Source organism: Brevundimonas sp. PAMC22021 (genome assembly GCF_019443405.1).
GTDB lineage: Bacteria > Pseudomonadota > Alphaproteobacteria > Caulobacterales > Caulobacteraceae > Brevundimonas.
This window is the reverse complement of sequence record NZ_CP080376.1, coordinates 786619-901961: the sequence shown is the minus strand read 5'-3', so window position 1 is coordinate 901961 and position 115343 is coordinate 786619. Positions and strand designations below refer to the sequence as shown.

At 68.0% G+C, this 115343-nt stretch carries 103 protein-coding genes and 3 pseudogenes (2 of these 106 only partly in view); 50 read left to right on the top strand and 56 right to left on the bottom strand.

The window, feature by feature from the left end; all coding sequences use genetic code 11:
• Positions 1–41 carry the beginning of a hypothetical protein gene (locus KY493_RS04355; protein WP_219897765.1) on the bottom strand. It extends 97 nt beyond the left edge of the window, so only the first 41 of its 138 coding nucleotides appear in the window; the start codon lies at positions 39–41; its stop codon lies beyond the left edge, outside the window.
• 145 nt (positions 42–186) lie between these two features.
• Between KY493_RS04355 and KY493_RS04350 the strand changes: the two genes are divergently transcribed.
• The 3 genes from KY493_RS04350 to KY493_RS04340 are packed head-to-tail and all read left to right on the top strand — an operon-like array spanning position 187 to position 2997.
• Positions 187–1122, top strand: a complete 936-nt coding sequence (locus tag KY493_RS04350; RefSeq protein ID WP_219897764.1) for a RimK family alpha-L-glutamate ligase — start codon at positions 187–189, stop codon at positions 1120–1122.
• Entirely contained in the window at positions 1119–2174 is a 1056-nt protein-coding gene (locus tag KY493_RS04345; RefSeq protein WP_219897763.1) for an LLM class flavin-dependent oxidoreductase, read from the top strand. The genes KY493_RS04350 and KY493_RS04345 overlap by 4 nt, the downstream gene beginning before the upstream one ends.
• A gap of 13 nt (positions 2175–2187) precedes the next feature.
• Entirely contained in the window at positions 2188–2997 is an 810-nt protein-coding gene (locus KY493_RS04340) for a LamG domain-containing protein (RefSeq protein WP_255568028.1), read from the top strand.
• Between the two features lie 45 nt (positions 2998–3042).
• Here KY493_RS04340 and KY493_RS04335 read toward each other — a convergent pair whose 3' ends face one another.
• Complete coding sequence (locus KY493_RS04335; RefSeq protein WP_219897762.1) at positions 3043–5928, bottom strand: TonB-dependent receptor; 2886 nt, start codon at positions 5926–5928, stop codon at positions 3043–3045.
• Between the two features lie 216 nt (positions 5929–6144).
• On the opposite strand from KY493_RS04335, the gene KY493_RS04330 reads away from it, so the two are divergent.
• Positions 6145–7710, top strand: a complete 1566-nt coding sequence (locus tag KY493_RS04330) for a carboxylesterase/lipase family protein (RefSeq protein ID WP_219897761.1) — start codon at positions 6145–6147, stop codon at positions 7708–7710.
• Between the two features lie 55 nt (positions 7711–7765).
• Here the strand turns inward: KY493_RS04330 and KY493_RS04325 are convergent, their stop codons facing one another.
• The 3 genes from KY493_RS04325 to KY493_RS04315 all read right to left on the bottom strand — a co-directional run bounded on the left by KY493_RS04325 (position 7766) and on the right by KY493_RS04315 (position 11003).
• Positions 7766–8743, bottom strand: coding sequence for an alpha/beta hydrolase (locus KY493_RS04325; RefSeq protein ID WP_219897760.1), 978 nt, complete (start codon positions 8741–8743; stop codon positions 7766–7768).
• Between the two features lie 63 nt (positions 8744–8806).
• A complete protein-coding gene (locus KY493_RS04320; RefSeq protein ID WP_219897759.1) occupies positions 8807–10093 on the bottom strand; it encodes an MFS transporter in 1287 nt (428 codons plus the stop codon).
• 91 nt (positions 10094–10184) lie between these two features.
• Positions 10185–11003 (bottom strand): 2-keto-4-pentenoate hydratase, encoded by an 819-nt coding sequence (locus tag KY493_RS04315; RefSeq protein ID WP_219897758.1) that lies wholly within the window; start codon positions 11001–11003, stop codon positions 10185–10187.
• A gap of 167 nt (positions 11004–11170) precedes the next feature.
• Here KY493_RS04315 and KY493_RS04310 point away from each other — a divergent pair, with 167 nt between their 5' ends.
• From KY493_RS04310 to KY493_RS04290, 5 genes are all read left to right on the top strand, one after another.
• Positions 11171–12220 (top strand): LacI family DNA-binding transcriptional regulator, encoded by a 1050-nt coding sequence (locus KY493_RS04310; protein ID WP_255568024.1) that lies wholly within the window; start codon positions 11171–11173, stop codon positions 12218–12220.
• A gap of 124 nt (positions 12221–12344) precedes the next feature.
• A complete protein-coding gene (gene kduI, locus KY493_RS04305) occupies positions 12345–13190 on the top strand; it encodes a 5-dehydro-4-deoxy-D-glucuronate isomerase (RefSeq protein ID WP_219898321.1) in 846 nt (281 codons plus the stop codon).
• Between the two features lie 22 nt (positions 13191–13212).
• A complete protein-coding gene (gene kduD / locus KY493_RS04300) occupies positions 13213–13971 on the top strand; it encodes a 2-dehydro-3-deoxy-D-gluconate 5-dehydrogenase KduD (RefSeq protein ID WP_219897756.1) in 759 nt (252 codons plus the stop codon).
• A 7-nt stretch (positions 13972–13978) separates the two neighbouring features.
• Complete coding sequence (locus KY493_RS04295; protein WP_219897755.1) at positions 13979–15037, top strand: sugar kinase; 1059 nt, start codon at positions 13979–13981, stop codon at positions 15035–15037.
• A gap of 92 nt (positions 15038–15129) precedes the next feature.
• Positions 15130–16773, top strand: coding sequence for a pectate lyase (locus KY493_RS04290; RefSeq protein WP_219897754.1), 1644 nt, complete (start codon positions 15130–15132; stop codon positions 16771–16773).
• Between the two features lie 13 nt (positions 16774–16786).
• On the opposite strand, the gene KY493_RS04285 is transcribed toward KY493_RS04290, so the two are convergent.
• The 5 genes from KY493_RS04285 to KY493_RS04265 all read right to left on the bottom strand — a co-directional run bounded on the left by KY493_RS04285 (position 16787) and on the right by KY493_RS04265 (position 22956).
• A complete protein-coding gene (locus KY493_RS04285; RefSeq protein ID WP_219897753.1) occupies positions 16787–18286 on the bottom strand; it encodes a UxaA family hydrolase in 1500 nt (499 codons plus the stop codon).
• Between the two features lies 1 nt (position 18287).
• Positions 18288–19763 carry a mannitol dehydrogenase family protein gene (locus KY493_RS04280; RefSeq protein WP_219897752.1) on the bottom strand — a complete coding sequence of 492 codons (1476 nt, stop codon included), beginning with the start codon at positions 19761–19763 and terminating at the stop codon, positions 18288–18290.
• Positions 19760–21175 (bottom strand): glucuronate isomerase, encoded by a 1416-nt coding sequence (gene uxaC, locus KY493_RS04275; RefSeq protein ID WP_219897751.1) that lies wholly within the window; start codon positions 21173–21175, stop codon positions 19760–19762. The genes KY493_RS04280 and uxaC overlap by 4 nt, the downstream gene beginning before the upstream one ends.
• A 118-nt stretch (positions 21176–21293) precedes the next feature.
• A complete protein-coding gene (locus KY493_RS04270) occupies positions 21294–22265 on the bottom strand; it encodes a rhodanese-related sulfurtransferase (RefSeq protein WP_219897750.1) in 972 nt (323 codons plus the stop codon).
• A 130-nt stretch (positions 22266–22395) separates the two neighbouring features.
• Positions 22396–22956, bottom strand: a complete 561-nt coding sequence (locus KY493_RS04265; protein ID WP_219897749.1) for a hypothetical protein — start codon at positions 22954–22956, stop codon at positions 22396–22398.
• 314 nt (positions 22957–23270) lie between these two features.
• Between KY493_RS04265 and KY493_RS04260 the strand changes: the two genes are divergently transcribed.
• On the top strand, positions 23271–23870 hold the full coding sequence (locus KY493_RS04260; protein ID WP_219897748.1) for a TIGR00730 family Rossman fold protein: 600 nt from the start codon (positions 23271–23273) through the stop codon (positions 23868–23870).
• 4 nt (positions 23871–23874) lie between these two features.
• Here the strand turns inward: KY493_RS04260 and gltX are convergent, their stop codons facing one another.
• The gene (gene gltX, locus KY493_RS04255; protein ID WP_219897747.1) at positions 23875–25224 is read right to left on the bottom strand and encodes a glutamate--tRNA ligase; all 1350 of its coding nucleotides are present in this window, start codon (positions 25222–25224) and stop codon (positions 23875–23877) included.
• A gap of 103 nt (positions 25225–25327) precedes the next feature.
• On the opposite strand from gltX, the gene KY493_RS04250 reads away from it, so the two are divergent.
• Together KY493_RS04250 and KY493_RS04245 are read left to right on the top strand one after the other, a co-directional pair.
• Positions 25328–25591 carry a type II toxin-antitoxin system VapB family antitoxin gene (locus KY493_RS04250; RefSeq protein WP_219897746.1) on the top strand — a complete coding sequence of 88 codons (264 nt, stop codon included), beginning with the start codon at positions 25328–25330 and terminating at the stop codon, positions 25589–25591.
• The gene (locus KY493_RS04245) at positions 25588–25980 is read left to right on the top strand and encodes a type II toxin-antitoxin system VapC family toxin (RefSeq protein WP_219897745.1); all 393 of its coding nucleotides are present in this window, start codon (positions 25588–25590) and stop codon (positions 25978–25980) included. Before KY493_RS04250 ends, KY493_RS04245 begins: the two co-directional genes overlap by 4 nt.
• Here KY493_RS04245 and dksA read toward each other — a convergent pair whose 3' ends face one another.
• Positions 25981–26415: an RNA polymerase-binding protein DksA gene (gene dksA / locus KY493_RS04240; RefSeq protein WP_219897744.1), complete on the bottom strand. Its 435-nt coding sequence runs from the start codon at positions 26413–26415 to the stop codon at positions 25981–25983.
• A 180-nt stretch (positions 26416–26595) separates the two neighbouring features.
• The gene (locus KY493_RS04235; RefSeq protein ID WP_219897743.1) at positions 26596–27036 is read right to left on the bottom strand and encodes a flagellar assembly protein FliX; all 441 of its coding nucleotides are present in this window, start codon (positions 27034–27036) and stop codon (positions 26596–26598) included.
• Between the two features lie 182 nt (positions 27037–27218).
• Between KY493_RS04235 and KY493_RS04230 the strand changes: the two genes are divergently transcribed.
• From KY493_RS04230 to uvrA, 6 genes are all read left to right on the top strand, one after another.
• Positions 27219–28334 (top strand): flagellar basal body P-ring protein FlgI, encoded by a 1116-nt coding sequence (locus KY493_RS04230; RefSeq protein ID WP_219897742.1) that lies wholly within the window; start codon positions 27219–27221, stop codon positions 28332–28334.
• Positions 28335–28336: 2 nt separating this feature from the next.
• A complete protein-coding gene (locus tag KY493_RS04225) occupies positions 28337–28636 on the top strand; it encodes a rod-binding protein (protein WP_219897741.1) in 300 nt (99 codons plus the stop codon).
• Positions 28633–29073: a flagellar basal-body protein FlbY gene (locus KY493_RS04220; RefSeq protein WP_219897740.1), complete on the top strand. Its 441-nt coding sequence runs from the start codon at positions 28633–28635 to the stop codon at positions 29071–29073. The genes KY493_RS04225 and KY493_RS04220 overlap by 4 nt, the downstream gene beginning before the upstream one ends.
• A gap of 79 nt (positions 29074–29152) precedes the next feature.
• Entirely contained in the window at positions 29153–30745 is a 1593-nt protein-coding gene (locus tag KY493_RS04215; protein ID WP_219897739.1) for an EAL domain-containing protein, read from the top strand.
• A gap of 264 nt (positions 30746–31009) precedes the next feature.
• A complete protein-coding gene (locus tag KY493_RS04210; protein WP_219897738.1) occupies positions 31010–31429 on the top strand; it encodes a hypothetical protein in 420 nt (139 codons plus the stop codon).
• Between the two features lie 105 nt (positions 31430–31534).
• Entirely contained in the window at positions 31535–34483 is a 2949-nt protein-coding gene (gene uvrA, locus KY493_RS04205) for an excinuclease ABC subunit UvrA (protein WP_219897737.1), read from the top strand.
• Between the two features lie 93 nt (positions 34484–34576).
• Here the strand turns inward: uvrA and KY493_RS04200 are convergent, their stop codons facing one another.
• On the bottom strand, positions 34577–35455 hold the full coding sequence (locus KY493_RS04200) for a hypothetical protein (RefSeq protein ID WP_219897736.1): 879 nt from the start codon (positions 35453–35455) through the stop codon (positions 34577–34579).
• Positions 35456–35571: 116 nt separating this feature from the next.
• Between KY493_RS04200 and trmFO the strand changes: the two genes are divergently transcribed.
• Positions 35572–36966: a methylenetetrahydrofolate--tRNA-(uracil(54)-C(5))-methyltransferase (FADH(2)-oxidizing) TrmFO gene (gene trmFO / locus KY493_RS04195; RefSeq protein WP_219897735.1), complete on the top strand. Its 1395-nt coding sequence runs from the start codon at positions 35572–35574 to the stop codon at positions 36964–36966.
• A 35-nt stretch (positions 36967–37001) separates the two neighbouring features.
• Complete coding sequence (locus tag KY493_RS04190) at positions 37002–37925, top strand: oxygenase MpaB family protein (protein WP_219897734.1); 924 nt, start codon at positions 37002–37004, stop codon at positions 37923–37925.
• Here the strand turns inward: KY493_RS04190 and KY493_RS04185 are convergent.
• Positions 37879–38502, bottom strand: a complete 624-nt coding sequence (locus KY493_RS04185; protein WP_219897733.1) for a squalene/phytoene synthase family protein — start codon at positions 38500–38502, stop codon at positions 37879–37881. The two genes, KY493_RS04190 and KY493_RS04185, sit on opposite strands and share 47 nt — an antisense overlap.
• A 6-nt stretch (positions 38503–38508) precedes the next feature.
• Entirely contained in the window at positions 38509–39525 is a 1017-nt protein-coding gene (locus tag KY493_RS04180) for a polyprenyl synthetase family protein (RefSeq protein ID WP_255568021.1), read from the bottom strand.
• Between the two features lie 153 nt (positions 39526–39678).
• Here KY493_RS04180 and KY493_RS04175 point away from each other — a divergent pair, with 153 nt between their 5' ends.
• From KY493_RS04175 to metH, 10 genes are all read left to right on the top strand, one after another.
• Complete coding sequence (locus KY493_RS04175; protein ID WP_219897731.1) at positions 39679–40419, top strand: tRNA1(Val) (adenine(37)-N6)-methyltransferase; 741 nt, start codon at positions 39679–39681, stop codon at positions 40417–40419.
• Positions 40420–41378: 959 nt separating this feature from the next.
• A complete protein-coding gene (locus tag KY493_RS04170; protein ID WP_219897730.1) occupies positions 41379–41990 on the top strand; it encodes a TIGR02466 family protein in 612 nt (203 codons plus the stop codon).
• Complete coding sequence (locus KY493_RS04165; RefSeq protein ID WP_219897729.1) at positions 41983–42774, top strand: SDR family NAD(P)-dependent oxidoreductase; 792 nt, start codon at positions 41983–41985, stop codon at positions 42772–42774. The genes KY493_RS04170 and KY493_RS04165 overlap by 8 nt, the downstream gene beginning before the upstream one ends.
• A 117-nt stretch (positions 42775–42891) precedes the next feature.
• Positions 42892–44559: an energy-dependent translational throttle protein EttA gene (ettA, locus tag KY493_RS04160; protein ID WP_219897728.1), complete on the top strand. Its 1668-nt coding sequence runs from the start codon at positions 42892–42894 to the stop codon at positions 44557–44559.
• Entirely contained in the window at positions 44556–45647 is a 1092-nt protein-coding gene (locus tag KY493_RS04155) for a DUF429 domain-containing protein (RefSeq protein WP_219897727.1), read from the top strand. Before ettA ends, KY493_RS04155 begins: the two co-directional genes overlap by 4 nt.
• Positions 45648–45982: 335 nt before the next feature.
• Positions 45983–46945: a metalloregulator ArsR/SmtB family transcription factor gene (locus KY493_RS04150; protein WP_219898319.1), complete on the top strand. Its 963-nt coding sequence runs from the start codon at positions 45983–45985 to the stop codon at positions 46943–46945.
• On the top strand, positions 46945–47910 hold the full coding sequence (metF, locus tag KY493_RS04145; protein WP_219897726.1) for a methylenetetrahydrofolate reductase [NAD(P)H]: 966 nt from the start codon (positions 46945–46947) through the stop codon (positions 47908–47910). Before KY493_RS04150 ends, metF begins: the two co-directional genes overlap by 1 nt.
• A gap of 175 nt (positions 47911–48085) precedes the next feature.
• Complete coding sequence (locus tag KY493_RS04140) at positions 48086–49168, top strand: homocysteine S-methyltransferase family protein (protein WP_219897725.1); 1083 nt, start codon at positions 48086–48088, stop codon at positions 49166–49168.
• Positions 49165–49857, top strand: a complete 693-nt coding sequence (locus KY493_RS04135; RefSeq protein WP_219897724.1) for a bifunctional 2-polyprenyl-6-hydroxyphenol methylase/3-demethylubiquinol 3-O-methyltransferase UbiG — start codon at positions 49165–49167, stop codon at positions 49855–49857. The genes KY493_RS04140 and KY493_RS04135 overlap by 4 nt, the downstream gene beginning before the upstream one ends.
• Positions 49857–52523, top strand: coding sequence for a methionine synthase (gene metH, locus KY493_RS04130; protein WP_219897723.1), 2667 nt, complete (start codon positions 49857–49859; stop codon positions 52521–52523). The genes KY493_RS04135 and metH overlap by 1 nt, the downstream gene beginning before the upstream one ends.
• 9 nt (positions 52524–52532) lie before the next feature.
• On the opposite strand, the gene KY493_RS04125 is transcribed toward metH, so the two are convergent.
• Positions 52533–53111 carry a hypothetical protein gene (locus tag KY493_RS04125; RefSeq protein WP_219897722.1) on the bottom strand — a complete coding sequence of 193 codons (579 nt, stop codon included), beginning with the start codon at positions 53109–53111 and terminating at the stop codon, positions 52533–52535.
• Between the two features lie 137 nt (positions 53112–53248).
• The gene (locus tag KY493_RS04120) at positions 53249–56353 is read right to left on the bottom strand and encodes a TonB-dependent receptor domain-containing protein (protein ID WP_219897721.1); all 3105 of its coding nucleotides are present in this window, start codon (positions 56351–56353) and stop codon (positions 53249–53251) included.
• Between the two features lie 346 nt (positions 56354–56699).
• Here KY493_RS04120 and KY493_RS04115 point away from each other — a divergent pair, with 346 nt between their 5' ends.
• A complete protein-coding gene (locus tag KY493_RS04115) occupies positions 56700–57602 on the top strand; it encodes an MBL fold metallo-hydrolase (RefSeq protein ID WP_219897720.1) in 903 nt (300 codons plus the stop codon).
• Between the two features lie 3 nt (positions 57603–57605).
• Here KY493_RS04115 and KY493_RS04110 read toward each other — a convergent pair whose 3' ends face one another.
• Together KY493_RS04110 and KY493_RS04105 are read right to left on the bottom strand one after the other, a co-directional pair.
• Complete coding sequence (locus tag KY493_RS04110; protein ID WP_219897719.1) at positions 57606–58307, bottom strand: hypothetical protein; 702 nt, start codon at positions 58305–58307, stop codon at positions 57606–57608.
• Between the two features lie 26 nt (positions 58308–58333).
• Positions 58334–59962, bottom strand: coding sequence for a long-chain-fatty-acid--CoA ligase (locus KY493_RS04105; protein ID WP_219897718.1), 1629 nt, complete (start codon positions 59960–59962; stop codon positions 58334–58336).
• A gap of 151 nt (positions 59963–60113) precedes the next feature.
• Between KY493_RS04105 and udk the strand changes: the two genes are divergently transcribed.
• Positions 60114–60758, top strand: coding sequence for a uridine kinase (gene udk / locus KY493_RS04100; RefSeq protein ID WP_219897717.1), 645 nt, complete (start codon positions 60114–60116; stop codon positions 60756–60758).
• 216 nt (positions 60759–60974) lie between these two features.
• On the opposite strand, the gene pdxH is transcribed toward udk, so the two are convergent.
• The 7 genes and pseudogenes from pdxH to KY493_RS04075 all read right to left on the bottom strand — a co-directional run bounded on the left by pdxH (position 60975) and on the right by KY493_RS04075 (position 67406).
• Positions 60975–61649, bottom strand: coding sequence for a pyridoxamine 5'-phosphate oxidase (pdxH, locus tag KY493_RS04095; protein ID WP_219897716.1), 675 nt, complete (start codon positions 61647–61649; stop codon positions 60975–60977).
• Between the two features lie 22 nt (positions 61650–61671).
• Positions 61672–61791, bottom strand: a pseudogene (locus KY493_RS14435) (IS5/IS1182 family transposase); the annotation flags it as partial.
• Between the two features lie 107 nt (positions 61792–61898).
• Positions 61899–62051, bottom strand: a pseudogene (locus KY493_RS14430) (IS5/IS1182 family transposase); the annotation flags it as partial.
• 73 nt (positions 62052–62124) lie between these two features.
• Positions 62125–63942, bottom strand: coding sequence for an autotransporter domain-containing protein (locus KY493_RS04085; protein ID WP_219897715.1), 1818 nt, complete (start codon positions 63940–63942; stop codon positions 62125–62127).
• 97 nt (positions 63943–64039) lie between these two features.
• On the bottom strand, positions 64040–65269 hold the full coding sequence (gene serA, locus KY493_RS14620) for a phosphoglycerate dehydrogenase (protein ID WP_370627366.1): 1230 nt from the start codon (positions 65267–65269) through the stop codon (positions 64040–64042).
• 135 nt (positions 65270–65404) lie between these two features.
• Positions 65405–65932 (bottom strand): annotated as a pseudogene (locus KY493_RS14615) (HAD family hydrolase); the annotation flags it as partial.
• Between the two features lie 76 nt (positions 65933–66008).
• Positions 66009–67406 carry an SDR family oxidoreductase gene (locus KY493_RS04075; protein ID WP_219897713.1) on the bottom strand — a complete coding sequence of 466 codons (1398 nt, stop codon included), beginning with the start codon at positions 67404–67406 and terminating at the stop codon, positions 66009–66011.
• Positions 67407–67556: 150 nt separating this feature from the next.
• On the opposite strand from KY493_RS04075, the gene KY493_RS04070 reads away from it, so the two are divergent.
• The gene (locus KY493_RS04070; protein ID WP_219897712.1) at positions 67557–68489 is read left to right on the top strand and encodes an Hsp33 family molecular chaperone; all 933 of its coding nucleotides are present in this window, start codon (positions 67557–67559) and stop codon (positions 68487–68489) included.
• A 10-nt stretch (positions 68490–68499) separates the two neighbouring features.
• Here the strand turns inward: KY493_RS04070 and phoB are convergent, their stop codons facing one another.
• The 6 genes from phoB to KY493_RS04040 form a co-directional block, all read right to left on the bottom strand.
• Entirely contained in the window at positions 68500–69189 is a 690-nt protein-coding gene (gene phoB / locus KY493_RS04065; RefSeq protein ID WP_219897711.1) for a phosphate regulon transcriptional regulator PhoB, read from the bottom strand.
• A 27-nt stretch (positions 69190–69216) separates the two neighbouring features.
• Positions 69217–69942 (bottom strand): phosphate signaling complex protein PhoU, encoded by a 726-nt coding sequence (gene phoU / locus KY493_RS04060; RefSeq protein WP_219897710.1) that lies wholly within the window; start codon positions 69940–69942, stop codon positions 69217–69219.
• A gap of 10 nt (positions 69943–69952) precedes the next feature.
• Positions 69953–70900 carry a phosphate ABC transporter ATP-binding protein PstB gene (gene pstB / locus KY493_RS04055; protein WP_255568018.1) on the bottom strand — a complete coding sequence of 316 codons (948 nt, stop codon included), beginning with the start codon at positions 70898–70900 and terminating at the stop codon, positions 69953–69955.
• Between the two features lie 4 nt (positions 70901–70904).
• Complete coding sequence (pstA, locus tag KY493_RS04050) at positions 70905–72203, bottom strand: phosphate ABC transporter permease PstA (protein ID WP_219897709.1); 1299 nt, start codon at positions 72201–72203, stop codon at positions 70905–70907.
• Complete coding sequence (pstC, locus tag KY493_RS04045) at positions 72196–73626, bottom strand: phosphate ABC transporter permease subunit PstC (RefSeq protein ID WP_219897708.1); 1431 nt, start codon at positions 73624–73626, stop codon at positions 72196–72198. The genes pstA and pstC overlap by 8 nt, the downstream gene beginning before the upstream one ends.
• Before the next feature lie 142 nt (positions 73627–73768).
• The gene (locus KY493_RS04040; RefSeq protein ID WP_219897707.1) at positions 73769–75148 is read right to left on the bottom strand and encodes an ATP-binding protein; all 1380 of its coding nucleotides are present in this window, start codon (positions 75146–75148) and stop codon (positions 73769–73771) included.
• A gap of 169 nt (positions 75149–75317) precedes the next feature.
• On the opposite strand from KY493_RS04040, the gene KY493_RS04035 reads away from it, so the two are divergent.
• From KY493_RS04035 to ychF, 8 genes are all read left to right on the top strand, one after another.
• Complete coding sequence (locus KY493_RS04035; protein WP_255568017.1) at positions 75318–77603, top strand: ATP-binding protein; 2286 nt, start codon at positions 75318–75320, stop codon at positions 77601–77603.
• A gap of 132 nt (positions 77604–77735) precedes the next feature.
• Positions 77736–78353, top strand: a complete 618-nt coding sequence (locus tag KY493_RS04030) for a 50S ribosomal protein L25/general stress protein Ctc (RefSeq protein ID WP_219897706.1) — start codon at positions 77736–77738, stop codon at positions 78351–78353.
• 86 nt (positions 78354–78439) lie between these two features.
• A complete protein-coding gene (gene pth / locus KY493_RS04025) occupies positions 78440–79060 on the top strand; it encodes an aminoacyl-tRNA hydrolase (RefSeq protein ID WP_219897705.1) in 621 nt (206 codons plus the stop codon).
• A 46-nt stretch (positions 79061–79106) separates the two neighbouring features.
• On the top strand, positions 79107–79493 hold the full coding sequence (locus tag KY493_RS04020) for a hypothetical protein (RefSeq protein ID WP_219897704.1): 387 nt from the start codon (positions 79107–79109) through the stop codon (positions 79491–79493).
• A 63-nt stretch (positions 79494–79556) separates the two neighbouring features.
• Positions 79557–81617 (top strand): TonB-dependent receptor, encoded by a 2061-nt coding sequence (locus KY493_RS04015; RefSeq protein ID WP_219897703.1) that lies wholly within the window; start codon positions 79557–79559, stop codon positions 81615–81617.
• Positions 81617–82969 carry a PepSY domain-containing protein gene (locus tag KY493_RS04010; protein WP_219897702.1) on the top strand — a complete coding sequence of 451 codons (1353 nt, stop codon included), beginning with the start codon at positions 81617–81619 and terminating at the stop codon, positions 82967–82969. Before KY493_RS04015 ends, KY493_RS04010 begins: the two co-directional genes overlap by 1 nt.
• Positions 82970–82983: 14 nt before the next feature.
• Positions 82984–83430, top strand: a complete 447-nt coding sequence (locus tag KY493_RS04005) for a copper chaperone PCu(A)C (protein ID WP_219897701.1) — start codon at positions 82984–82986, stop codon at positions 83428–83430.
• Between the two features lie 93 nt (positions 83431–83523).
• A complete protein-coding gene (gene ychF / locus KY493_RS04000; RefSeq protein WP_219897700.1) occupies positions 83524–84621 on the top strand; it encodes a redox-regulated ATPase YchF in 1098 nt (365 codons plus the stop codon).
• A 3-nt stretch (positions 84622–84624) separates the two neighbouring features.
• Here the strand turns inward: ychF and KY493_RS03995 are convergent, their stop codons facing one another.
• The 6 genes from KY493_RS03995 to petA form a co-directional block, all read right to left on the bottom strand.
• Positions 84625–85125 (bottom strand): hypothetical protein, encoded by a 501-nt coding sequence (locus tag KY493_RS03995; protein ID WP_219897699.1) that lies wholly within the window; start codon positions 85123–85125, stop codon positions 84625–84627.
• A gap of 50 nt (positions 85126–85175) precedes the next feature.
• The gene (locus KY493_RS03990) at positions 85176–86795 is read right to left on the bottom strand and encodes a M28 family peptidase (RefSeq protein WP_219897698.1); all 1620 of its coding nucleotides are present in this window, start codon (positions 86793–86795) and stop codon (positions 85176–85178) included.
• 79 nt (positions 86796–86874) lie between these two features.
• A complete protein-coding gene (locus KY493_RS03985; protein ID WP_219897697.1) occupies positions 86875–88533 on the bottom strand; it encodes a M28 family metallopeptidase in 1659 nt (552 codons plus the stop codon).
• A gap of 138 nt (positions 88534–88671) precedes the next feature.
• Positions 88672–89517: a cytochrome c1 gene (locus tag KY493_RS03980; protein WP_219897696.1), complete on the bottom strand. Its 846-nt coding sequence runs from the start codon at positions 89515–89517 to the stop codon at positions 88672–88674.
• A gap of 17 nt (positions 89518–89534) precedes the next feature.
• Positions 89535–90869 carry a cytochrome b N-terminal domain-containing protein gene (locus KY493_RS03975; RefSeq protein ID WP_219897695.1) on the bottom strand — a complete coding sequence of 445 codons (1335 nt, stop codon included), beginning with the start codon at positions 90867–90869 and terminating at the stop codon, positions 89535–89537.
• Positions 90870–90886: 17 nt separating this feature from the next.
• A complete protein-coding gene (gene petA, locus KY493_RS03970) occupies positions 90887–91429 on the bottom strand; it encodes a ubiquinol-cytochrome c reductase iron-sulfur subunit (protein WP_219897694.1) in 543 nt (180 codons plus the stop codon).
• 191 nt (positions 91430–91620) lie between these two features.
• On the opposite strand from petA, the gene KY493_RS03965 reads away from it, so the two are divergent.
• On the top strand, positions 91621–92070 hold the full coding sequence (locus tag KY493_RS03965) for a tRNA (cytidine(34)-2'-O)-methyltransferase (RefSeq protein ID WP_219897693.1): 450 nt from the start codon (positions 91621–91623) through the stop codon (positions 92068–92070).
• 3 nt (positions 92071–92073) lie between these two features.
• Here KY493_RS03965 and KY493_RS03960 read toward each other — a convergent pair whose 3' ends face one another.
• Complete coding sequence (locus KY493_RS03960) at positions 92074–93339, bottom strand: dipeptidase (protein ID WP_219897692.1); 1266 nt, start codon at positions 93337–93339, stop codon at positions 92074–92076.
• 92 nt (positions 93340–93431) lie between these two features.
• Here KY493_RS03960 and hemF point away from each other — a divergent pair, with 92 nt between their 5' ends.
• The gene (gene hemF / locus KY493_RS03955) at positions 93432–94298 is read left to right on the top strand and encodes an oxygen-dependent coproporphyrinogen oxidase (protein WP_219897691.1); all 867 of its coding nucleotides are present in this window, start codon (positions 93432–93434) and stop codon (positions 94296–94298) included.
• 4 nt (positions 94299–94302) lie between these two features.
• On the opposite strand, the gene KY493_RS03950 is transcribed toward hemF, so the two are convergent.
• Both KY493_RS03950 and rlmJ read right to left on the bottom strand, forming a co-directional pair.
• Positions 94303–95028: a type 1 glutamine amidotransferase gene (locus tag KY493_RS03950; protein ID WP_219897690.1), complete on the bottom strand. Its 726-nt coding sequence runs from the start codon at positions 95026–95028 to the stop codon at positions 94303–94305.
• A 23-nt stretch (positions 95029–95051) separates the two neighbouring features.
• Positions 95052–95843: a 23S rRNA (adenine(2030)-N(6))-methyltransferase RlmJ gene (rlmJ, locus tag KY493_RS03945; protein ID WP_219897689.1), complete on the bottom strand. Its 792-nt coding sequence runs from the start codon at positions 95841–95843 to the stop codon at positions 95052–95054.
• 90 nt (positions 95844–95933) lie between these two features.
• Between rlmJ and KY493_RS03940 the strand changes: the two genes are divergently transcribed.
• Both KY493_RS03940 and KY493_RS03935 read left to right on the top strand, forming a co-directional pair.
• Complete coding sequence (locus KY493_RS03940; protein ID WP_219897688.1) at positions 95934–96284, top strand: hypothetical protein; 351 nt, start codon at positions 95934–95936, stop codon at positions 96282–96284.
• Positions 96284–97306, top strand: a complete 1023-nt coding sequence (locus tag KY493_RS03935; protein ID WP_219897687.1) for a DNA topoisomerase IB — start codon at positions 96284–96286, stop codon at positions 97304–97306. The genes KY493_RS03940 and KY493_RS03935 overlap by 1 nt, the downstream gene beginning before the upstream one ends.
• A gap of 171 nt (positions 97307–97477) precedes the next feature.
• On the opposite strand, the gene tdh is transcribed toward KY493_RS03935, so the two are convergent.
• From tdh to KY493_RS03885, 10 genes are all read right to left on the bottom strand, one after another.
• On the bottom strand, positions 97478–98512 hold the full coding sequence (tdh, locus tag KY493_RS03930; protein ID WP_370627365.1) for an L-threonine 3-dehydrogenase: 1035 nt from the start codon (positions 98510–98512) through the stop codon (positions 97478–97480).
• A gap of 8 nt (positions 98513–98520) precedes the next feature.
• Positions 98521–99714 carry a glycine C-acetyltransferase gene (locus tag KY493_RS03925; RefSeq protein ID WP_219897685.1) on the bottom strand — a complete coding sequence of 398 codons (1194 nt, stop codon included), beginning with the start codon at positions 99712–99714 and terminating at the stop codon, positions 98521–98523.
• 48 nt (positions 99715–99762) lie between these two features.
• The gene (locus tag KY493_RS03920; protein WP_219897684.1) at positions 99763–100671 is read right to left on the bottom strand and encodes a DUF4232 domain-containing protein; all 909 of its coding nucleotides are present in this window, start codon (positions 100669–100671) and stop codon (positions 99763–99765) included.
• A 40-nt stretch (positions 100672–100711) separates the two neighbouring features.
• Entirely contained in the window at positions 100712–101878 is a 1167-nt protein-coding gene (locus KY493_RS03915; RefSeq protein ID WP_219897683.1) for a glycosyltransferase family 4 protein, read from the bottom strand.
• On the bottom strand, positions 101875–102999 hold the full coding sequence (locus tag KY493_RS03910; protein WP_219897682.1) for a glycosyltransferase family 4 protein: 1125 nt from the start codon (positions 102997–102999) through the stop codon (positions 101875–101877). The genes KY493_RS03915 and KY493_RS03910 overlap by 4 nt, the downstream gene beginning before the upstream one ends.
• The gene (locus KY493_RS03905) at positions 102996–104396 is read right to left on the bottom strand and encodes a hypothetical protein (RefSeq protein WP_219897681.1); all 1401 of its coding nucleotides are present in this window, start codon (positions 104394–104396) and stop codon (positions 102996–102998) included. Before KY493_RS03905 ends, KY493_RS03910 begins: the two co-directional genes overlap by 4 nt.
• On the bottom strand, positions 104366–105310 hold the full coding sequence (locus KY493_RS03900) for a glycosyltransferase family 2 protein (RefSeq protein WP_219897680.1): 945 nt from the start codon (positions 105308–105310) through the stop codon (positions 104366–104368). The genes KY493_RS03905 and KY493_RS03900 overlap by 31 nt, the downstream gene beginning before the upstream one ends.
• Positions 105307–106569: an oligosaccharide flippase family protein gene (locus tag KY493_RS03895; protein WP_219897679.1), complete on the bottom strand. Its 1263-nt coding sequence runs from the start codon at positions 106567–106569 to the stop codon at positions 105307–105309. Before KY493_RS03895 ends, KY493_RS03900 begins: the two co-directional genes overlap by 4 nt.
• Positions 106566–107753 (bottom strand): glycosyltransferase, encoded by a 1188-nt coding sequence (locus tag KY493_RS03890; protein WP_219897678.1) that lies wholly within the window; start codon positions 107751–107753, stop codon positions 106566–106568. Before KY493_RS03890 ends, KY493_RS03895 begins: the two co-directional genes overlap by 4 nt.
• Positions 107754–107886: 133 nt before the next feature.
• Positions 107887–108072: a hypothetical protein gene (locus tag KY493_RS03885; RefSeq protein WP_219897677.1), complete on the bottom strand. Its 186-nt coding sequence runs from the start codon at positions 108070–108072 to the stop codon at positions 107887–107889.
• 260 nt (positions 108073–108332) lie between these two features.
• Between KY493_RS03885 and pelA the strand changes: the two genes are divergently transcribed.
• Entirely contained in the window at positions 108333–109382 is a 1050-nt protein-coding gene (gene pelA, locus KY493_RS03880) for a pectate lyase (protein ID WP_255568013.1), read from the top strand.
• Positions 109383–109398: 16 nt separating this feature from the next.
• Here pelA and KY493_RS03875 read toward each other — a convergent pair whose 3' ends face one another.
• Both KY493_RS03875 and KY493_RS03870 read right to left on the bottom strand, forming a co-directional pair.
• A complete protein-coding gene (locus tag KY493_RS03875; protein ID WP_219897676.1) occupies positions 109399–109656 on the bottom strand; it encodes a hypothetical protein in 258 nt (85 codons plus the stop codon).
• Positions 109653–109871 (bottom strand): hypothetical protein, encoded by a 219-nt coding sequence (locus KY493_RS03870; protein WP_219897675.1) that lies wholly within the window; start codon positions 109869–109871, stop codon positions 109653–109655. The genes KY493_RS03875 and KY493_RS03870 overlap by 4 nt, the downstream gene beginning before the upstream one ends.
• 134 nt (positions 109872–110005) lie before the next feature.
• Between KY493_RS03870 and KY493_RS03865 the strand changes: the two genes are divergently transcribed.
• Positions 110006–110863, top strand: a complete 858-nt coding sequence (locus KY493_RS03865; protein ID WP_255568012.1) for an SDR family oxidoreductase — start codon at positions 110006–110008, stop codon at positions 110861–110863.
• A 24-nt stretch (positions 110864–110887) separates the two neighbouring features.
• Here KY493_RS03865 and uvsE read toward each other — a convergent pair whose 3' ends face one another.
• Together uvsE and KY493_RS03855 are read right to left on the bottom strand one after the other, a co-directional pair.
• On the bottom strand, positions 110888–112051 hold the full coding sequence (gene uvsE, locus KY493_RS03860; protein ID WP_219897674.1) for a UV DNA damage repair endonuclease UvsE: 1164 nt from the start codon (positions 112049–112051) through the stop codon (positions 110888–110890).
• Complete coding sequence (locus KY493_RS03855; RefSeq protein WP_219897673.1) at positions 112048–113118, bottom strand: hypothetical protein; 1071 nt, start codon at positions 113116–113118, stop codon at positions 112048–112050. Before KY493_RS03855 ends, uvsE begins: the two co-directional genes overlap by 4 nt.
• Before the next feature lie 143 nt (positions 113119–113261).
• Between KY493_RS03855 and KY493_RS03850 the strand changes: the two genes are divergently transcribed.
• From KY493_RS03850 to KY493_RS03840, 3 genes are all read left to right on the top strand, one after another.
• Positions 113262–113984, top strand: coding sequence for a DnaJ C-terminal domain-containing protein (locus KY493_RS03850; protein ID WP_219897672.1), 723 nt, complete (start codon positions 113262–113264; stop codon positions 113982–113984).
• Positions 113985–113993: 9 nt separating this feature from the next.
• Positions 113994–115082: a chorismate synthase gene (gene aroC / locus KY493_RS03845; protein ID WP_219897671.1), complete on the top strand. Its 1089-nt coding sequence runs from the start codon at positions 113994–113996 to the stop codon at positions 115080–115082.
• 219 nt (positions 115083–115301) lie between these two features.
• A protein-coding gene (locus KY493_RS03840) for a VOC family protein (protein ID WP_219897670.1) crosses the window boundary here: on the top strand, positions 115302–115343 show its 5' end (the start). The gene runs 300 nt beyond the window's last position; only the first 42 of its 342 coding nucleotides appear in the window; its start codon is at positions 115302–115304; the stop codon falls past the right edge of the window.

Genomic DNA, 115343 nt, shown 5'->3' with positions numbered 1-115343 from the left:
CTGTCCTTGGGGTCGCCTGAGTTGGGATCTGTCGGAGCCATGTCGGTGTAATGCCGCCCAGGCGGGATCGTTGCGCAGTCTGAATGATCCGCCGTCCGCGTCGCGCCCGCCGACGATGTGGAAAAGCCTGAAAGATTCACCGGCATGGATGTTGCGTTTCATCATAATGGAACGCATCTAGCGGCCATGATCGCCGCTGCCCCCGACCTCGCCATTGTTTATGAACATCCGCAATGGTTCGAGCCGCTGTTCGCCGCCCTGGAGCGACGCGGCGTGGACTTCCTGCCGATGCCGCTGGCGGGCCACAGCTTCGATCCGGCAGGCTCGCCGCCTCCCGCGCCGGTGACGCTCAGCCGCGTGGCGATGTCATCCTTCCTGCGAGAGCCGGAACATCCGATCTTCTATGCTCAAAGCCTGTTCGCGCATTGGGAGGCGCGGGGCGGACGCGTGGTCAACGCCTCCGCCCTGCCGGTGGACACGTCCAAGGCGAGGCAGTTGTCGCTGATCTCCGGTCTCGGCCTCGACATCCCCGCCACCCGGGTCGTGCATCGCCGCGCCGACCTAGCGAAGGCGGCGGAGGGCCTGCGCTATCCCCTGCTGGTCAAGGCCGACATAGGCGGCTCGGGCGCGGGCATCGTCCGCTACAATACGCCTGAGGACCTGGCCAAGGCTGCCCGCGACGGCTCGGCGCCGGTTGGCATCAACGGCGTTTCCCTGATCCAGGAATATACGCCCCGGCGCGGCGACAGGATCACCCGGGTCGAGGTCATGAATGGTCGCATCCTGTACGCCATGGAGGTGGAGAGCCCCGGCGACACCTTCGATCTGTGTCCGGCCGACGCGTGCCTGATCCGGCCCGGCGCCGCAGCCCTGACCATGACGCGGATCGAGCCCGACGCCGCCCTGGCGCAGGCCGCCCTGGACATCGCGCGCGAGGCGAAGATGGAGATCGGCTCGGTCGAGTGCCTGATCGACGATCGCGACGGCACACGCCGCTTCTTCGACATCAACGCCCTATCCAACTTCGTGGCCAAGCCGCTGGAGGTGCTGGGCTTCGACCCGCACGACGATCTGGTCGAGTGGCTGCTGCAACTGGTTTCCGAGCGAAAGGCCGCGGCATGAGATTCGGCTATTGGGCCCCCGTCTTCGGCGGCTGGCTACGCAACGTCGCCGATGAGCGCGAGGCGAGCTGGGAGAACCTGTCGCGGCTGGTCCGTCGCTCCGAGGAGACCGGCTGGGACCTGACGCTGGTTGCCGAGCTGAACCTGAACGACATCAAGGGGATCGAGGCGCCGGCGCTGGACGCCTGGTCGTCGGCGGCGGCGCTGGCGGCGGTCACCTCGCGCATCGAACTGATGACGGCGGTTCGGCCGAACTTCCACCAGCCGGCCCTGTTCGCCAAACAGGCGGCCAACATCGATCGCATCAGCGGGGGGCGTCTGGCCCTGAACGTCGTCTCCTCCTGGTGGAGCAAGGAGGCCGAAAGCTATGGCCTGCAGTTCGACCAGCACGACGACCGCTATGCACGCACCACCGAGTGGCTGCAGGTGCTGGACAGCCTGTGGACCCGATCACGCACTGATTTTGAGGGCCGCTACTACACCCTGGCCGACGCCATCGTCGAACCCAAGCCCGCGTCCACGCCCTCCCGCCCCCGCCCGGTGATCTATGCCGGCGGTGAATCGGAGGCGGCCAAGACCCTGATCGCTCACCACTGCGACGCCTATGTCATGCACGGCGATGATCCGGAGCACATCGCGCCCAAGATCGCCGACATGAGGGCGCGCCGCGAGGCGTTCGGCCTGCCGCCGATGAAGTTCGGCATGGCGGGCTTCGCCATCGTGCGCGACAGCCAGGCGGAAGCCGAGCGCGAGCTGGAGCGGATCACCACCATCCCCGGCCTGGCCGAGGGCAAGCCGCCGTCGGGCTTCGCCAACTTCGACCAGTGGCTGGCCGGCACCGAGCTCGAGCGCGAACTGAAGATCCGGGAGTATTCGGTCTCCAACCGCGGCCTGCGCCCCGGCTTCATCGGCACCCCGGAGACGGTGCGCGAGCGCATCGAGGCCTTCGAGGCGGTCGGCCTCGATCTCGTCCTGCTGCAGATGTCGCCACAGGAAGAAGAGATGGACCGCTTCGCCGCCCAGGTGATCCAGCCGGCGCGCACCGCCGCCTGAGGGCACAGCGGGCTTGCGCCGTCTCTTGATCGCCGGGCAGGATGAGGTCCGCACGGCGCTAAGCCGCCTGCGGCTGGCGGAGACGACGATGACGACCTTTGAGCGACGAGCGGTGCTGACGGGGCTGGCCGCTTTCGGAGTGACGAGCGCTGCCGGCTGTGCGAGCGCGCCGGGCGGTCGCATGAGTTCGGATGCCAGATCCACGGTGTGGACGTTCGATAATCTCGCAAGCGTCGGCGGCAATCCGGTCCGGGTCGAAGGCGCGCCCACCCTGATCGACAGCCCGTATGGCAAGGCCGTGCGCTTTGACGGTGTGGACGACGCCCTGTTCATCGACAACCACCCTTTGGCCGGCGCGCAGACCTTTACCTTCGAGGCCCTGTTCCGGCCCGACGGAGGCGCGTTCGAACAGCGCTGGCTTCACCTTCAGGCGGACGACGCAGCCGGTTCGGAAGGCCAACCGACCGGCACGCCAGGCACCCGCTTTTTGTTCGAAATCCGGGTGGTGGAGCAGCAATGGTACCTGGACGCCTTTGTCAAAGGCCCCGGTTACAGCCAGACGCTGATCGCCGAGGACAAGCGGTTCCCGGTCGGGCGTTGGCATCACGTCGCCCAGACCTACGACGGGCGCATGTACCGCAGCTACGTCGATGGCGTGCTGCAGGCGGAAGCCGCCATCGCCTTTCAGCCTCAAGGTCCGGGTCGCGCATCGGTCGGCTGTCGCCTGAACCGCGTCAACTATTTCAACGGCGCCGTGCGCGAGGCGCGCTTCACACCGCGTGCGCTGGGGCCTGCTGAGTTCACGCGGCTTCTCACCCGCTGATGAAACAAGGGCCGGCGGAAGCCGCCGGCCCTTGTCTGACTTCGCCTAGAAGCGGTAACGCGCCCCGAGGTAAACCTGCCGTCCAGTGTGATGGTAGACGTAGGTGCTATCGCGCGGCCCACCCAGATCGCCGTGGTTCTGGCGGTTCTCCTCATCCGTCAGATTCAACCCTTCAATCGTCAGGCTGAGGTTGTCGGTGACGTTGTACGAGGCGGAGGCGTCGATCGTCGTGGTTTCACTCTTGCCCTGGTACGGGATGCCGCGCGTGCCACCGTTGGAGCCTGGAACACTCTGGAAGTAGCTGTCGCGATAGGCGGCCGACACGCGCGCGTTGAAGCGGCCGTCATCGTAGTACAACGTCGCGTTCCAGGCGTCCGGCGACAGGTTCACAAGGTCGGCGGTGACGAAGACGTTGCAAGCCGATGTCGTACAATAGTCGATCTCCGACTCGACATGCGTGTAGTTCAGCTGCGTCCCGATGTTGCCGAACAGGCCCGGCAGGAAGGTGAAGGTCTGCTGATAGCTGATCTCGAAACCGTCCAGCGGCCCGCCTGGAGTGTTGCTGGGCGTGCTGAAGACATACTCCTCGGTCGTCGGCCGCTGCGGATCAGCCGGGAAGGCCACCGGATTGAGAGCCGTCAGCTGTGCGTAGGTCAGGTTCTGCTGTGTTGTCTGAACGTAGGTCGAGATGTCCTTGTAGAAGTAGGCAAAGGACAGCAGCGCCTCGGGTGCGAAATACCACTCCAGAGACAGGTCATAGGTCTTGGCGCGATAGGGCTCCAGTTCCACGTTTCCAAGCGACGCCGTGCGGTTCGCCGCGCCGATGGCGCTGACGCTGAAGACGGGCACCAGACTGGTCAGCGGCGGCCGTGACATGACCTTGGCGGCGCCGAACCGGACAATGAAATTCTCGAAAGGCTCGAGCGACACGTTCAGCGAAGGCAGGGTGTCGTCGTACTCGTTCTCGCCCAACACCGGAGTAGCGATCCCCCCAACGTTGGAATAGCCAAGCGCCTCGATCTCTGTCTTGGCCTGACGCACGCCGACGTTGCCTCGGAACGGCATGCTCCAGAGTTCAGTATTCCAGTCGGCCTGGACGTAGAAGCCGGTGTCGGTTTCCTGCACGTCGCGCCAGTTGCCGTAGGTCGAGGTGTTGCCGTCGAGGCCGGTCAGGCGGAAGTCGCCGCCGGCGACACCGGTGTCGCATCGGCAGCTGTAGCGGAACACCTCATCCAGCGCGGCGAGATCCGGACGAACCCAGCTCGTCGCCGAGCCTGCAGGCAGGTCCAGGTTGCGGCCGAAACCTTCCAGCAGGTTGGTCACCTGAGCAAGGGTCACGCCGGCAGGCAGGGCCGGGGCGGTGTTGTTGTTGGCGGGGCGCGCGAACTGACGGCTGTCGGACTGAAAGGTCTTGCGATTGACGCCAGCTTTCAGGGTGATGGCGTCGTTCAGATCAAAGACCAGATTGCCTTCGACAGTTGTATAGACGTTGTCTTGGAAGTTCTGGCTCGATCGCAGTTCGGAGCGAGGTTGGGCGCCCGCCGGGCCAGTGATGCTCCACGAGGCCGGATTGGCGACGTCGAAGCCGTAGTTGATCAGCGGCAGGTCGCGGCTGTCGCGGAAATCCCAGCTGTAGCCGTCGGTATTCTGCCGATCGATGATGGCGCTGACCTGCACCGGATTGCCGAACTGCGACTCGGCTCGGCCGATCAGGCCGTTGAAGCGGAGCCGTTCGGAGAACTCGTGCTCGATGTTCAGCGTCATCTGCTTGAACTCGGTTTCAAGCACGTCGAAGCGGTTCTCCGAACGGATATCCATGTCGTCCAGAACGGCATAGACCATCTCACCGGTCTCTGGATCGACCACCACATCGCGGATGTCGACCTCGGGCTTGCCGCCCTGAGTGGCGTTTCGGCTCAGCGACCAAGCCTGGAGAAAGTTCTCGCTGCGGGTCGAGTCGAGCTTGGAATAGAGCGCGTCAAAGGTGAACAGCGTCGGGCCGTTGCCCGGTCGGGCCTGGAACGACAGGGTGGCGCCCAATCGCTCCTGGCTGTGTTCAAGCCGACCATAACGGGGAATGCGCGGATGAAAAATGCCGCCTGCCGCAGCGGCGCCGCCAGGCAACGCGGTCGGATTCTGGAACCCGCTGTCGGCGTTCGCCGGCCCCCAACGCACCGAACTGAAGCCCTCTTCCAGGCTGTCGCGCTCGCTATACGCCAGAGAGAACAGAGCCCCGAGCTGACCGTCGGCCCAGGTGTTGGAGACGAGACCGGCGATCCGCGGGCTCCAGTCTTCCGACAGGTCGTTGTAGCCGTACTGGCCAGACAATGCGGCGTTGAAGCCGGGACGATCGAACGGGCGGCTGGTGCGCAGATCGACGGTGGCGCCCAGCGACCCCTCTTCGGTCTCGGCCGACTGGGTCTTGCGGACGGTGATGTTGTTGAAGAGTTCGGAAGCGAAGACGTTGAAGTCGAAGCCACGCCCGCGGTTTACGCCGCCGGAGGAGTCGGTGGCGCCGGTCGTGGCCTGCGCCTCGATTCCGTTGATGCGGGTGCGGGTGAACTCCGAGCTCAAGCCGCGCACGGTAATCGATCGCCCCTCGCCTGCGTCCCTGTCGATGGAAACGCCCGGGATGCGCTGGATCGACTCGGCCAGGTTGGTGTCCGGAAAGTCGGCGATGTCCTCGGCCGAGATGGCGTCCACGACGCCTGCCTCATTGCGCTTGATGTTCAGCGCGTTGGCGAGGCTGGCGCGAAAGCCCGTGACGACGATCTCGTCGACTTCGGCGGCCTGGTCCTGCGGCGTCGTGTCGGATTGCGGCTGGGTTGTGGTCTGAGCCGCCGCATCATGGGCGGCGAGCAGAAGGGCAAGCGCGCCAACGGACGCGGTCGCGGTCAGAAAACGGCGCGTACGCGCAACTCGACGAGTCATTGATAAAAACCTCCCATGGACCGTTCGGAGGTCCAGCCTCCGTTTAGGTGTCCGACAATCGCGGCGACGCCGATGCTGGAAAGGGTTTGCCCAGCCGATGCCACCGGTGTCATACGAAGGGTGCGCATAGTTCGCTGGGGCTGGCAAGCCGATCGAACGGGCTTCGATAATCAGCCATCAAGCCATGGCGGGCGCGCAACACCGGGGAGCCGTCAGATGATCACGCGTCGAGACACATTGATGAGCGGCCTCGCCGCGGCGACCTTCTACAGCCCCGCATCGGCCGTGACGGCCGCCCGCGCCCCGGCCGTGCGGACCAAATCTGGTCCCGTCATCGGTCTTCGCGAAGACAGCGTCAGCGTGTTCAGGGGGGTGCGCTATGGCGCTTCGACCGAGGGCCGGCGGTTCCAGCCCCCTTCCCCGCCGGCGCCGTGGCGGGATCCCGTTCGGGCGGTCGATTACGGGGCCGCCAGCCCTCAGCGCGGCTCGGAGGCGAATCAGTCCGAGGACTGTCTGTTCCTGAACGTCTGGACGCCCGGCGCGGACGCCGCGCGCCGGCCGGTGATGGTCTATGTTCACGGCGGCGCCTATTCGAGCGGGTCGGGGTCGGACCCGCTCTACGATGGAACGCGGCTGGCGCGGCGTGGCGATGTGGTGGTGGTGACGCTGAACCACCGGCTGAACGTCTTCGGTTACGCCTATCTCGCGCGGCTGGCGGAAGGGTTCGAAGACTCCGGCAACGCCGGCCAGCTGGACCTGATTCTGGCGCTGCGTTGGGTGCGCGACAATATCGCGGCGTTCGGCGGCGATCCGAACCGGGTCATGCTGTTCGGACAGTCGGGCGGCGGGGCCAAGATCGCGACCCTGATGGCTATGCCCGAGGCGGCCGGTCTGTTCCACAGTGCGGCGACCATGAGCGGGCAGCAGGTCACGGCGTCGGGGCCGATCAACGCCACGACCCGCGCGCAGGTGTGGCTGAAGGCCCTGGGCCTCACGCCTGAGCGCGCGCACGAGGCCGCGGAGATGCCGGCCGCGCGGCTGCTCGAAGCGGCGGGCGAGGCGGATCCGATCCTGGCGGCCAGCGGCCTTTATTTCGGACCCGTGCTGGATTTCCGCAGCCTGCCTCGGCATCCCTTCTATCCGGACGCGGCGCCGCAATCGCGCGGCGTTCCGATGATCATCGGCAACACGCGCGAGGAGACGCTGGGCTTCCTCGGCAACGACCCGAAGAACGCCGGCCTGACATGGGACACCCTGCCCGCCCGTCTGACGCCGTCGCAGCTGCGGATCGACATCACGCCGGAGGCGGTGATCGCCGGCTATCGTCGCATGCACCCGGACTGGAGCCCGGACCAGGTGCTGATCGCCGCGACCACGGCGGGGCGCTCATGGCGCGGCGCGGTGATCGAGGCGGAGGCGCGCGCGGCATCGGGCGCGCCGGCCTGGGTCTATCAGCTGAACTATCCGGGCACGATCGAGTCCGGCCGGCGCGGCGCCTTTCACACGGCGGACATCCCGCTGGTGTTCGACAATGTGGCGGCGCAGGGCTCGCGCACCAACGGGCCGGACGCGCAAGGCGTGGCGGACCAGATGGCGGACGCCTTCATCGCCCTCGCGCGCAACGGCAACCCGAACCACCCGGGATTGCCGACGTGGGAGCGCTATGACCTCGAACGCCGCCAGACCATGCTGTTCGACGCCCGCTCGACCATGGCGGACGACCCGCGTGGCGACGAGCGGCGCTTCTTCTCTGCCATTCCCTACGTCCAGCCGGGCACGTGACCGGCCGGCGCCGGGCCCAGCGCATTCAACCGGACGTTTGAGCGACTCAGGCCCGCTAGAGCGCGAAATCGAGCCGCTTCGCCCAGGTTCGCACCAGGTCGGGCCAGGCCTCCGCGGGCCTGCCCTGGATCAGGCGTACCCCGAAGCCGTGGCCGCCTTCCTGGAACAGGTGGGCCTCGGCGCGGACCTGATGCGCCTTCAGCGTGGACAGCAGCTGCAGGCTGTTCTCGACCGGCACGGACGCATCGTCGATGGCGTGCACCAGGAAGACGGGCGCGGCGCCCCGCCAAGCCATCCGCTCCAGCGAATAGGCGGCGATGCGTTCCGGGCTGGGGCTCGACCCCAGAAGGTAGTCGCGCGAGCCGGCATGCACGAACGGGTCAGCCATGGTGGCGACCGGATACATCAGGATGCTGAGGTCCGGCCGGAACGAGGCGTGGTCGGCGGCGTCGATATCGGCGTAGACCGCGTCCGTGCGTGCGCTGGCCAGGCCCGCCAGATGCCCGCCGGCGGATGCGCCGAGGATGGCGATGCGCTTGGGATCAAGGTCGAACTCGGCGGAGCGGCTGCGGATCAGGCGGATGGCGCGCTGAGGATCCTGCAGCGGCGCATCGGCCCCGGCGGCCCAACCGTCGCCCGGCAGGCGATAGCGGAGCACGAAACAGGTCGTGCCCGAGGCGGCGAAGACGCGGGCGACGTCAAAGCCTTCCTTGTCCACGACCGACCAGCGGTAGCCGCCGCCGGGGATCAGCAGCAGGGCCGAACCGTTCGGCCGCTCCGGTCGGAATACCGTCATCAGCGGATCGGTGGTGTACTGGGCGAAGCGGTCGTGAAACGCGGGGTCGGTCGATCGCTCGGTGACGACGCCCGTCACGCTGACGCCCTCCCCGCCCGGCGCCCGGCCCGGCCACAGCCGGAGGGTTTCGGTCGGGTCGGCAGGCGCGACGGCGGACTGGGCCGAGGTCCGCGTGCTCATGGCCGCCCCACCAGCGAAGGCGGCCATGGCCAGCAGAGAGCGGCGCGCGATGTCCATGTGATCCTCCGCATCGAAGAAACGGCCGGACGATCGCTCGTCCGGCCGTTTTGTCTCGGGTCGTCAGACCTTGGCCGGCTCGTAGCGCGGCGAGATCAGGTGGATGACCAGCAGGGCGATCAGATAGGCCGAGGCCGCCACGATGAAGATCGGCGTATAGGTGCCGATCTGGTCCAGCACGTAGCCTGCGTATTTGGCCATCGCCATGCCGCCGATGCCGCCCAGCATGCCGCCGATTCCAACCACCGAGCCCACGGCCGAGCGCGGGAAGACGTCGCCGGGGAAGGCGTAGAGGTTGGCCGAGAAGCCCTGGTGCGCAGCCGTCGCCAGGCCGATGATGCCGACCGCGACCCACAGGTTGCTGGCGCTGGCGGCGAAGGCCACCGGCACGGCGCACAGGGCGCAGATCAGCATGGTGATCTTGCGCGCTCGGTTCAGGCTGACGCCCCGGTGCATCATGCGCGACGACAGCCAGCCGCCGCCCACCGAGCCGACGTCGGACAGCAGATAGATGGCGACGATGGGCGGACCAAAGGTCTTCAGGTCCAGACCATAGGTCTTGCCCAGGAAATCCGGCAGCCAGAACAGGAACATCCACCAGATCGGGTCGATCAGGAACTTGCCGGCCGCATAGGCCCAGGTTTCCTTGACCGTCAGCAGCTTCTTCCAGCCGATCTTCTCGACCGGATCGGCCGGGTCCTGCTCGATATAGGCCAGTTCGGTCGCCGACAGCCGCTTCTGCTCGCGCGGGCGGCGGTAGATGATCAGCCAGATCGGCAACCAGACGAGGCCCAGCACGCCGGTGATGACAAAGGCCATCTGCCAACCGAAGCTGAGCACCAGCGCCGGAACGATCAGCGGCGTGACGATGGCGCCGATGTTGGTGCCTGCGTTGAACAGGCCTGTCGCCAGTGCGCGCTCCTTCTTGGGGAACCACTCGGCCACGGCCTTGATGCCGCCTGGAAAGCCGCCGGCCTCGCCGACGCCCAGCACCACGCGCGCCATCATGAAGTGGGACAGGTCGCGCGCCGCCCCGTGCAGAATGTGGCCGACCTGCCAGATGGCGAAGGCGACGCCGAGGCCCCAGCGGGCGCCGATGCGATCCATCAACCGGCCCCAGATCAGATACGCCACCGCATAGGACGCCTGGAACCAGAAGACGATGTCGGCATAGTCGGTCTCGGACCAGCCGAACTCGGCCGAGAGCGTCGGCTTCAGGAAGCCGATCATCTGGCGGTCGACGTAGTTGATGACCATGGCCGCGAACAGCAGCCACATCACCAGCCATCGGTATTTGCCGACGGACGGTTCCTTGATCCGGATCGGCTGAGGGCTTGTCGCCTCTGTCATTTTGGAAGTCCCCGTTCCTGTCTTTCCTCGATGCGTCCCGTCTTCTTGTGCTCCGCCTGACCGGCGGACGGGTTCGCGTCCGATGATGATGCTACTCCGCTTCGGCCCTCACGACCGAGCAGTGGATTTCGCCGACGCCCCGGAAGATGCAGGACGCCTTGTCCCCCGCAACCACGCGGTGGACGCCGGTGACGGCGCCGGTCGACACCAGCGTTCCCGCCGTCAGGGGTCGACCCCAGCGGGCGCAGTGCTCCAGCAGGAAACGCACCGATTCCAGCGCTCCGCCCGCAAGCGACGGCGAGCCGCCCACGCCGACGCTCTGACCATTGATGACGGTCTCGACCTGCAGGTCGTCCAGGCGCGCACGCCAGTTCTCGACCTCTGGGCCGACCACCAGGCCGGCGTTGTTGCCGAAGTCGGAGGCGACCACGGCCGAGCCCAGGTCGTTTATCGGCGACAATGCGCTGCCGGCCAGTTCCACCCCGATAAACATCTTGTCGATCTGGGCGGCCGCCTGTTCGATCGTCCAGACCGTCTTAGCGGGATCGGCGTCGGCGCCGATGCGAGCGATGAACTCGGATTCTACCGCCGCGAAGCCGCCCTCGATCGCCGGCAGATCGACGGTGTCGCCCGAGGCTGCGGTCCAGACGTTGCGGTCGAAGATGGCGCCGGCCAGGCGATGAACGCCCAGCGTCGGCTGCTGCGCCGGCGGCACGCCGCCAACCTTCCAGCCGACGACCGTGCCCGGATACATCGGAATCGCTTCGGCCTGGATGGCGTAGGCGTCCTCCATGCTGCGTGGGGCCTGGCCCGGATAATCGGACAGTCCCTGCGCCTTCAGGCGGCAGGCGACGAATCGGTCGGCGATCGCCCGACGATCGTCGGCGACGGAAACGTCGGCGAGGCTCATGCCGTCGCGCTCGCCAGGTGCAGGTGGATCATCGAAGCAAACCCTACAGAACAGGCCGCGATAATGGGCGGCGGCGGAAACCGGTGTCAATGCGGTTTGATCCGACACCGGTGGCGCGATCCGTCAGGTCAAGCTATGCCTTGTTCCACAATAGGGAGACGCCGGCCTTGGCTGAGCAAGATCCGCAGCCCGCCAGGACGGGAAAGCGGGCGACGATCAACGATGTGGCGCGCGATGCGAAGGTCTCCAAGAAGACCGTCTCGCGGGTCATCAACCAGTCGCCCTTCGTCAAGGAAGACACGCGCGAACGGGTGCAGGCGGTGATCCGCGACCTGGGCTTTTCGCCCGATCCGCAGGCGCGAGGCCTCGCCTTTCGCCGCTCGTTCCTGGTCGGGCTGATCTACGACAATCCCAGCCCGACCTATGTGGTGAACATGCAGCAGGGGGTGCTGGATGCCATTCGCGGGTCCGGGCTGGAGCTGGTGGTGCATCCCTGCAACCGGGCGTCGGACACCCTGCTGGCCGATATCCGCAACTTCGTGGAGCGCCAGCGTCTGTGGGGCGTCATCATGCCGCCGTCGGTGTCCGAGGACGAGCGGGTCATCGACCTGCTGCGCGAGCTGGACTGCCCCTACGTCCGGATCGCCTCGGTGTCGCTGGACGCGCCCGAGGCGATGGTGATCACCAACGACTGGATCGGCGCGGCCGAGGCGGCCTGTCACCTGGCGGACCTGGGCCACAGGCGAATCGGCCTGGTGAGAGGCCCTTCGTTGTTCCGTTCGTCGGCGGTGCGGGGCAAGGGTTTCCGCGACGCCCTGGCCGAGCGGGGCATCCCGCTGGACCCCGACCTGGAGGTCGAGGGCGCCTATACCTTCGAATCGGGCGTCGAGGCCGGGCACGCGCTGCTGAGCCTGCCGGAGCCGCCCACCGCCATCTTCACCCTGAACGACGACATGGCCATCGGCGTGATGCAGGCGGCGCGCGACCTGGGGCTGGAGCTGCCACGTGACCTGTCGGTGGTGGGCTTCGACGACCTGCCCATGGCGGCGCGGGTGTGGCCGAACCTGACCTCTGTGCGGCTGCCGATCCGGGACATGGGGCGAATGGCGGCCGAGAAGCTGCTGGCCCCGATGCGGGGCGTCGATCCCGCGACGATGGAGCAACCCGAAGTCCGGCCGTCGCTGGAGGAGCGTCGGTCGGCGATCCCGCTTTCGTGAGGCGCTCAAGATGGCTTGCGACAGAATCTGACACCGGTTACCTAGGCGGCCGAAGGTCGGGCGGAAGACCCCGCCCATGACGTCCGCCACGGACGCATACAGGGAGACGACGATGCACGATCCGATGTACGACAAGATCTATCAGGCCACCCATCCGGACATGATGGACGGCGCCAGCAACCAGCAGCTGCGCGACCGTTACCTGGTCCAGGACATGTTCACACCGGGCCGGATCAGCCTGAACTATTCGCACAACGAGCGGATGGTTATCGGCGGCGCGATGCCGGTCGAAGGCGCCTTGGGCCTGCCGTCGCACACCGAGCCGGCGTCATTGGCCGGCAAGCCGTTCCTGCATGCTCGCGAGCTGGGCGTGGTCAACATCGGCGGCGCGGGTTCGATCACGGTCGATGGCGAGACGATCGAGCTGGCCTTCCGCGACGGTCTGTATGTGCCGATGGGCTCGACCGAAGTGACCTTCGCCTCGGCGGATGCGTCCAACCCGGCGAAGTTCTACCTGATCGCGACCCCGGCGCACGCGCGCTACGAACTCGCCAAGATCTCGATCGACGAGGCGGTGCCGCTGGAAATGGGCGCGCTGGAAACCTCCAACGAGCGGACGATCTATCAATACATCGTTCCGGCCAAGGTGAAGTCGTGCCAGTTGCTGCTGGGCGTCACGGTGCTGAAGCCCGGCTCGGTGTGGAACACCATGCCGCCGCACCTGCACGACCGCCGCTCGGAGGCCTACCTCTATTTCGGCCTCGGCGAGAACGACCGGGTGTTCCACTTCATGGGCGAGCCGGACAAGGCGCGCCACATCGTCATCGCCGACGGCGAGGCGGTGATCAGTCCGCCGTGGTCCATCCACATGGGTTCGGGCACCTCCAACTACACCTTCATCTGGGGCATGGGCGGCGAGAACCTCGACTACACCGACATGCACAAGCTCGACATCTGCCAGCTGAAGTGATCGGCGCAAGGGGAGGAAAACCATGAGCAATCCATTCGACCTGACCGGCAAGGTCGCGCTGGTCACCGGCGGCAACACGGGTCTGGGCCAGGGCATCGCCCTGGCTCTGGCCGAGGCCGGCGCCGACATCGTCTCGGTCGCCCTGTCGGACTCCGACGAGACGATCGAGAAGGTGCAGGCCTTGGGCCGTCGCGCCGCGGGCGTTCAAGCCGACCTGACCTCCATCGAGCCGGTCGAGCGCGTAGTTCAGGAGGCGTTGGCCGCCCTGGGCCGCATCGACATCCTGGTGAACAACGCCGGCCTGATCCGTCGGGCGGACGCCATCGACTTCTCCGAAGCCGACTGGGACCTGGTGATGAACATCAACCTGAAGACCGTGTTCTTCATGAGCCAGGCGGTCGCCCGCCAGTTCCTGAAGCAGGGCGAAGGCGGCAAGATCATCAACATCGCCTCGATGCTGAGCTTCCAGGGCGGCATTCGCGTGCCGTCCTACACCGCGTCCAAGTCGGGCGTGGCGGGCGTGACCAAGCTGATGGCCAATGAGTGGGCCAAGCACGGCATCTGCGCCAACGCCATCGCGCCGGGCTACTTCGCCACCGCCAACACGGCGCAACTGCGCGAGGATCCGGTCCGCTCGGCCGAGATCCTGGGTCGCATCCCGGCCGGCCGCTGGGGCGATCCGTCGGACCTCGGCGGTGCGGCGGTGTTCCTGGCCAGCCGGGCCTCCGACTATGTTCAGGGCGCCATCCTGACCGTCGATGGCGGTTGGCAGGCGCGCTGATACGGCCATGACGAACGACGCCTCGGCCTTCTCCAAAGCGGGCGGCCGCATCCTCTGCTTCGGCGAGATGCTGCTGCGGTTAACGCCGAACCAGAACGAACTGCTCATGCAGTCCCCTGCCTTGACCGTGCGTCCGGGCGGGGCCGAGGCGAACGTGGCGGTGTCGCTGGCCCGCTTTGGCGCGCCCACCGCCATGGCGTCGGTGCTGCCGAACAATGCGCTGGGCCACGCGGCGCGCGACGAGGTGCGCCGCCACGGCGTCGACACGTCGCCCATCGTCTTCAAGACTGGGCGGATGGGCCTGTACTTCCTGACGCCCGGCGCGGTGCGGCGACCGTCTGAGGTGCTGTACGATCGCGCCGGCTCGGCCTTTGTCGAGCACGTCCACACCGCCTTCGACTGGGACGTGCTGCTGGACGGCGTGGAATGGCTGCACGCCTCCGGCGTCACGCCGGCGACGGGTCCGAACGGATCGGCGGCGGCTGTCGCGATCATCGAGGCGGCGGTCCGCAAGGGCGTCAAGGTGTCCTATGACGGCAACTTCCGCGGCAAGCTGTGGGAGCAGTGGGAGGGCGACCCGCCGGCCACTCTGGGCAGGATGCTGTCGGGCGCCACGCTGGCCTTCGCCGACGACCGCGACTTCGCCCTGGTGCTGGGCCGTCGGTTCGATAGCGCCGATCCGGCCGAGCGCAGGCGCGACGCGGCCAAGGCGGCGTTTGAAGCCTTTCCGCGGCTGGAGCGGATCGCCTGCACCTTGCGGGTCCAGGAGAGCGTGGCGGACCAGGCTTTGTCGGCGGTGATGCTGACGCGGGCAGCGGACGGCGTGATCGAGACGCACGCGTCGGCCATTCACATGACCGGCGTCATCGACCGCGTGGGCGGGGGCGACGCCTTCGCCTCCGGCGTGCTGTTCGGCCTCTGGAGCGGCTGGACGGAAACGGACGCGCTGAACTTCGGCCTCGCGGCCGCCGGCCTGAAGCATTCTGTGCCGGGCGACTTCAACCTGTTCTCGGCCGCCGATGTGCGGGCCGCGATGGACGCCGAGGGCTTCGACATCCGGCGCTGATCGCCTCTAGGAAACCGGTGTCAGACATGCTTCAGTGTCTGCGACGAACGGCCGCAAAGAGCCGTCGCCAGGGGTTTACGTCAGGAGTTTCCATGTCCGTTTCCATGAACCGCCGCGCCCTGCTGGCCGCCGGCGCCGCCGCCACGTTCGTCGCCGCATCGGCGCCTGCGATGGCCCAAGGCGCAGCCCCGGACGGCGCCATGATCCTGGACGCGATGAAGCGCGCCGCTCGGTTCATGACAGAGGAAGCCGCCGTCGAGGGCGGCTACGTCTGGCAGTACCTGCCCGACTTCTCGCGCCGCTGGGGCGAGCTGGAAGCTGCGCCGACCATGATCTGGGTCCAGCCGCCGGGCACCGCCACGATGGGCCACCTGTTCCTGGACGCCTATCACGCCACGGGGGACGACTTCTATTACGACGCGGCCAAGTCCGCCGCCGACGCCCTGGTGCGCGGTCAGCATCCGGCGGGCGGCTGGAACTATGTCATCGACACCGCCGGCGAGGAGTCGCTGAAGCGGTGGTACGGCACGGTCGGCAAGAATGCGTGGCGGTTGGAGGAATTCCACCGCTACTATGGCAACGCCACCTTTGACGACGCGGGCACGGCGGAGGCCTCGCAGCTGCTGCTGCGCGTCTACCTGGAAAGGCGCGAGCGCCAGTATCTGGCGCCCTTGCAGAAGGCGATCGGCTTTGTGCTGGACAGCCAGTATGCGAACGGCGGCTGGCCCCAGCGGTATCCGTTCGTGCAGGGCGGCGGGGTTCACGGCCATGCCGACTACACCCCCTACATCACCTTCAACGACGATGTGGCCGGCGAGAACATCGAGTTCCTGATCTACGCCTGGCATGGGCTGGCGCGGAACGGCCGGGGCGATGCGCGCGTGCTGGACGCCATCCACCGCGGCATGGACATCTTCGTGAAGACCCAGCAGCCACAGCCGCAGCCGGCCTGGGGGCTGCAGCACTTCCCCGACACGCTGAAGCCGGCGCCCGCGCGCACCATCGAGCCGCAGGCCTTCGTCACCCACGCGACGGGCACCAACATCCGCTCGATGCTGGGTTTCTACCGCCTGACCGGCGACCGAAAATTCCTTCAGCGCCTGCCCGAGGCCATGGACTGGCTGGACCAGGTGGCCTCCCCGGCCGAGTTGCGGGGCCCCGGACGGACGCACCCGACCTTTGTGCTCGAAGGCGCCAACACGCCCGTCTACATCCATCGGCGCGGGTCCAACGTCGCCAACGGCCAGTATTACGCCGACGCCAATCCGCAGAACTTGATCGTCCACTACGGCTCGTTCCGGAACATCGACACGCCGGCCCTGCGTCGCGAGTACGAGCGGCTTTCGGCCCTGGCGGTGGAAGAAGCCACGCAAGGTTCGCCGCTGAAGGTCCGGCCGGGATCGCTGAAGCTGCCGACCTATTTCACCCTGCAGGACGTCGATGTCTGGGACATGTCCAGCGACGCCCGCCGCCCTGCCCGCCCGGCCGCCGCGCGCGTGGCCGAGATCATGTCCGGCTTGAACGCCCGCGGCTATTGGGCCACGCCGCTGACCACCACGTCCAACCCCTATCGCGGCGATTCGCCGGTTGAGGTGACGGGCGGCGAGTATCAGATGACGCGCGTCGGCGACGTGTGGGACACCTCGCCCTACAACACCGACTTCCCCGTCGAGGGCGTATCAACCTCGGTGTTCATCCGCAACATGGGCGACCTGATCGAGGCGCTGGGCGCCTGACCGGCAGCGGCGCTCAGAGGTAGGCGCCGACCTGCCACGGCACGAACTCGTTGTCGCCGATGCCCAGCGCCTCGGACTTGGACGGCTCTCCAGAGGCGACAGCCAGCATCCGCTGAAAGATCGTCTCGGCCACCGTGTCGATGGAGACGCCGTTCAGGATGGGCGAGGCGTCCACATCCATGTCCTCGTCCATCCATTGAGCCAGCCTGGCGTTGGAGGCGACCTTGATCGACGGCGCGGGCTTGGCCCCGAACACCGACCCCCGCCCGGTCGTGAAGACGATCAGATTGGCCCCCGAGGCGATCTGGCCCGTCGCCGAGCAGGGATCGTAGCCGGGGCTGTCCATGAAGGTGAGGCCGGGGGCGCGCAGGCGCTCCGCGTAACCGATGACATCGTTCAGCGGGACCGAGCCGGACTTGGCCACCGCGCCCAAGGACTTCTCCAGGATGGTGGTCAGGCCGCCCTTCAGGTTGCCCGGGGACGGATTGTTGTTCAGCTCCATCGCGTGTTTGTCGGCATAGGCGCGCCACCAGTCGAGGCGGGCGTTCAGCCGGTCCGCAACCTCGGGCGAGGCCGCGCGGCGCAGCAGCAGGTGCTCGGCGCCCCAGATCTCGGGCGTCTCCGACAGCATGGCCGAGCCGCCGTGCGCGACCAATCGATCCACCGCCGCACCCAGGGCGGGATTGGCCGTGACGCCGGACCAGCCGTCGGAGCCGCCGCATTGCAGGCCGACGATCAGGCGGGATGCGTCGACAGGCTGGCGCTGCACCCCGGCGGCGTCCGCCACCAGGTCACGCACGATGGCCGTGCCCGCTTCGATGGCGCGCGCGGTGCCGCCGGCTTCCTGGATGGTCAGGGTGCGCAGACGAGGCCCGGGCTCCAGCCCTTCGTTGCTCAGCCAGGCAGGAATCTGATTGGCCTCGCAGCCGAGGCCGACGATCAGGATGGCGTGGAAGTTCGGATGCCGCGCATAGCCCGCCAGCGTCCGCTGAAGCAGGGTTACGTCGCTGGACAGGGCCGAGCCGCCGCAGCCGCCCTGATGGGTAAAGGCGACCACCCCGTCCACGCCGGCAGGCAGAGCAGCGTCCGGAAAGGCGTCGGCAATGCGACGCGCGACGGTGGCCGAGCAGTTCACGCTGGTCAGCACGCCGATGTAGTTGCGCGTGCCGACCTGCCCGTCAGGCCGCACGATGCCCTTGAAGATCACGCCCGACAGGGGCGTGACGGGCTTCGCGTCCACGCCGACCTCGGCCTCGCGGCCATCCTCGGCCATGGCGAGGTTGTGGACATGGACGTGGTCGCCAACGGCGATGGGCGTTCTGGCCCGGCCGATGACCTGCCCGTAGCGACGAACAAGGCCGCCTTCTTCCACCGAATGGCGCGCGATCTTGTGCCCGGTGGGGATTTCGGCGCGGGCCGGCGCATGCAAGCCATCCGGCGTGTCTCCGACGGCGACGTCGTCCAGCGCGATGGCGACGTCATCGGCGGGGTTCAGGATCAGGACGCGGCTCATCTCAAAGAGGCTCCGACACGCGCCGCGCCGCTTCTACGGCGCCAGGCGTGCTCAGCGACAGATAGGCGTCGGTGACCGCCAGCGCGAACCGATCGTCGGCGGCGAGCGCCGGCGGGAAGACCGCGGACAGGCTCAGCAGCGCGTTGACCTTGGCCTGATCGGCCTCGAGGTCCGCCAGCAGTTCGGCGGTGCGCGCCGCCAGAGGGTCATCGACGATAAAGGTCTCGCCCGCTTCGGTCACGCCCGACTGCCAGCGCATCCAGGCCGCGATGCCCAGCGCCATGGCGGCGATCCCCTGCCCCTTCGCCAGTCGCTCGCTCGCGCCGGCGAGCAGCCGCTGAGGCAGCTTCTGCGAACCGTCCATGGCGATCTGACGGGTCCGGTGCATCAGCGCCGAGTTGGAAAAGCGGGCCATCAGCTGCTGCCGATAGGCGGCGATGTCGAGGCCTGGAGGCGGGTTCAGCGTTGTTTCCGCCTCGTCCCACAGAGCTTCGACATAGGCGCGGAAAGCTGGGACGGCGACCGCCTCGTGGACATGCTGGTGACCCGAGAGGGCGCCCAGATAGGCAATGGCCGTATGGGCGCCGTTCAGCAGGCGCAGCTTGGCGTCCTCCCACGGCTCCACCGCGTCGGTCAGCTGGACGCCGAGGGCGGCGAAGTCGGGCCGTTCGCCGGCGAAGTGGTCCTCGATTACCCATTGGGTAAAGGGCTCGGCCTTGACCATGCCCTCGTCGCGAACGCCCAGGCGCTGTTCCAGACGGGCGATGTCGTCCGGCGTGGTGGCCGGGACGATGCGGTCGATCATGGTCTGGGGAAAGGCGCCCTCGGCCGCGATCCACTCGGCAAGCGCCGGATCGATTTGACGCGCCATAGCCAGCACGCCGGCGCGGATGCGCCGACCGTTGTGCGGAAGGTTGTCGCAGGAGACGACGGTGAAAGGCTTCAGCCCCGCCGCCCGCCTGGCTCGAAGCGCCGCCACGATGAAGCCCGGGGCCGTGCGCGGGCGGGCGATGTCGGCGACGTCGGCGGCGACGTCCGGATCGTCGGTCAGCAGATCACCGGTCGCGGGATCGAGCCGATAGCCCTTTTCCGTAACCGTCAGGGTGACGATGTGCACGTCCGCGTGCGCCATCGCGGCAACCAGGGCGGCGGGGTCTTCCGGGGCGACCAGGACGCCCTTGCAGGCGCCCACGACACGCAAGGCTTCATTCCGGCCCTCGCGCACCACTAGAGTGTAGAGGCCGTCCTGTGGCTGGAGCTGGTCGCGCACGCCGGGCGAGCGCAGGGAGGCGCCCAGCACGCCCCAGCGCAGATCGCCGGCCTTCAATGCGTCGTCGAACACCACCGCCTGGTGCGCCCGGTGAAAGGCGCCGATACCGAGATGGACCACGCCGGTCCGCACCGATGCGCGGTCGTAGCCCGGCCGTTCCACCTCAGCCGAAAGATCGGCGAGAGCGGCTTGGTTCAGGCGGCTCACAGCTTGTACGCCGACTTGACCAGATCATAGGTCAAGGCGCGGGTGACCTCATGCGCCTCGTCCTCCTCCATCCGGTGCTCGACCACCAGGCGCGCCAGGAAGCCGCAGTCCATGCGCCGCGCCACGTCGTGCCGCGCCGGGATCGACAAAAAGGCGCGGGTGTCGTCGTTGAAGCCGACGGTGTTGTAGAAGCCTGCGGTCTCGGTGATGTTCTCGCGGAAGCGACGCATGCCCTCGGGACTGTCGTGGAACCACCAGCTGGGCCCCAGCTTCAGCGCCGGATAGTGGCCGGCCAGCGGCGCCAGCTCGCGCGCATAGACGCTTTCGTCCAGGGTGAAGAGGATCAGGCTGAGGCGCGGGTCCGAGCCGAACCGATCCAGCAGGGGCTTCAAGGCGCGCACATAGTCGGTGCGGGTCGGGATGTCGGCGCCCTTGTCGCGGCCGAAACGCTGAAACGCCGTGGCGTTGTGGTTGCGGAAGCTGCCGGGATGCAACTGCATCACCAAGCCGTCCTCGACCGACATGGCCGCCATCTCGGTCAGCATCTGGCCACGGAAGAGTTCGGCGTCCTCGGCCGTCGCCGGGCCTGTCGAAACCCGAGCGAACAGCGCCTCGGCCTCGCTGCGCGACAGGTCGGCGGTGAAGGCGGTCGGATGTCCGTGGTCGGTCGACGTCGCGCCCATGGCGGCGAAGACCGCGCGCCGGTCACGCAGCGCCTGCAGATAGCCGTCCCAGCTCAGGGTGTCGCAACCCGTCTGATCGGCCAGAATCGCCAGATTGTCGCGGAAGCCTTCGTAGTCCGGATCCAGCACGGGATCGGGGCGATAGGCGGTCAGCACCCTGCCCTTCCAGCCGGAATCGCGAATGGCCTGATGGTGCTTCAGCCCGTCCAGCGGCGACTCGGTCGTGGTCAGGACCTCGAGATTGTAGCGGTCGAACAGGGCGCGGGGTCGAAACGCCTCGGTCTTCAGCGCCGCGTCAATGACGTCGTAGTAGTGATCCGCCGTCTCAGCGGACAGACGCACGTCGATGCCGAACGCCTCCGCATAGACCCAGTCGTGCCAGAGGCGCGACGGCGTTCCCCGGAACAGGTGATAGTGCTCGGCGAAGCGCCGCCAGATCGCGCGCGGATCGGTCTCGACGGGTCCGCCGTCGATGCGCGGCACGCCTAGGTCCTCCATGGCCACGCCCTGGCTGTAGAGCATGCGAAAGACGTAGTGGTCCGGCGTGATCAGCAGTTCGGCCGGATTGGCAAACGGCTCGTTCAGCGCGAACCAGGCCGGATCAGTGTGCCCATGCGGGCTGATGATCGGCAGGTCCTTGATCTCGGCATGCAGGCGACGCGCCACGTTGCGCGTATCAGGATCGGCCGGAAAGAGGCGGTCGGGATGGAGACGAAGCGGCTGCACCATGAACTGTTTCCTTCATCGCCCGTGCCCGGGCAGTTACCTGCTCTGAGGTCTGGAATACATCGCGACGACAAAAAAGACACCGGTTACCGCCGCCTTGACGCCGCTTGCGCGCGCTGGGTCAGGTCTTGGGCCTCACTGACGACAAGGGCATGCCGATGTGCGGCTTGCCGGTGCTGCGGGCCAGTTCCATCTGCCGCTGCCGCTCGGCGTAGCCGGCGCGCCGATCGTCGTCGCGGGCATCGTGGCAGCGATTGCAGCACACCCCCTCCACATAGTGGGGCGAGGCGCGGCCCGCCTCGCTGACGGGCATGCGACACCCTCGGCACAGGGTGTGGGATCCCGGCGCAAGGCCGTGGCCGACCGCGACCCGCTCGTCGAAGACGAAGCACTCGCCCTCCCACAGACTGTCGGCTTCAGGGACCGTCTCCAGATACCGCAGCACGCCGCCGTGGAGGTGATGGACGTCGGTGACGCCCTCCGACTTCAGAAAGGCGGTGGACTTCTCGCAGCGGATGCCGCCGGTGCAGTACATGGCGACCTTCACCGGACCGGGCCGATCCAGCAGCGCGCGCCCTTCGTTGCGCCACCAGTCGGGAAAGTCGCGAAAGCCGCGCGTGTTCGGCTGCACCGCGCCCTGGAAGGCGCCGACGGCGCCCTCATAGTCGTTGCGGGTGTCGATCACGATGGTGTCCGGATCGGCGATCAGGGCGTTCCAATCCTCGGGCGCGACATAGGCGCCGGCGTTCAGCGCAGGGTCGAGGTCCGGCTGGCCCATGGTGACGATCTCCGGCTTGATCTTAACCTTCAGGCGGTGAAACGGCGGCTCGTCCGCCCAGGCGTATTTGACCTCGACGGGCTCGAACCCGGGCATGGCGCGGATAAGTTCGACCAGGTCGGAGATCGCCTGGGGAGCGCCCGCCACCGTGCCGTTCAGCCCCTCCGGCGCAATCAGCAGGGTGCCGCGAATGGCCGCCGCTTCGCACGCTTGCGCCAGGCGGGCGCGCAACGCTTCGCAATCATCCACGCGGGCGAAACGATAAAGGGCGGCGATGCGGAAGGACGCTGGTGGTGAGACGGTCTCGGGCGACATGCCGCGCGGTATAGGGCCGCGCCGCCCTCAGCACAAAAGAAGAGCCCGACGGAATACGCCGGGCTTGAAGCAGTTCGGTGATGGTGGGTGTCTCCGAAGCCGAAGACAGTCCCTTTATGAAGAAACAGCGTTAGCGGACGGTTAACGCCGCCGCATCAGGAAGCCAGGTCGTCTGATGACCGCCCTGCGGCGTGCCCCAGCCGATGCGCCACCCCTCGCCTGCCCGCTCGGCCAAAAAGGATTCCGTCACGCGGGCGACCCCCGGATAAAGATAGGTGCGGTCGCCAAGCGTGATCCGGCGCGGCCCGGATGCCGCGGGCGCATCAATCCTCCAGATCGCACCGGCCCGGATCGCATCGGCAAGCGGCTGGTCGTCAAGCGCGACCGCGGGCGCACGACCGCCTGCGAGCAGCCCGGACAGGATCATCGCCGCGCCGTCCGAATCGACGGCGCCGAGCGGCCCAGCGCGATCCAGGCGCACGCTGGCCTCACCGGCCGAAAGCACCGCTATGGGGCCGCGCCCACCGTCCAGAACCACCAGACGCTCCGGCGCCACAGCGGTCTCCTCTCCGGTCTGGACAGCCAGGCTGAACAAGGCCGCGGCCGCTGGCGTGGGCGCAGTCAGCTCGAACCGCCCCTGCGCATCGGCGGAAACGGCCTGAGCGTCGCCGGCTGCGCCGCGCAGGACCACACGCGCCTCAGGCCCCGCTTGCCCTCGGATCACCAGGCCGGCGGGCGTAACATCGACGGACTGAACCCGGGGCGGTTGCGACCAGCCGGCGGGCGCGGCCTGCGCCCTGGCCTTACCCTCCTGTGGGGCCTGGGAACATGCCGCGACGGCCGCCGCGAGAACCGCAAGGGAGACGACGATCCGCCGTTTCATCCTGTCCTTCGTCGATATATGGCTGTGCGCCCTGGCAAGGCGCCAGCGGCGCGGCTTCTGGTTAGCTCGCGCCCCGCGCCTTGACCACCGCTTTAGCGCCGCACCACCGATCTCGAGGCCACATGACCCTGCCGCCCGCTACCATCGCGCCCTTTGAGGGACGTTCCGTCTGCCTGTTCTGCGGCGCATCCGAAGGGAACGACCCCGCCTTTGTTCGGGCTGCGGCGGCGGTCGGGCAGGCGACGGCCGAACAGGGCTGGCGACTGGTCTATGGCGGCGGCGGCGTGGGTCTGATGGGGGCCGCAGCCCGCGCGGCGCATGGCGCGGGCGGACGGGTGCTGGGGATCATGCCGGCTTTCCTGCGCAGCCGCGAACGGCTGTTCGACGACGTGGAGACGGTGGTCGTCACCTCGATGCACGAGCGCAAGCAGCTAATGTACGACCAGTCGGACGCCTTCATCGTCGCGCCGGGCGGGGTCGGCACGCTGGAAGAGGTCGTCGAACTGCTGTCGTGGAAGCGGCTGGACCTCCATCACAAGCCGGTGGTGTTCCTGAACCTCGACGGCTTCTGGAACGGCTTCTTCGACCTGATCCGCCACAGCGTGTCGCAGGGCATGACGCCGTCCGCCTTCCTGGACGCCTGGACCGTAGCCGAGACGGTCGAAGATGCGATCCAACAGGCGGGCGTCGCGGCCGAGGCGGCGATCTACGACCCGCGCTGAAGCGTCAGGCGGCTTCGCCCTGAAGCCGCCGCGCCATGGTCTCGCGGCCGATCAGCGGGGCCATGGCGGCCATGTCCGGCCCATGCGCCTGACCGGTCAGGGCAAGCCGCAGCGGCATGAACAGGGCCTTGCCCTTGGCTCCGGTCTCGGCCTTGATCGCCGCCGTCCAGGTCGACCAGACGTCCTGATCTACGGTCTCCGGCAGCAGTCGCAGGGCCGCAGCGATGAAGTCGGCGTCTTCGATCACGGGCGCGATCGGGCCTCGGACAATGCGCGCCATTTCGGCCACGTCGTCGAACTTGGTCAGGTTCGGACGCACCGTCTCCCAGAACGCCTCCCCCAGATCGGCGCCCGCCTGGGCCAGACGCGGCTGCGCCTGTTCATAGGACAGGGCGTGCAAGGCCTGGGCGTTCAGGCGATCGAGGTCAGCGGTGTCGTAGCGCGCCGGCGAGCGACCCATCTTGGAGAAGGCGAAGGTCTGCCCCAGCGCCTCGACCGACGCCGCGATTTCCAGCGGGTCGGAGGTGCCGATGCGGCCAAGATGGCTGGTGATGGCGATGGGCTCGTAGCCTTGGTCACGCATGTCGCTGATGGACAGTGAGCCCAGCCGCTTGGACAGGGCCTGACCATCCGCGCCCACCAGCAGCGGCATGTGGGCGAAGCCGGGAAGCGCCCCGCCCCAACCGCCGGCGATCAGCGCCTCAAAGATCTCGATCTGGGCGCCCGTGTTGGTGACGTGGTCCTCGCCCCGGATGACGTGGCTGATCGCCATGTCCAGATCATCCACCACCGACGGCAGGGTGTAGAGGAACAGGCCGTCCTCGCGGATCAGAACGGGGTCGGACATGGAGGCGGTGTCCACCTCGGCATGGCCGCGTGACAGGTCTTCCCAGGCGACGCGGCGGCCATCCAGCTTGAAGCGCCAGTGCGGGCGGCGACCTTCGGCCTCATAGGCCGCCTTCTGCTCGGGCGTCAGTTCCAGCGCGGCGCGGTCATAGATGGGCGGAAGGCCCCGCGACAGTTGCACCTTGCGGCGGCGATCGAGTTCGTCGGCCGTTTCATAGGCGGGATAAAGCCGCCCCGCAGCCTTCAGCGCCTCGGCGGCGGCCTCATAGCGGTCGAAGCGTTTTGATTGGTTGTGCCGCTCGTCCCACACCAGGCCCAGCCAGCGCAGGTCGTCTTCGATGCCTTGCTCGAACTCCGGCGTGGAGCGCGCCAGGTCGGTGTCGTCGATCCGCAGCACGAACTGCCCGCCCTGTCCCTTGGCGAACAGCCAGTTGACCAGCGCGGTGCGGACGTTGCCGACGTGCAGCTTACCCGTCGGCGACGGGGCGAAACGGACCTTGACGGACATGGGCGAGAGACCTCGAAAGCGAGGCGGCTAGGTCGCGCCCCCGCCTGTCGGAGTCAAGGCGCGGTTGGACCGTGCGGAGGATCATGATAGTCTGTCGACCATCATGAACGCGCCCGTCCAGATCAGAAAACCGGATGTCGCCGAGCGACTTCGCAGCATGGCCCTGCGCGAGGGACTGTCGATCACCGACCTGGTCGATCAGATGGCGCGCGAACGCGAAGCCCGCATCAACGAGGCGCGACAGGCCGAGATCAACAGAAAGATCGCCGCAGCCAAGCAAATCATTGCGGAATTCAACGCCTTGCCGATCGTCGGCCCAATGCTGACCGACGACGACATCTATGACGAGGATGGCCTGCCGAAATGATCGTTGCTGACGCTTCGGCGATCGTCGCCGTCCTTCTCGAAGAGCCTGAAGAGGACGCGTTTCTGGACGTTCTTTCGCAAGGACCCGTTGTGATGTCGCCCGTCGGCTACTGGGAGGCTCACACCCGAGTTCATCGCCTGCGCGGCGACGAGGGCGCCGCCCGACTTGAACGTCTGTTGACCAACTTCGACATTCAAATCGCGCCCGCCGGCTCCGAAACTGCACGTCTGGCCGCAAGAGCGCAGGCGGAGTTTGGAAAGCACACCCCTGCCAGGCTGAACCTGGGCGACTGCTTCGCCTATGCCCTGGCCAAGGAGCAGAGCCTGCCGCTGCTCTTCAAGGGCGAGGACTTCGTCCGGACGGACGTCAAGGTCGCCCTTCGGGTCTGATCAGTCGTCGCGGTGGACGCGTTCGCGGCGTTCGTGCCGTTCCTGCGCCTCGACCGACAAGGTCGCCGTCGGGCGCGCCTCCAGACGACCCAGGCTGATCGGCTCGCCGGTGTCCTCGCAATAGCCGTAGGAGCCGTCCTCGATCCGGCGCAACGCGTCGTCGATCTTGGAGATCAGCTTGCGTTGGCGGTCGCGGGTCCGCAGCTCCAAGGCCCGATCGCTCTCGGACGAGGCCCGATCCACCAGGTCCGGGTGGTTTTCGGTTTCGGCCTTCAGGTTGATGACGGTGCCCCGGCTTTCGCGAAGGATGTCATCCTTCCACGCCAGCAATTTCCCCTTGAAGTAGGCCAGTTGCCGCTCACTCATGAACGGCTCGTCGTCGGACGGCCGATATGCAGCCGGTTCCGCCGTGAACTTGGACGCCAATGCGTTCATCGCACTCACGCTCTCAATGCACGCCCCCCTGTGGCGTAAGCGCCGTATAGGGATGCGCGCGAGGCTCGGCAACGGCTTCGCGTTTCCGTGATCAATGATCAGTCTCAGACGCGCCGCGGGCGTGACATTTCGCCCTCACCTTTCGGGCTTGAACGTTGAAAAGACGCCTCAAATGAGGGCTCAGGCCGCCGCCCGGCGCATCTCGGCCTTTGCGAGTTCGACCGAGGCGCGCAGATCGATCTGGTCCAGAAGCTCGCTGAGTCCCGCCTCGCGTTCCTCCGGCCGGTCTTCCCTCAGCCCACGCGCCAGCCGCTCCAGCGCCGGCTCCCCCGCCTCGCCAGACAGAAGCGCCAACGTCAGTTCATCCAGCCGATCGAGCAGACCGCCGCCGCGCCGGATCGCGCGTCGCCGCCGTTCCGTCGCGGTCTCCACGCCCTGAAGCGCCATCAGGGCCGACACATTGGTCACGCCCGAAGCCGATGAGGTGGCGGAAGCAGCCGCGGGCGACGCCGCCGCAGACGCCCCGCCAGGACCGGCGACGCTGAAGCCTGCCCCAGACTGAGGACGAGCGGCAGCCGACCCTTGGGCGGCGCGGGGTCCGGTCGATCCTGTGATCTTCATCGCGGCATGCTCCCGGCTATAAGGCGACTAAGGCGGCGCACCCGTCACCTTTTGGTTAATGGATCGGCAAATCTTGCCGCCCGATCTCCGCTCGGCGCGGCTTTCTCGTTGACGGGGCTGACCTTTTCCGGCGGCACGATCCTAGCAGGCTGGTCATCGCTAGTTTCCGACGGACCCGACCCATGCAGAAATTGCTGGCCAGACTGATCGTCCCCTTCGCGGCGGGGCTCGCCCTGTTGGGCGCAGGCCAGGCGGCGCAGGCGCAGTCCCGCATCAAGGACATCGCCGCCGTCGAGGGCGTGCGCACCAATCAGCTGGTCGGCTATGGCCTGGTGGTCGGGCTGAACGGTACGGGCGACAGCCTGCGCAACTCGCCCTTCACCCGCCAGTCGCTGGAAGGGATGATGGAGCGGCTGGGCGTCAACATCCGCGACGCCAACGCCAACACCAAGAACCTGGCGGCCGTCATGGTCACGGCCGAACTGCCGGCCTTCGCCACTCCGGGCTCGCGCATCGACGTGTCGGTCTCGACCATGGGCGACGCCAAGAGCCTGTTGGGCGGCACCTTGCTGGTCACCGGACTGCAGGGCGCCGACGGCCAGATCTATGCGGTGGCGCAGGGCTCGGTGCAGACCGGCGCGGTGTCGGCGTCCGGCGCCTCCGGATCGTCGGTGACGCGAGGCGTGCCGACGGCCGGGCGCATCGCCTCCGGCGGCGTGGTGGAGCGCGAGACCGGCTTTGAGCTGGCCAACATGAACGAGGTGCGGCTGAACCTGCGCAATCCCGACTTCACCACCGCCCAGCGCGTGGCCGCCGCGATCAACGCAGCCTATCCGAACAGCGCCCTGGCCGAGAACGGCACGGTCGTGGCGCTACGGGCGCCTGGCGACATGGGCCTGGCGGGCTTCATCTCGCGCGTCGAGAACCTGCCGGTGCGGGTCGACACGCCGGCGAAGGTGGTGATCGACGAGGTCAACGGCGTGATCGTCATGGGCGAGGCCGTGCGCATCTCCACCGTCGCAGTCGCCCAGGGCAACCTGACCGTCTCGGTCCAGGAAACGCCGCAGATCATCCAGCCCGCCCCCTTCAGCCAGGGTCAGACGGCGGTCGTCCCGGACACCCAGGTGGCCATCGAGGAAGAGCTTGGCCGCGAGATGCGCATCGTGCGCGGCGGTGAAAGCCTGTCCACCGTGGTCAATGGCCTGAACGCCCTGGGCGTCAGCCCGCGCGACATGATCTCCATCCTGCAGGCCATCAAGGCCGCCGGCGCGCTGCAGGCCGACATCGAGGTGATGTGAGCATGAGCGACCTGTCCGTCTCCGCCGACCTGCTCCGCGCAGCGCCATCGCAACCGTCGGGCGCCGCGGCCAAGGTGCGCGAAACCGCCGAAGCCTTCGAGGCCAGCTTCCTGGCTCAGATGCTGAAGCCGATGTTCGAGGGCTTGAAGACCGATGGCCCCTTTGGCGGCGGTCAGGCGGAGGCGACGTGGCGCGGCTTCATGCTCGACGAAATGGCCAAAAAGACCGTCGCCGCCGGCGGTATCGGTCTGGCGGACACGGTGATGGCTGAGATGCTGAAGATGCAGGAGCAACGTCCATGACGCCCGACGCCGAACTCGCCGCAGCGCGGATCCGCCAGTTGGTTGATCTGACAAAGGCTCTGACGATCCGCCTGGCCGACGAGACCCGCGCCTTTGAGGCCCAGCGCCCGCAGGACGCCGCCGCCAGCCTGCCGAAGACCCAGGAGCTGGCCAATCTTTACCGCCGCGACAGCGCCCATGTGAAGGCGAACCCGGCGCTGCTCGCCTTTGCGCCGGCCGCCGACAAGGCCGCCTTGCTGAAGGCTACCGAAGCGTTCGAGACGGTGCTGGCTCGCCACAGTCGCGCGGTCGACGCAGCGCGCAAGATTTCGGAAGGCCTGATGCAGGCGATCGCGCAGGAGGTCGCGGCCGCGCGCACCCCCGCCTCCGCCTATGGAGCCGGCGGCCAGGCCCACGCGGGCGACGGGCGCGCCTTTGCATTGAACCGCACAGCATAGCCAAGCCGCTCGCCCACCCACGTTCGTTAACCAAGCAGGCGTCGCTGTTTCTTAAGGATAACCGGGCAAGCTGACGTCCATGAACCTCACCGTCCGCCTTCTGGGTCTGGCTTTCGCATCGTCCGACGGGCTCGCCGAGGTCGATAGGGATGGCGTAATCCGCTTCGCGATGGGCGCGGGCCCGGTGGCGGGTCAGGACGCCGCGACCATCTGGCAGAACCGACCGTTCGCCGAACTGCTGCATGATCCGGCCGCCTATCATCGGCTGATCGCCGGGCTGACGCCCGGTCTGAGATCGAAGCCGGTGGAAGTTCTGATCAACTGCTCGGAGCAGCGGGTGCGACGTGCCACGGTGCGCGCCTTCATGCTGCCGCAGCTGGCGCCGGCCGTTTCGCTGTCGATCAGCTACGAAGGTCCGGCCTTTGCGGCGGCCGATCTGGACGCCGCGCCTATGCTGGACGGCGAGGGTTTCCTGGCCTCGGTCGGCCGCATGCTGGTGGATGGGGGATCGCAGGGCGCGGCGCCGGTGTCGCTGGTCTTCCTGGACGTTCATGGCCTGGCCGCCGCCGATGCGGACGCCGCCGAGCGGATCGCGCGTCGCATTCAGGCCACCCTGCAGTCCGCTGCAATCAACGGTTCGGCCGCAGCTCAGCTGACCCACGATCGCTTCGCCCTGATCCAGTCGGCCGCCGACAAACGCGATCTCGCCGCCGAAGTGCGCGAAGCGGGCAAGGCTGAAGGCGTGGTTCTGGACACCGCGGCCGTCGGCGCTGCAATTCCTGCCGGCGCCGAACCCCTTTGCGCACTGCGCGCCATGCGTTTCGCCATCGAAGGCTGTTTGAAGGAAGGCGGCCTCGCCAACCCCGAACTGGCTTTCGCAGAATCGCTGAAGCGGACGCTGCGGGACGCCGAGACGTTCCGGACGGTCGTGAAGCAGCGGGACTTCGTCGTCCATTATCAACCGATCGTGGACCTGGGCACGCGCGCCGTGCACCACTTCGAGGCGCTGTCCCGGTTCAGCAGCGACGTGGGTCCCGCCAACGCCATCCGCATGGCCGAGGAACTGGCGCTGATCGAGCAGTTCGACCTGGTTGTCGCCGAGAAGGTGGTGCAGCGCCTGCGCCAGCCGGGCGCCGGCCTGCTGAAGATCGCGGTCAATGTTTCGGCCGCCTCGCTCGCCAACGACGCCTATGTCGCCTCGCTGCTGCGGATGACCAGCGGCTTTCCCGAAGATCGCCGTCGCCTGATGATCGAGGTGACCGAGACGGCGGCCATGGCCGATGTGGAGGCCGCCAACCGGCGTCTGGCCGTGCTGCGCGACGCCGGCGTCAAGGTGTGCATCGACGACTTCGGCGCGGGCTCAGCCTCGTTCGACTACCTTCGTCGCCTGTCGGTGGACGCCGTCAAGATCGACGGTTCACTGGTTCGCGATATCGAAAAGGACGGTCGCGCGCGCACCCTGATCCGCTCGCTGGTCGAACTGTGCGCGTCGATGAAGCTCACCACCATCGCCGAGATGATCGAGACCGACGCGGTAGCCTCCGAACTGAAGGCCGCCGGCGTCAACATGGGCCAGGGCTGGCTGTTCGGCCGCGCCGAGGCGGAGCCGCGCACGACGCTTTCGGCTCCCAGTGCGGTTCGTCGTCGGGGGACCGTGGAGGCGTGGGGCTAAAGCCGGGTCAGGCGCGAGGGCGACGCTGCGACCGAGCTCGGACCGGCACGCGCTCTCGCTTCGGCTGAGCGCCGCGCGCGGCGAGAAGCAGGGCGGAAAGAGCCAGTCCGGTCGCCAGTGCGCTGATCATGATGCTCGAGCCTCCTTGCCGTTCACGAGTGAGGATGGTGCGCTGAGAACGTCGGCGCAAGAGGCGATGATCCCGCGTCCCATTCTGGCTCTCGACACAAGGACGTGACAGGATTGCCCGAGAGAGGATTTCCGATGCGTCTCGCCCTGCTCTGCGCACCCATTTTCCTGCTGGTCGCGGCCTGCTCGAGCATGCCCCGGCCGCCGTCCGGGCCGCCCACGGTGCAACGGGCGGCCGGAGAGCCTGCCCCGCCTCAAGGCCGCTTCTACGCCGACTGCATCGCCCAGGCGGCGACTTCCGGCGCCTATGACAAGGAACCGGGCGGAAACCAGCTTCGCTTCACCTGCACCGGCTCGACGGCGCGCGCCTTTTACGACGGGCTGGGGGACTGGAGCGCCCGCATCGGTTCGGAACTGGAGGCGGAGGGCCGCACCTGGCGCTTCAGCCAGAAGCTGGAGCGCGACCCTTCGGGCGTCGATGGCTGCTCGACGGATGGCGCCGGAGACTACAGCTGCGTGGTGATCCTGAACGTGGGAGAGTTCCTGGCGGACTAGCCGCCGCAATGTTCGCACATTGTTCTTGCTGAATGCGGCGGATCAGTCCCCATATACCGCTGTCGCTCCGGAGCCGCCGGGGCCTCCTCCGCGTTCCCGACAGGCATGACCGAAAAGCACAACTTCATCCGCGTTCGCGGCGCCCGCGAGCACAACCTCAAGGGCGTGGACGTCGACATCCCGCGCGAGCAGCTGGTGGTCATGACCGGCCTGTCCGGCTCGGGCAAGTCGTCGCTGGCATTCGACACCATCTACGCCGAGGGTCAGCGGCGTTACGTCGAGAGCCTGTCGGCCTATGCGCGCCAGTTCCTGGAGCTGATGGGCAAGCCGGACGTGGACCTGATCGAGGGCCTGTCGCCGGCCATCTCCATCGAACAGAAGACCACCTCCAAGAACCCGCGCTCCACCGTCGGCACGGTGACGGAAATCCACGACTACATGCGCCTGCTGTGGGCGCGGGTGGGCGTGCCCTACTCCCCCGTCACCGGTCTGCCGATCGAGAGCCAGACCGTCAGCCAGATGGTGGACAAGCTGACGGCCCTGCCGGACGGTGAGCGCATCCTGTTGCTGGCGCCCGTGGTGCGGGGCAGAAAGGGCGAATACCGCAAGGAACTGGCCGAATGGCAGCGCGCGGGCTTCCAGCGGGTCAAGATCGACGGCGAGTTCTATCCGATCGAGGACGCGCCGACACTTGACAAGAAGTTCAAGCACGACATCGACATCGTGGTGGACCGCATCGTCACCAAGGCGGGGCTGGAGGGTCGCTACGCCGACAGCCTGCAGACGGCGCTGGGCCTCGCCGACGGCATCGCCACCGCCGAATGGGCGTCAGCGGCAGAGGGCGAAGAGCCGCGCCGCATCGTCTTTTCCGAGAAGTTCGCCTGCCCGGTGTCCGGCTTCACCATCAGCGAGATCGAGCCGCGGCTGTTCTCGTTCAACAATCCGTTCGGGGCCTGCCCGGTCTGCGACGGCCTGGGGGTCAAGCTGGCGTTCGACGCCGACCTGGTGATCCCCGACCGCGACAAGACCCTGCACAAAGGGGCGGTGTCGCCTTGGGCCAAGGGGCCGTCGCCGCTGTACACCCAGACGCTGCAGGCGCTGAGCCGTCACTACGGCTTCTCGATGGACAAGCCGTGGCGTGAGCTGCCGGAGCAGGCGCGCAGCGTGATCCTGCACGGCACCAAGTCGGAGAAGGTGAAGTTCTCCTATGACGACAACGCGCGGAAGTATGAGGTCTCAAAGCCGTTCGAGGGCGTGCTGCCGAACCTGGAGCGGCGCTGGCGTGAGACCGACAGCGCCTGGGTGCGCGAGGAGCTGGGCCGCTATCAATCCGAGACGCCGTGCGAGGCCTGCCACGGCAAGCGGCTGAAGCCCGAGGCGCTGGCCGTCAAGGTGACCGGCGAGGACATCGCCGACATCTCCAACCTGTCGATATCCAAGGCCTATCTTTGGTTCTCGACGGTCGAGGATCAGTTGACCGACAAGCAGCGCGACATCGCCCGCCGCATCCTGAAGGAGATCACCGACCGACTGCGGTTCCTGAACAATGTGGGGCTGGACTATCTGAACCTGTCGCGGTCGTCCGGCACCCTGTCCGGTGGTGAGAGCCAGCGCATCCGCCTGGCCTCGCAGATCGGTTCGGGCCTGACGGGCGTGCTCTATGTGCTGGACGAGCCCTCGATCGGTCTGCACCAGCGCGACAACACGCGCCTGCTGGAAAGTCTGAAGGGCCTGCGTGATCTCGGCAACTCGGTGCTGGTGGTCGAGCATGACGAAGAGGCGATCCTGACCGCCGACTACGTCATCGACATGGGACCGGCCGCCGGTGTCCACGGCGGTGAAATTCGCGCCCAGGGCACGCCGGCCGAGGTCATGGCCAATCCGCAAAGCCTGACCGGACAGTACCTGACCGGCGCACGCGAAATCGCCCTGCCGGAAGACGGCCGCCGTCCGATCAATCGCAAGAAGATGCTGACGATCTCAGGCGCGACCGGCAACAATCTGAAAAACGTCACCGGTGAGATCCCGGTCGGCGTCTTCACCTGCGTTACCGGCGTATCCGGCGGCGGCAAGTCCACCTTCACCATCGAGACCCTGTACAAGGCGGCCGCGCGTCGGCTGAACAACGCCTCGGAAGCGCCCGCCCCCTTCGACCGGATCGAGGGGCTGGAGCATTTCGACAAGGTCATCGATATCGACCAGTCGCCGATCGGCCGCACCCCGCGCTCGAATCCTGCGACCTACACCGGCGCCTTCGGGCCGATCCGGGACTGGTTCGCGGGATTGCCGGAGTCCAAGGCGCGCGGTTACGGCCCCGGCCGCTTCAGCTTCAACGTCAAAGGCGGGCGCTGCGAGGCCTGCCAGGGCGACGGCGTCATCAAGATCGAGATGCACTTCCTGCCCGACGTCTATGTCACCTGCGACGTCTGCAAGGGCAAACGCTACAACCGCGAGACGCTGGAGATCGTGTTCAAGGGCAAGTCGATCTCGGACGTGCTGGACATGACGGTCGAGGAGGCGGCGAACTTCTTCAAGGCCGTGCCGCCGATCCGCGACAAGATGCTGACGCTGGAGCGGGTGGGCCTCGGCTACGTCAAGGTCGGCCAGCCCGCGACCACCCTGTCGGGCGGCGAGGCCCAGCGGGTCAAGCTGTCCAAGGAGCTGTCGAAGCGCGCCACCGGCCGCACCCTCTACATCCTCGACGAGCCCACCACCGGCCTGCATTTCGAAGACACGAGAAAGCTGCTGGAGGTGTTGCAGGAGCTGGTCGAGACCGGCAACACCATCGTGGTGATCGAGCACAACCTCGACGTCATCAAGGTCGCCGACCACCTGCTCGACTTCGGTCCCGAGGGCGGCGACGGCGGCGGCGAGATCGTCGCGGTGGGCACGCCCGAGCAGGTCGCCGACAACCCAGCCAGCTGGACCGGCCGTTACCTCAAGGAGGTGCTGGATCGGCACGAGCAGCGGCGCGTCGCACGCGTGTCCGAGCTGAAGGCGGCGGCGCCCGAAAAGGCGCCCCGCACCCGAGCCAAGAAGACAGCGGCGGCTTGAGGATCAGGCGGAGGCGACGGGCGTCCGCGTCGTCTCCGTCGCCGCACCGTTGCCGGCCAGATGCCACGCGCTCCGCGGCGGGGCTCTCGCGGTTCAGGCCGAAGGTCGAATGTCTCGCCAGGCGGCGGCGAAGGGCGCGTAGATCACCGCCAGTTGCAGCGCCGATAGCAGGCTGTTGATCACGATCCAGGCGATGATCGCGGGCGCGGCGGTCGCCAGCACCTCGCCGATCGGCGCGCCTTCCATGGCCGACAGCGACTGCAGGCCGCCTGTGGCGAGCGTGATCGGCAGGGCGACGACGCCGCCCAGGAGGTTGACGACCAGGCTCATGATCACGGCGATAACCGCCATGCCCAGCAGCGGCCAGAACACGCCCTTGGTGGCGCGAAAGGACTCCTTCAGCGCGATCCGCTTCTCGGTGAAGGTGATCGGAACGGTCAGGCTGAGGCGAATGGCCAGAAACACGACAAAGGCCAGGGCGGCGGCGCCGACGATCACCGCCACGAGCCACAAAACCGCCTGTCCGGTCGTGGTCGCGATGGCGCCGACCACGCCGATCAGCGAGGCGGAAGCAAGGCTCAGCAGGCCGAACAGCAGGCCCAGAATGACGGTCACGCCGAGGATGCGCATCTCGTCGCGGCCGAGGCGCAGATAGCCCCAACGGCTTTCCTCGGGCCGCAGTACGGCCCGAGCGATGGCCGCGTTCAGCACCGCCCCGAACAGCAGCCCGACCGGCACGAGCCAGAACAGGGAGGCGTAGATCATCATGACCCGCTGGACATCGGCCTGCGACGGGCTGGCCGGATCCATGGTCTCCATGACGTTGGTCAACTCGATCAGCTGCGGTCCACCCAGCGCGAACACCAGGATGAACAGCGCCGCATAGACCAGCGCCCACCAGACGACGACCATCGGCTTGCGTCGCACGATGCGGAATCCTTCGAACGCCGCTTCGGTGGCCGATAAGCTCATGTCCGTGCTCCCCTGCTGCTGGACGCGGCGACGATAGCCGCAGTCGCAGGTTCAAAGCCAGAGCGTTGCCGCGCGAGGAGGCTGACGGCGCGGGCCGGGGTCGCTAGAAGGCCGCGATGACCGATGCTGCATCCCCTACCCGTCCCGTTCACGTCATAGGCGGCGGCCTCGCCGGCTCCGAAGCCGCCTGGCAGATCGCCTCGGCCGGCGTGCCGGTGGTCCTGCACGAGATGCGCCGGGACGGCGTAACCACCGACGCGCACCATACCGACGGCCTGGCCGAGCTGGTCTGCTCCAATTCGTTCCGCTCGGACGACTGGCAGTTCAACGCGGTGGGGCTGCTGCATGCCGAGATGCGCGCGCTGGATTCAGTGATCATGTCGGCGGCCGACGCCAATCAGGTGCCGGCGGGCGGCGCCCTGGCGGTGGATCGCGAAGGCTTCTCCCAAGCCGTGACGCAGCGGCTGGAGGCGCATCCGCTGATCACGGTCGTGCGCGAGGAGATCGCCGGACTGCCGCCCGAAGACTGGGACAACGTGGTGGTGGCGACCGGCCCCTTGACCTCGCCCGCCCTGGCGCAGGCGATCCTGGGTGCGACGGGCGAGGAAAGCCTCAGCTTCTTTGACGCCATCGCGCCCATCGTTCACGCCGACAGCATCGACTTCGACATCGCCTGGCGGCAGTCGCGCTATGACAAGGAGGGGCCGGGCGGCGACGCCGCCGCCTACGTCAACTGCCCGATGGACCGGGATCAGTACGAGGCCTTCATCGACGCCCTTCTGGATGGCCCCAAGGCCGAGTTCAAGGAGTGGGAGCACGTTCCCTATTTCGACGGCTGCCTGCCCATCGAGGTGATGGCCGAGCGGGGACGCGAAACGCTGCGCCACGGACCGATGAAGCCGGTCGGCCTGACCAATCCGCGCAATCCGACGGTCAAGGCGCACGCCATCGTGCAACTGCGTCAGGACAATGCGCTGGGCACGCTGTTCAACATGGTCGGCTTCCAGACCAAGCTGAAGCACGGCGCGCAGGCGGATGTGTTCCGCATGATCCCCGGCTTGCAGAACGCGCAGTTCGCGCGGCTGGGCGGGCTGCACCGCAACACCTTCTTGAATTCGCCCAAGCTGTTGGACCGGCAGATGAGGCTGAAGAGCCATCCGCGCCTGCGCTTCGCAGGCCAGGTGACGGGGGTGGAGGGCTATGTCGAGAGCGCCGCGACCGGGCTGCTGGCGGGCCGGCTGGCGGCCGCGCAGGCGCTGGGTCGCACGCTGGAGGCGCCGCCCGCGCACACGGCCATGGGCGCCTTGGTCGAGCACATCACCGGCGGGCACCTGGAAGGCTCCAAGTTCCAGCCGATGAACATCAACTATGGCCTCCTGCCGCCGCTGGAGGCGCCCAAGGTCGACGAGAACGGCCAGAAGATTCCGATGAAGGAGCGCGGGCGCGCCAAGAAGCGGCTGATGAGCGTGCGGGCCCTGGAGGGCCTGAAGTCCTGGCGCGACGACGGCTGAAGGAGCGTCGGGGTCGGCTCGCGCGTTGAGGCGTCATGGCCTATCCCGATCCACCGTCCGCCGCCTCCCTGACCGATCCGGTGCGCCGTGCGATCGCCCAGCGGGTGGTGCGCATCTTCAACGATCCGGACAAGGGCGAGAGCCCGGTGGTGCGGCGTCCGGACGGGCTGTACGGGCCGAACTCGGTGGCCTGGCGGGTGCATGGCGACGTGACCTCGATGATGGTCGGGGGCGTGTCGGGCCTGCTGCTGCAGATGCTGCATCCGGCGGTGCTGGCGGGTGTGTGGGATCACTCGAACTTCCGCGCAGACATGCACGGGCGGCTGAGGCGGACGGCGCGGTTCATCGCCATGACGACCTATGGCGGGCGTGAGGAGGCGGAGGGCGTGATCGGGCGGGTGCGGCGCATCCACGATCAGGTGACAGGCGTGTTGCCGAGCGGAAAAGCTTACGCCGCCAACGATTCGGCGCTGCTGGCCTGGGTGCATGTGACGGAGGCGTGGAGTTTTCTCCATGCCTGGATCCGTTACGGCGAGCCGGGCATGTCCGTTGAGGATCAGGACCGGTATCTCCAGGAGATGACGGTTGTCGGCGCCATGCTGGGGGCCGACCCGATGCCGCGCAGCCGGGACGAGGCGCGGCGGATGCTGCACGCCGGCCGCCCCGCCCTGATGGTCGACGAGCGGACGCGGGAGGTGGCGCATCTGGTGCTGAACCAGCCGGCGCGATCCCGCACGGCCGAGCCGGTGCAGCGGCTGATCATGCAGGCCGGCGTCGATCTGTTGCCCGAGTGGGCGCGACGGATGCACGGCTTTCCCTCGCCCGTGCTGCGCCAGCCACTGCTGCGGGCTCAGACGCGGGGCGTGGCGCGCACGCTGCGTTGGGCGTTCGAGGGTCAGCCGAACCGGCGCGTCACACCCGCCCCCGCAGCACCGCCCAGGTCAGACGCAGCCGCTTGACGGGCTCGGGCGCGTCCGATCGGATCAGGGCGGCGTGGGCGACGGCCGGAAAAGCCTGCGCCGGAAGAGCCTTCAGCGCCCGGTTGGCGGCGGGACGCAGCGCCCTCGCCTCTTCCGCCCGGCCGGTCTGAGCCAGACCGCGCATCCGGCCAGCCTCAATGATCCTGGCGGCATGGCCGGGGCCGGCCAGCACCTGGGCCGCCGCCTGCATCGGGCCGACGTAGAAGGCGTCCAGGTCGTGCGCCTCGCCGTGGACCCGGCCGATATGCGCCTCGATCAGGGCGTCAAACGGGGCGCGATCAAGCGCATGGCGGCCGACAAGATCGGTCAGCGCCTCCAGCACCGGGTGGCCCAGGCGCGGCTCGCCGGAGAAGACGCCGTCCATCTGCTCGGCCCACCAGGCATATCGCATCTCGGCCAGCAGCGGCTGGGTTACGCGAGTGGGGATGGCCAGCAGCTCGGCCTCGAAGGCGTAGAGGGCGATCAGGTCGGCGCGCAGGCGCTCGTCGGCGACGAAGCGGCTGGACAGCCAGCGGTCGGGATCGGCCTCGCGGACCTGGTCGTCCAGGGCGGCCAAGCGCGATCAGGCCGGACGCGAGACGGCGAAGTCGGCCAGCGCCTCCAGCGCCGCGCGCCATTCGGAGTCCGGCAGGATGGACAGCGCCGCCTTGGCCGCGTCCGCATATTCGCCCGCCAGATCCAGCGTCGCCTGCACCGCGCCCGACCCCAGGATGATCTCGCGGGCGCGGCGGAAGTCGTCCGGCGTGCGCTCGCCCCTGGTGATGGTCCTCTCCCAGAAGGCGTCCTCGCGGCCCCGGGTGCGGGCGACCGCCAGGATCAGCGGCAGGGTGGCCTTGCCCTCGTTGAAGTCGTCGCCGGCGTTCTTGCCCAGGGCCTCGGCCGAGGCGCCGTAGTCCAGCGCGTCGTCGGCCAGCTGGAAGGCGATGCCCAGCGCCATGCCGTAGTCGCGCATGGCCTTGACCACCGCGTCATCGGCGCCGGCGCCCACGGCGCCGGATTCGGCGGCGGCGGCGAACAGTTCGGCGGTCTTGGCCGAGATGATGGTGAGATAGGTGTCCTGCTCGAGATTCAGGTCGTGGGCGCGCGTCAGCTGCAGCACCTCGCCCTCTGAGATCACGCGCGAGGCGGCGGCCAGGATGCCCAGCGCCCGCAGGGAATCCGTCTCGACCATCAACTCGAAGGCGCGGGCGAACAGGAAGTCGCCCACCAGCACGCTGGTGGGCGCGCCCCAGATCAGGTGGGCCGCCACCTTGCCGCGTCGCAGCTCGGACGCATCCACGATGTCGTCGTGCAGGAGCGTCGCGGTGTGAATGAACTCGACCGCCGCCGCCAGCCGCAGCGGTCCGCCGATGTCGCCCGCGGCGCCCACCGCACGCGCCGCCGCCACCGTCAGCAGCGGGCGCAGACGCTTGCCGCCCGCGGCGATCAGATGCTCGGCCAGGCGCGGGATCACCGGCACGTCCGACTGCATCCGGTCCAGAATCAGGGCGTCGACGGCCGCCATGTCGACCTCGGCCAGCCGGACAAGGGCGTCGACATCTCCCTTCGAGCGGGGAGCGGCGGCGAGGACAGCGTCCAAGGAAAACTCTTTCGAAACGCAAGGCGCGGGAGGCGCGCCCATGACAAACGGCCGCGCCGGGCTTGCCGGGTCGCGATGCGGCGCACAATGGTGATCGCCCCTTTGGGGGTCAAGGCGCTTCGACCCGCGAGCGCGGTGGAGAGGATGGCCATTATGTCCCAGGTCAGGGAGAGCGGGCTGCTCGGCGGCCGGGTGCGGCTGCGTCAGCCCGCGACCGGCTATCGCGCGGGGATGGACGCGGCGCTGCTGGCGGCGGCGGTCGGCGTCGAGGTCGACGAATGGGTGATCGAGGCCGGCTGCGGCGCGGGCGGCGCGCTGATGCAGGTCGCCGCGCGATGCCTCGGCGCGCACGTCGTCGGCCTGGAGCGCGATCCATTGATGGCCGATCTGGCGCGGGAGAATGCGGCGCTGAACGGCATGGCGGATCGCGCCGAGGTCGTCGTCGGCGACGTGGCGGCGGGCTTTCGCGCGCTGGACCTCCCGCCATTCGACTGGGCGATCAGCAATCCGCCCTTTTTCGACGATCCGGGCGCGATGCGTGCGCCGGGACCGGGCAAGCGCGACGCCTGGATGGCCGATGACGGGCTGGAGGCCTGGACGCGGTTCCTGCTCAAGGCCGTGCGAGAGGGCGGCCGCATCGTGGTGATCCATCGGGCCGATCGTCTGGCCGACCTGCTGGCGCTGCTGGGCGACAAGGCCGGGTCGTTCGCGATCCGGCCGATCCACCCGTTCGCCGATCAGCCGGCCAAGCGGGTGCTGGTGCAGGCGATCAAGACGGGCAAGGCGCCGCTGCGACTGCTGCCGCCGCTGGTGATGCATGAGCGGGGCTCCGAGACGAAGCACACGCTGGAGGCCGAGGCGATCCTGCGCGGCGAGGCGCGGCTGGGTTGGTGACGCGCAAAAGCCCCGGCCTGCTGTGGGCATCCGGTTGGAGGGCGGACGGGGCGGCGGGTCTTCGCTCGGAGTATGGGTAGGGGTTACCGTTTCGACGAAACCTGACGCCCCGCGCGGATGATTTGTGTCTGCAAGCCAGGACCGTGGGATGGTGGCGGTCTTAGCGCCTAAGTCCTAAGCCTGCGCCCCCGGGTCAAGCCCGAGGGTGACGTGGGCAGGCAGCCCTGCGAGGCTGTCCCTGGACCGGCCGAGTATCCCCCTCTACCCTCTCGGCGCTGAACCGAGTTCAGCACCGGCGGCCGCAAAGGCGAACCCCCACGACCTCCCGCTCCATCCGCTCCCGTCGCTCGCAAGGTCGCAGGCCAGGCGAGCCCTCCAGTGCGACGAGACGGATGCAGGGTGACACGGGTTTGAACCCAGGCGGGGAAGTGGGGGCGAGGAACGGCTAGGGATCTGATGCACCTAGGTTTTGTCGCCGCTGATGCGCTGGCTGACACGTTTTACCCGTCATCCTCGGGCTTGTCCCGAGGATCCAGACTCCCGGTCTTTGACGTGGAGCACCGGGAGTCTGGACCCTCGCCACAAGGGCGAGGGTGACGGGGAGGAAGGGAAGGAAGGGAGCGGGCGGCGAGGAGGCACCTCTACCTCCCCGTCCGGGTAGGGTGGTCGCGTCAGCGACCGGGTGGGGGCGGCCCGGCAGGGGCGCGCGGCGTGAAGCCGGACAGGCCACCGATGGGTCGCATGGCCGCCCCCACCCGGCTTCGCCCCTTTGGGGCTCAGCCACCCTCCCCGGACGGGGAGGGAGAAGACCGGTCTCCTCTCCTCCCCATCGCAGATGGGGAAGTGGCGCGGCGCTTGCGCCGTGACGGAGGGGGTGGCGCGGCGGTTCCCTCCCCACGATGTGGGGAGGAAAGAGTATCCGCCTTCACCTCGCCGTCCCGGAAGGCTATCCCCTGCTCATGTCGCTGCGCCCGCTGTTCGTCACCCAGGTCTACGAAGCCTCGCTGGCGGAAGGGCGCGGGTTCGCCGCGTTCAACCAGCAGCTTTCCGACGCCTGCCGGATGCTGGCGGAAGAGGACGAGGGCGGAAGGCGGTGGTGTCGGGCGAACGGGTATCGCGGCTACACCTCCTATGGCTCTCTGAACGACCTGCCGCAGCGTCTGCCGGAGTTCGCGGAGCTGAAGCGGCATCTGGATCGGCATGCGCTGGCCTATGCGCGGGCGCTGAACTTCGACCTTGCGAGGAAACCACGCCTGGACAACCTGTGGGTCAACATCCTGAAGCCGGGCGGCGGGCACACGGGCCACATCCATCCGCACGCTTTCCTGAGCGGCACCGTCTATGTGGAGACGCCGCCCGGCGCCTCGGCGCTGAAGCTGGAGGACCCGCGCCTGCCGATGATGATGGCCAGGCCCTCCGTCAGCGAGGAGGCGTCGGAGGCCGAGCGGCCGTTCGTCTATCTGAACCCCCAGCCCGGCACAGTGCTGATGTGGGAAAGCTGGCTGCGGCACGAGGTGCCGGTCAACGCGGCCAAGTCGGACCGGATTTCGGTGAGCTTCAACTATGCCTGACACGCCCCTGCCCGCTCCCGCCCGAGGCGTCGTGCTGCTGACCGGGGCGGCCTCCGGGATCGGCCGGGCGACGGCGCTTCGGCTGGCGGCGGACGGCGCACGGGGGCTGGTGCTGATCGACAGGGATCGAGCGGGACTGGAGGCGTTGGGCTCCGATCTGCCCCCGTCGGTCGAAAGGGTAGTTGCTGACTTCGACATCGTCGACGAGATGAGGTGGGACGCCTTGGAGGCGGAACTGCGTGGCCGGTTCGGCGGCCTGGACGGCGTGGTCGCCTGCGCGGGCGTGTCGGACGCGGGCGCGATCGCGGACCTGTCGCTGGACGCTTGGCGGCGGGTGCTGGGCGTCAATCTAGACGGCGCCTTTCTGACGCTGCGAACCGGGATGCGGCTGCTTCGCGACGGCGGGGCGATGGTGGCGGTGTCGTCGGCGTCGGCGATCAAGGCCGAGCCGGGCACAGGCGCGTACGGCGCATCCAAGGCCGGACTGCTGCAGCTGACGCGGGTGGCGGCCAAGGAAGGCGCGGCGCGGGGCTTGCGCGTCAATGCCGTCCTGCCTGGCGGGGTCGAGACGCCGATCTGGCGCGGCATGAGCTTCTTTCAGGACCTGATCGCCGAGACCGGCTCGGAAGAGGCTGCCTTCGCGCGTCTGGCGTCCTTCGCCACGCCGCTGGGCCGCTACGCCAAGCCCGAAGAGATCGCGGAGCAGATCGTGTTTCTGCTGTCGGACGCCGCCCGGTCGATCACTGGCGCGGGCCTGGTCGCCGATGGCGGCTATACGCTCTAGAGGTCGCCATCAAACGGCCGCGCCGGGCCGCTAGGGTTTGATCTCGTCGGGCGCGACCGCTACATCCGACGCCGAAACTCCCCCTCGCACCACGAACCCAAGGGCGCACCGCACCTCATGGCGCAGCAATACATCTTTCAGATGCAGGGCCTGACCAAGGCCTTTCCCGGCGGCAAGAAGATCTTCGAGAACATCTGGCTGAGCTTCTACAACGACGCCAAGATCGGCGTGGTCGGCGTCAACGGCTCGGGCAAGTCCACCCTGCTCAAGATCATGGCCGGCCTGGACAAGGAGTTCCAGGGCGAGGCCAAGGCCGCCGACGGGATCAAGCGCGGCTATCTGGAGCAGGAGCCGCATCTCGATCCGGCCCTGAACGTGCGCGAGAACGTCGAGGCCTGGTGCGAGGAGAAGCAGTGGGTCAACCGCTTCAACGCCGTGGCCGGCGAGCTGGGCGAGAACTACACCGACGAACTGATGGAGGAAATGACCAGCCTCCAGGAAAAGATCGACGCCGGCGACGTCTGGGACATCGACAGCCGCATCGAAATGGCCATGGACGCCCTGCGCTGTCCGCCCGACGACTGGGAGGTCACCAATCTGTCCGGTGGTGAGAAGCGCCGCGTGGCCCTGGCCCGCCTGCTGCTCAGCAAGCCCGACATGCTGCTGATGGACGAACCGACCAACCACCTGGACGCGGAATCCGTCGCCTGGCTGCAGCACCACCTGGAGAACTTCCCCGGCTGCGTCATCCTGGTGACCCACGACCGCTACTTCCTGGATCAGGTGACCAAGTGGACGCTGGAGCTGGACCGCGGGCGCGGACATCCGCACGAGGGCAACTATTCGTCCTGGCTCGAGGCCAAGCAGAAGCGCGTGGTGCAGGAGCAGTCGGAATCGGAGGCTCGCCAGCGCGCCCTCACTCGCGAACTGGAATGGGTGCGCTCGGGCGCCAAGGCCCGCCAGGCCAAGTCCAAGGCGCGTCTGGCCGCCTATGAGAAGATGGTCGCCGATCAGGAGAACAGCCGTCAGGCCCAGTCCTTCGCCGTGATCCAGATCCCGCCGGGTCCGCGCCTGGGCAATGTGGTGCTGGAGGTCGAGGGCCTGCAGAAGTCGTACGGCGACAAGGTGCTGTTCGACAACCTGACCTTCAAGCTGCCGCCCAACGGCATCGTCGGCGTGATCGGCCCCAACGGCGCCGGCAAGTCGACCATGTTCAAGCTGATCACCGGGCAGGAAACGCCGGACGGCGGCACGATCAAGGTCGGCGAGACGGTCAAGCTGGCCTATGTCGACCAGTCGCGCGACGACCTGAAGCCGGACGAGAACATCTGGCAGGCGATCTCGGGCGGCACCGACATCATGATGGTGGGCAAGCGCGAGATCAATTCGCGCGCCTATGTCGGCTCGTTCAACTTCAAGGGCGGCGACCAGCAGAAGAAGGTCGGTCAGCTGTCGGGCGGCGAGCGCAACCGCGTGCACCTGGCCAAGACCCTGGCGTCCGGCGGCAACCTGATCCTGCTGGACGAACCGACCAACGACCTGGACATCGAGACGCTGCAGAACCTCGAGGAGGCGCTGGAGGAGTTCGCCGGATGCGCCGTGGTCATCTCCCACGACCGCTGGTTCCTGGACCGGCTGGCGACCCACATCCTGGCCTTCGAGGGCGACAGCCATGTGGAATGGTTCGAAGGCAACTTCGAAGCTTATGAAGAAGACAAGAAGCGCCGCCTGGGCGCCGACAGCCTGATCCCCCATCGGATCAAGTTCCAGAAGTTCGGGCGGTGACGAAGGAGGTCTTCATCGGCTTCGACTCCGCTTGGACCGACAATCCTAAACAGCCGGGCGCAATTGCGCTCATGGAGTTCGAAGACGGGAAACCCTCCAACTTTACGCCGCCTACCTCAGCCACCTTCGCCCAAGCCAGTGACGCCATTTGCGACGCCAAGGCGAATTCCGATTATGTCCTGATCGCCTTGGACCAGCCGACCCTTGTGCCGAACCGCGGCGGGTGCCGGCCTGTGGAGCGCGTGGCGGGATCTTTGGTGAATCGCCTGAAAGGCGGCGTCCAGCCGGCTAATCGCAGCAAGGCGTCCATGTTCGGCGACGCTGCACCCGTGTGGTCTTTCCTTGATAGCTTGGGTGCAAGGGAGAACCCAGAAGCGGCGAGATCATGCGCCTCGGGCATCTTCCTTATCGAAGTCTTTCCAGCGCTCGCGCTGCCGTCGATGATCGATGAGATTTCAACAAGAGGTCGAGCGGCCAAGTACAATCCCGCGTCAAGGGCGCAGTTCTCACCGGACGACTGGCGGATGGTCGCAGAAGGTGTTGCTGATCATGCACAGCGCCGGCGCCTTCCCGACCTTGAACTCTGGGCGCGCGAGGCAAGTCGTAAAACCTCGCCGAAGAAGGCCAACCAGGATCAGTTGGACGCAGCCATCTGTGTGCTGATCGCCATATCTTGGCGACGCGATGAGATGAGCGAACTCGCCGTGCTGAGAGACGGCATCACCGGGTATATGGTCACGCCTACATCGGCAAGAACACGGCCCATTCTGGCATCTGCCGCGCAGAAATACGATGTGGGCTTCAATGCGGTCTGGAACGGCGATGCCGCGCGCTGGATCGACGACCTCTCGCCGCCTGCGGAGATGTCCACGCCCTTGCTCGCACGGATCACCAAAGAGCGAGGCGTGCTTGGCGGCAAGCCTTGCATTCGCCGCATGCGTATCGGCGTTGACCAAGTTCTCAACATGTTGGCGGACGGTGTGACGGCAGAAGACATACTGACCGACTTTCCGTACCTAGAGGCCGAAGATATCCGGGCGGCGTATGCCTATGGCGCGATGCTTGCCGAGAAGGATCGCCTTCAGTAGCGCTGCGACAACGGACCGGTTGCTTGCAGCGTTTTTGCTGAAGATTTATCCAACTTGACGCACCGTGCCCCGACGGCCGGCTAACAAAGTCTCACCAGAGGCACTCCGCCGCAGCCCATAGGTCATTGAACGGCGTCGCCCACCAGAGCCTCGCTCCAAGCGTCAGCCTCCTCCTCTCGTGCGTCGTCGCAGGCGACGGCGGCATACGCGTCGTCGAGGATGAATGGGAACGTCTCCATTGCGCAATGATGCGTGTAGACGCGCGTGTCGTCGAGGTGACTGGCCGTCGTCATTTCTCTTGGACAAACATATAAGGATATCCTTATATGTCAGGCATGAACCTGAACGCCGACCAGACCGTGGAAGCCTTGCGAGCCGCCGGAGAGCCGACGCGGCTGCGGGTGCTGTCGCTGCTGGCGGGGGAAGAGCTGTCGGTGATGGAGCTGTCGCGGGTGCTGGACCAGAGCCAGCCGCGCGTGTCGCGCCACCTGAAGCTGATGACCGACGCCGGACTGATCGAGCGGTTTCCGGACGGGGCACGGGTCTACTATCGGCTGTCGCATGACGCCCAGGCGCGGCGACTGATCGACACTGTGCTGGACATCCTGGCCGACGACGCGGGCGAGGCCGATCACCGGCGGCTGGACGAGGTTCGGCGCGACCGCGAGGAGCATGCCGCGCGCTACTTCGAACAGGTGGCGCCCCAGTGGGACAAGCTGCGCTCGCTCTATGTCAGCGAAAGCGCGGTCGAGGCGGCGCTGGAGCGGGCCATCGGCTCGGGACCGTTCGAGCGGGTGGTCGATCTGGGCACCGGCTCCGGTCGGATGCTGACCCTGTTCGGGCGCCGGGCCAAGATGTCGGTCGGGCTGGATCTCAGCCAGAACATGCTGAACATCGCCCGCGCCAACGCATCCAAGGCCGGGCTGGACAAGGTCGAACTGCGTCACGGCGACATCTTTGCGACCCGCCTGCCGGCCGAGAGCGCGGACCTGGTGATCGTGCACCAGGTGCTGCACTACCTCGCCGATCCGGCGGCGGCGGCGGCGGAGGCCGCGCGGCTGGTGATGCCCGGCGGGCGGCTGGTGATCGTCGATTTCGCGCCGCACACGTTCGAGCACATGCGCGAAGCGCATCAACATCGGCGGCTGGGCTTTTCCGACAATGAGATCTCCGGCTGGCTGACGGAGGCGGGGCTGAAGACCTCCGCTCCCATCGCCCTGTCCCCTGAATCCGAGGGCCTGACCGTGACCATCTGGATCGCCGAGCGCGAGACCGTCGCCCAAAGGAGCGTCGCCTGATGAAGGGATCGTCGACGAGCCTGGCCGAGGCGCGGGCGCTGCTGCTGTCGCCGCTGGGACCCGTGGCGCGCGCGGGCTCGAACCGCGATGCGGTCAAGGTGTCGTTTGAGTTCTTTCCGCCCAAGACGGACGAGGCCGAGGCCAATCTGTGGAAGGCGATCCGGCGGCTGGAGCCGCTGCGGCCCGACTTTGTCTCCGTTACCTACGGCGCGGGGGGATCGACGCGCGAGCGAACGCACCGCACGGTGCAGCGGATCATCACCGAGACCTCTCTGCGCCCCGCCGCCCACCTGACCTGCGTCGAGGCCAGCCGCGCCGAGGTAGATGAGGTGATCGAGGGCTACAAGGCCATCGGCGTCGACCACATCGTGGCCTTGCGCGGCGATCCGCCGAACGGCCCAAATGGCTCAACAGGCATCGGCGGCGTCTACCAACCTCACGCAGATGGTTACGCCAATGCGACGGAGCTGGCGCAGGCCATCCAGCGCATCGGCGGCTTCGACATCACCGTCGGCGTCTATCCGGAACAGCATCCCGAGAGCCCATCGATCGAGCACGACATCGACGTGCTGAAGGCCAAGGTGGACGCCGGCGCCACGCGGGCGCTGACACAGTTCTTTTTCGACATTGATGCTTTCTTGCGGTTCCGCGACCGGGTGCGGGCGGCGGGCGTATCGATCCCGCTGATCCCCGGCGTCATGCCGGTGTCCAACTTCGCCGGACTGAAGCGGATGAGCAGCTCGTGCGGGGCGGCTATTCCGGCGTGGCTGGAGGCGCATTTCGACGGGCTTGACAACGATCCGGACACTCGCCGGCTGCTCGCAGCCTCGGTGGCCGCCGAGACGTGCGCGCGGCTGCAGGAGGAAGGCTTCTCCGACTTCCACTTCTATACGCTGAACCGCGCCGACCTGGTTTACGCCATCTGTCGGGTGCTGGGCGTGCGTGAACAGAGGGTCGCGGCGTGATCAGCCCGCGGCCGCACCCCTCCGTCACGGCGCAAAGCCGCGCCGCGCCACCTCCCCATCGCTTCGCGACAGGGAGGAGAAACGCTCTCCTCCCTGTTTGCATCGCAAATGGGGAGGTGGATCGACTCGCCAGCGTCGAGACGGAGGGGTCCCTTCCTGCTGCTGGAGCCTTTGCATGACCCGCGCAGAACGCATCGCCGCCCTGCATGCAGCGGCCAGGGAACGCATCCTGGTGCTGGACGGCAGCTGGGGCGTGATGATCCAGCGACGGGACCTGTCGGAGGCTGACTTTCAGGGGGACCGGTTCGTGGCGGCGAACGGCTATGACGAAAGGCGCCAGATGAAGGGGAACAACGACATCCTCTGCATCACGCGGCCCGACATCGTCGCCGGCCTGCACGACCAGTATTTCGCGGCCGGCGCCGACATCTCCGAGACCAACACCTTCTCGGCCACCACCATCGCCCAGGAGGACTATCGCCTGGACGCCCAGTCCGTCTGGGACATCAATCTGGAGGGCGCGAAACTGGCCCGCGCCGCCGCCGACCGCTGGACGGAAAAGGAACCGCACAAGCCCCGTTTCGCCGCCGGTTCGATCGGGCCGCTGAACAAGATGCTGTCGATGTCGTCGGACGTGAACGACCCCGGCGCGCGCCTAGTCACCTTCGACCAGGTCTATGACGCCTATCGCCATCAGGTCCGGGCGCTGAACGAGGGCGGGGTCCACCTCTACCTGATCGAGACCATCACCGACACGCTGAACTGCAAGGCCGCGATCAAGGCGATCAAGGACCTGGAAGACGAGGGCATGGATGCCCTGCCGATCTGGATTTCGGGCACCATCACCGACCGCTCGGGCCGCACCCTGTCGGGCCAGACGGCCGAGGCCTTCTGGAACAGCGTCCGCCACGCCAAACCGTTCGCCGTCGGCTTCAACTGCGCGCTCGGGGCCGACCTGATGCGCCCGTTCATTGCGGAGCTGAGCCGCGTCGCCGACACCCTGGTCGCGGCCTATCCCAATGCTGGCCTGCCCAACGCCATGGGCCAGTATGACGAGCAACCCCACGAGACGGCCCATTTCATCGAGGAATGGGCCGCCTCCGGCTTGGTCAACATCGTCGGCGGCTGCTGCGGCACGACGCCCGACCACATCAAGCACGTCGCCGAGGAAGTGGCGGGCGTGACGCCGAGAGCCATTCCGGAACGACCAGTCGCCCTGCGCCTGTCCGGTCTCGAGCCGTTCGAGATGGTGGCGTGAGCAAGCCCGCCTTCAATTTCGCCGACGCCGACTTTGTCGCCAGATACGTCGAAAAGGGCCCGCGCGCCTTCATGCCCGGCCAGCCCGGCGTGCTGCAGATGGCGGGCGTCCTGCTGGGCGAGCGCGTGCCCGACGATGGCCATGTTCTGGTCGTCGGCGCCGGCGGCGGCATGGACACCCAGGCGCTGGCGAAGGCCGGACCGGGCTGGCGCTTCACCGGCGTTGATCCGGCGGCGAAGATGCTGGACCTCGCCCGCCACATCCTGGGCGACGAGACCATGCGGCGGGTCGAGCTGATCGAGGGCGGCGTGGAAGCCGCGCCCGAGGGTCCGTTCGACGGCGCCACCTTGATCCTGGTGCTCGGCATCCTGCCTGACGACGGCTCGAAGCTGGAGACGCTGAAGCAGATTCGTCGACGTATAAAGCCGGGTGCGCCTTTCGTTCTGGTTGATCGCTGCGACAGTGCGGACAGTCCGCTGTTCGACCGCAACATGGACCGCTACGTCGCCTTCGCTGCGGCCAACGGCGTCGACGCCGAGACGCTGAAGAACGCCCGGGCCAGCCATCGCGGCAATCCCGGGCTGGTGACGGCTGCTCGCGACGAGACCCTGCTGACCGAAGCCGGCTTCGCCGACATCGAACACTTTTATCATGCCATGAACTGGCACGGCTGGGTGGCCTACGCCTGATGCGACCGATCTTCATCAATGTCGGCGAGCGGACCAACGTCACCGGCTCGGCCAAATTCCGCAAGCTGGTGGTCGAGGGGAACTACTCCGCCGCGTTGGACGTGGCCCGGCAGCAGGTCGAGGCGGGCGCCCAGGTCATCGACATCAACATGGACGAGGGGCTGCTGGACGGCGCCGTCGCCATGCGGACCTTTCTGAACCTGATCGCGGCCGAGCCCGATATCGCCCGCGTGCCGGTGATGATCGACTCCTCCAAATGGGAGGTGATCGAGGCGGGGCTGAAGTGCGTCCAGGGCAAGCCCATCGTCAACTCCATCTCGATGAAGGCGGGCGAGGCGGAGTTCCGTGAACAGGCGGTCAAATGCCTGCGCTACGGCGCCGCCGTCGTGGTCATGGCCTTCGATGAAGTCGGTCAGGCCGACACCGCCGCACGCAAGATCGAGATCTGCACCCGCGCCTACCGCATCCTGGTCGACGAGGTCGGCTTCCCGCCCGAGGACATCATCTTCGACCCCAACATCTTCGCCGTGGCGACGGGGATCGAGGAACACGACAACTACGCCGTCGACTTCATCGAGGCGACGCGCGAGATCAAGCGCGCCCTGCCCTACGCCCGCGTCTCCGGCGGCGTGTCGAACGTGTCGTTCAGCTTCCGCGGCAACGAGCCCGTGCGCCGGGCGATCCACAGCGTCTTCCTGTATCACGCCATCCAGGCCGGCATGGACATGGGCATCGTCAACGCCGGCGATCTTCCGGTCTATGACGACATCGACCCGGCGCTGCGCGAGGCCGTCGAGGACGTGATCCTGAACCGGCCGCAGCGGACCAACGTGTCCAACACCGAGCGGCTGGTGGACATGGCCCCGTCCTACAAGGGCGAAAAGGGCGCGGCCAAGGTCGTGGACCTGAAGTGGCGCGAGCAGCCGGTCGGCAAGCGCATCGAGCACGCCCTGGTCAACGGCATCACCGAATACATCGAGGCCGACACCGAAGAAGCGCGGCTAGGCGTTGAACGTCCGCTGCACGTCATCGAAGGCCCGCTGATGGACGGCATGAATGTGGTCGGCGACCTGTTCGGCTCGGGCAAGATGTTCCTGCCGCAGGTGGTGAAGTCGGCGCGGGTGATGAAGCAGGCCGTGGCCTGGCTGGAACCCTTCATGGAGGCAGAGAAGGCCGGCAAGCCGCGCGAACAGGCCGGCCGCATCCTGATGGCGACGGTCAAGGGCGACGTCCACGACATCGGAAAGAACATCGTCGGCGTCGTGCTTCAGTGCAACAATTACGAGGTGATCGACCTGGGCGTCATGGTCCCGGCCGATCGCATCCTGGACGAGGCCAAGGCCCACAACGTCGACATCGTCGGCCTGTCCGGCCTGATCACGCCGTCGCTGGACGAGATGGTGTTCGTGGCGGCAGAGATGGAGCGGCGCGGGTTCGACATCCCGCTGCTGATCGGCGGGGCGACCACCAGCCGGACGCACACGGCCGTGAAGATCGAGCCGGCCTACCGGGCGGGTTCGACCACCTATGTCATCGACGCCAGCCGCGCGGTCGGCGTGGTGTCGGGCCTGCTGTCCAAGACCGACCGGGCCAGGAACGAAGCCGCCACCCGCGACGAATACGTTCGCATCCGCGAACAGTACGCACGCGGCCAGGAAGTCAAGGCGCGGACCACCCTGGCCCAGGCGCGCGACAATCGCTGGCGGCCCGCGTCCGATCAGGCGCCGGTGGGCGAGCCGAGCTTCGTCGGCGTGCGGGCGTTCGACGGCTGGGACCTGCAGGATTTGGCCGACCACATCGACTGGACTCCCTTCTTCGCCAGCTGGGAGCTGATCGGGCGCTATCCGCTGATCCTGGACGACGAGGTGGTGGGCCAGGCGGCGCGCGACCTGTTCGCCGACGCCAAGGTCATGCTGAAGCGGATCATCGACGAGAGGTGGTTCACCGCGCGCGGCGTCGTCGGCTTCTGGCCCGCCCAGGCGATCGGCGACGACATTGCCGTCTATGCCGACGAGGGCCGCAGCGAGGAGATCGCCCGCTTCCACACGCTGCGCCAGCAGATCAAGAAGACCAACGGCAAGCCGAACCTGGCGCTGTCCGACTTCGTCGCCGAGGACGGTCAGGACTGGATCGGCGCCTTCGCCGTCACCGCCGGCCACGGCGAGCTGGAGATCGCCAAACGGTTCAAGGATGCGGGCGACGACTATTCCGCCATCCTGGCGACCGCCCTGGCCGATCGCCTGGCCGAAGCCTTTGCCGAGCGACTGCACAAGGAAGTGCGCACGCAGCTTTGGGGCTATGCGCCGGACGAGCAGACCAGCGTGGACGCCCTGATCGCCGAGCAGTATCAGGGCGTCCGCCCTGCCCCCGGCTATCCGGCCCAGCCTGATCACACGGAAAAAGCCACACTGTTCCGCCTGCTGGACGCCGGTCAGAACGCAGGCATGGCCCTGACCGAAAGCTTCGCCATGACGCCGCCGGCCTCGGTGTCGGGCCTGTATTTCGGGCATCCGGGCAGCCACTATTTCGGCGTCGGCAAGATCGACCGCGACCAGGTCGAGGACTATGCCGCGCGCAAGGGCTGGGAGGTCTCCACCGCCGAGCGCTGGCTGGCGCCCATTCTCAACTACGATCCGCATCAGGCCGCCCGAGAACAGGCGGCCTGAGCCCCACGGTCAGGACGCGGGCGCCTCCGAGGCCGGCGCCTCGCGCAGGCCCACGTCGGCGGGCGTCGCGGGCGGCGTGGTGATGTTGTCGCGGATGCGGCGCGCCGCATGCTCGCACCGGCCCGGCAGGCCGAAGAACAGGCCAAAGGATTCGCTGCGCACCCGCTCGTCGGTCTGCGTCAGCAGCGGCGCCCACTTGGCCTTGGCGGCCGCCGCGGCCGCCCGCGCCTCGGCCTTCGCCGCCGCACTCTGACGCGGTTCCGCCGCCGCCAGGGCGCCCCGGAAATCCTGCGCCTCCAGACGGCCCAACCGCACCAGCTCCGTATCCTCCGCCGACCGGTTGGTCAGGGTCTCGCCCAGATCCGCATGGCCGGTCACCAGCGCATCGCACCACGCCACCAGCGGATAGTCCGCCGTCGGCGCGCCCGTCGGCAGCGGATTGGAATAGGCCAGCGCCTCACGCAACCGCACCGAATCGGTCGCCTCGCCCCGTGCCGTAGCCGTCGCGATCGGCCCATCCGTCTCCTGCGCCCAAGCGGGCGCGCTCAGAACGCTGACAAGGGCAAGGGTGGCTGAGAACAGACGCATGGAAGCTTCCATTGTTGATCCTGGGACGCGCTAACGCACAGCCAAGCTCCCCGATCCCTGTGGCCATTGTTCGGCGCAAAGAAAAAGGCGGCGGACCGAAGCCCGCCGCCGTTCCTGTTAGGTCCAACTCTATCAGATCAGAACTGGTAGGAGAGGCCCAGGCGAATGTTACGGGGGGCCTGGTAGGAGATGATGTTTTTGTAGTTCGGGCTGGCGGTGCCCGCGCTCAGATCACCCACCTCGTCATAGTCAGCAGCGCCCTGGAAATCGAACAGGTTGAAGACGTCTGCGCGCAACTGGAGCCGCCCCGCCATGGATGTCGGAATGTTCCACGCAACAGACGCATCGATCCTCTTGTTCCACTGACCAGAGAACTGGCTGCCGCGGGGAGTCAGCACGCTTGTCGCTCCACGAACACAGTAGTTCGCTGTGATTGTAGCGGGTTGCGCCCGACCGTCATCGAACGGGTAGGAGCCGATGCAGCCGTAATGGCGGGGCGACTGGACGAAGATGTTGGCGCCCAGTGTGATGTCGTCCGTCAGAGCATACGAGCCGAAGAGTTTGAAGGTCTGGCCACGGTGGTTGGGCAGGAAGCCGAAAGAACCATCGGTCCAGCCCGGCTCATCGAAGTCCTGAGTCAACCCGGTGTCGTCCTGGCCGTTATCCGACTTCACGCCGCCCTCGATGTTGCCCTCCGACTCGGAAAGCACCACCGAGCCTTGAAGCGCCCACTTGCCATCCCACGGACGTTCAAAGGACAGTTCGAGCGCTTGATAGGTCCGCTCGGCTTCCGGGATATCCAGGATCGCGGCGGGGATCGTGATGGTCTGGCCTGCCAGCGCCGGGAAGCTGGTCGCATCCGGGGTGATGACAAGATCCTTACCCGGGTTGAGCAGGACGTATTCGCCAGCGTTGTTGATGGCGCCGCAGTTTGCAGGCGTGATGCCGACGGACGCACAGTAATCGTCAATGATAAAGGACGTGTCGTAGTCCTCCATCACGGCGTTCAACTCGCGATACGTGGCGTTCGCGGAGAAGCGCCAGCCGCTTTCGAGCTGATGCGTGATGCCGACGATGAACTCGTCCTGGTTCTGCGCATCCAGGTTCTGCGAGACCAGCGATGTTGCAGCAGAGCGTTCACCGTTCGAGTTGACAATCGTCTGCAACGGAGTCGCGGCGAGTCCGGGCGCGCAGGTATTTGACCGATCCTGAGCACACCGGAGGATCAGCTGAGCCTGTGTCTCACCCGGATTGAGGGTAAGGCCGCCGACGCTGTTATATAGGTAGTAGGTGTCCGTGAAGAGCTCGGCGCCCGCCAGGCGCAGGTTCGTGTTGCCGGCGATTGGAATGTAATACCGGCCGTAGAATGCCGACAGGCGGGTGCTCTGATCCCCGAAGAGGTCATAGGTCGCCCCGATGCGCGGCGAGATGTCGTAATCCGTGGCGGCGAAGGTTGCGCCGGTGTCATCCTTGTTGTCGAACTTCTCCGCGCGCACGCCGAGTTGCAGTGACAGGCGATCGGTCACATCCCAGGCATCCTGGATGTAGAAGGCGGTCTGTTCGATATCGAACGATCCGCCACGGCGGATGTCACGCACGCGAACGTAAGGCGTGTTCGCCGGCACGAGGCCGCCGACCTGAGTGGTGGTCGCGGGTCCGCGGTACACATATTGGATGCCGCCGGAGAAGCTCGTGACGCTCGTCGTCGTCAGATCTTCGCGGTCGGCGCCGATCCGGAAGTGGTGGTCGCCGAAGAAGTTCGTGACGTAGACATCGGCATCAAGGCGATACAGCTTACGCTCGTCCTGACCAGCCTCGATCAACTGCGCAGGGTTACCGCGAAGTGTACCTTGGCCAGCGAAGCCTATCACGCTTGGTTCGGAATCAGCTGACCCGGCGATGGTCTGGTTGAACTTGTTGGAGCCGTAAAGAGCCGAGATCGTCAACCAGTCCGTAAAGTTGCCGGTGTACTGGAAGATCGAAGTTTCACCGCCGGACTCGTTGAAGGTCCTCGACGGCTCCGTGGCTCCAGACAGCAGTTGGGTGGTCTCATTAGACTGATCGTCGTTGAAATACGTGATCTCCAGACGGTGATCTGGGTTCAGATATAGATCGAGCTTACCGCCGTAGAAGGGGTCGTCGAACGTCGTTCGGGTCAGCGTGCCCGACGAGCCCGTATCTTCCTGAGAGTTGTCTCGATAGTTGTAGAAGCCGAAGAAATACGCGTGCTCCTTCCACAGCGGCCCTGACAACCAGACGTTGGCATCTAGGCTGTCACGGACATCCAGATCATTCGGTGTGACGCTGACAGAGTTGTCTGCGTTGATGAAGGTCGTATCTGGAACCTGCTCGCGCAGCTCGTCAGGTCCCCAGTAGACGTCAACACCCCCGTGGAACTCATCTCCGCCGGACCGGCTAGTTGCGATCACCGCGCCGCCGGTGTTGCGGCCGAATTCTGCCTGGAAGCCACCGGTCTTCACGTCAACTTGCTGATAGAAGGTGAAGGGCACCGTGTTTCCGCCCAACAGCGTGCGGAAATTGGTGATGTTCATACCGTTAAGGTAGAAGACGTTCTCGGCGACCGAAGAGCCGTTGATCGACACTTCGTTGCCAAAGGCGCTGTCGCCAGGAGTCGTCCCCGGCGCCAGAAGCTGGATGGCTGCGATGTTGCGGGAAGTCGGAAGCCGATCGAACGTCTCCTGCACGTCGAGGTTGATCCCGGTGGTGGTGCGATCGAAGTCAACCCGAGCAGCGCGTGTCCCGACGACAACAATGTCGTCCAGCGCCTCGCCCGCCGCACCAGCCTGACTGACGGTGAAGCCATAATCCCGCGTGGAACCGAGCAGGATCGAGACGTTGCTGTCGGTGTAGGTGTCGATACCAGGCCCGGAGATCGTGACGGTGTAGTTACCCACGGGCGCACCGGCCACGCGGAAATTGCCGCGCTCGTTGGTTGTCGTTGTTCGGGTAAAAGCCCGCTCGTTCTGCGAGACAGTCACGGTTGCGCCGACCACGGGCTGGCCTGCGGTGTTCGTAACCTCACCCTGGATAGCGCCGGAAGTGAAGTCCTGTGCCGCAGCCGTCGTCGGCGCGACCAGCACCGCGGCTGCCGGCAGCGCGACGGCCGCCGCCAAGGCCACGCCACCGATCATCGTGGAGGCCAGCAGGCGCTCACGAATGGTTTGAATAGTCAAAACGGCATCCTCCTGAGTGGTCGGCGAGTTCTCGCCGATGCAGGTCATGCTCCGCGCCCCCAAATGCGCGCAGATTGGATGCGACAATATGTGTCCACGCCACCGCGTCCATCCGGATTGCGGACAGGTAATGACGCGCGCTAACGACTGTCTCAGTTGAGCCACAGTCGTGACGCGAAACAGTCATATGTTTTTCAGGCGGCGAGGTGGTTGAAACCAACAATTTCGGCTGAAGCGCAGCAAGATCGTTGCGCACTTGCCTATTGCAATGCATGTCGATGCCTCGCCGATCCCTGCCGTACAGGGGGCGGTCTGCCGCCTGTGCGGCAGTGCGGGAACCCCTCGCGGCTGATATGCGACCTGCGGCGTCAGCGAACGAACAGGACCCGGCGGCTTGATTCCCTTTGTGCGCGACTTCCCCTTCGCCTACGGCCACGCCGATCGTCTGACGCCGCTGATCGAGCGGGTGATCGCCGACAATCCGGGGCCTTTCACCTTTAAGGGCACCGGGACCTACATCGTGGGGCGGGATGAGCCGGGGGCGTCGGTGGCGGTGATCGATCCGGGGCCGCTGGACGAGGGGCATCTGCAGGCGCTGCTCAGAACAGTTGATGGGCGGGTCGTTAGCCATGTGCTGGTGACGCATACGCATCGGGATCATGCGCCGCTGGCGAGGCCTTTTGCCGAAGCGACGGGGGCCAGGGTGCTGGCGATGCGATCGCCCGTCAGGGAGACTCACGCGTCGGGAGGTGCCGACGAGGATGAGGCCCCGGCTTTCGTCCCCGATGAGGTGCTGGTCGGCGGCGAGGTGATCGAAGGCGACGGCTGGACGCTTGAAGCGATGGCGACGCCGGGGCATGCGTCGAACCACATGGCCTTTGTGCTGCGCGAGGAGAACGCCCTGTTCTGCGGCGACCATGTGATGGGCTGGGCCACCACCGTCGTGGCGCCGCCGGACGGGGACATGGCCGACTATATGCAGAGCCTGGATGCGGTGATCGCGCGGGGGTTTTCGACGTTGTACCCAACGCACGGCGCGCCGATCACCGAGCCGGGGCCGTTCCTTTTGGCTTATCGCGAGCATCGGACGCGACGCGAAGCGCAGGTGCTGAAGCGGCTGGCGGCGGGGGACGAGACGATCGAGCAGATGCTGCCGCGCCTCTATGTCGGGGTGGACAAGCGGTTGTGGCCGGCGGCGGCGCTGTCGGTGCTGGCGCACCTGGTCAAGCTGTGCCGCGAAGGGCGGGTGACGGCTGATCCGGCGCCGGTGGCGGAGGCGCGCTTCAGGCTGGGCTGATCGTCAGGGACGCAGATTGGCGGCGATCTTGGCGGCCAGGCGGCAGGTCGCGCCGCCGTCGGGGCGATCGCCGCGCGCGGCCACGCGTATGTCGGTTCGACCGGGGCGGATGCGGATGACGGCGTCAAAGGCGCGGCCGAACCAGGCGGCCTCGTGCACGCCCTCGACTTGAAAGGCGGCGGCGCGAACCACCGGAAAGCCCGCATCGACCAGGGCGCCGCCCGCGGTTTGGGCCGCCAGCTGGCTGGGGATGGCTGCGGCCGTGGAGCACGACGCGGCGTCGGCCGTGGCGGCCTCGTCCCTGTGGAACCCGGCCAGGGCCGAGAAGCCCGGGGCCTCTTCGGTGTTGGTGGCGACGTCCAGCGGCCAGTCGCGGTCGAAGCGGCTGGCCTGAAAGCCAAAGGCCCCGACGGTCGCCCCGGCGATGCAGAGAGCCGCAGCGGCGGGCAGAACCCGCGTGCGCGAGGTGAGCGCTGCGACCGCCGCGATCAGCCCCGCCGCCAGGCCGATCCAGGCGAGCATGCGCGCGACGCGCCACGTCAGCAGGTCATGGCCGAAGGCAAGATCGACGACGCCCAGCCGGACCAGCAACACCGCGACCAGCACCAGCAGAGGCGCGGCCACGGACAGCGCAACCAGCGGCGTCATCAGGTGCGCGGCGAGCCGCTGGCGAGCCGGGTTCGTGGACGGCGCGGTCGCGGGCATCGGCCCTCCCCTGCTTGCGGACGCCGTCAGGCGGATTCGGGCAGACGGTAGTCCTTCATCCGCTCGCGCAACAGCTTCTTGTCGATCTTGCCGGTGGCGCCCAGCGGGATGTCCTCGGCCTGGACCACGTCGTCGGGCATCCACCATTTGGCAATCCTGCCGCGCAGGTGATCGAGGTGTTCGGCCTTGTTCAGCGTCTCGCCGGGCTTGAGCTTGATGATCAGCACGGGGCGTTCGTCCCACTTGGCGTGCGGGGCGCCGATCACGGCCGCCAGTTCGACCTTGGGATGGCCGACCGCGATGTTCTCGATCTCGATGGAGGAAATCCACTCGCCGCCCGACTTGATCACGTCCTTGGCGCGGTCGGTAATCTGCATGAAGCCTTGCGGATCGACGGTGGCGATGTCGCCGGTGTCGAAGAAGCCCTGATCATCCAGGATGGAGGCGTCCGACTTGAAGTAGCCGGCGGCGACGATGGGGCCCCTGACCATCAGCCGACCAAAAGTCTCTCCGTCGTGGGCGACCGGCTGACCGGCTTCGTCCTTCAGCGCCAGTTCGACGCCCAGCGGCGGCACGCCCTGCTTGGTCCGCCACTTCATCTGCTCGTCATAGGGCAGGCCAGCGATCTCGGGCGGCAGGTGGCCGATGGTGCCGATGGGCGAGGTTTCGGTCATGCCCCAGGCGTGGGTGACCTCGACGCCGAAGTCCTGCTGGAAGCCGCGGATCAGGCTTTCGGGACAGGCCGAGCCGCCGATCAGCACGCGCTTCAACGTCGAGAAGCGCAGGTCGTTGGCCTTCATGTGCGCGAACAGGCCCTGCCACACGGTGGGCACGGCGGCGGAGAAGGTGACGCCCTCCCCCTCGATCAGCTCGTACAGCGCCGCGCCGTCCATGCGCGCGCCGGGCATGACCAGCTTGGTCCCCGAGGCCGGACCGGCGAAGGCGATGCCCCAGGCGTTGGCGTGGAACATGGGCACCACCGGCAGGATCACCTCGCTGGGCGTCGCCCCCATCACCGTGGCCGTCATGGCCATGAAGGTGTGCAGGAAGTTCGAGCGGTGGGAGTAGAGCACGCCCTTCGGATTGCCCGTCGTGCCGGAGGTATAGCAGAGGCCGCAGGCGGTGTTTTCGTCAAAGCCGCCCCAGGCGCAGTCGGCCGACTGCCCGGCCAAGACGCTCTCGTAGTCCTGGAGGCTCGGGATTTTTGTCTGCGGCAGGTGCGCCGCGTCGGTCAGGACGACCACCCGCTCGACCGTCGGGCAGTGCGGCAGCACCGCCTCCAGCAGCGGCAGGAAGGTCAGGTCGGTAAAGACGACCCGGTCCTCGGCGTGATTGATGATCCAGCCGAGCTGTTCGGGAAAGAGGCGCGGGTTCAGAGTGTGGCAGACCGCGCCGATGCCCATGATCCCGTACCAGGTCTCCATGTGGTTGGCGCTGTTCCAGGCCAGGGTGGCGACGCGGTCGCCAGGTTCGATCCCCCAGGCCTTCAGCGCGTTCGACAGGCGCTTGGCGCGCTCATGAATGGCGGCATAGGTGGTGCGGACGATCGGTCCCTCGACGGAGCGCGTGACCACCTCGCGGTCGCCGTGCCAGTTGCGGGCGTGATCGATGATCTTGTCGACCGTCAGCGGCCAGTCCTGCATCAATCCCAGCATCGTTCTATCCGTCCCAAATCCGTGAGTGCATCGACCTTGACCGCGATGCTTGGCCGCGACGCTATCCCGACTTATCGACGTTTAGCAATCGCTGCGGACGCGGCGCATGGTCCCTGGTGGCGCGGCGGCGACGCAGGGGCTAAAGGCGCGCATGGCCATTCTGATCGCGATTACCGGGGGCTCGGGTTCGGGCAAGAGCACGCTGGCGGAGGCGCTGGTGGCGGCCCTGCCCGCGGGCGCCGCCGTGCTGATGCGCGAGGACTCCTATTATCGCGATGCGGCGTCCCTGCCCGACTTCGACGCCGAGACCTTCGACTTCGACGACGTGGCGGCGCGGGATCACGAACTGCTGACCGCCCACCTGTCCGAGCTGAAGGCCGGACGCGGGGTGGAGGCCCCGGTCTACTCGTTCATCCACCACGGGCGCGAGCCGGGCGGCGAAGCGGTGGCGCCGGCCGAGGTGGTGGTCGTGGAGGGGACGCATGTGCTGTGCACCCCGGAGCTGACCGCCCTGTTCGACATCCGGGTGTTCGTCGACACGCCCGCCGACATCCGCTTCATCCGACGGCTGCTGCGCGATCAGAGCGAGCGCGGTCGCACGGCGGATTCGGTGATCCATCAGTATCTGCTGACGGTCCGGCCAGGGCATGAGCGGCTGACCGAGCCGTCACGCACCCACGCGGACTTCATCGTGGCCGATGCGACCGCCGCCGTCAGGCTGGAGGACCCGCAGGCGGTGGTGCGGCTGGCGGCGCCGGTGCTGGCGCATCCGCTGCTGAAGCCGCTTCTGGCCTAGGGTCAAGTTTTCGCTACGGCAGAGCCATGTTGCACCGCCGACTGGTTGACCGGCGTGTCTCAATGCGCGTCATCCTCGCCCTTGTGGCGAGGATCCAGAGACTCAGGCGGCTGTGGTGACCGTCGATGCGGACGCTTTTTTGAATCGCCGCGATGTCGGCCACACCGGGAGTCTGGATCCTCGCCACGAGGGCGAGGATGACGGATCAACAAGAGCTTAGGGCCAGAGGCGTTCGCGCCGCCAGGCCTCGCCGTCGCGGACGAAGCGCAGGCGGTCGTGCAGGCGGAAGGGGCGGTCGCGCCAGAACTCGATGGCGAGGGGGCGCACGCGCCAGCCGGTCCAGCGTTCGGGACGCGGCACGTCCTGGCCTTCGAACCGTGCCGTCTGTTGGGCCACCGCATCCACCAGCGCCTGACGGTCCGGCAGCGGGCGCGACTGATCCGAGGCCCAGGCGCCGATGCGGCTTTCCCGCGCGCGGCTGGCGAAATAGGCGTCGGCCTCGTCTCGGCTCACCGGCTCGACCGAACCGCGCACCCGCACCTGGCGACGCAGGCTCTTCCAGTGGAACACCAGGGCGGCGGAAGGGCGGGCGTCCAGCTCGATCCCCTTTGCGCTCTCGCTGTTGGAGTAGAAGGTAAAGCCGCGTGCATCCACGTCCTTCAGCAGCACGATGCGCGCGTCGGGCATGCCGTCGGCGTCCACCGTCGCCAGGGTCATGGCGTTGGAGTCGTTGATCTCGTGCGCGCGCGCCTCGGCCAGCCAGTCGATGAACAGGCCGATCGGATCGTCGCGCTCGAAGGCCGCCTCGTCGCTGTTGGCGGCCAGGGCGGCGGCATAGTCGCGGGCGTATTCCTCGGCCGACGGGCTGGGCGGGATGGCGGGCGCGGTCATGCGTCTGCTGTAGGCCCTAGACTCACAACCACAAAGAGATGATGGCGGCGAGAGCGATTGCGGCGGCGTAGGTGCACGCCAGTTTGTCGTATCGGGTATCGACGCGTCGAAAGTCCTTGATGCGGCAGAAGGCGCGTTCGACGGTTTCGGCGCTTACCGGCTTGCGGGCCGAAGGCGGGGAGGTTCTTGCGACAAGGGCTGTTTGGGATGACGCGGCGGGTTCCACGATCCAACAGCAGGCGTCGCAAATGCATAACTATAGCGTCCCCCGCTGATCAGCACATGGATTATGCCCGAGATCACCCGCCGATCATCCACCCGTGGCGCGCCGCGCGGCGTGTTCGGCGGCAACGGCCGAAGCCGCTCGAACTGCGCATTCGTCAGCCAGAACTCCGAAGCCATGCCCGTCCTCCTGTTTCCACGGAAGAGAGCCACAATCCGCGATCGCCGGGAGTCCTGTTCATGGGGCCCGGCCCTAGAGCGGCAGGCGCAGCTGGATGCCGCCCATGTGGCTGTCGGCATGATCGCCGAACCGGCCGCGATATCCGACGGTGATCTGCAGCGGACCGACCGCGCCCTCGACGCCGGCGGAGGCCAGCACCTGACCGCCGAACGGCTCCTCGACCTCGCGCTCCAGCACCCGCGCCGGATTGTTGTAGAGGCCGACGCGCACGCCTTCCGAGCTGTCGTCCAGCGCGTCGCGATAGCCACCCTCGGCGAACAGGCCGAACCGGCCCATTTCGGCCTCGGCGCGCAGGGTGACCTCGCCCGTCAGCGCCTCCACCGTGCGGTCCTCATAGGCATATTGCGCCGCCACGCCGTCTTCGACGTAGCCTTCCACCTCTGAAGAGGTCCAGGCCAGCGCCGCGCGCGGCGAAAGCGACAGGCCGCCCATCTCGATCCAGGTCCCGGCCTGGACGCGCGCGCCCTTGCTCAGGCCGTCGGTGTCGGCGGTGTGGACAATCGGCGCGACCGTGGTCAGGCGCTCGATGTCGTCATAGCGGTCGCGCGCCACGCCGACCGCCGCGTTGACGAACGGACCGCCCTCCATGCGCCAGCCGCCATACAGGTCCAGGCCGTAGCTCTCCGCCTGGAAGGCCAGCGCGCCGCCCGAGACATCCGATCCACGATAGCTGCCCGCCAAGCCGAAGCGCAGGCTCTCGGACGGGCCGGATTCCAGGGCGATGCGCCCGCCCCAGCCTTCGCTGCTGGCCGAGCGCACCGGGCCGCGCGCGTCGATGTCAACGCTGTCGCCCGTCACCGCCGCCGAGATCGAAGTCCCCGCCGTCCAGGGTGCGCGCCCCGACAACGCCTCGCTGGCCATGTCCAGCGTCTCTTCCCTGTGGCGGAAGCCGGTTTCGCCCTGCAGGGCGCTCTGAGCACCGATGTCGCCGTAGTAGAGGTAGTCCGTCGCCAGCGCCGCGATGATGCGGTGTCCCGTCGCGGTCGGGTGCACGCCGTCGAAATAGAAATAGCTCGACGGATTGGAGCACACCGCGCCGGTCGCCGCATTCAGGCAGGCGTCGGTGACGTTGGTCACGCCGAAGCGTTCGGGATTGGCCGCCAGGGTGTCGCTGATCTTGAACAGGTCCACCATGACGATGTTGCTGTTCGGCCGGGCCGCCGCAGTGGCCGCCAGGTTTGTCGCCAGCGCGCCGTTCAGGGTGGTCACCGCATAGTCGGCCAGCGGCGCCGCCGTCGTGTTTCGGAACTGCGGAGTCAGGCTGAGCTTGGGCAGGTTGGTGACGAGGATGGTCCCCGCGCCGGCGCCCGCCACGCTGTTCACCAGGGCGTTGATGTTGCCTGCGGCCTGCAGCGCCACCGGCGTGATCGCCGCGACGGGGTTGGCCGAGGCGCCCGCCGCCGGCAGCCCTTGGAAGATGTCATTCGCCCCGCCGAGGACGCTGACCAGGTCGCCGGCTCCGAAGCGACCACCGGCGGCGGTGTAGCGCGCCAGCTGGGCCAGCATGCCGGGCGGCACGGTCGCCGAGGCGTCGGTGCGCGATCCGCCAAACGCCAGGTTGATGCTGCCGCTTACCGCGCCGTTGAAGTTGGCGGCGTTGAAGCCCAGCAGCTCGGTGAACACGGGTCCGGTCGAAAAACGCCCTTGAAAATAGGGCGGCGACGGCGGCTGGGTGCGGCCCGAGGCCAGATACAGATTGCCGTTGTCGCTGAGGCTGTCGCCGAACACGACCAGCCGGTCATAGGTCTGGGCCTCGGCCGATGCGGCCGCGCCGCAGGCGGCGGCCAGGGTCAGGGCCGAGACGGCGGCCCCGTGAAGAAAGCGAAACATCCAGATCCTCCCGCGGCCGTCGTGATCGCGGCCGTTCGCGTGCACTCTGCGCCTGTTTGCGACAGTTTCAAGATGCCGTTGCGTAAGCCTTGGCGGCTCAGTGCAGGGTGCGGAACCTCAGCGTGCCCGGCAGGTCACGCAGCGCCTTCAGCGCCTCAGGCTGGTAGTCGCGGTCGACATCGGTGATGACATAGCCGGTGCGCTCGTCCGTCTTCAGGTGCTGGCCCAGAATGTTCAGCCCCGCCGCCGCCAAGGCCTGGTTCAGTTCGGCCAGCACGCCCGGCTGGTTGCGGTGGATGTGCAGCAGCCGGTGCGCGCCGGACACCTCCGCAAGCTGCACGTTCGGCAGGTTGACGCAGAAGGTGGTGTCGCCCCGGTTCAGATACCCCAGCAGCCGCTCGGCCGCGAACTCGCCGATGGCTTCCTGCGCCTCTTCGGTCGAGCCGCCGATGTGCGGCGTCAGGATCATGTTCTTCAGGCCCATCAGCGGACTATCGAACGGATCGGCGTTGGTGCGCGGCTCCTCGGGGAAGACGTCGACGGCGGCGCCGCCCAGACGTCCGCCCTGCAGCGCCTGCGCCAGCGCGCCGACATCGACCACATGACCGCGCGAGAGGTTCAGCAGCAGCGCCCCTGCCTTCATGCGCGCGAACTGCGCTGAGCCGAAGATGTTCGTGTTCTCAGTCCGCCCGTCGACGTGCAGCGTCACCACGTCGCTCTCGGCCAGCAGGGCGTCCAGCGACCGCATGCGTCGCGCATTGCCCAGCGCCAGCCGCTCGGACAAATCATGGAAGATCACCCGCATGCCCAGAGCTTCAGCCAGAACCGACAGCTGCGAGCCGATGGCCCCGTAGCCGACGATGCCCAACGTCTTGCCGCGCAGCTCGCGCGAGCCGGTCGCCGACTTGTTCCACTCGCCCCGGTGCATGGCGGCGGACTTGTCGGCCACGTCGCGCATCAGGGCAATCATCAACCCGACGGCCAGTTCCACCACCGAGCGGGTGTTGGAATAAGGGGCGTTGAACACGGCGACGCCATGGTCCGCCGCCGCCGCCAGGTCGATCTGGTTGGTGCCGATGCAGAAGGCGGCCACCGCCATCAGACGGTCGGCCTCCTCCAGCACCCGACGGCTGACGTTGGTCTTGGAGCGGATGCCCAGAACGTGCACGCCCTTGATGGCGGCGATCAGGTCGTCCTCGTCCAACGCGCCCTTGACCGTCTCGACCGCGTACCCGGCCTGGGAAAGGCGCTCGACCGCCGCAGGGTGGATGTTCTCCAGCAGCAGCATCTTCATGCGGCTGCGCGGAAAGGACCAGCGACCAACCAGGCCCTCGGCGTGCAGCACCTCGTCCAGCGAACCGGCCTCGGCGTCGGCGACCTCGATCACCGGCGCACGACGCACAATCTCGGTGAAGGCGTAAAAGGCGTCGGCCGCCCCGGCCAGCTTGACCTCCGCATCGTTCCAGCCGTCCCCGACCATGACCACGCGACCGCTCAGCGCCAGATCGTGGATCACGCGCGGCTTGCCGTCCGCATGGCTCAGCGGATTGGCGTCGTCGACGCCGATCACCCGTCCCCCGTCGTCATAGATCAGGTCGTTGCACAGCACGCGGTCGCCGGAAACGCCCAGTTCCTCGGCCACCGGCGCGATGATCTCGCGAAAGCCGCCGGACAGGATCACCACCCGCCCCCTGGCCTCGGCGAAGAAGCGCAGATTGCGCCGGACCGATGGCGTCAGGGCGTCGATCGCCCGGGCCGCCACGGCCTCCACATGCTCGCGCCGCAGCGGCAGCAGCGCCAGGCGTTGACGCAAGGCCTCTCCGAACGGGATTTCGCCCGCCATGGCGCGATCGGTCAGGGCGGCGATCTCGGATCGCACGGCCTGCGCATCCGGCGCCCCTTGCAGGGCCACATCCGCCAACGCCTCCAGCGTCTCGAACCTGACCAGGGTCGAATCGAAGTCGAAGATCAGGGTCGGGCGCTGGGTCATGGCGTCCTGCATAACGAACCGCGCCGCCCGGACAAAGCCGGACGGCGCGACAAGGCAATGCGTGTTCTCTGCGGACTTAAATCCGGTCGATCAGGCGGCGAACGCGGCTGTCCGGCTGCTGGCTTTCCCAGACGGCGGCGCCGATGGCAGCGGCGAGCGTGGCGACCGCCAGCAGAGCGCCGCCTTCCTTGGCGTGATCGCGGGCATAGGCGCCCGCATCGTCGGCATAGCGGCGCGCCTGCTTGCCGTGGTGGTGCAGGGCCTCGCGCGACTTGGCGTGCGCCGACTTGAACCGGCCCCGCGCCTCATAGCCGACGCCGGCGGCGCGGTCGCCCAAGTCTTCGGCGCCGTGCTTGAAGGCGTCGACGGCGTCCGCGAAGCGATCGCGCAGCGCCTCGGTGTCGACCCAGCCGCGCGGGTCGATGCGGTTGCGGAAGCGCTGATAGCGGGTCGGGCCGCTGCGCTGCGTCAGATAGACGGCGGCCGCCGCGCCCAGCAGGATCAGGGCCGCGCCGCCGGCGGTGATCCCCGGATGCTTGCGAGCTTCGGCCAGGGCGTCGAACTGTCGGACCATGGGATAGTGAACCTCTTCATCGAGGCCGTCCTCGGTCGGGCGGTAGAGCCCGTCGTCGGCCGGCAAGTAGGCGGAACCCCGGTCCCGCAACAGCGAAGGAGCGAACCGGGCGAAAAGTGGTTCCGCCAAGCCTGGCAGTAGATTGTAGAAGGACGAAATGGCGCGGCCCGAGCCGCCCACCGTGATCTCGCGGACCGGATGCTGCGCGCAGTGCAGGATCGCATCCGCCACGACGTGGGTCGCATACACCGGCTGCGGATTGTGCATGGGCTTGCCCGTCAGGTTGCGCGCATGCCGGCTGTAGGGGGTGGCGATCGGGCCCGGCTTGACCAAGGTCAGCACGATCGGCGCCTTGTCGCGCATCAGCTCGATGCGGAATGCGTTGGTGAAGCCTTTCACCGCGTGCTTGGAGGCCGAATAGACGCCCTGAACCGGGATCGCCATGTCGCCCAGCGTCGAGCCGATGTTGATGATCGCGCCGCCGCCCGGCCGATCCCGCAGATGCTCGGCGGCGATGATCGAGCCGTTCACCATGCCCCAATAGTTGGTGTCGAACAGGCGGCGCTGGTCTTCCAGTTTCGTCTTGCGGATTTCGCCAAAGATCGAGATGCCCGCATTGTTGACCCAGGTGTCGAAGCCGCCGAACTGGCGACGGCACTGCTCGGCCGCCTCGGCCAGAGCGTCCTTGTCCGCCACATCAACAGCGGCCCAGCCGACGCGCGCGCCCTTGGCCTCGAGCTCGGCGTTCAGTTCCGCGAGGTCGCCTCCTCCACGCGCGATCAGGAACACGGCGGCGCCTGCGCGCGCCGCACGCCGCGCCGTGGCGAGGCCGATGCCGGAGGTGGCGCCGGTGACCACCACAGTTTGCTGGTCCAGCGGCTTCAGGTTCGGTCTGGGCATCGAGGCTCGCGGTTCTGAAAGAAGGACCGCTAGAACGAGGCCCCGCCCTGCCCGTTCCGACGCGCTGGAAACGCGCCCGCCCTTACCATCGACGGCTTCGGCGCCTATCTAGCCCGCCAATCCGCATTTCGATCCTTGAAGGACCTCGCCGTGACCGATCACGCGCACGACAACGCCATTCTGCCGCCGTCCGACGACCTCGCCGCCGCCTTTCAGATCGAGGGCTGGCCGGTGCGCGGTCGCTTGGTGCGGCTGGGCGAGACCATCGACAAGATCTTGGGCGCCCACGCCTATCCCGAGCCGGTCGCCGCCCTGCTGGGCGAAGCCTGTGCGCTTGCGGCCCTGGTCGGCTCCAGCCTCAAGTTCGAGGGCCGCCTGATCGTCCAGGCGCAGGGCGACGGGCCGGTGCGCTATGTCGTGGCCGACTATGACACGGCCGGATCGCTGCGCGGCTATTGCCGCTACGAAGAGGCGGAGGTCGAGGCGGCGTCGCAGGGCTTTGCACGCCCCGGGGCGCAAAGCCTCCTGGGCAAGGGCGTGTTCATCATGACGCTGGATCGCGGCCCCGACTTCGAGCGCACGCAGGGCATCACCCCGATCGAGGGCGAAAGCCTGTCGCTGTGCGCCGAGCACTACTTCGAACAGTCCGAGCAGGTGCCGACCAAGGTGCGGCTGGCGGTCGGCTCGGCCCAAACCGAGGCCGGAACCCAGTGGCGAGCCGGCGGCGCCATGATCCAGGTGATCGCCTCCGACGCCGCGCGCGGCTCGACCGAGGAAGTGTGGGACCGCACCCGCGCGCTGTTCGCGACGCTGGGCGACGACGAGCTGATCGATCCGACCGTCGGCCCCGAGACCCTGCTGTTCCGCCTGTTCCACGAGGACGGCGTGCGGCTGGAGGACGCGCGACCGCTGTCGGCGGTGTGCCGCTGCTCGCGCGACCGGATCGTGTCGGTGCTGGCCTCGTTCGATCCCGCCGAGCGGGGCGACATGGTGGAGGATGACGGCAAGATTCGCGTGACGTGCGAATACTGCGCCTCGGTCTACGACATCGAACCGGACGAGGTGACCGCGGCTCAGGTCTGAGCCGTCGGCCTCAGCCTTCCAGATCCAGCGAATAGCCGGCCGAGCGCACGGTGCGTATCGGATTGGGGCTGTCGCCGAGGTTCAGCGCCTTGCGCAGCCGCCCGACGTGCACGTCCACCGTGCGCGCCTCGACATAGACGTCCGATCCCCACACCGCGTCCAGCAGCTGCTCGCGGCTGAACACGCGGCCCGGATGCTGCATGAAGTGGTCCAGCAGCCGGAACTCGGTCGGGCCCAGGTGCACCTCCTGCCCCGCTCGCTTCACCCGGTGCGAGACGCGGTCCACCACGATGTCGCCGTGGTTCAGCCGGTCGTCGGCCAGGCCCGGTCGGATGCGACGCAGCACCGCGCGGATGCGGGCCATCAGCTCGACCATCGAGAACGGCTTGGTCAGATAGTCGTCGGCCCCGGTGTCCAGGCCGCGCACGCGGTCGGTCTCCTCGCCGCGCGCGGTCAGCATGACCACCGGCAGATTGCGCGTCTCGGGCCGGTTGCGGATGCGACGGCACACCTCGATGCCCGACAGCTTGGGCAGCATCCAGTCCAGCAGGACCAGGTCCGGGATGCGCTCGTCGATCTGCAGCATGCCCTCGTCGCCGTCAGAGGCGACGGCGACGTCGTAGCCTTCTTTTTCGAGGTTGTACTGAAGCAAGGTCGCCAGCGCGTCCTCGTCTTCCATCACAAGGATATAGGGCTGCACGTCAGACTCTCCGGCGCGGTCGCAAGCTTAGTTGGTGGGCAGGTTCGGGGTCGGCGCGTTGTCTTCGGGCGTCGGCTGCGCGCGCGGCCGTTCGCCCATAATGTCGTCGCCGGTGATCTCGTAGTGGACGGTTTCGGCGATGTTGGTCGCGTGGTCGCCGATCCGCTCCAGGTTCTTGGCCATGAACAGCAGGTGGGTGCAGGCGCCGATCGTGCGCGGATCGCCCATCATGTAGGTCAGGAGCTCGCGGAACAGGGCGTTGTAGTGCTCGTCCACCTCGTCGTCGGTGTGCCAGACGGCCAGGGCCCGATCGACCTCCGAGGCCGTATAGGCGTCCAGCACGTCGCGCAGACGCATCGACACCAGCCGCCCCATCCGCTCGATGGAGCGGGTCAGCGGCTGCATCGGCTCGCTTTCCGCCAGCACCAGCGCACGCTTGGCGATGTTCTTGGCGAGGTCGCCGGTGCGCTCCAGGTCCGACGCCATCTTGATGGCGCCGTAGGTGCGGCGAAGATCGGAGGCGACCGGCTGGCGCAGCGCGATCATGCGGATCGCCTTTTTCTCGATGTCGCGGTGCAGCTGGTCCAGCTTGCTGTCGCGCTCGATTACAGATCGGGCCAGCCCCACGTCGCGGCGGGCGACGGAGTCGATGGCGTCGGCCACCTGGGCCTCGGCCAGGCCCCCCATGCGGGCGATCTCGGCCGTGATCTGGTTCAGCTCGTCGCCGTAGGCCTTGACGGTATGCTGGTTCATGACGCGGTCCTCAGCCGAAGCGGCCGGTGATGTAGTCGAGCGTGCGCCGCTCGCGCGGGTTCTGGAAGATGGTTTCGGTGTCGCCGGTCTCGACCAGGCGCCCCAGGTGGAAAAAGGCCGTGCGCTGGCTGACGCGCGCCGCCTGGGCCATCGAGTGGGTGACGATGACGATGCAGAAGCGTTCGCGCAGTTCGTCGATCAGCTCCTCGATCCGCGCCGTGGCGATGGGGTCCAGCGCCGAGCAGGGCTCGTCCATCAGGATCACCTCGGGATCCACGGCGATGGCGCGGGCGATCACCAGGCGCTGCTGCTGGCCCCCCGACAGGCCGGTGGCCGAGGCGTGCAGCCGGTCGGCCACCTCTTCCCACAGACCCGCGCGCTTCAGCGCGCTTTCGACCACTCCGTCCATCTCGGACTTGGCGCTGACCAGCCCGTGGATCTTGGGGCCGTAGGCGACGTTTTCGTAGATCGACTTGGGGAACGGGTTCGGCCGCTGGAACACCATGCCGACGCGCGCGCGCAGCAGTACGGGATCGAGGCCGCGGTCGTTGATGTCCTCGCCGTCCATCTCGATGCGGCCGGTGACGCGCGCGCCGTGGATGGTGTCGTTCATGCGGTTCATGGTCCGCAGGAAGGTCGACTTGCCGCAGCCCGACGGACCGATGAATGCGGTCACCGTCTTGTCGGGGATGTCCAGCGAGACGTCGTACAGCGCCTGCTTGCCCTCATAGAAGACCGACACGTCCTTGGCGGCGATCTTGATGGGGCCTTCCGGCGGACTGTCGACCACGGTCGGGCCCGTCGCGGGGGTGGCGTCCTCCATGCGCGGCGCGACCGGCGCCGGCTCCTGTGCGGGCGTGACCTCGGGCAGAACCTGGCCGCCCATGCGGGGTGCCTCGGTCGGATCGGCGCGGCCGCCCGTGCGGTCGTCGGTGGCGCGGAAAATGTTGAACTTCATGCTCTTACCACCGACGCTCGAAGCGCCGCCTCAGGATGATGGCCGCCAGGTTCATCACGATCATGAAAACCAGCAGCACCAGGATCGCCGCCGCCGTGCGTTCATGAAACGCGCGTTCGGAAGCGTTCTCCCAGATGTAGATCAACGACGGCAGGGCGCCGACCGGCTGGTCGATGGCGGCGGGGACGCCGGGCACGAAGCTGACCATGCCGATCAGCAGCAGCGGCGCGGTCTCACCCAGCGCGTGCGCCATGGAGATGATGGCGCCGGTCATCACGCCTGGCATGGCCAGCGGCAAGACGTGGCTGAACACCGTCTGGGTGCGGCTGGCGCCCATGGCCAGGGCCGCCTCGCGGATCGACGGCGGCACCGCCTTCAGCGACGAGCGCGTGGCGATGATCAGCGTCGGCAGCGCCATCAGAGCCAGCACTAGGCCGCCCACGATCGGACTGGCGCGCGGCAGGTTCATCCAGTTGATGAACAGGGCCAGGCCCAGCAGGCCGTAGACGATGGACGGCACCGCGGCCAGATTGTTGATGTTGACCTCTATGATGTCGGTCAGCTTGTTCTTGGGCGCGAACTCTTCCAGCCAGACGGCGGCGCCGACGCCCACCGGAATGGCGATCAGGGCGGTGACCAGCAGCATCAGGGCCGAACCGACAATGGCGCCCAGAACGCCCGCCAGTTCGGGCTGGGTCGAGTCGCCCTGCGTGAACAGCGTCGCGTTGAAGTGAGCCGCAACGGCGTCCTCGGCCTTCAGCCGCTCCAGCCAGCCGATCTGCTGGTTCGAGAGGCGACGCTGATCCTCGGGCGTGTCGCGCGAGATTTCGCCCTTCAGATAGAGATCGGCGTCATCCGAAAGCGGCGCGTCGATCGGCACGGTCTGCCCGATCACCTCCGGCCGGCGGCTGACGGTTTCGGCCGCCACGAACTTCAGTTCGGACGAGAACAGCGAGCGCATGGCGGTGGCCTGTTCGCCCGTCGGATCGGCCACGCCCCATCGCGCCAGCAGCTGCTGGGCCGCCAGTTCTTCGAAGTTGGTGCCCTGCGGATAGGCGCGGTCCACGCGCGCCGGGTCCATGTAGACCGGAACGGTCGCGCTGTGAGCGTAGAAGGCGGTGTGCCCCTGCTCGACGATCCGCCCAAGCAGGATGACCAGGAACAGCAGCGCCGCGCCGATGGCGATGCGGCCGTACCATTTGAAGCACTGCTCGCGCGCGTGCCGACGCTTCAGCCCGACCTTGAGCCGGTCGAGGCGCTTGTCGGGCGCGGCCGCCAGGATGTCGGGGGTCGCGTCAGTCATACTGTTCCCGATAGGTCTGGACGATCCGCTGGGCGATGATGTTCAGCGTCAGGGTCACCAGGAACAGCGTCAGGCCCAGGCCGAACGCCGCCAGCGTCTTGGGACTGTTGAACTCCTGGTCGCCGGTCAGCAGCGTCACGATCTGCACCGTCACGGTGGTCACCGTATCCAGCGGGTTAAAGGTCAGGTTCGCGGCCAGCCCCGCCGCCATGGTCACGATCATGGTCTCGCCGATGGCGCGCGACACGGCCAGCAGCAGCGCGCCGGCGATGCCCGGCAGGGCGGCCGGCAACAGCACGCGCTTGACGGTTTCGGACTTGGTCGCGCCCATCGCCGACGAGCCGTCGCGCAGGCTTTGCGGCACCGCATTCAGGATGTCGTCGGACAGCGAGGATACGAACGGGATCAGCATGATGCCCATCACCGCGCCCGCCGTCAGCGCCATCTGGTTCTGCACCAGCGCCAGATACTGCCCCAGCCCGTTCAGCGGGCCGCCGATCAGAAACAGGCCGATCTCGTTGAAGAAGACCCGCAGCAGCGGCCCCACCGTCAGCGCCGCGAAGAAGCCGTACACGACAGTCGGCACGCCGGCGAGGATCTCCAGCAGCGGCTTGACCACCGCGCGCGCGTGGGACCCGGCGTACTCGGACAGATAGATCGCAGACATCAGGCCGATGGGCGCGGCCACGGCCATGGCGATCAGCATGATCAAGAGGGTGCCGGCGAACAGCGGCACGGCTCCGAATGCGCCGGACGAGCCGACCTGATCGGCGCGGATCGCCACTTGCGGGCTCCATTGCGTGCCGAACAGGAACTCGGTCACAGGCACCGACTGGAAGAAGCGGAACGAGTCCCAAACAAGCGACGAGATGATGCCGATGGTGGTCAGCACCGCCACCGCCGAACAGACGAACAGCGCGCCGTAGACCCAGCCCTCGACGCGGTTGCGGATGCGCTTGTCGGGTCGAAGCTGGGAGAAGGCGAACAGCCCGCCCAAGATGGCCAGCAGCACCGCCGCCAGGGCTCCGCCCCACTGCAAGGTGCGCTCGATGCGGATCATGCGCTGGCCCTCGGCGGGCAGCGCCTGCGCCAGAGGGGCCGGCCAGATCTGCAGCGCCGGCCTGCCCTGCCCCACCAAACGGGCGTCGGCGAAGAACGCTTGACGACGGAATGGCTCCAGCTGCGCGACGCTCTCAGGCGCCCCCGCACGGATCAGCCGGCTTTCGATGCCGCCGGAAAAGGCCGCAGCCAGAACCAGCGCCAACAGCGCCGGCGCAGCGACCCAGATCAGCGCATAGGCGCCATGCTGACCCGGACGCGAATGCGAGCGCATGCCCGCGGCGCGACGCCGCGCCACGGCGCGCCCGCCGAACCAGGCCGCCGCCGACAACGCGATCAGAACAAGCAGGGACAGCCAGATCATTCGGGGTCCAACCAGGCGCCTTGCAGGCGCGAACAGCGACTCTCCGCCCGGGATCGTCACGGCGCGGAACCTGCCCGCGAATGTTCAGCGGATTACGACGGCCGGATGACAGTTGCGTAACAGCGAAGGTTGGTCGGAACCGCTACGCTTCATGCTTCGGCATGGGGAACCAGGCGGTGAACGCCGAGCCTGCGCCCAGGGTGCTTTCCACGGTCAGCCCGCCCTGGTGACGATTGATGATGTGCTTGACGATGGCGAGGCCAAGCCCGGTGCCGAGCCGTTCGCCGCTCTTCTGGCCCTCGACGCGATAGAACCGTTCGGTCAGGCGGGGCAGATGCTCGCGCGCCATGCCCGGCCCGTAGTCCCGCACCGTGACCGCCGCGTAGCGCGTGCCGACATCCCGATCTGGCGTCAGCAGCGACAGGCGCGTCGCGCCCCCCATCTGACCCGCCAGAGCCTGATCAAACGTCAGGTCGCGCCGGACGGTGACGTCCACAACGCCGCCGGACGGCGAGTATTTCACCCCATTGTCCAGCAGGTTCTGCACCACCTGCACGATCTCGTCCCGCTCACCCACCACGTGCGTTCGCCCTTGGGCGTTCAGCCGCACCTCGACCTGCCGGTCCTTGACCAGCACGCTGACCGCGTCGATCACGTCCGAGGCGGCCGCGTCCAGCGCCACACGCCCCGACGGCGGGATGTGCTCGTTCAGCTCGATGCGGCTCAGCGACAGGAGGTCCGCCACCAGCCGCGTCATCCGCTCGGCCTGCGCGGCCATGATGTCGAGGAACCGGTCGCGCGCGCGGGTGTCGTCGCGCGCATGCCCTTTCAGGGTCTCGATGAAGCCGCTGAGCGAGGCCAGCGGCGTGCGAAGCTCGTGGCTGGCGTTGGCCAGGAAGTCGACGCGCATCATCTCGGTCCGGCGGGCGTCGGTCTCGTCACGCAGCACCAGAAGCGCCAGCGCCTCTCCCTGTCGCGCCGGGGCCAATGGCCGGCTCCACGCCCGCCAGCGCCGATCGCGCGCGCCGCCGGTCGTGTAGTCGGTGACGCGCGACACGCCGCCGAACAAGGCCTCGTCCACCGCCTCCAGCACGCCCGGATCGCGCATCACCTGCACCAGCAGCCCGCCGCGTCGCTGCACCCGCAAGAGGTCGCGCGCCGCCTGATTGGCCATGACGATGCGGCGGCCGGCGATGTCGTCCGGCTCCTCACCGCCCACGATCAGAACGGCGTCCTCGAGAGCCTCCAGGGCGCCGTCCAGAAGTTCAGCGGAGGCGAGCTCGCCCGAGGGCGTTTCCGGCGCAAGCGGCTCTACGCCTCGGGAAGGCTCGCGTGACCGATTGATCAGCCAGGTCGATCCCGCCACCAGCACCGCGCCGGCGATCAGCGAAGGCGCCAGTTCCGGATGCAGAATGGCCAGGGCGATCAGGATCAGCGCCGCCAGCCCCCCGCTGGCGCCGGCGGTCCACAGCCGCGAGCCGGATGCCGGCGCGACGGGCGACGACGAGAATTCGTAGGACATCTTCCCCCTGGCGGTCCCTGCCGGTCGGACCCGACGATCCGCCCCTCACCGTGAACCTCTCCTTGCACGGAGATTGTGACGGCTGATCGACGATGTTTCCCAACGGAAGCGTCGCCGCACGAAATCTTCAGAAGTGCACGGCAAGGTCGCAGGCGAAGAGAGGTCCGCATTGAACCGCATCCTGTTTTGCCTGGCTATGGAACACGACTGGCGGGTGACGCTGCTGGCCGGCCTCGTCTGTCTGACCGGGATCGCCACCGCATTCCATCTGATGGAGCGCGCGCGGATCCGCCGGGGCATCGTGCGCCGAAACAAGATCGTGCTGGCGGCCCTGGTCGGCGCGCTGGCGATCTGGGCCACGCACTTTATCGCCATGCAAGGCTACGCCGCAGGCGCGGCCATGACGTTCGAGCCCTGGATGACCATGGCCTCCCTTCTGGTCGCCCTGATCGGGATCGGGGTTGGAATCGTCATGGCCATGGCCGGCAATCGCCCGCTGACGCGTTGCATTGCGGCTTCAACAGGCGTGGCCAGCATCGCCGCCATGCACTACCTGGGCATGGCGGCGATGAATCTGCCGTTCGAAGTGACCTGGGATCTGGGCCTGGTGGCGACTTCGGTCGTCGCGGCGATGATCATCGGGGCCGGATCCGCGGCCTGCTACCGCCGAAATGACCACCTCCGCTTCTGGATCACGACCTTGGGCGCGGTACTTTCGGTGATCGTGCTTCATTTCACCGGCATGGCGGCCCTGACGCTTGGCGCGCCCCAGCCCATGCCGAACCGCGAGGGTCTTGATCCCGCCTCCATGCAGATGATCATGGCGGGCGCCGTGCTGTTCGTGATCGCCGTGGTCCTGATCAGAAGCTGGACGACCTTCAGCGCCCGATCCGGCGCCTTGCGGCAGATCCGCGAGGCGGTGGACGCCATGCCGGACGGTCTGGCCTTTTTCGACTCGGAAGACCGGCTGGTGCTGTGGAACGCCCGCTTTGTCGAAGTGAATCCGGAAATCGCCGATCACCTGAAGGTCGGCATGACAGGTCGTGAGATCCTGCAGCTCGGCCTGGATCGGCACATCTATCCGGACGCTCTCGGCCGCGAGGCGGAGTGGGCGGCGGAACGCATGACGCATCGCGCCCGGCTTTCGGCCATCCTTGAGCAACAGGTCGCCGATGGGCGCTGGCTTCGGGTGCAGCATCGCTCAACGGCGGAAGGCGGCATCGTCACCGTCTGCAATGACATCACCGACCTCAAGAACAACGCCCGCATCCTGGCCGAAGCCAGGGACGCTGCCGAAGCCGCGAACCATGCCAAGAGCCTGTTCCTGGCGAACATGAGCCACGAAATCCGAACCCCGCTGAACGGCGTCGTCGGTCTGGCCCAGGTTCTCGCCGGCAGCGATCTTTCGCGCGAGCAGCGCGAGATGGTGGATCTGATCCAGTCGTCGGGTGCGACGCTGCAGGCGCTGTTGGGCGACATTCTAGACCTGGCGCGCGTCGAATCCGGCCGTCTAGAGCTGGATGAGCAGCCTTTCAACCTGCCCGAGCTGGTTCAGGAAGCCGCTCACCTGTACGCGGCGAACGCACGCGAGAAGCGTCTCGGCTTCCAACTCGATATCGCTCCGGAAGCCGCCGTCTGGGTCCGCGGCGATGCAGTGCGCATCAAGCAGGTGCTGACGAACCTGATCTCCAATGCGGTGAAGTTTACCGAGAACGGCTTTGTCGCTGTGCGTGTCGAACGCACGGCCGATCGGGATGACGGCGCCGCCGCCTTGCGCTTCACGGTTGAGGACACCGGCATCGGCTTCGATGCGGACGCCCGCGAGCGAATGTTCAGCCGCTTCGAGCAGGCCGACAGCGGCATCACACGGCGCTACGGCGGCTCCGGCCTGGGTCTGGCGATCTGCCGTCAACTGGCGGACCTGATGGGCGGGCGGCTGGATTGCGAAAGCGAACCGGGCGGGGGCTCCGCCTTCATCTTCACCCTGTGTCTCCATCAGGCCGAGGCGCCGCGCGCGTCCGAACCCGCCGCCTACTCGGAGGCGAACGCCTCCTTGTCCCGCCGGGTCCTTGTCGCCGACGACCATCCGACCAACCGGCGGGTCGTGGAACTGATCCTTGCCCAAGCCGGCGTGGAGCTGACCTCGGTCGAGAACGGCGCCGAGGCGGTCGCGGCGGCCCGCGCCTGCGACTTCGACCTGATCCTGATGGACATGCAGATGCCGGTGATGGACGGCCTGACCGCCGTTCGCGAAATCCGCCTGCACGAGGCCGCGCTCGGCCTGCCGCGCACGCCGCTGGTGATGCTGACCGCCAACGCCATGCCCGAACATGTCGCGGCCGGTCAGGCGGCGGGCGCCGACGGCCATCTCGCCAAGCCCTTCAACGCCGCCGAACTGCTGACCCTCGTCGAGGACCCGCAGGCGCTGCTGATCGAGCAAAGGGTCGCCGCCTGACGCCCAAGCTGGCGGTTGCGCATCCAATGCGATCCGTGTATTAGCCCGCGCTCTTGAATTCGAGGGTGCATCACCCCGTCGCGCATGCCTGGCGTAGGCGCGGCGTTTCCGTTGTTTGTTGAGGCGAGCCACATGGCCGAGATCATTCTGAACGTGGACGTCCGCGAAGGCGTCGGCACCGGCGGCGCTCGCGCCGCCCGTCGCGCCGGCTCGGTGCCGGGCATCCTGTACGGCGGCGACAAGGCCCCGGTCGCCATTTCGGTGAACGAGAAGGACTTCCGCAAGTCGCTCTACACCGGCAAGCTGCTGGGTCACCTGGTGACGCTGAAGTACGGCGACGAGACCCAGCCGGTGATCGCCAAGGACGTCCAGTTCGACCCGGTGTCGGACCGCCCGCTGCACTTCGACCTGATGCGCGTCGATGAGCATGCGCCGATCAAGATCTCCGTGCCGGTCCACTTCAAGAACGCCGACGAAGCGCCGTTCACCCGCGCGGGCGGCTCGCTCGAGATCGTTCGCCACGAAGTCGAGATCCTGGTCAACGCCGACAGCATCCCGGAAGAGCTGGTCGTGGACCTGACCGGCCGTCAGATGGGCGACACCATTCGCATCTCGGACATCGCCCTGCCGCAAGGCGCCTCGGCCACCATCACCGACCGCGACTTCGTGATCGCCACCATCAAGGTGTCGTCCGCCGCCCTCTCGGCCGCCGCGGACGAAGCCGCCGAAGCCCCTGCTTCGGAAGGCTGATCCCCGGATCATCGCTGAAGATACGGCCCCGCCCGGCTCGCCCGGCGGGGCTTTTCTTTGCCAGGCGCGGACGGCATGAGGACGCCATGATCATTATCGCCGGGCTCGGCAATCCGGGCGCCAAGTACGAGAAGAACCGACACAACATCGGCTTCATGGCCGCCGACGAGATCGGCCGTCGCTGGCGGTTCGGCCCGTCGCGCGCCAAATTCCAGTCGGTTGTGTCTGAAGGCGAGGTCGAGACGGCGAACGGCGCCGTTCGCGTGCTGCTGATGAAGCCCCAGACCTTCATGAACGAGAGCGGTCGCGCGGTCGGAGAGGCGGCGCGCTTCTACAAGGTCACGCCGCAGGACATCATCGTCTTCCACGACGAGATCGATCTGGCGCCAGGTCGCTTTCGCATGAAGACCGGCGGCGGAGCGGCGGGCCAGAACGGCATCCGGTCCATCATCAGCCAGGTCGGGGCCGACTTTCGCCGCGCGCGCATGGGCGTGGGCCATCCGGGCGAAAAGCACCTGGTCATGCCGCACGTGCTGGGCGACTTCCACAAGGCGGAGTCGCCCTGGCTGCAGGCCCTGCTGAACGCCTGCGCCGACGCCCTGCCCTTCGCCCTGGCCGGCGACGACGAGCGGTACCAGGGCGAGGTGCTGCGCCTCGCCCCCGCCCCCAAGTTCAGCCCACGCCAGGCGGCGCGCGGCGAGCTGTAGATCAGGCGCCCTAGCCGCATCCGACAAAACGCCGTAAGCCTTGGTGGTGAACCGCACCCAGGCCGAGAACTGGTCCGCCGCGCGCTGCCTGGCCTTTCTGGCGGCGGTGTTCGCCATCGTGCTCGGCTCGCTGATCCCGTTCGCGGCCATGGCGGCGGCCCAGCCCGGCCATCCCGTCGTCCTGTGCTCCAGCGAAGGTCCGCAGACCATCCACGTCGGCGGCGTGGATGGACCCGCCAAGAAGCAGGCGGGGCCCAAATGCGCGGCCTGCCTGCAGCCGCTCGCCGCCGCCCTGCCCGCACCGCCCGCGCCCCAGCCGCAGCCTGCTGTGCCGCTGTCGGCGGAGACAAGCTGGTCCGTCGCTTCGGCCGCGCCGCCGCCGCCTGCCCGCGCGCCGCCGCGCCCGCCCTCCACCGCCCCGCCGCTCGCCTGAACCGACCGAGCCGCCGCGCCTGATGCAGGCGCGGCCCTTCTGGCCTGTTCAGGATTCTTCTTGATGATTTCAGCAACAATGGCGGCGCCGTGGGCGCTGCTGCTCGCGGCGCAGGCAACGCCCGTCGAGCCCCAAGCCTCCCCGCCCGCGACCCAACTCGACAGCGTCATCGTCACCGCCAGGCGCAACCCCGAGGATCCGCCCGTGGTGGCCGAGGCGCGCGCCCGCCTGTCGCGCACGCCGGGCGCCGTGTCGGTCGTCTCAGCCGAGTCCTACCAGGACCGCTACGCGCCCAATCTCGCCGATCTGCTGCGGGACGCACCGGGCGTCTACGCCCAGAAGAAGTGGGGCGGCGACATACGGCTGTCGATCCGGGGATCGGGCATTGGCAACTCCAGCCACAATCGTGGCGTCCTGCTGGCCCAAGACGGGGTGCCCTTCAACGAGGCCGACGGCTCTGGCGACTTCCAGCTGATCGATCCGCTGATCGCCCGCTACACGGAGGTCTACAAGGGCGGCAACGCCCTGCGCTTCGGCGGCGCCCTGCTGGGCGGGGCGGTGAATCTGGTCACCCCGACCGGTCGCACGGCGATGCACGATCTTTCCCTTCGGCTGGACGGAGGTTCTTACGGCACGATGCGCGGCCATGCCGAGGTCTCGGGCGCCAGCGGCGACTGGGACGGCTTCGGCGCCCTGACGGTGCAGAGCGTGGACGGCTGGCGCGAGCAGAGCGCGGGCTCCGAACAGCATGCATCGCTGAACCTCGGCCGTCGCTTCGGCGAAGACCGCGAGGTTCGGCTGATCGCCAGCGCCGGACAGGTCGATCAGCAGATTCCCGGCAGCCTGACGCTTGATCAGGCCCTGTCGAACCCGCGCCAAGCCGCCGCCGCCAACCGGGACCTGAACTATGGACGCGACATGCAATCCATCCGCGGCGTGCTTCAGACCCGCTGGCGGCTGGGCCCCTCCACCGTATTCGAAGGCGGAGTTTACGCCAGCTGGAAGGACCTGAACCATCCGATCTTCCAGGTCGTGGATCAGCAAAGCCGCAACATCGGCCTGTTCGGCCGCTTCGACTGGCAGGGCCAACTGTTCGGCCGCCGTGCGGACGCCTTCTATGGCGTCTGGGCGCGACAGGGCGATCTGGACGCCAGCCAGTGGATCAACCGCGCCGGCTTCAAGGACGCCCGCACTGCCCGCAGTGACCAGGACGCCCGGGCTCTGGATGTCTTCACCGAAGGCCGGCTGTTCGTCACCGATCGCCTGGCCCTGGTCGGCGGTGGGACCTGGGGCTGGGCCGAGCGGGACTACCAGAGCTTCGCCCTGCCCGGCGTGGCCTCGACCTTCGACCTGATGGCCGAGCGCGCCTATGACGGGTTCGCCCCGCGCCTTGGCGTGCTGTGGGAGGCGGACAGCGGCGCCCAGGTCTACGCCAACGTCACCCGGTCGGTGGAGCCGCCGAACTTCTCGTCCCTGTCGCCTACCGCCGCGGGCTTTCAGCCGTTGGTCGCCCAGGAGGCCACGACCTGGGAGGCGGGCCTGCGCGGCCGGGGCGGTCCCCTGCTGTGGGACGTCGCGGTCTACCTCGCCGAACTCGACCACGAGCTGCTGAACTTCATCCCCAATGCGGCGCTGGGCGTGCCGGCCGCCACCTTCAACGCCGGCCCGACGATCCATTCGGGCGTGGAGGCCGGTCTGGACTGGCGCATCGTGTCCGCCTTGCGCCTTCGCCAGACCTATAGCTGGTCCGACTTCCGTTTCGACGGCGACCGGGTCTATGGCCGCAACCAGCTCCCGGTCGTGCCGGAGCACCTCTACCGGGCCGAACTGCGCTATGATCATCCGGCCGGCTGGTTCGTCGCACCCTCGGTCGAGTGGTCGATCCGGGACGCCTGGGTGGACTACGCCAATACCCTGAAGTCGCCCGGCTATGCTGTCGTTTCGCTTAACGCCGGCTGGGATGTGACGCGGTCAGTTGCGGTCTTCGCCGACATCCGCAACCTGTTGGACGAGCGCTACATATCCAACTTCGGCGCGGTCACCGATGCGCGCGTGGCCTCCACCGCCGTCTTCTTTCCGGGGGATGGACGATCGGCCTTTGTCGGCGTGAGGCTGAGCTACTGATGGCCGCGCGCGCTTCCCATGCCGCCGCCTACCGCCTTGTCTGGCGATGGCATTTCTACGCCGGCGTGGTGGTCATGCCGTTTCTGTTGCTGCTGGCCCTGACCGGCGGCCTCTATCTGTTCAAGGACGAGATCGACCAGGCGCTCTATCGCGACCTGATCCGCGTGCCGGCCTCTGTCCAGCAGGCGTCGCCGGACGCGTGGGCCGCCGCCGCGCAGGCGGCCGGCGGTCGCGCCGGCAGCGTCATCGTACCAGCCCGCGCGGATCAGGCCGTTCGCGTGCGGGTCGATCGTGCGAACGGCGAGCAGCGGACCGTCTTTGTCGATCCGCATACGGCGCGCGTCACCGGCGCCACACCGGTGGGCGGCGTCAACGAGACGATCAAGCGCCTGCACTCCCTGACCCTGTTCGGGCCGGTCATGAACGTGGTGGTGGAGATCGTCGCCGGCTGGGCCATCATCCTGTGCGCGACAGGTTTCTATCTCTGGCTGCCGCGCGGACGACCGGTGGGCGCCGTGACAATCACGGACACGGACAAGAGACGACGACCCTTCTGGCGAGACCTGCACGCGGTGACGGGGCTATATGTCGGGGCGGTGATCCTGTTCCTGGGGGTGACCGGCATGCCGTGGTCGGCGGTCTGGGGCGACCAGGTCATGGGAATGGTGCGAGAGAGCGGATTGGGGCGTCCGCCCGCCCCTGTCGCCGGCGCCTGGCATCGGGCGCAGGGCCACGACCGGCCGACGGGCGCCGGATGGACGCTGGACCATGCCTCCATGTCCGCGCCTGGCCACGGCGATCACGTGGCCAGGCCGAGCCTGTCCATGGCGATCGGCGCCGCGAAACGCGCAGGAATGGCCCGGCCCTATGCGGTGACGATCCCGGATGATTCCGCCACCTACACGGTCACCCGTCAGACCCGACGGGTCGAGGACACGCGCTCGCTCTATATCGACGCCCGATCCGGCGGCGTGATCGCCGACATAGGCTATTCCCAGTTCGGGCCCGTCGGCAAGGCCGTCGACTGGGGCGTCGCCGTGCACCAAGGCCTGCAGTACGGCCAGATCAACCGGCTGGTCATGCTGGCCGGCTGCATCGGCGTGTGGGTGCTGGCGATCTCTGGCCTGGTCATGTGGTGGAAGCGCCGCCCGCCCTCGCTGGCGCGCGGCCGCCTGGGCGCCCCGCCGCCGCTCGCGGGTCCGCGCGCCCGCACGGCGGCCATCTGCATCGTCGCGCCGCTCGCCATCCTGTTTCCCCTGACCGGCGCCAGCCTGATCGCAGCCCTCCTGATCGACCTGTCCATTCGTGGACTGCGCCGATTCGTCCCCTCGCCTTCTCGTCCCTTGCCCTGAAAGAGTTCCCCCCCATGATGAAGCGCCTCCTTCTTTCCGCCCTGCTCGGCCTCGCCGCCTGCGGCGGGCCACAGACCCCCGCCACGGTGACGACCGCCGACGCCTGGTGCCGGCCGACGCCGAACGGGGCACGCGCCGGCGCCTGCTACCTGACCCTGACCGCCAGCGCCGATGATCGCCTGGTCGGCGCCGCCACGTCGCGCGCCGGCGAGATCCAGATTCACGAGATGACGACCGACAACGGCGTGATGAAGATGGGCGAAATGACGGACGGCCTGCCGCTGTCGCAAGGCGAAGCGGTCGCGCTGGAGCCTGGCGGCGTTCACCTGATGCTGATCGGGCTGACCGGGCCGCTGGTCGCGGGCGAGACCGTGCCCCTGACCCTGCGCTTCGACAAGGCGCCCGAGGTCGTGGTGCAGGCGGCGGTTCGCCAGGCCACAGGCGGCCACGCGGGCCACTGACGCGCCGATCCAAGCGCGAGCCTGACAAACCGGTCGCGACCGGCTAAAGGCTCGCGCTTCCTCTAAGTCCCTACGCCCGAGAGCCCGCCGCCCATGGCCCTGAAAGTCGCGATCGTCGGCCTGCCCAACGTCGGCAAGTCCACCCTGTTCAACGCCCTGACCAAGACGGCGGCGGCCCAGGCGGCCAACTATCCGTTCTGCACCATCGAGCCGAACACCGGCGACGTGGCCGTGCCGGAGGCGCGCCTGAACGTCCTGGCCGAGATCGCCGGCTCCAAGGAGATCATTCCCGCCCGCATCACCTTTGTGGACGTGGCCGGCCTGGTGCGCGGCGCCTCCAAGGGCGAGGGTCTGGGCAACCAGTTCCTGGCCAACATCCGCGACTGCGACGCCGTGGCTTTCGTCGCCCGCTGCTTCTTCGACGACGATATCACCCACGTCGAGAACCGCATCGACCCGATCGCCGACCTGGAGATTATCGAAACCGAGCTGATGCTGGCCGACCTCGAAAGCCTGGAGCGCCGCCGTGTACAGATCGAGAAGCGCGCCAAGGGCGGCGACAAGGAAAGCCAGCTGAACCTGAAGCTGGTGGACCTCGCCCTCGCCCAGCTGAACGCCGGCAAGCCCGCGCGCCTCGCCGAGGTGTCCAAGGAGGACAAGAAGGCCTGGGACATGCTGCAGCTGTTGACCGCCCTGCCCGCCCTCTACGTCGCCAATGTCGAAGAGGCCTCGGCCGACAAGGGCAACGACCTGTCCGACACGGTGGCGGCGCGCGCCGCGGCCGACGGCGCGAACTCCGTCGTCATCTCCGCTCAGATCGAATCGGAGATCGCCGTCCTCGACGACGAGGAACAGCGCGAGTTCCTGGAAACTCTCGGCTTGGAAGAGCCCGGCCTGAACCGCCTGATCCGCGAAGCCTACAAGCTGCTCGGCCTGCAAACCTACTTCACCGTAGGTCCGAAGGAGGCGCGCGCCTGGACCGTGCCGGTCGGCGCGACCGGACCGCAGGCCGCCGGCGTTATCCACACCGACTTCGAAAAGGGCTTCATCCGCGCCGAGACCATCGCCTACGCCGACTATGTGGCGCTGAAGGGCGAGGCTGGCGCGCGAGACGCCGGCAAGATGCGCGCGGAAGGCAAGAGCTACGTCGTCAAGGACGGCGACGTGATGCACTTCCTGTTCAACAACTAAGCGTCACTCCCGCTTCATCAGACCTGTGAGGCCAGCCTGCTGCTCGGCCTTGGGCGAGCCCGGGCAGCGATAAAGCTGAACGGCAGCGCCATCGCGGTCCAGGTAGGACAGGTTCAGGATGTCGTCGGTGACCGCCATCCGCACCTGCTCGCGCACGACCTGTCCTTCGGCCTGGCAGGACAGATCGGCCACATAGGCGTCGTCGACCTCGACGACCGAGACCACCTCACAGCGGTTCTCATAGCCTTGGAAACGCGTGGGCGTAATGGTGATCGGCGTCTGGTCGCCCTGCGGCCGGGCGCACCAGGCGGGATTGGCCGCCCATCGTCCGACGAAGCTGACGGGCCCGGTAGCCAAGCCCGCCGACCCCGGCGCGCCGCCGACCGAGGCGCCCGAGCCGGTTACCGGCTGGGCCGGCTCCGTCGGCGGGTTGACGGCCTGACGTTCGCAGGCCGCCGCACTCAGCAGCAGGACGGCGGCGAGGCTCGGAAGCGGCGCTCTCATACCCCTGCAACGCATCAGCCGCGCCCTCGTTCAGGCGACCGCCCTCCCGACTATTGCCGGGCGGCGTCGCTCGCAGCCCGCACCGCGCCGAACTCGGACGTCGGCTTCCAGGTCGGCCATTCGTCGCTGTTGGCCAGTTGCAGGCCCAGTCGGTACAGCAGGGTCAGGTTCTGCACCGCTCCCGTCATGTCCCAATCCGCCGACCATTCGTCGGACGCCTTGTGATAGACGCGGCCGAACCGCTCTCGCCACGCGGCCCATCCGGCCTCCTTGCCGCCCTCGACGAAGTCGACGCCGTGCCACGGCATCAAGGCGGGCACGCCCGCCCGCGCGAAGGGGAAGTGGTCCGAGCGGTAGTAGAAGCCCTGCTCGGGCTGGCCGTCGTCGGAGACGTAGCGCCCCTCGGCCTCGGCCAAGGCGCCCAAACTGTCCTCCAACGAGTTCTGCCCCTTGCCGAAGATCGGCACGTCCCGCGTGGCGGGGCTGAGCGGCAGCATGTCGATGTTGATGTCCGCGACCGTGGTCTCCAGCGGATAGACCGGATCGGCGACATAGGCGTAGGAGCCCAGCAGCCCCATCTCCTCGGCCGTCATGTGGGCGAAGACGACCGTGCGCTCAGGGCGCGGCGCGGCCTTCATCTCGCGCGCCATCTCCAGCACGCCAATGGTGCCCGACGCATTGTCCCAGGCGCCGTTGAAGATGTTGTCCTCGCCGCCCGCATGCTCGCCGCCGACGCCGATGTGATCCCAGTGCGCCGAATAGACGATGGTCTCGTTCGGCCGCTCCGATCCGGTGATCTTGGCCAGCAGATTGTGCGTCGTCAGGGTGTCGATGGTCTCGGACGCCTTCAGGTTCAACGTCACGCCGTCCAGGGTCCGCGCCTTGAAGTCGCCGGCGCCGGCCGCCTGGGTCAGGCTCGTCAGGTCCAGCCCGCCCGCCGTCAGCATGGCGCCCGCCACGTCGCTGTTGACCGAGCCGGTGACCTCCAGATCGGCCGCGCCCGGCGTCAGGGTGCGCACGCGGTCGGCGCCGCGCAACTGACGACGCCAGCCGTCGCTGTCGGCGACGTCCTTCAGCACGGTGATCACGCCCACCGCGCCGCGCCGCTTGGCCTCGTCGGCCTTGTAGGCGGCGGATTGATAGTTGGTGGTGTAGGGGCCGTTGAACAGGTCGCCGTCCGGCTCGCCCGCCAGCACCAGCACCACCTTGCCCGCGACGTCGAGATCGCCGTAATCGTCCCAGTTCCGCTCGGGCGCCGTGATGCCGTAGCCGGCGAACACCACGCCCGCGCTCTGCACATCGGCCTGACCGTCGTTCGACACGGCGCGCAGGGTGATGTCCTGACCGGCGGCCAGCGGCGTCGACGCCCCATCCTTGCCCCACGATGCGGCGGCGGCGCCCGCCACGGGCGTGTAGCGGTTCAGCTCGACCGCCTGCAGCCACTGACCGTTCGGCCCGCCGGGCTCCATCCCCATGGCTTCATACTGGGCCTGCAGCCACGCCAGCGTCTTCTGCTCGCCATCCGTGCCGGGCTTGCGGCCCTGGAACTCGTCGGTGCTGATGGCGCGGATCTCGTCCGACAGCCGCTGGCCGGAGAAGTCCTGGGCGGACGCAGCGCCGCAGATCAGAAGGGCGGCAAGGCCGACGCCGGAAGCGAGCGAAACGCGCATGAACGATCTTTCCTGTTGAGGATCAATCGCCTGTGTAAGGAGGCGCAGGCCCATCGCCTCCTTACATTTTCGTCATGTTTCAGCGGCGACTTGCGTTGCTGCGCTCACGCACCGGTCCGAACTCGGAGCCCGGCTTCCAACCCGGCCAGTCGCGGCTACCGGCCAGATCGCGACCGATCCAGAACAGGACCTGCAGGTCCTCGGCCATGCCGCGCAGGTCCCAGTCGGCGGACCATTCGTCGTCGGCCTGGTGATAGCGGCTGCGGCCATACTCGGCCGCCGCGTCCTTCTTGGCCTGGATCGGCTCGTCCCGGAACTCGCCGGCCGTGCCCGGATAGGCCATGGGCACGCCGCGCTTGGCCAGCGGGAAGTGGTCGGAACGGAAATAGCCGCCGCCCGCATCCGCCCCACCCGTCTCCAGCGTTCGCCCCTGCCGCGCGGCCGCCGCCTCCAGCCGCTCGTCCAGCTCTGACTGACCACGCCCCACCGCCGAGATGCGCTCCTTGCGGCCATAGACGTTCATGGCGTCGATGTTGAAGCCCGCAACCGTCGTTTCCAGCGGATAGATCGGATTGGCGGCGTAGTATTCCGAGCCCAGCAGCCCGCTCTCCTCGGCAGTGAAGCTCAGCATCACGATCGAACGATCCGGCCGCGGCGCACGGCCCCACAGGCGCGCCAGCTCCAGCAGGCCGGCCGTGCCCGACGCATTGTCCACCGCACCGTTGAAGATGCGGTCGCCGTTCGCGTCCGGCTCGCCTACGCCGATGTGGTCCCAGTGGCCGGTGTAGAGGATGGTCTCATCCGGGTGCGTCGCGCCCGGCAAACGCGCCACGACGTTGCGGGTCGTGACCTGTTGCGTGGCCACATCGAAGCGCGCCGACAGTCGCGCGTTCCGCAGGGTCGTCGGCTGGAAGTCGCGGCTTCGCGCCTGGGTCTTCAAGGCTTCGAAGTCGAGGCCCGCCTGGCGGAACAGCTCGACTGCGCCGTCACGCTGGATCCACGCCTCCATCGGCACGCGCTCGGCGGAGGCGTTCTGCCGCACGATGTCGAACTGCGGACCCGACCAGCTGTTCTGCACGGTGGTCCAGCCATAGGAGGCCGGCGCCTGTTCGTGCACGATGATCACGCCCGCCGCACCCTGCCGCGCCGCCTCCTCGTACTTGTAGGTCCACCGGCCATAGTAGGTCATGGAGCGGCCGTTGAAGGTGTTCAGCGCCGGCTCCTCGAAATCCGGATCGTTGACCAGCACGACCAGCACCTTGCCGCGCATGTCCTGGCCCTTGAAGTCGTCCCACTGCCGCTCGGGCGCCTTGACGCCATAGCCGACAAAGACCAGCGGCGCGTCCGCGATGTTCACCGCCGCACCCGGCAGGCGGGTCGAGACCACGATGTCGCCTCCCTGCGCCAGGTCGCGGCGCCAGTCGCCGACCGAGATGGACGCCTGCACATTGGAAGCCTGAAAGCGGTTCAGCGTCACGTCCTGCGTCCAGCCGCCGTTCTCGCCGCCCGGCTGAAAGCCCGCCGCCGCGTATTGCTGGCTCAGATACCGGACGACCTTGTCCTCGGCCGGCGTCGCGATGCCGCGTCCTTCGAAGCTGTCGTCCGACAGCACGCGGATGTCCTCCGACACCCGGGCCAGATCGACGGCGTCGCCGCCTGCCCCGCTCGGCGTGGTGGCGCAGGCGGACAAGGCCGCGCTCGCCAGAAGCGTCGCAGCCAAGGATGAAACGATACGCATGATTTCCGTGAGCCCTCAGCAATTTCAAGACGCGAACCGTAAGAGGCCGCCATGCTCGTGTCGATGCGACGCCTCGACATGAAAGAACCCGGCGGATCGCTCCGCCGGGTTCCAGAACTCTATCGTGTTTGCAGAGACCTAGTGCGCCACGCCCTTCCAGATGCGGCGATAGCTGGCGTAGGTCAGGCCCGCGAAGATCAGAAGGAAGATCATCACGCCCACGCCGGCCTGCTTGCGCTCCACCATCTTGGGCTCGGACGTCCAGGCGATAAAGGCGGCGACGTCCTTGGACATCTGGTCGACGCTGGCGCGCGTGCCGTCGTCATAGGTGACCTGGCCATCGCGCAGAGGCGCGGGCATGGCGATGAAGCCGCCGGCCGGCACGTGGTCGGGGTCGCCCGTCCAGAACGGGGTCAGGTCGCCGTTCATATAGACGTTGTAGTTCTGACCCTGGCGGATCTGCAGCCCCGCCGGCGGCGCATGATAGCCGGTCAACAGCGAATAGATGTAGTTGGCGCCGTCATGGCGCGCCTTGGCCATGACCGACAGGTCGGGCGGCGCGGCCCCGCCGTTTGCGGCGGCGGCGGCCGTGGCGTTCGGATAGGGCGACGGGAAGCGGTCGGCCGAGGCGGCGTCGCGTTGCAGCGCTTCGCCGGTCTCGCTGTCGATGTCCGGCACCTGGATCTCGGCGGCCAGCGCCTTCACCACCGGATTGTCGTTGGGGTTCGGGTATTTCGGGTTCCAGAACGGTCCGTTGCGATCGCCCAGGTTGCGGAAGTGCACCAGGTTCATGCTGTGGCACGAGGCGCAGACCTCGCGGTACACCTTGTAGCCGCGCTGAAGCTGGCCCTGATCGAAGGTCCCGAACGGTCCTTCGAAGCTAAAGCCGCCCGAGCGGGGATGGTGGGCCCCGCCCTCGGCCAGGGCGGGCGCTGCGATCAGCATGCCGGCGGCGAGCGCGGCCGAAGCGAAGGTCTTGAGCATGGAGGTTCTCATCGTGCTCAGCCCTTCGTCTCGGGCGACGCCGGAGCGGCGGCGGTCATGGCGGGCGCGCCGTGGCCGGACAGGACCGGTTCGGAGATGGTGGCCGGGATCGGCAGGGGCGTCTCGCGCAGGCCCACCACCGGCATGATCACCAGGAAGAAGGCGAAGTAGTAGGCCGTAAACAGACGCGTCAGCCACAGGTAGGAGTTCAACTGACCGTCGAACAGTTGGAAGCTGGGCATGCCGGGAATGACCTGCGCGTCCGGCAGCTGCGCCCCGCACCAGCCCAGACCCAGGCCCACCACCAGCAGGATGATGAAGAACGTCCGCATGGTCGGACGATAGCGCATCGAGCGCACCTTGGAGGTGTCCAGCCAGGGCAGGATGAACAGCACGCCGATGGCCGCGAACATCGCCACCACGCCGCCGAACTTGTCCGGAATGGCGCGCAGGATGGCGTAGAAGGGCAGCATGTACCACTCGGGCACGATGTGCGCCGGCGTCTGCAGCGGATTGGCGGGAATGTAGTTGTCCGCATGGCCCAGGGCGTTGGGCATGAAGAAGACGAACAGGGCGAACAGCATCAGGAACAGGATCACCGCGAACCCGTCCTTGACCGTGAAATACGGGTGGAACGGCACGGTATCCTTAGCCATCCGGTTCTTGGGGATCAGGATGCCGACCGGATTGTTCTGGCCCGCATGGTGCAGCGCCCACAGGTGCAGCACGACGCATCCGGCGATGGCGAACGGCAACAGATAGTGCAGCGAGAAGAAGCGGTTCAGCGTCGCATTGTCGATCGCCGGCCCGCCGCGCAGCCAGATCAGGATCGGCTCGCCCAGCACCGGCACCGCGCCGATCAGGTTGGTGATCACCTCGGCGCCCCAAAACGACATCTGACCCCACGGCAGGACGTAGCCCAGGAAGGCGGTGGCGATCATCAGGAAGAAGATGACGCAGCCGATGATCCAGATCATCTCGCGCGGGGCTTTATACGAGCCGTAGTAGAGTCCCCGAAGCATGTGCAGATACACGGCGATAAAGAACATCGAGGCGCCGTTGGCGTGGGTGTAGCGCAGCAGCCAGCCGCCGTTCACGTCGCGCATGATCCGCTCGACCGAGGCGAAGGCCAGGTCGACGTTGGGCGTATAGTGCATGGCCAGGACCACGCCCGTGACGATCTGCGTCGTCAGGCACAGGGCTAGGATGCCGCCGAAGGTCCACCAGTAGTTCAGGTTCTTTGGCGTCGGCAGCGAGGCGTAGTCGGCGGCGAAGCGGACGATCGGAAGCCGGCTGTCCAGCCACTTCTCGACGCCGGTCTTCGGCACATAGGTGGATTCGTGTTCGCTCATATCCCTCCCCCTGGTCCTCAGCCGATCTTTACGCGGGTGTCGGACACATAGTCGTATTCAGGCACCACCAGATTGGCCGGCGCCGGTCCCTTCCGGATTCGGCCGGAGGTGTCGTAGTGCGAGCCGTGGCAGGGGCAGAACCAGCCGCCGTAGTCGCCGGCGCCGAAGGTCGGCACGCAACCGAGGTGCGTGCACGATCCGACCACCACCAGGAACTGCTGATGCCCGGCCTTGACGCGATCGGCGTCGGCCTGCGGGTCCTTGAGGTCCGACAGCGGCGTCGCCGCCGCTTCCTGGATCTCCTTGGCGGTGCGGTAGCGGACAAAGACCGGCTTGCCCTGCCACTTGATCACGACCTGCTGGCCTTCCTGAACCTTGGTCAGGTCGAACTCGATGGAGGCCAGGGCCAGGGTGTCGGCGGCCGGGTTCATCTGGTTGATCAGCGGCCAGGCGATCATGGCGCCCGCGCCGACCGCCGCGGCGCCCGCCGCGATGTGGATGAAGTCGCGGCGCGTGGCGTCGCCGCCGTCCGCATCCGGGGTCACGACCGATTCGGCCAAACTGCACCTCCCATACGCCGACCGGCTCGCCTAGACGACGCGCCGGCCCGGCCTCGTTTCCTCAGCTTTCCGGAAATCCGACACAGCCTCAGCCCCTTCGCGGCCCCTCGCCGCAAATGGCTGACATCGTTGCGAAAGGCTCGCAAAAGGCCGCGACAAATCCCCAGGCTGCGCTTAATGTCCGGCTTAGAATGCGTCTCGCCCTTTTTCAACCGGACATTCCTCAGAACGTCGGCGCCTGCATCCGGCTGTCAGCCTGCTTCGGGGTTTCGCTGCACATCATCGAGCCGACCGGCTTCCGCTTCGACGATCGAGCGATGAAGCGCGCGGCGCTCGATTACGGCCCCTTGTCGCACATGACCCGGCATGCGGACTGGGACGCCTTTCAGCGCGACCGGAGGCCAGGACGCCTGGTCCTGTTCACCACCCGGGGCGCGACGTCCCTGCCCGACTTCGCCTTCCAGCCCGACGACACCCTGCTGTTCGGCAAGGAAACCAGCGGCGCGCCCGACTATGTTCACGCCGCCGCCGACGCTCGCGTGGTGATCCCGCTGAAACCCGAGGCCCGCTCGCTGAACCTGTCCGTCACCGCCGGCATCGCTTTGTGGGAAGGCCTGCGGCAGACCGGCGCGCTCGGCTGACGCCTACTCCGGCGCGCCCGCATCGGGCAGGCGCGACAGGTTCGGACCCTCGCTGCGCTTGGCTGCGGCGGTCGCCTCCACCGCCCGCATGACCCGCAGGACGTTGCCGCCGGCCAGCTTGCGGATGTCGGTGTCGGTCCAGCCGCGCGCCATCAGCGCCGCCAGAATGCGTGGGTAGGCGGCGACGCTTTCCACGCCGTCCGGCAGGCTGCCGACACCATCGAAGTCGCCGCCGAGCCCGACGTGGTCGATCCCCGCCACATCGCGCACGTGCTGGATGTGGGCGACCACGTCGTCCAGCGTCGCGCGCGGCTGGACGTTCGCCGAGCTCCAGGCTCGCAGACCGCCCATCACCGCCTCGGGATCGCCAGGGTTCAGCGTTTTCAGCCGCGCCTCTTCCGCCGCCCGCGCCGCGCCCCAGGCCCGGACCGGCTCGCTGATGAAGCCGGGCACGAAGGTCACCATCACTACGCCGCCGTCCTCAGCCATCATCCGCAGCACCGTGTCCGGCACGTTTCGCGGGTGATCGGTCACAGCGCGCGCCGACGAATGGGAAAAGATCACGGGCGCGTCGGATACGCGCATGGCGTCCAGCATCGTCTCCTCCGAGACGTGGCTCAGGTCCACCATCATGCCGAGGCGGTTCATCTCGCGGACCACCTCTTCGCCGAACGCGTTCAGCCCGCCCCACCTCGGCGCATCCGTCGCGCTGTCGGCCCAGGTCGTGGTGGTCGAGTGGGTCAGCGTCATGTAGCGCGCGCCGGCGTCATGAAACTCCCGCAGCAGGCCCAGCGAATCGTCGATGGAATAGCCGCCCTCCATGCCGATCAGGCTGGCGATGCGCCCGCGCCGGTGCACGCGCTCGATGTCGTCGGCGGTGTAGGCCAACTCGAACACCTCCGGATGAGCCGCGACCAGGCGCTTGACGCTGTCGATCTGTTCGAACGTCGCCTTGGCCGCTTCCACGGGCGAAAGGCTGGCGGGCACATAGACCGACCAGAACTGACCGCCCACGCCGCCCTGGCGAAGGCGCGGAATGTCGGTGTGCAGGGTCGTGGGATTGGCGCCCTGATCCTGCGTCAGATCAACGGCGTGCGGGTCGTTCCCGAACCCCTGCCTCAAGGCCCATGGCAGGTCGTTGTGCCCGTCGATCAGCGGACTGCGCTCCAGCAACCGCCGCGCCCTCGCCTCTCCGGCCGCGTCCTGTGCGAGGACCGGTCCCGCGAGAGCGGCAAATGAAGCGGCGGCGAGAAGGACGGATCGGATCATGGGCGGGCTCCTGAACAGCGGCCCACAGTGACAGAGACAGGGCGCGGATCAAACCTTCCCCTGCGGGCGGGCAAGGGGCTAAGCACGCCGCCATGACCGACCCGCTCTCCGACAAGAAGGCCGAGACCCGCGCCTGGTTCGAAGCCCTGCGCGACCGCATCCACACCGCCTTCGAGGCGCTGGAGGATCAGGCGCCCGCCGACCTCTTCTCCGGAGAGCCCGGTCGCTTCGTCCGGACGCCCTGGGCGCGGGCCGAAGGCGGCGGCGGCGTCATGGGCATGATGCACGGCCGCCTGTTCGAGAAGGTCGGCGTGCACTGCTCCACGGTGCACGGGACCTTTCCGGCCGACTACGCCAAGAGCGTGCCGGGTGCGGCCGAGGATCCGCGCTTCTTCGCCACCGGGATCAGCCTGATCTGCCATCCGCGCAGCCCGCGCGTGCCGGCGGTGCACATGAACACCCGCTTCATCGCCACGACGAAGAGCTGGTTCGGCGGCGGGGCCGACCTGACGCCGGTGCTGGATGTCGATCGCCATGCAGACTCGCCCGACACTGTGGCCTTCCACGCCGCGCTGAAGGCCGCCTGCGACGCCCATCACGGCGGCTGGTACGACAAGTTCAAGGCCTGGTGCGACGACTACTTCTTTCTGCCGCATCGCAACGAGCCGCGCGGCACGGGCGGCATTTTCTACGACCATCACGACAGCGGCGACTATGAGCGCGACTTCGCCTTCACCCGCGACGTGGGCGAGGCTTTCCTGCACGCTTATGTCGAAATCGTCGCCCGCCGCATGGTCGAGCCCTGGAACGAGGCCGAGCGCGAGAAGCAGCTGGTCCAGCGCGGCCGCTACGTCGAGTTCAACCTGCTTTACGACCGCGGCACCACATTTGGCCTGAAGACCGGCGGCAACGTCGATTCGATCCTCAGCTCCATGCCGCCGGTGGTGAAGTGGCCGTGACCGCCTAGATGCCGCTGCCGCTTTCCTCAGTCGGCGGCGGGGTCAGCAACAGGAAACTCCGGATCCAGGCGGTCAGGACCGCGCGATCGTTGGGCCGCTTCAGGCTCTCGAGCGCTTCCTCGGCGACACCTTCCGGAATACGGTCGCGCCGGCCTTCCACCAGGGCGGCGGCGTAGTCGGGGCCGAACTCCGGATGGCACTGGAACGACACCGCATCATCCCACGCCAGCCCGGCGAACGGCGTGAAGGCGCTCGATGCGATCACGCGCGATCCCGGAGGCTGCACCACCACCTGATCCTGGTGGGACACGGGAATGGCGATGCTGTCGGCGCGCGGATGCATCCAATCCTCGAGCCCTGACACTTGGTAGCGGTGCAGGCCGACGCCCCAGCCGCGCTCGGACTTCTCCACGTCGCCGCCCAAAGCCTGAGCCATGGCCTGATGCCCGAAGCAGATGCCGACCAGCCGCGTCTTGCCTCGCGCGTTCCGGATCCAGTCCAGCAGAGGACGTATCCAGGGCAGGTCGTCGTACACCCCCGCCGCCGAACCGGTGACGATGGCGCCGGCGAAGTCGGACGGATCGTCCGGCAGCCGCCCGGCCTGGACGTCGAAGCGCACCGTGGGCACGCCCTCGCCCAGCAGCGCCCGGAACCGGGCCGGATAGTCGTCGAACGCGTCGCGCAGCGTCTCGGGCGGCTGACCGGTTTCCAGAATGGCGATGGGCTTCATGCGCCAGACCTAAGCACGCCCGCCTACAGGCGCCACACCTCGGCCTTGCCGCCGGCATCGCCCAGCGCCTCGACCACCCAGCCGCAGATCTCGCGCGCGGCGGCGTCCGCCCCCTCGGGCGGGTTCAGAACCACCATGGCGCAGCCGTTCATCTTCATCGGATTGACCAGGGGCCGCAGCCGCGCCTCGGCAACCAGCACTGGCCCGGACAGACGGCGCAGGAATCCGTCCAGCGTCTCCATGTCCTTTAGCGGCGTCCACACCGCGACCACCGCGCCTTGCCTCGCCGCGGCCATGGCGGCCTCGGCGGAGCGCACATAGTCGTCCGGCCGCTCAAACGGCGGGTCGATCAGCACCAGCGAGCCGGACGCGACGGACGACGCCGCTGCATAGCCGTCGCCGCCATGCGCCTTCGCCGTCGGCCATGCGGTCAACGCCTCTTCCAGCAGCCCGAGCACCGGCGGGTTCAGCTCGTAACCCGCGTAGGCGTCGCCCTTCCGCAGCGATCGCGCGACCAGCAACGGCGATCCCGGATAGAAGCGCGTCTCGCCCGCCGCATTGATCGCGCGCACCTCATCAGCCAGCGCCTGCATCGTCGGCGGCAGATCGCCGGCGGTCATCAGCCGCTGCACCCCGGCTTCCGCCTCCTTCGAGCGCGCCGCATCGCCGGTCAGGTCGTACAGCCCGGCGCCCGCGTGGGTGTCCAGAACCTCGACCTTGCCGCGAGCCCGCCGCTCATCCAGCAGCCACAGAAGCAGCGCATGCTTGACCAGATCGGCGAAGTTCCCGGCGTGGAAGCTGTGGCGATAGTTCATGCCGCCTCGTCCCCTGCTCCGGCCCGGGGGTCAAGCGGAACTCGCGCCTTTGCACCGGCGTTCGTCGCAGGCTTCACACGGACCCGCGCCATGGCTTCCAAGACCGCCCTCTCCGACAAGCAACGCACCCCGCCCAAGGGCGTCGCCGACTGCGCGGCCAAGGGGCTGGAGCTGCGTGAACAGCATGGCCGGGGCGGCACCGACGTCGGCCGCCGGCGCGCCGAACAGCTGAAGGGCCAGCATCCCGTCAGCGAGGGCGACATCAAGTCGATGTACAGCTACTTCGCCCGCCACGACGTGGACAAGCGCGGCAAGAACTGGGGCGATGCGGACAAGCCCTCGGCCGGCTACATCGCCTGGCTGCTCTGGGGCGGCGATCCGGGCCGCAAGTGGATCGACGGACTGCACGGCAAGCTCGACGACCAAAAGGACGCCGCCTGATGGCCGATGGCGCCCCGACCTTCGAGGTCGATCCCGAAGCGCCCGCCGGCCTGTCGTGGTGCAATGACGACACTCCCGGCATCACCCGCAGGCGCGCCGGCAAGGGCTTTTCCTACCGCGACAGCAAGGGCGCAGTGATCACCAACCCCAAGGTGCTGGATCGCATCCGCATGCTGGCCATTCCGCCGGCTTGGACGGATGTCTGGATCTGCCCGCGCGCCAACGGCCACATCCAGGCCACCGGCCGCGACGTGAAGGGCAGAAAGCAGTACCGCTATCACAACGACTGGAGCACGGCCCGGTCCGAGCACAAGTTCGACAAGCTGCCGGCCTTCGCCCGCGCCCTCCCCAAGCTGCGCGAGCGGGTCGAGCATGACCTCGGCCTCAAGGGCACATGCAGAGACAAGGTTCTGGCCACCGCCGTACGCCTGCTCGAAATCACCCTGATCCGCGTCGGCAATGCGACCTACGCCAAGCAGAACCGCTCCTACGGCCTGACCACGCTGAACAAGCGCCACCTCGACGTGGACGGCGCGGCCATGACGTTCGAGTTCAAGGGCAAAAGCGGCGTCGAGCACAAGGTCAGCGTCCGAGACCGCCGCCTGGCGCGCGTCGTCCGCACGCTGGAGGAACTTCCGGGCCAGCAGCTGTTCAAATACCGCACGGTCGACGGGACCTTGTGTCCCCTCACCTCGGACGACGTGAACGCCTACATCCGCGAGGCCATGGGCGAAGGTTTCTCGGCCAAGGACTTCCGCACCTGGGCCGGCACGATTTCCGCCGCGCGCGCGTTCCGCGACATGGAGGCGCCGACCTCGCCGACCGACGGACGGCGCAAGATTACCGTGTGCATGAAGGCCGTGTCCGGCCTGCTCGGCAACACGCCCACGGTGTGCCGGTCGTCCTATGTCCACCCGGTGGTGGTCGAACTCTACGAAGCCGGCCGCATCGCCGAGGTCCTGCCCGGCTCCGAGACCAAGGGATTCGAGCCCGCGCTGATGAAGCTCCTGAAGGCGCAATAAGCCCTCTCCTCCCCGACCGCGCGGCGGATGGGGAGGTGGATCGGCGGCGAAGCCGACGAGACGGAGGGGTAAAGGCCGGCCGACGCCACTCCCCCCTCCGTCACGGCGCGATGCGCCGCGCCACCTCCCCATTCGCTAAGCGAACAGGGAGGAGAATAAGGGCTTACCCGATCAGGCCGCCCAGTCCAGCACCACCTTGCCGGACTTGCCCGATCGCATCGCCTCAAAGCCCTCGCGGTAGTTCTCGTAGCTCATCTGGTGAGTGATCAGCGGCTTGAGATCCAGGCCGGCCTTTAGCAGACCCAGCATCTTCCTCCAGGTCGTGAACATCTCGCGGCCGTAGACGCCCTTGATGGTCAGCGCCTTCAGGATGATCGAACCCCAGTCCGTCTCCATCGGCCTGGACGGGATGCCCAGCAGCGCCAGCCCGCCGCCCATGATCAGGGTGTCCACGCATTGCTTGAAGGCGATGGGCGAGCCGGACATTTCCAGCGCGACGTCGAAGCCGACCTTCATGCCCAGTTCGTGGATCACGTCGTGCAGATCCTCGCGCGTCGTGTTCACCGTGCGCACGCCAGGCGCGACCTTCTGCGCCAGCTCCAGCCGATAGTCGTTGATGTCGGTCAGCACCACGGTGCGCGCGCCCGCATGCCGCGCCACCGCCGCCGCCATGATGCCGATCGGCCCCGCGCCGGTGACCAGCACGTCCTCGCCCAGCAGGTCGAACTGTTGCGCCGTGTGCACGGCGTTGCCGAACGGATCCAGGATCGAGCCGATCTCGTAGGGCACCTCGTCCGGCAGCTCGATCACGTTGAAGGCGGGCGCCACAACGTATTCGGCGAACGCGCCCTGGCGGTTCACGCCGATGCCGCGCGTCTTGGGATCTAGGTGGAAATGCCCGGCGCGCGCCGCTTCCGAGTTCAGGTCGATGACATGGCCTTCCGCCGAGACACGCTGGCCGACCTTGAGCCGGCGATCGACTTCGGCGCCGATCGCGACGATCTCGCCCGAGAACTCGTGCCCGGTGATCATCGGCGTGGGCACGTTCTTCTGGGACCACTCGTCCCAGTTCCAGATGTGGATGTCGGTGCCGCAGACGGCGGCCCGGTGCACCTTGATCAGCACGTCCTCCGGCCCCGCCTCCGGCACCGGCGCGTCGATCAGCTCCAGCCCCTGCACGGGCCCGGTCTTGGCCAGGGCCTTCATGGTCTGCGTCATTGGATCACTCCCAGTTCCTTGCCGGCCGTCGTGAAAGCCGCGACCGCTTGATCAATCTGCTCGAATGTATGCGCCGCCGACATCTGGGTGCGGATGCGCGCCTGCCCGCGGGGCACGACGGGGAAGGAAAAGCCGATCACATAGACGCCGAGCTCCAGCATCCGCGCGGCCAGGTCCTGCGCCAGCTTGGCGTCGCCCAGCATGACCGGGATGATCGGGTGCTCGCCCTGCAGCAGGGTGAATCCCGCGTCCGTCATGGCGGTGCGATAGCGGTGCGCATTGGCCGACAGGCGCGTGCGCAGCCGGTCGCCCTCCGCCCCTTGCGCGATGCGGATGGCCTCCAGGCTCGATCCGCACACCGCCGGGGCCAATGCGTTGGAGAACAGATACGGCCGCGCCCGCTGCTTCAACAGCTCCACCACCGGCTTCGACGCGCAGATGAAGCCGCCCATGGCCCCGCCCAGCGCCTTACCGAAGGTGCCGGTGACGAAATCGACCTTGACGCCGTGGTGCGCGAACGAGCCCCGTCCCTGCGGTCCCAGGAACCCCGTGGCATGGCAGTCGTCCACCATGACCAGTGCATCATAGCGATCTGCCAGCGACCGGATCTCGTCCAAGCGGGCGATATAGCCATCCATGGAGAAGGCGCCGTCGGTGGCGATGATGATGTCGCGCGCCCCGTCCGCCCGGGCCTGCTTCAGCTGGGTCTCCAGGTCGTCCATGTCGGAGTTGGCGAAGCGATAGCGCTTGGCCTTGCACAGCCGGACCCCATCAATGATCGAGGCGTGGTTCAGGCTGTCGGAGACGATGGCGTCCTCCGCCCCCAGCAGCGGCTCGAACAGCCCGCCGTTGGCGTCGAATGCGGCGGCGAACAGGATCGCGTCCTCGAAGCCCAGGTAGGCGGCGATCGCCGCCTCCAGCTCCTTGTGGATTTCCAGCGTGCCGCAGATGAAGCGCACCGAGGCGGTCCCTGCGCCCCAACGCTCGGCGGCCGCGATCCCGGCCTGCGTCACCCGCTCGTCGCCGGCCAGGCCCAGGTAGTTGTTGGCGCAGAAGTTCAGCACCTCGCGCCCGTTCACCTGTATCGCCGGGCCCTGGCGCGAAGCGATGATCCGCTCGGGCTTGGTCAACCCCTGCGCGTTGATGTCTGAAAGCTCTTGCGCGACGCGCGCTTGGAATCCGCTGGTCATGGGCGCGGGTTACGCCGAAACGCGCGACGTTTCCAGCTTGGCCGATCGTCAGCGATCCGGCTCGGCCTCCGCACGGAAGGGGCTGACCTCGATCTTGCGGCCGCACGGCGTGAAGCTCTTGTCGAGGCTCAGCGGCGTCGCATCGTTCGGCACGGCGACCCGCACGCGCGCGGCGCCGGGACAGGTCGTCTCGCCCTCGCCTTCGTTCGGCACGACGGTCCAGGCGAGGTCAAAGAAGGCTTTTCCTTGCGCCGCCAGCGTCACCGGACCGGGCGACTGGCCCGCCCGCAGATAGCTGCCGGGGTTCTGCTGGGCGCGCACCTGGCTCAAGGGCCCCCCACGCGCGTCCTGCAGCGTTACCGTCGGATAGCCGAGCAGGCTGCAGGGCTGGGCGCCGGTGTTCTGTACGCCGACGATGCTGACACGATGCCCCATGCCCGCATCGCCGCCGTCCTCCGACAGTCGCAGTTGCGCGGCGCGACAGGGCGCGGCCGACCCGGCTTGCCCCGGCGTGACGGCGACGACCGGTGTCTGTCCGGGCGGCGTCTGCGGCGCCGCGCCCGCCGTCGGCCGCGTGCAACGCTCCAGCACCGCCACCGCCGTCTGTCCGTCCGGACCCAGGCGGCTCAGCGTCGCGCTCTCCTGCCCGTCGCGGCTGGCCGTCCACCACTCGACGCCTTCACCGACGTAGCGCGCGCCGCTGGCGGCCTGCACGCTGCGCGTCGCATAGGTCCGACCGCCATAGGCCACCTGTGCGCTGTCGGCGTTGGGATAGGTCGCGGTCACGGCCTGCCCGCTTTCGCAGGCGTAGGTCACCGCCCCTGTAGACGCGGCGACGGCTGCTCCCGGCGGCGGAGCGGCCGAGGGCTCGACCGGCGCCGGACCTTCCGGCTCAGGCGCGCCGCAGGCCGATAGAAGCGCGCTGGCGGACAGCAGAACAACAAGGCGACGGCGCATGGTCTGGCTCCACGGTTCCGTCGCTTAACGGCCAAGCCGGCTAAAGGCTCCGCTTGTCGTCCCGGACCTCCGCTAGGACCGCTTCGACGGCTTCAAGGCAGGGCTGCAGCGAGAACCGCGCCCGCGCCGCCGTTCTGGCCCGATCCGCCGTTCGTCGCCCCCGCGCCGGATCGTCCACCAGCGCCCCTATCGCCGCCGCCAGCGCTTCCGGATCGCCTGGCGCGACCAGCCGACCCGTCTCGCCGTCCTCGACCAGTTCAATCGCCCCTCCTGCGCGCGTCGCGATCACCGGCGTTCCCGCCAGCATGGCCTCGACGATGACGCGTCCAAAAGGCTCGGCGGCCACCGAGGCGTGCACCGCCACATCCACTCCCGCCATCAGCCGGGGCGCGTCCGACCGAAAGCCCAGCATCCGCACGCGCGCCCCCAGGCCCCTCGTTGCGATCACCGATCTCAGCTCGGCTTCATAGGCCTCTTCCCCGAACAGCGGCCCGCCGACCAGGATCGCCTGAACGTCCGGCAGGCGAACCAGCGCCTCCAGCAGCACCGCCTGCCCCTTCCACTCGGCCAGTCGGCTGAAGATGCCGACGGTCGGCTGGCCGGCCGCCAAGCCCGTGTCCGCCAGCAGCGATTTCCGCGCCGAGACGCGATTCCCGCTCTCGAACAGGCTCGCATCCACGCCGTTGTGGATCACGCGGGCGCGCGGCCCGCCCGCCTGCCTCAGCGCCTCGGCCGTGGCGGTCGAGTTGGCGATGACCTCGGCGGCGGCCATACGCCCCAACCGGGCCACGCCGCGCCGCGTCAGCCCTCCGAAATGCTCGTCCGTCAGCAGGTCGCGCAGATGCCACACCACCGGCCGCCGGTGCAGCGGCCGCCCCAGCGCCGCCACCACAAAGGCCTTCATCGTATTGGCGTGGATCACCTCGAACGCCCGCGCCATCCAGGCCAGCCGGATCACGGCCGCCATCAGCGCGGGCGCCGCCAGCAGCGCGCGTATGCCCGACCTTCGCCGGACGTTCGCCGCCGCGCCCAGACCGATAGTACGCACCGGCACGCCCGCCTCGCGCAGCCGATCTCCGAACCGCCCGTCGCCGAACAGACAGACCACCGAAAGCCCGTGGTGCCCCCGCACGATGTCGAGCAGCGACAGCTCGGCCCCGCCCAGCTCGCCCGACTGGTCCACGAACAGCACGGCGGGCGGCCTCATCGCGCCAGCACCTTGCGATAGACCTCCGCCACCCGTCCGGCGATCACGTCCCAGTCGTGCGCCTGGGCATGGGCGCGGCAAGCGGCGGCGCTGGGTCGCCCCACGCCCTCGACCATCGCCTCGATCCGCTCGGCCAAGGCTCCCGCGCTCGCATCCTCGCACACCAGCGAAGTTAACGGCCCCACAGCCTCCGGCAGGCCGCCGACCGGCGTCACCACCACCGGCGTCCCCGCCGCCAGACACTCCAGCGCCACCAGGCCGAATCCTTCCAGCGCCTGACTGGGCACGACGCCGACATCGGCCGCGCGATAGGCGAACGGCAGCGCCTCCTCCGGCAGAAAGCCGATCAGCCGCACGTTCGCCGATAGGCCCTTCGCCTCGATCCGCGCCCGCAGTTCCGCCTCCAACGGGCCTCGCCCGGCGATCAGCAGCAACACGTCCGGGTGGCGATGCACGACCTCCGCCATCGCCTCGATCAGCACCTCCAACCCCATGCGCCGCACCAGCCGCCGCACCGTCAAGAGGATCGGCCGATCCCTTGGCCAGCCGAGCTGATAGCGCGCTTCCGCGCGGCTCTCAGCCACGTCGAAGCGCGCGGCGTCCACCCCGCCGGGCACGACGTGAATGCGCCCGGCCGCGACCCCATAATCCTCGTGCAGCACCCGCCCGAACGCTTCGGAAAGCACGACAAGGGCGTCGGCGCGGGAATAAACCGTCTGCTCCAGGGCTCGCTTGGCCTCGCGCCGCCACACGCCCTGTCCTTCCGCCAAGCCCTCCGCCGCCCACGGTCCGTGGAAATGCACGACATGCGGAATGCGAATCTTGTCCAGCGCCGTCAGCACCGAGAGCGCGAAGTGGCTGGCGACGAGATCGGGCGGATCGTCGCGCATGGCCGCTGCGATCGCCCGCCGCGCGCCCAGCAGCCGCATCGGCAGCGAGGCCGACGCGGGTGCGAAACTCCGCACCCGACCGCCGGTCGCTCTCGCGACCTCGGCTGATCCCACAACCAGACCCGTCGCCTCGAAATGTCCGGGCGCGGCCCTCATCAAATCGTGGAAATAGCGCGGCAGCCCGCCCGCACGCTCCGGCAACCATTCCAGCCCGATCTGCAGCGTCCTCACGCCCGCGCCCCGCATTCTGGGTCGGCGAGCGCCAAGGCCAGAGCGGCGACGGGGAACACCAGCATGCCTGTCGCCCCGCCCAGGACGTTGAAGAACAACAGCTGCACCGTGGTCTCGATCACGATCGCCGCAGCAAGCTGCGCCCCCGCGCCGCTCCCGCCCGACCGGAGCGCCCCGACCGCAATCGCGACCACCGCCGCCAACATCACCGCCCCCGCCCAGCCATAGGTGAACAGGAGATCCAGTATGCCGCTGTCGAAAGACCCCCGCGCGCCGAGCTCCGCGCCCTCCGTGCTCAACCGCGTCGCCACGCCGGTGCCGCCGAGCCCACGCCCGACCGGGTTGGCCAACACCTCCATCGTCATCTCGGCATGGAAGGTCGCGCGCTGTTGAAGACTGACATCCTGGTCCAGCCGCGCCAGCCCGCCGATCCGGCTCCTCACCCCCTCGCCCGGTCCGAAAGCCAGCAGCGCCGTCCCGACGACCAGAAGCGCGCCTCCCGCCGCCAGATACCGCAACCGTCGCCGCGCCGAACCCAATGCGGCCAGTACGCCGACGCCCACGATCAATCCGCCCCAGGCCGACCTCACCAGCGACAGCACCAGGGCGGCGCCGCCCGCCAGCCCGCCCAGCCACCGCGCGCGCCCACCGGCGCCCGCCAGCATGGCCAGAACACAGGCGGACATCATCACGGCGAATGGCCCCGGCGCGTTCATCGTCCCGAACACCCGCACCTGGAGTGGCTCGGGGCGGCCGATGGAGGCGATCTCGGCCGTGCGCATCCACGCCACGTCCCAAGGGGGCGGCGACAGGTATTGAAGAACGGCGTAAGCGCCCATCGCCATCCCGCCCCATGCCAGCGTGTTGAACACGGCCGCCGCCGCATGATCGGCGTCGCGCCTCAGCACCAGGATGTGGATGGCCAGGGCGACCGGCGCCAAGGCGTTCAGCAGGCCGAACAGCGCCGCCGCACCCAGGCCTTGCGACAGCCCCAGCGCCCCGCCGTACAGGCATGCCAGCGCCGCCACGCTGAACGGCAGAAATCCGCGACCGAACAGTTGTGGTCCTGCGCGCAGGGCGCTGAGCAGGCCGAGCCCGGTGACCAGCGCCGGCGCCAGCATGATCGGGTTGAGGTCGTGCCGCCCGCCCTGCCAGTCCGCCAGCCGCCGCACGAACGGCGCGACCATCCACAGCACATAGCAGAAGCGCAGGAACCCCCGAGACGGCGCCCGCTCGTACAGCCAAAGCCCGACCGTCAGGGCCACGGGCGTGAAGACCCACGTCAGCCACCCCCCGAGCCCGGCCGCGACCATCGCCGCCGTCAGACCCAGCGGAAGCATCGCGGCCAGCCATTCCGACCGCGCCTTCACGCCGCCTCCCTCGATGAGGCGCGCCATGTCCGCCAGCCGGCGACGCGGCCAGCGACGGTCGCTCTCACTCGCGCCGCCGCTTGACGAGGTCCGGCCCACAGCGTCCACCTCAGCCCCTGCAGCAGCCCGGGATTGGCCCGCGTGCCGAGCAGCAGCGCCCAGACCAGGAACACCGCCCGTCTTCCTCGCGGCAGGAACGCCAGCAGCGCCAGGGTCTCGTTGTGCGCCCGGTTCGCCTGCGCCTCCGCCGAGAAGCCCCGTCTCTGATCGGCGTCATGGCGGACGCCGGGAAAGTGGTCGACAGCCACGGCCGGATCATAGACCAGCCGACGCCCTGCACGTCGCAGGGCAAGGCAGAAGGCCATGTCGTTGCATACCTGCGCGCCCTCGCCTCTCATCCGCGCATCGAAGCGCAGGTCGCCGAGATGGGCGCGGCGAAAGCTCATGTTCGCGCCCTTCAGGATATCGACCTCGCGCGGCCCGCCCGCGCCGAGGTGATGATTGCCGATACATCGCCCCCAGCCCTGCACCCGCCCGACCTCGCGGCGTTCACCCGTCTCCGGCCGGCCGTCGACATGTAGCCAGTCGCGACCGCCCATGCCCGTCAGCGTCGGATCACCCTCGAAGGCCAGGACGATGCGCAGCAGCCAGTCCGCCCGCGGCACCGCGTCGTCGTCGGTGATGGCGATCACCTGCCCGCGCGCCTGATCCAGCCCCCGGTTCAGCGCCGCCACCTGTCCAGCGGTCACCACGACCACGCCTCGGATCAACAGGCCGGCCGGCGCCTCCTCCAGCACTCGCACGGTCTCGGCGTCCTCTGCCCGGTGGACGACGAGCACCTCGTCGGCCGCTCGCGTTTGATTGGCCAGCGCGGTCAGGCATCGGCGCAGGTCGGATGGCCGACGCCAGGTCGGCACGATCACCGAAACGGTCAGGCTCACGACGCTCGCTCGGCGGCACACTTCGGATCGCGCAGGCCAAGCTCGCCCAGCCGCCGCGCCGCCGCCCAGCCCATCACCGCCGCCACGACCACCTCTGCCGCGACCGCCGTCAGGGCCGCCCCCACCGCGCCATACCGTGTCGCCAGCGGCCACAGCAGGATCAGCCCCACCGCCCCGCCGGCCAGAATGGCGCTGGTGAACGCACGCTTCAGCCCGAACGGCAGCAGGATCATGACGCCCAGCGCATTGTTGAGGCCCACCAGAAAGATCAGCGGCGCCATGGCCCGCAGGACCGGCACGGCCCCGTCCGCCCCGGGCCCGGCCAACAGTCGCACCAGCGCCGGCGCAAGGACGGCGAGCAGCAGCGCCAGCACTGCGGCCAAGCCCCCCTGCGTCAGCAGCAAACGTTTCGCCAGCCTGCCCGCCGCCGCCGGGTCGCTGGCGTGCAGCGCGCTCATGCGCGGGAAAAAAACTGTCATGATCGGCGACAGCGCCCCTTGCGCCGAGCGGCGAATGCGCTCGGCCATGGCGAACAGGCCCAGTTGGCCTGCGCCCGAGATCAGGCCCAGTCCGACGGACAGGGTGTTGGTGTAGAGCGAGATCGCCGCCGTCGAGCCGAACACATGGGCGCCGCTCTTCAACTGCCGCCAAGCTGAACAGGCATCCAGATGTGGGCGACGCAGCAGGCCGATCGCCCGGGCCTGCCACAGCGTCAGCATCGCCGTCGCCAGCGCGCCGATGCTGACGCACAGCGCCGCCAGCGCCGCATCGCCCGCGTCCCGAACCCACAGAAACACCAAGGGAAAGGCGAGCAGCCGGCCGGCCACCGACGTCCAGGCGAAGCGCCCCAGCGCCTCCGCCCCCTTCAGCGCCCAGTCGAGGTTCAGCACCGCCGCCGGAGCCGCGAGCGCCCAGGCGAGCAACACGAGCCGCAGATCGGCGGGCGCAAGAGCCGCCACGACGGCCAGCGCGGCCAGTCCTGCTGCACACAGCCACGCCTTGGCCAGCACCGTGGCCCAGATCAGATGGCTGGTCGCGCGAGCGTCGTCCCGCATCCGCGCCACCGCCTGCGCCCCGCTCAACGAGAAGCCCCAATCCACGAGGATCAGTGCATACCCGGTGAGGGCCGCCGCCATGCCGATCAACCCAAACCCTTCGGCTCCGAGCACGCGCGCCAGATAGGGAAAGGTGATCAACGGCAGCAGGTAGTTGGCGATCTGCCAGACCGACGCCGCCGCCAGCCCGCGCCGGACGCTCACGCCGCCGTCCTGCGGGCCGGCGTCCGGCCAAGCAGCTGATCCAGCTTGGTCAGCATAACGGCCTCGCTGAACCGCTCCAGCACGTGCGCACGGGCACAGCGGCGCAGCCGCTCGGCCAGAAGCGGATCGTCCAGCACCTGTCGCAGCCGTGCGGCCAGATCGTCCGGATCGCCCGGCGCGCAGGTCAGGGCCGTGAGGCCGTCGATCGCCACGTCCGCCACGCCCGTGGGCAGGCGGGTGGCGACGACAGGTGCGCCCAGCAGCATGGCCTCCAGCTGGATCACGCCAAACGCCTCGGTGTTGTCGGTGGAGGGAAAGGCCAGCACGTCCACCGCCAGCAGAAGCCGCACCTTGTCGGCGTGGCTGACCTCGCCGAGAAAGTCGATGCGGTCCGCCACCTCTAGATCGGCGGCCAAGGCTTCCGCCTGCGCGCGACAGGGTCCATCCCCCGCGATCACCACGCGAACGTCGGGCATGATCGCAATCGACCGGATCAGCACCTCCAACCCCTTGTAGCGCGCATGCCGCCCCACAAATCCCACAAGCGGATGACCCCCGAAACGCGCCCGACGCCAAGCGTACGCTTCAGCCTTTTCCGCTTCGCTGGCCGGGTGCTGGTCCAGCTTCGCCGACGGCGCCAGAACCGCGATTCGGACGTCGCGAGGCAGGTCGCGCGAGGCCTCGAAGTTCCTCATGGAGGTGACGACCACCCGCTCGGCGGCCCGTGCCAATGCGCGGTAGAGAGGCATCAGCACCATCCGCGGGAACCTCCGCCCCTGCACGTCCGCATGATGGATCACGAACAGGCGAGGCTGTTTCGCTCTGGGCGTGGCCAGCCGTTTCAGCCACAGCACCGTCGCCGCGTAGGGGTTGGGCGCATGCAGATGCACCTCGTCGTGGTCCGCCGGACGCATCATCCACAACAGCGACAGCGCCAGGGGCTGGGACATCACCACGGCCTGGGTCCGCATCCGGCGCACCCGTACGCCGCCGACGTGATCCTCGCCCGCAGCCTCGCCTCGGCCTGCATTGACCAGAACCTCAACCCGGCAACGCGTGGCCAGATGTTCGGCGTGCACCTGGGTGACATGCTCGATGCCGCCCGGCCAGGGGTGATAGTATTTGCCCAGGATCAGCACGCGAGGCGCGGATTCCAGATCCGTCTGGTCAGGGTGCGACGTCATCCCGGCGGGCCGACGCCGGCCCGCCCTCGATCGACCTGCGATCATGCCGCCCGCTCCCCCGTCCCCGGCAGGAGGACAGCAGCTTAACCGTTGGGGTGCAAGTCGTTCGTGTGCTTACCACGCCGGATGGCGCTCAGTTCCCAACGGCCTCGCGACAGACGCGGATCAGGTCTCGCCTGAGACCGGGCGCCCGCAGCGGCTCCAGCTGCGCCGGAGAATAGCCCTCTCCCGATAGGGCAGAGCGTATGTCGCTTGCGATCGCATAGGCGCCGGTGCGCGCCAGTTCGAACGCGCGATCGATCGCGTTCCGACGTCCCATTCGCTTCCCCCGAAGCTGATTCCGGCCGGGATCGTCTCGCCCCGGACGCCGAGCAGCCTGGATGGCGATGTTGAACAACGCTTTAAGAACGGCAAAGCTGGAGGTTGAATAAAGTCACAGGCTCAGGCCGCGCCAAGGCCTCATGTCAGACCGAGTTGACACCGGTGTCGCTTCCGGTCGAAGTTCGCCGATCCTGAGTCCTGGGACCAATCTCCGGTGGCGAGGGCGTCTCTCAAATGCTGTCTGCGAGGATGATGAAGATGCAGTCCGTCATGCTCGCGCTGATCGCCGCGGGCGCAATCCTGTCGGCGTCGGTGGGCGCATCCGCGCAAACGCCCGCCTGGGGTTCGTCCGTGCTGCGGCAGAAGGCTGGCTGGTACGCCTCGCCTCAGGCGCTGGCGATGGCGCGCACGGTGATGCTGCATCAATCGCCGGAAGGCGGCTGGCCCAAGAACAGCGACCTTGCCCGCCCTCCGTCGGCCTCGGCCGAGCACAGCGAGCCCACCTTCGACAACAACGGCACCACCCAGCCGATGGCGTTCCTGGCTCGTGTCGCGAGCGCCAGCGACGATGCGGCGGTCGAGGCGTCCTTCCTGCGCGGGCTGGACTATGTGCTGGCCGCCCAGCAACCGCACGGCGGCTGGCCGCAGTTCTATCCGCTGCGCGGCGGCTACTACGACCACATCACCTTCAATGACGACGCCATGGTCCACATCCTGACGCTGCTCAGCGATGTGGCGCGAGGCGCTGACCCCTACGCCTTTGTCGACGCAGAGCGCCGCGATCAGGCCGGACGTGCGGTGCAGGCCGGCATCGACGTCATCCTGAAAACTCAGATCCGCAAGGATGGCGTCCTGACCGCATGGTGCGCCCAGCACGACGAGCGGACCTTCGAGCCCGCATGGGCGCGCCGGTTCGAACCGCCATCCCTCTCGGGAAACGAAAGCGTCGGCATCGTCCGCTTCCTGATGAGCCGACCCGATCCGTCGCCCGAGATGATCGCGGCGGTGGACGGCGCCGTCGCCTGGTTCCAGGCCTCGGCCATTCCCGATCTGCGGCTGGAGACCATCGAACTCGCGGACGGACGCGAGGACCGCCAGTTGATCGCGGCGCCGGGCGAGCGCCTGTGGGCGCGGTTCTATGATCTGCAGACCAATCGGCCGGTCTACATGGGTCGCGACTCGGTTCCCCATGAACGGCTGGAGGACATCGAGTTCGAGCGCCGCAACGGCTACCACTACGTCGGGACCTGGCCCGAGGCGCTGCTGACGCGGGACTATCCTCGCTGGAAGGCGGGGCTGGCCCGCTGATCCTGGGCGGGACGCGCTACTCGGCGGGGCGCTTCTCGTCTCGCCGCGCTTCCTGGTCCGTGTCGCCGCTGTGTTCCGGCTGATTGGCCAAGGGTTTGCGCGCCGGCGTGGCGACCTGCGGCGTCGGCTTGGGTCCGGTCAGGGCGCCGCCGACGTTTGCGCTGGGATCGGCGCTGCGGCGACCGGGCGCCTCCTCGCGCGTTTCTCCCCGATCGCAGGCGGACAGGCAGAGGCCCATCGCCGCCGCGCCAAGGCCGACGAACAAGCGCGTCATCGCGACTCCTCCCTTTCGGGCTCCTCCCCCGGCCGGGAGTCCGTTCCGGCCTGATGCTCGATCCGGCCGCTCTCGACCTCGGCGCGAGAGAAGACCTCCTCCTGCCCGTCGATCAGCAGTTCGTCGGACGGCGCGAAGTCTCCCCGAATCCGTCCCGGCGTCTGGGCGGCGTAGAGTGGATCGGCGTCCTTGGTCTTGTTCGCAGGGTCTGACATCCCGCTCGAACGGTGTGCGCGGAGGTGTTGTTCCTGCGCCCGACGCATTCACCTTATTCGCTGGTCAAGCTCGAACCGCGATCGAATCTGTGGGTTGCCCCTTCTTCTTTCAGGCTCCCCACAGGAAATCTTCCATGCGCGACTATCCCAAGCCCCCGTTCAAGACGTCCCAGCAACCTCGGCCCGGCTCCAGCGAGGCGATGGACCCGGTCCCCGACTATGGCGAGGCCACCTACAAGGGCTCGGGCCGGCTGGCCGACAAGGTCGCGGTGATCACCGGCGCCGACTCCGGCATCGGCCGTGCGGTCGCCCTGGCCTTCGCCCGTGAAGGCGCGGACGTGCTGGTCGCCTATCTCGATGAAGAGGAAGACGCCGCCGAGACCCGTCGCCTGGTCGAGGATGCGGGTCGCCGCTGCGAGCTGTTCGCCGGCGACATCTCCAAGCGCGAGACCTGCGGCGAGCTGGTGCGCCGGGCGGTGGACGCCTTTGGCCGCATCGACATCCTGGTCAACAACGCCGCCCGCCAGATGAGCTACGACAGCATCGACGAGATTCCCGACGAGGAGTGGGAGGCCACCTTCGCCACCAACATCTCGGCCATGTTCTACATCACCAAGGACGCGGTGCCGCACATGCCGCCGGGCGCATCGATCATCAACACGGCCTCGATCAACGCCGACACGCCCAGCCCGCAGCTGCTGGCCTACGCCACCACCAAGGGCGCGATCCAGAACTTCACCGGCGGCCTCGCCCAGCTGTTGGCCGAAAAGCACATCCGCGCCAACGCCGTCGCCCCCGGCCCGGTCTGGACGCCGCTGATCCCCTCGACCATGCCGGCCGAGAAGGTCGAAAACTTCGGCTCGCAGGTGCCGTTCGGCCGCCCCGCCCAGCCGGCGGAACTGGCCGGCGCCTATGTGCTGCTGGCCTCCGACGACGCCAGCTACATTTCCGGGGCGACCATCGCGGTGACCGGCGGCAAGCCGATCATCTGACTCCTGCGCGAGGCGGCGGACGGATCAGCCGTTCGCCGCCAGTCCGCCTTCGTCCACGTCGGCGCCCTCTTCGCTGTCGGCCTCTTCATCGACCAGCGCCTCGTCCTCGGCCAGACGCTGGGCATCGGCGGCGGTGATGCCGAACCGCGCCGCGACGTCAGGCGCATACCTCAGCATGTCCGCCCGCAGCCGCAGCAGGCTCAGGTCCTTGGACTTCGACTCCAGCATCACGTCGAACTCCAGCCCCTCCGCAGTTCGCATGAACGTCGCGAACTCGAACGGATTGGTGAAATCGGCATGGCCCGTCCAGATCGGCGGGCGCAGCACCGTGCGGATCCGCGCCGTCGGCTTGACCGACGCCTTCAGCACATCGCCCTTCTTCGACCTGGACTTGCCGGCGGCGGCGGCCTCGCGCTGCTTGGGCGTGATCTTCTGCTTGATCTCGCGCAGCTCGGTTCGGGGCGAAGAGAAGTGGATCTTGGGACGCACCCCGGCCGGCCACGTCCGCATAAAGGCTTCCAGCGTCTGACGCAGGTCCGCCCGCTCGGGGTTCAGGCACCAGAAGTGCTGATAGTCGAAGACGCAACGCACGCCCGTGCGCTCATGGATCCACAGCACGTCGGCGGCCGAGAAGCGGATGTCGTCATTCTCCAGCACCAGCCGGCGCTGGACATGCTCCGGGCACTGGTTCCAGCCGTCGATCCAGCGGGCGCGACTGGCCTCGTGGTCGTCATAGACGCCGCCGACGTGGGTGATCATCACCGCCTCGTCGTTCAGCTCCATGCGGTCCAGCATCTCGGCCTGGCTGGCCAGATCCCAGATGCTCTTTCGGGTCAGCTCGGGATTGGGCGCATTCAACAGGATGTACTGCGACGGGTGGAACGACAGGCGGATGTCGTAGTCGCGCGCCTTTTGCCCGAACGCCCTCAACTCCGCATCACTGTCGGCCACCATGGAGTGGAACTGCGGCATGTCCGGGTGCGTGGCGTAGGGCGCGATGTCCGATGACAGGCGGTACATGTCCAGCCGCTCCGACTTCAGATAGTCCAGCACCTTGTCCAGCAGCTCCAGCGAGCACTTCAGGTGGGGGTTCTTCTGCCAGCGCCGGGTGTCTTGGGTCTTCATGTCGGGCTTGCCCATGACCTTGACGGGAAAGCCGAGGCGGAGCGGTCGGTCGGGGTCGGTCATGCGTCCACTTGTTGATCGGGCAGGCCGAGATCGGCCACGAAGGCGTTCCAGTCAGGTATCCTCAGCGCGCCGCCCGTCGCCTGGGCGTGGCCATTGCCATAGCGGTCGTCGGCGCCGGGCGGCCGATGCTCGGCCAGGAAGTCGATGAGGTTGCGGCCCGTCGCCGAGCGCGCGGCGAAATGCACCCAGCCGGGGCGGTAGCCGGTGTTGGCCGCCAGCACGATCTTGTCGCGCAGCCGCCCGCGCCACTGCTGCGCCACCAGCGGATGCACCTGGCATCCGGAAGAAAAACGGATCATCGCCACGTCGCCGACGATCCTGGGGGCGACGCGCTTGGCGGCCTCCATGGCCTCGCGCACCTCTTGCTTGGCGTCGACCAGGGCGCGGGCGTCGACGTCTTCACCCTTGGTGATCGCCTTTGGACCATCGGCGCTCAGCAACAGCCTCAACGCCGGCCAGGGATCGGCGGCGGCCGTGCGGCGAGGCGCGTTGATCAGGGACACCGCGTCCCTCAGCGCCGTCTTGCCCCAGCGAGCTTGCGCCTCCGCCAGCTCGGGAAAGCCGCGTTCCTCGGCCATGTCGCCGATCAGGCCGACAGCGGCCAGCCACAGCAGATCGGCCTGGTCGCCCAGCGCGCCCGCCGCCCACCAGGCCAAGAGGGCCGTGGTCGGCTCCGGCTCCAGGCCATGGCCGCTGAGGGTGACGGCGCCCGCGGGCTCTCCGGTTGGCGTATGGTGGTCGACCACCAGGGTCTGCACGCCCTCCAGCACCGGCTCGGCGCGCGTTCCAAGATCAGCGACGATCAGGGCTGACGGAGCGAGAGCCAAGATGCGCCGCCGCACCGCCTCGTCCCAGGCCGTCTCGCCCTTGCCGATCGGCAGGGGCGTGGCCGACCAGCCCGCTCGCGACAGGGCGCGCACCAGTATGGCGCCGGCCGCCAGACCATCGGCGTCGAAGTGGCAGAGAACCGCGACCGGCCGCGCACGATCGGCCTGACGCAGCACGTCGTTCAGCGCTTCCGCCGCCGCGACCTGGGGCTGGTGGGCGGTGGCCAGGACTCCGATCATGCAGAACCTAACGGCGGCCGCCGCCGTTGGCTCCCCTCGCCGCTTCGCAGGAAGACCGCTTAGGCCAATCCCGAAGCGGGTGAAAACGACCGCGATCATCACGGTTAACCGGCCTTTGACTCTGTTCGCCCAAGCATTGGGACATGTCCGCCTCCCCCGCCCGGATCGATCTCGCCCAGCGGCGCGCCGCCCTGGCCCTGCTGGGCCTGCTGGAAGGCGCGGACAGCCAGGCCCTGAAAGGTGCGTTCCGCCAGGCGGTGAAGGCGGCGCGGCCGGATCAGGCGGGCGGCGACGCGGAACGCTTTCGCCAGGTCATTGAGGCCTATCGCCTGCTGCAGAGGGCCGAACCTGCGCCGATCGCTGCGCTTGAGCGCACCTTGCCGGAGGCGCCGCCGATCCTGGTGCTGACGCCGCTGCAGGCGCTTTGGGGCGCGACGGTCCAGACGCGGGTCTGCGGCCGGCGGCTGGCGGTTCAGGCGCCGGCTGGCCTCCGAACCGGAGAGCGGCTGAGGCTGCGCGACAGCGGCGCGGACCATCTGGTGTCGGTGCTGATCCGGCCCGCCGATGGGCTGTCGGTTTTGGGCGACGACCTGTTCATGAGCTGGCCGACGCCGCCGAGGATGCTGGAGGACGGCGGGCGCATCGAGATGGAGACCTATGCCGGGCCGCGCTCCGCCTGGGTGACGCCCGGTCTGAGCGCACCCGCACGCTTGTGCCTGCCCGGCCTTGGCCTGCCTGCGCGCGGTGGGCGACCGCTGGGCCGGCTGTTCGTGACGCTGACGCCCGCCTCCGACGCGCCCTCGCCCGCCGAGGATCGCCTGTTGCGGTTCACGAAGGTCTGGACGCCCGAGCGGCTCGCCGCCTAAGCGTCAGCCATGTCGCACAACACCTTCGGCCATCTGTTTCGCGTGACGACCTGGGGCGAGAGCCATGGGCCGGCCATCGGCTGCGTCGTCGACGGCTGCCCGCCGGGCATTCCTCTGACGGCGGCCGACATACAGCCCTGGTTGGATCGGAGAAAGCCGGGCGGCAGCCGCTTCGTCACCCAGCGCAACGAGAGCGACACGGCGCAGATCCTGTCGGGCGTGTTCGACGACGGCGCGGGACCGGTGACCACCGGCACGCCGATTTCGATCCTGATCCCCAATGAGGACCCGCGTTCCAAGGACTATGGCGAGATCGCCCGCGCCTTTCGCCCGGGGCACGCCGACTACGCCTATCAGGCCAAATACGGCGTGCGGGATCACCGCGGCGGCGGGCGATCCTCGGCGCGCGAGACCGCCAGTCGGGTGGCCGCCGGGGCGATCGCCCGCAAGGTCGTCGGCGACGGCGTGCGCATCCGCGCCGGCGTGGTCCAGCTGGGTCCGCACCGGATCGCGGACGACCGCATCGACTTCGACGCCGTCAACGCTAATCCGCTGTTCGCGGCGTCGGCCGAGGTCGTCGGCGAGTGGGAGGCGAATCTGGACGGGGTGCGCAAGGCGGGCTCGTCCATCGGCGCCGTGGTCGCGCTGGAGGTCACCGGCCTGCCCGCCGGCTGGGGCGCGCCGCTGTATGGAAAGCTGGACGCCGAGCTGGCTGCCGCCCTGATGTCTATCAACGCCGTCAAGGGGGTGGAGATCGGCGCAGGCTTTGGCGCCGCTGGGCTGTCGGGCGAGGACAACGCCGACGAGATGCGGCTAGGCGACGACGGGCGGCCGGTGTTCCTGTCGAACCATGCGGGCGGGGTGCTGGGCGGCATCTCCACCGGCCAGCCGCTGACGGCGCGCGTGGCGTTCAAGCCGACTTCCTCGATCCTGACGCATCGGCGCACGGTCACGCGCGACGGCGAGGAAACCGACCTGCGCACCAAGGGACGGCACGATCCGTGCGTCGCCCTGCGCGGCGTGCCGGTGGTGGAAGCCATGGCCGCCTGCGTGCTCGCCGACGCCCTGTTGCGTCACCGCGCGCAGATCGGCGGCTAGGTCGGCGATTGACGTCGCGGCTGCGGCTTTGACGGCTGCGGCGCGGGACGGGTGCGGCGACTGGGTTCCGCATCGCGCATCAGCGCCACCAAACTCGCCAATCCTGTGGTCATCACGATCATGAACGCACCTGCGATTGCGAACCGGTCTCAGGTTTGCGCAGAGTCGGAGATCGTGCAAGCTCTACCGATCACCACACCGACCACAGGGGCGTCACCGATGCGTGAAGACGGCAAGCTGGACTATCTGGAGCTGCCCGGC

Coding starts and splice junctions, on each gene's coding strand:
- KY493_RS03975 (WP_219897695.1), bottom strand. CDS start 90,869: ATGAGCGAACACGAATCCACCTATGTGCCGAAGACCGGCGTCGAGAAG.
- aroC (WP_219897671.1), top strand. CDS start 113,994: ATGTCGCACAACACCTTCGGCCATCTGTTTCGCGTGACGACCTGGGGC.
- KY493_RS03985 (WP_219897697.1), bottom strand. CDS start 88,533: ATGCGTATCGTTTCATCCTTGGCTGCGACGCTTCTGGCGAGCGCGGCC.
- KY493_RS03865 (WP_255568012.1), top strand. CDS start 110,006: ATGCGCGACTATCCCAAGCCCCCGTTCAAGACGTCCCAGCAACCTCGG.
- KY493_RS03875 (WP_219897676.1), bottom strand. CDS start 109,656: ATGACGCGCTTGTTCGTCGGCCTTGGCGCGGCGGCGATGGGCCTCTGC.
- KY493_RS04260 (WP_219897748.1), top strand. CDS start 23,271: ATGACCCTGCCGCCCGCTACCATCGCGCCCTTTGAGGGACGTTCCGTC.
- KY493_RS03905 (WP_219897681.1), bottom strand. CDS start 104,396: ATGGCGCGCCTCATCGAGGGAGGCGGCGTGAAGGCGCGGTCGGAATGG.
- metF (WP_219897726.1), top strand. CDS start 46,945: ATGAAGGGATCGTCGACGAGCCTGGCCGAGGCGCGGGCGCTGCTGCTG.
- KY493_RS03965 (WP_219897693.1), top strand. CDS start 91,621: ATGCGTCTCGCCCTTTTTCAACCGGACATTCCTCAGAACGTCGGCGCC.
- rlmJ (WP_219897689.1), bottom strand. CDS start 95,843: ATGAACTATCGCCACAGCTTCCACGCCGGGAACTTCGCCGATCTGGTC.
- pstB (WP_255568018.1), bottom strand. CDS start 70,900: ATGAAGTTCAACATTTTCCGCGCCACCGACGACCGCACGGGCGGCCGC.
- ettA (WP_219897728.1), top strand. CDS start 42,892: ATGGCGCAGCAATACATCTTTCAGATGCAGGGCCTGACCAAGGCCTTT.
- KY493_RS04290 (WP_219897754.1), top strand. CDS start 15,130: ATGTCCGTTTCCATGAACCGCCGCGCCCTGCTGGCCGCCGGCGCCGCC.
- KY493_RS04200 (WP_219897736.1), bottom strand. CDS start 35,455: ATGAGCTTATCGGCCACCGAAGCGGCGTTCGAAGGATTCCGCATCGTG.
- KY493_RS04085 (WP_219897715.1), bottom strand. CDS start 63,942: ATGTTTCGCTTTCTTCACGGGGCCGCCGTCTCGGCCCTGACCCTGGCC.
- gltX (WP_219897747.1), bottom strand. CDS start 25,224: ATGTCCGTCAAGGTCCGTTTCGCCCCGTCGCCGACGGGTAAGCTGCAC.
- tdh (WP_370627365.1), bottom strand. CDS start 98,512: ATGAAGGCCCTGGCCAAGACCGGGCCCGTGCAGGGGCTGGAGCTGATC.
- KY493_RS04040 (WP_219897707.1), bottom strand. CDS start 75,148: ATGTCCTACGAATTCTCGTCGTCGCCCGTCGCGCCGGCATCCGGCTCG.
- KY493_RS04140 (WP_219897725.1), top strand. CDS start 48,086: ATGACCCGCGCAGAACGCATCGCCGCCCTGCATGCAGCGGCCAGGGAA.
- KY493_RS03925 (WP_219897685.1), bottom strand. CDS start 99,714: ATGACCAGCGGATTCCAAGCGCGCGTCGCGCAAGAGCTTTCAGACATC.
- dksA (WP_219897744.1), bottom strand. CDS start 26,415: ATGAACGCATTGGCGTCCAAGTTCACGGCGGAACCGGCTGCATATCGG.
- KY493_RS03855 (WP_219897673.1), bottom strand. CDS start 113,118: ATGATCGGAGTCCTGGCCACCGCCCACCAGCCCCAGGTCGCGGCGGCG.
- KY493_RS03950 (WP_219897690.1), bottom strand. CDS start 95,028: ATGAAGCCCATCGCCATTCTGGAAACCGGTCAGCCGCCCGAGACGCTG.
- KY493_RS04270 (WP_219897750.1), bottom strand. CDS start 22,265: ATGTCGCCCGAGACCGTCTCACCACCAGCGTCCTTCCGCATCGCCGCC.
- KY493_RS04350 (WP_219897764.1), top strand. CDS start 187: ATGATCGCCGCTGCCCCCGACCTCGCCATTGTTTATGAACATCCGCAA.
- pdxH (WP_219897716.1), bottom strand. CDS start 61,649: ATGACCGCGCCCGCCATCCCGCCCAGCCCGTCGGCCGAGGAATACGCC.
- KY493_RS04250 (WP_219897746.1), top strand. CDS start 25,328: ATGAACGCGCCCGTCCAGATCAGAAAACCGGATGTCGCCGAGCGACTT.
- KY493_RS03940 (WP_219897688.1), top strand. CDS start 95,934: ATGGCTTCCAAGACCGCCCTCTCCGACAAGCAACGCACCCCGCCCAAG.
- KY493_RS03885 (WP_219897677.1), bottom strand. CDS start 108,072: ATGGGACGTCGGAACGCGATCGATCGCGCGTTCGAACTGGCGCGCACC.
- KY493_RS04015 (WP_219897703.1), top strand. CDS start 79,557: ATGATTTCAGCAACAATGGCGGCGCCGTGGGCGCTGCTGCTCGCGGCG.
- KY493_RS04110 (WP_219897719.1), bottom strand. CDS start 58,307: ATGCCCGCGACCGCGCCGTCCACGAACCCGGCTCGCCAGCGGCTCGCC.
- KY493_RS04325 (WP_219897760.1), bottom strand. CDS start 8,743: ATGGACATCGCGCGCCGCTCTCTGCTGGCCATGGCCGCCTTCGCTGGT.
- pelA (WP_255568013.1), top strand. CDS start 108,333: ATGCAGTCCGTCATGCTCGCGCTGATCGCCGCGGGCGCAATCCTGTCG.
- KY493_RS04005 (WP_219897701.1), top strand. CDS start 82,984: ATGATGAAGCGCCTCCTTCTTTCCGCCCTGCTCGGCCTCGCCGCCTGC.
- KY493_RS03960 (WP_219897692.1), bottom strand. CDS start 93,339: ATGATCCGATCCGTCCTTCTCGCCGCCGCTTCATTTGCCGCTCTCGCG.
- phoU (WP_219897710.1), bottom strand. CDS start 69,942: ATGAACCAGCATACCGTCAAGGCCTACGGCGACGAGCTGAACCAGATC.
- trmFO (WP_219897735.1), top strand. CDS start 35,572: ATGACCGATGCTGCATCCCCTACCCGTCCCGTTCACGTCATAGGCGGC.
- KY493_RS04170 (WP_219897730.1), top strand. CDS start 41,379: ATGTCGCTGCGCCCGCTGTTCGTCACCCAGGTCTACGAAGCCTCGCTG.
- KY493_RS04225 (WP_219897741.1), top strand. CDS start 28,337: ATGAGCGACCTGTCCGTCTCCGCCGACCTGCTCCGCGCAGCGCCATCG.
- KY493_RS04175 (WP_219897731.1), top strand. CDS start 39,679: ATGTCCCAGGTCAGGGAGAGCGGGCTGCTCGGCGGCCGGGTGCGGCTG.
- KY493_RS04295 (WP_219897755.1), top strand. CDS start 13,979: ATGACGAACGACGCCTCGGCCTTCTCCAAAGCGGGCGGCCGCATCCTC.
- uxaC (WP_219897751.1), bottom strand. CDS start 21,175: ATGGTGCAGCCGCTTCGTCTCCATCCCGACCGCCTCTTTCCGGCCGAT.
- KY493_RS04010 (WP_219897702.1), top strand. CDS start 81,617: ATGGCCGCGCGCGCTTCCCATGCCGCCGCCTACCGCCTTGTCTGGCGA.
- uvrA (WP_219897737.1), top strand. CDS start 31,535: ATGACCGAAAAGCACAACTTCATCCGCGTTCGCGGCGCCCGCGAGCAC.
- KY493_RS04230 (WP_219897742.1), top strand. CDS start 27,219: ATGCAGAAATTGCTGGCCAGACTGATCGTCCCCTTCGCGGCGGGGCTC.
- KY493_RS04030 (WP_219897706.1), top strand. CDS start 77,736: ATGGCCGAGATCATTCTGAACGTGGACGTCCGCGAAGGCGTCGGCACC.
- KY493_RS03980 (WP_219897696.1), bottom strand. CDS start 89,517: ATGCTCAAGACCTTCGCTTCGGCCGCGCTCGCCGCCGGCATGCTGATC.
- KY493_RS04190 (WP_219897734.1), top strand. CDS start 37,002: ATGGCCTATCCCGATCCACCGTCCGCCGCCTCCCTGACCGATCCGGTG.
- KY493_RS04150 (WP_219898319.1), top strand. CDS start 45,983: ATGAACCTGAACGCCGACCAGACCGTGGAAGCCTTGCGAGCCGCCGGA.
- KY493_RS04345 (WP_219897763.1), top strand. CDS start 1,119: ATGAGATTCGGCTATTGGGCCCCCGTCTTCGGCGGCTGGCTACGCAAC.
- kduI (WP_219898321.1), top strand. CDS start 12,345: ATGTACGACAAGATCTATCAGGCCACCCATCCGGACATGATGGACGGC.
- pstC (WP_219897708.1), bottom strand. CDS start 73,626: ATGATCTGGCTGTCCCTGCTTGTTCTGATCGCGTTGTCGGCGGCGGCC.
- KY493_RS03935 (WP_219897687.1), top strand. CDS start 96,284: ATGGCCGATGGCGCCCCGACCTTCGAGGTCGATCCCGAAGCGCCCGCC.
- metH (WP_219897723.1), top strand. CDS start 49,857: ATGCGACCGATCTTCATCAATGTCGGCGAGCGGACCAACGTCACCGGC.
- pth (WP_219897705.1), top strand. CDS start 78,440: ATGATCATTATCGCCGGGCTCGGCAATCCGGGCGCCAAGTACGAGAAG.
- KY493_RS03990 (WP_219897698.1), bottom strand. CDS start 86,795: ATGCGCGTTTCGCTCGCTTCCGGCGTCGGCCTTGCCGCCCTTCTGATC.
- udk (WP_219897717.1), top strand. CDS start 60,114: ATGGCCATTCTGATCGCGATTACCGGGGGCTCGGGTTCGGGCAAGAGC.
- KY493_RS03995 (WP_219897699.1), bottom strand. CDS start 85,125: ATGAGAGCGCCGCTTCCGAGCCTCGCCGCCGTCCTGCTGCTGAGTGCG.
- KY493_RS03850 (WP_219897672.1), top strand. CDS start 113,262: ATGTCCGCCTCCCCCGCCCGGATCGATCTCGCCCAGCGGCGCGCCGCC.
- KY493_RS04105 (WP_219897718.1), bottom strand. CDS start 59,962: ATGCTGGGATTGATGCAGGACTGGCCGCTGACGGTCGACAAGATCATC.
- KY493_RS04315 (WP_219897758.1), bottom strand. CDS start 11,003: ATGAGCCTCGCCGACGTTTCCGTCGCCGACGATCGTCGGGCGATCGCC.
- KY493_RS04210 (WP_219897738.1), top strand. CDS start 31,010: ATGCGTCTCGCCCTGCTCTGCGCACCCATTTTCCTGCTGGTCGCGGCC.
- uvsE (WP_219897674.1), bottom strand. CDS start 112,051: ATGACCGACCCCGACCGACCGCTCCGCCTCGGCTTTCCCGTCAAGGTC.
- KY493_RS04125 (WP_219897722.1), bottom strand. CDS start 53,111: ATGCGTCTGTTCTCAGCCACCCTTGCCCTTGTCAGCGTTCTGAGCGCG.
- KY493_RS03890 (WP_219897678.1), bottom strand. CDS start 107,753: ATGACGTCGCACCCTGACCAGACGGATCTGGAATCCGCGCCTCGCGTG.
- KY493_RS03920 (WP_219897684.1), bottom strand. CDS start 100,671: ATGCGCCGTCGCCTTGTTGTTCTGCTGTCCGCCAGCGCGCTTCTATCG.
- KY493_RS04285 (WP_219897753.1), bottom strand. CDS start 18,286: ATGAGCCGCGTCCTGATCCTGAACCCCGCCGATGACGTCGCCATCGCG.
- KY493_RS04075 (WP_219897713.1), bottom strand. CDS start 67,406: ATGCCCAGACCGAACCTGAAGCCGCTGGACCAGCAAACTGTGGTGGTC.
- KY493_RS04215 (WP_219897739.1), top strand. CDS start 29,153: ATGAACCTCACCGTCCGCCTTCTGGGTCTGGCTTTCGCATCGTCCGAC.
- KY493_RS04245 (WP_219897745.1), top strand. CDS start 25,588: ATGATCGTTGCTGACGCTTCGGCGATCGTCGCCGTCCTTCTCGAAGAG.
- KY493_RS04330 (WP_219897761.1), top strand. CDS start 6,145: ATGATCACGCGTCGAGACACATTGATGAGCGGCCTCGCCGCGGCGACC.
- KY493_RS04120 (WP_219897721.1), bottom strand. CDS start 56,353: ATGACCTGCATCGGCGAGAACTCGCCGACCACTCAGGAGGATGCCGTT.
- KY493_RS04235 (WP_219897743.1), bottom strand. CDS start 27,036: ATGAAGATCACAGGATCGACCGGACCCCGCGCCGCCCAAGGGTCGGCT.
- kduD (WP_219897756.1), top strand. CDS start 13,213: ATGAGCAATCCATTCGACCTGACCGGCAAGGTCGCGCTGGTCACCGGC.
- KY493_RS04165 (WP_219897729.1), top strand. CDS start 41,983: ATGCCTGACACGCCCCTGCCCGCTCCCGCCCGAGGCGTCGTGCTGCTG.
- KY493_RS04320 (WP_219897759.1), bottom strand. CDS start 10,093: ATGACAGAGGCGACAAGCCCTCAGCCGATCCGGATCAAGGAACCGTCC.
- hemF (WP_219897691.1), top strand. CDS start 93,432: ATGACCGACCCGCTCTCCGACAAGAAGGCCGAGACCCGCGCCTGGTTC.
- ychF (WP_219897700.1), top strand. CDS start 83,524: ATGGCCCTGAAAGTCGCGATCGTCGGCCTGCCCAACGTCGGCAAGTCC.
- KY493_RS04220 (WP_219897740.1), top strand. CDS start 28,633: ATGACGCCCGACGCCGAACTCGCCGCAGCGCGGATCCGCCAGTTGGTT.
- KY493_RS04335 (WP_219897762.1), bottom strand. CDS start 5,928: ATGACTCGTCGAGTTGCGCGTACGCGCCGTTTTCTGACCGCGACCGCG.
- pstA (WP_219897709.1), bottom strand. CDS start 72,203: ATGACTGACGCGACCCCCGACATCCTGGCGGCCGCGCCCGACAAGCGC.
- KY493_RS03915 (WP_219897683.1), bottom strand. CDS start 101,878: ATGAGGCCGCCCGCCGTGCTGTTCGTGGACCAGTCGGGCGAGCTGGGC.
- KY493_RS03870 (WP_219897675.1), bottom strand. CDS start 109,871: ATGTCAGACCCTGCGAACAAGACCAAGGACGCCGATCCACTCTACGCC.